The organism is Fenollaria sp., assembly GCF_057222035.1.
The window spans coordinates 1-115,343 of sequence record NZ_JBXXYC010000002.1 but is presented as its reverse complement, the minus strand read 5'-3'; the positions used below and the strand labels follow the sequence as shown (position 1 = coordinate 115,343).

The following is a 115,343-nucleotide window of genomic DNA, read 5'->3' as shown; positions in this document are numbered from 1 at the left end:
TCTTCATCGCCTAAAAGCATTAAGTACGCGCCCTTCTTCGAAGCTTGAGTAGACTTTATATCTTGGAAAATCATCTTAGCTATTTGAAAAACGAAAAGATATATAATTATTATAAAAATATATTTTAATATCATTGACAATATTGAAAAAAAGTCCACAGCTTTCACCTCATCTTTATTTTATCACAAATGAAGAGTTTTTGCCATGGATATTGAAAAAAATTTACTAATCTGTTAGAATTAATTTAGAGGTGTATTATGAACGAAAAAGCTTATAATTATGCAATTAAATATTTAAAGAACATAAAGACGAAGAAAGATGTCTATGATTATCTAATCAGAAAGGGTTTTACTGATGAAGAAACGAGTGAAGTTTGTGACTACATTGAAGAAGTGGGCCTTGTTGATGATTATTTATATGTAAAATTTTTTGTTGAAGATAGTTTTCGTATAAAAAATAAAGGCGCTAGAAAAATTGTCTACGAGTTAAAACAAAGAGGTATAGATGACGATAAAATAAATGAAGCGATAGAAGAAGCAAGTGATATGCAGTATGATGCGCTTAAAGAAGCTTACGAGAGAAAACTTGAAGCAACTAAGAGCGAGACCGATCAGTACAAGAGAAAAAATAAAATTATTCGTTTTTTAATCAGCAGAGGCTTTGATTACTCAGACATAAAGGACATAGTCGATATATAATGAATAAGATTTATTATATATACATGCTTAGGTGCAAGGACGGGTCTATCTATACTGGCTACACCGATAATATTTATAAGCGCATAGAAAAGCATAGAAGCGGTAAAGGTGCAAAATACACTAGAGGGCGCGGACCCTTTGAACTAGTTCACTACGAGAGCTTTTTTACCAAGGAAGAGGCAATGCAAAGAGAGGCAGCGATAAAAAAGCTTAATAAAGAAGCTAAACTAAAATTAATAAAAGATGACGCAAAAAAAGAGTAGATAGTTAATTTTATCTACTCTTTTGTATTTTATTTACTTATTTCTTTATCTGTTTCTTCACTTTTGCTTCTTTTTACTCTGGTCTTTCTTGACTTTCTTCTCTTTGCCATGGAACCCATAGCTATAGCTACAAAAAGTGAGGTAAAAGCAGCCGTCAATGAGATGATTGCAAGCTTCATATCAACGATTGATGCTTGAAGTATACTTCTCTTATTGCCCTTTAATAAAACAAAAACGGCAAATATTATTAAGCTTATAGTCGGTATATATTTAACAAATTTATACTTCATAAAAGCTATATGCAAAAATAAAACTAAAACCGCAAAAACAAGTGCCACTATAAATATAAGTGACGTTTCTGTCATATATGGTTTTACTTCTGTAAGTATTTTTTCTAAAATCGATTTTATAGTACCCATTACTTCACCCTCGCCATGATTACTAATTATACTACATACAGACTATATTTGCAAGCCTAATTATTTTATCTTTTTTGCGCCAAGCGAGATAAATTTTTCCTTCCACATGGCACCGTATTGACCAAGTGCCCACTCATTCATAATTATATTTGAATTTAAATCTATCGAGAAGATTTCATCATATATATGATCTTTAAAAACTTCATAGGCAGAGAAAGTTTTGTCCTTATATATCATGACCATGGATTTGTTAGGCGCACTGAAGGCATCCTTAAGCTTAGGGAATTTTTCTTTAAGACTTTCGTAATTAAAATAAAGCTCATCAAAGCGCACTAGATTTTTATTTGGTCTCTTCATAACATAACTATCCTCATAAAGTCTAGGATGATTAATATCATAGTCCCTCTTCTTAAGTATCCAGTAACCATTGTTTCTCTCAACAGCTAAATTTCTTTCGTCATTTAAAATATTTTTAAACTCATCCATGCTATAGGTCTTGGTATTGTCTGCTTCGTCATCTTCAATTAATTCACGTAGAGAGGCTTTGTTGTTTTGACTGTAATTATCAAGAAAATATACACCTATATCTCCGTTGTCATTAAATTTTGACTCTATTTCATAAGAAAAATAATCATTGCCAACGAATAAAATTTTTCTTAGTCTATCTAGTTTCTTTTCTTTTTCAGCATCATATAAAATTATAGATTTAAATGTATTAACATGGTCATTGATAACTAAAAAGTCCTCTTGATATACGCCGTCCTTGTCAATGCTAACATTTTCAATCCTTGCAAAACCGTCGCGCCTTGGCACTAATAAATAATCAAGCTCGTATGCCTCGCCCTTATATGGCTGCATGTATATGGTTTTGTACTTATAAGTACCTCCGTTATCTTCTCTCACGCCCATCAAAAATCCGATATTTTCATCTATGACTTCTCCTTCAAGGTCTTGAGTGCTTTCAACAAGTGTAACTAGCTCCTTAAGATGCATCTCGTCAAGTTTTTTATCAGTTTTTGTTAGCGTGTAAAGATATTTGCCAAGTTTAATCATCATTTTACCATCGTTAATGATGAGGTCGTATCTAAAATTGCCATTTTCATAAATCGAGTAAACATCAGCATCTGCGCCGTCAATATTATTTAGCTCTATCTTATAATTAAAGAAAAGATAATCTTTTAAAGATACTTTTCTATATTTTACATCTGCCCCTTTAATTACGTCGTTACCTATGATGTAGTCATCTTCACTTATGTAGATGTAGTCATCAACTCTAAGTGCAGCATCGACCTCTTTTTGTTTTTCTTCAACATCTTTTATCTCTTTTACTTGCCAAACGCCATATAGGTCTGGATTTGAAATATTTTTTTTGGGTGAGCACGAAGCTAATGTCATTATGATTATGATAAGTGAGATAAAACTAAGAATTTTTTTCATCTTTAAGCTCCTTAGCTAATCTTACCGTAAATTTAGTACCTTCGCCCGGCTTCGACTCAATTTCAACGCTTCCTTTGTGAAGCGTGACTATCTCCTTAACTATGGCAAGACCAATACCTGTGTGCGATTTAGATTTTTTGCCCGCATAAAATTTTTCGAAAATGTATTTAATTTCATCATCATCAATACCAACGCCTTGGTCAATAACATCGATGAAAAAATTATCCTTATCTTGATAAAGATTAACCGTGATAAGACCACGCTCTTTATTAAATTTAACAGCGTTATCAAGTAAATTTATCATGACCTGCTTAATTCTGTTCTCATCGCCATAATAAATATATGAAGCTGGTGAAACATTAAGCTCGATTGTCTCTTTATTCTTCTCAAGCTTTGGAAATACTTGCTTAGTGATATTTTCAACACATATTTTTAAATCGAAATAATCTTTGTTAAGAGAAATTTTTCCTGAGATAAGTCTTGAAAAATCAAGAAGTTCCTCTAAAAGTGAGCTAAGTCTTTCGCTCTCGCTAATTAATATATCATGAGCAAGCTCTGTCGTCTCTTGATCAAGGCCGCCATCTTTAAGTGTATATGCCCAGCCAGTTAACGAGGTAAGAGGCGTTCTTAACTCATGCGAAATATTGGCGATGAATTCATTCTTTAACTCATCATGCTTGATTATCTCGTCAGATAGCGTATTCATCGCGTTCGATAAGGCGCCTATCTCATTTTTTAACTCAAGCTTTGATTTTTCTTTATAATTGCCCTTCGACATGCGCATGGCTATCCTTGTTAAATATTTTATTGGATTTACAATTGAATCACTTATAAAATTTGAAATAAAAATACAAACGAGCAAAACTAAAAGGCTTATTGCCGCTATGATGATAGATAGTTTACTAGTAAACTCATCAACTTGCCCTAAGCCAAAAAATAATCTTAAATAATATATAGGCTCATCCTTATGTTTAACCGCTGTACTAACTGTTAAAACTCTATCTCCAGATGCCTGGTCACGTCCTATCCAAGTCGCGCTGCCATTCTTAATAAGCGTTTCAATCTCAGGAACCGTAGTGTATTTATATCCTTCCGAATCAAATAACACTGTGCCATCCGTGTCCAAAATTTCGAGCCTTTGATCAATATTGTTGTAGAAGAGGTTTGGATGCTGATTAATTGCTTCCTTTATTTTATCATTGCTTGTAAAACCATAAAATTTTCTATCGTAATCAACATACATATTCAAGGTATCCTTAGCATTTTTAATAGTTTGATTATAATAAAATCTCTTGAACATGTAAGACGAGAAAATATTTATAAGCACAAGCGAGATAAATACAAGCAAGATGAAATTTTGCATCAAGCTCTTCTTTAAGCTATTCTTTGTATTCAAAAGTAAATCCCTCTCCCCAAATAGTTTTTAGATGCTCAGGATTTGATGGATCCTTCTCTATCTTCTTTCTAAGCCTTGATATATTGACATCAACTAGTTTTGTATCCATTAGATAATCATAGCCCCAAACTGTTTTGACAATTTCTTTTCTCTTTACAAGCTTATTAGCATTTTCGATTAAATATTTGATTATGCCAAACTCAGTTGGTGTTAGCTCGATAAGCTCATCATCAAGATAAAAATCTTTTAAGTTCAAATCTATCCTAAACTTGCCTAGAACAATTTCTTTTTCTTCTTTTTTATCAGCAATTAATCTTCTGCTGATGGATTTAATTCTTAATATAAGCTCTTTTGGATTGAATGGCTTTGATAAATAATCATCAGCGCCTGATTCAAAAGCATTTATCTTGTCAATGTCTTCGCTCTTTGCAGTTAGCATAATTATTGCCATGTTTGGATAAACTTCTCTAAGTATCCTAAGAAGTGTGACTCCATCCATCTTTTCAAGCATTATATCAAGAACCGCTATATCGAAACTTTCCTCTTTGCACGCTTCGAGAGCCTCTTCTGCACTTGGAAAATCGCTAACGATGTAGCCCTCCTTAACTAAGTTTATCTTAACAAATTTGCGTATAGCCGCTTCATCTTCGACTAAAAGTACTCTGTAACTCATATAATCTACTCCATATCGATTAATTTATCTCTTGATAGAATAAATATTTTTGCTTTCGCCTCTTTTTTGAAAATATTTTTTACAGCATCCACATACATTTTCATCTGCGTTTTGTAAATATTTTTCACAGTATCTTCATCAAGGCTAGTGACCTTGTAGTCAATTATTTCTACATGATCTTCGTATTCATCTAATCTATCAATAACTCCTGTGTATATTATATCATCTTTAATGTAATAATACTCGAATTCCTTATATGTTTTTGCATTTGTAACTGTTTTGTAAAACTTTTCATAATTTTTTGCGCATATATTTAGTAGTTCTTTTTCTTTTTCACTAAGTTTATAGCTTTCGGCTGATTCATTTAAAATCTCATCAAAGTTTTCTCCCTCATAAGCCTCACAAAATCTGTGAGCGGCAGATCCAAGAGATTTTTTATCGCTACCCTCTTCTAAAATATCTCTCTCGTCATCATACACCTTAAAGCTGTTGGCATTAAAATCATAAGCGTAGGCAGCCCTCGATGGTAGAGGCGCATATAAGCTTTGCCACTGAAGCTTTTCTTTAGTAATGAGATCATCCATTGACTCTTCTATATCTAATTTTTTTGCTTCAAGAGTCCTCTCTTCAAGATTTGCGTTTTCATATTTGCCATCCATGCCCTCAAGAAGCAGCGTAAATCCAGCACTGCCCTTAGATTTGAATATAATTAGCTTTTCTTTAGCTCTTGTTAACATAACATAAAGATTTCTTTTCTTTTCTTCTTCATCAAGAAGATTATCTTCTTCTTGAGAAGATTTAAAATTTGGATAAAGGTCTTTGAATCTTAAAAATATTTTGTCTCCAGATAGTTTTACAAAACCGTTGTCAAAATTCTTTCTAAAATTTGTTTTTGCGCATATAACTACTTTTGCTTCAAGACCCTTTGCCTTGTGAATGGTCATTATTCTTACTAAATCATCATTTTCACTGATATATGATGCCTCTGATGCACTTCTATTTCTTGATGCAAGCAGAGCATCGGCAATATTTTCAAAATTTGTAATACCGCTGTCATAATAAGTAGAAATTTTATTTATAAAACTGCGGATATTGGCATAAGCTTGTGGAGCTCTATTTCTATACAAAATTTTTTCGGTGTAATTAGTATTTTTGATAAAAGTCTTAATGACTTCATCAAGTCTTTCATCATCTTTCATCGATATATATAAATTTAGTTCTTCTTTATAATTTTTAAACTCATCTCTATCTTTAATCGTGAAAATCTCGTCATCATCAAGTGCGTAGACGCTGCTTCTTAAAAGCGCAATCAATGAAAGTTCATCTTCATATCTTAAATAATGAATAAAATTATATATATCTTCAATCTCATCTCTTGAGTTAAACGATATGCTCGCATTGTTATAAACAGGGATATTCACAGACTTTAGCATCTTTTCTATGGCTTCTGAGCTGTTATTGTTACGAACTAGTATAACTATATCCTTAAAAGCCTCTCCCTTCTCGTGCAAATCAATAATTTCATTTGCTATAGCTCGCGCCTCATCGTCCCTTTCTCTGTCCTTTATATAATTAATTATTTTAACTTCACTATTTACAATATCTCCCTTTGCTTCAAGATCTACATAGCCTGGCATTTTAGCATTAAATAGCTTATTTACACTTGAAATAATTTCTTTACCAGTCCTATAATTATCGTTCATCAATATACAAGTGGAGTTTTCATCATCTTTCTCAAAATCTTCTCTAACTGAGTTATATAGACTCACGTCGGCACCTCTAAATGCATATATAGACTGCTTAAAATCACCAACGACGAAAAGCCTGTTTTTGCCAAGTATATCATTTAATAAATAATAAATTTCTTTTTGTATAGGCGATGTATCTTGAAATTCATCAACCATGATGTAGCTAATTTTTGATTTGATAAATTCGCGTAGCTCTTTTTGCTTTAATAAATCTCTAAATAATATCTCTAGGTCATTAAAATCAAGAACCGCTTCTTCTTTTTTAATGCTTTTATATTTTTCGTGAATAGACTCAAGCAAATTAAAAAATTCATCATAATAGTCTAGCTTAGATATCTCAAGTGCGCTGAGTATATAAATTGCACTATTTGTGATACTGTCGTATTCATCTTGCTTATTTTTATTTTGTCCTATTTCATAAGCAAAAATCTTTATAAGATTAATATCGCTATCACTTACGCCATTATTTTTTAAATTATTTAAGGCGTCTTCGTGCTTATTAATCATTTTAAATAAAGTAGCTCTCTGTGTTAAAGAACTCTTCACTTCATCGATAGTCTTGAGCATGGTATTAATGGCTTCATTTATCTTCTCTTCATTGTTTATTTCTTTAAGAAAAGTTTTAGTGTTATCGCATAATTTAGCTATACCCATGCCCATAGTTTTATTTGCAATTGCATTAAGACTAGAGACAAAATCATCGTCATAATTTTTTCCAAGCGCCTTAAAAAAATCATCATAATTTTTTTCTTCAAGTGCTTCTCTTATCGCTCTATCAAGTAATAATTTTGCCTCATCCTCTTCGGCTACCTTGACGCGCGGATCGATCTTTGCAAGCAAAGGCAGTGATTTAAGCATCTTTAGTGCAAATTGATGCACGGTCGAAATGCTTGCGAAAGGCATATTATTATAATAAGCTTTAAATCTTTCATCTGTTTTTGCTTTTTCATAAATAAGTTTTGAGATTCTTTCTTTAAGCTCGTTACTTGCCTTCTTTGTAAATGTTATAGCCACTACCGAAGAAAGTACATCCTCATTTTTTATTCCGTCAAAATTCCCCTTGTCTAAGATGTTTACATATCTATTGACAAGTACAGTAGTTTTTCCAGTACCTGCAGAGGCATCGAGTAAAACGTTTTTATCTATGGTATTAGCAGCCAAAGCTTGCTTTTCATTTAATTTCATCACTCTCTCCCCCTCTTACAAATATTTTTAAACTCACAAAACGCAGGACAATCACTTTTCTTTCCGCTCTTGATTATAGGGAAATTATAGCTCTTCACGCCTGATATTATCTCACTAATAATTTCTTCAGCGTCATCTTGTATTGGCGCCATAGTTTCTATTTGATCATCAAATTTGGATATGCCTATAAAGGCTGCATCTATATCTACGCCACTTGGCTTGTAATATAAGGAATAAGAGATAAGTTGCGAATCATGTGTCTTTGTGCTAGAGCTTTTTTTATAATCGATTAATAAAAGTTTTCCAGATAAAGTATCCTCGTCGACCCTATCTATCTTTCCTCTAATTTCATATCCATCGACATAAATTTTTATTTTTTTCTCAAGCTCTTTAACGACATAGTTTGATTTCTTCATTCTTTCTTCATCATAAATAATAAAATCTTTTATATAAATTTCAATATTTTCAAGCTCAAAACCATAAACATCAGCATATTCGTTAGTCTTTTTGATTAATTCCATAGTTTTTTCAAGCAGAGCCTCATCGTATATAACTTTTTTACCAATAAAATTACTATAATAAATTTCTAAAACTTTATGCATGTAAGTACCTATGTTTCTTGCCTTCATGTCGGCCTCAGCTGGCTCTATACCGTAGATGTAGCCTAAAAGAGCAGAGTACGGACAAGTGTCATAAGCACCTAAGAAAGAAACGCTAAAACCATTATTCAAAAATTCATCAACCTTTGCCATGGTAGAATAATTTTCAAACTTTCCGTTGTATTTTGATGCTTCGCCCTCATTTCTAAGCTTATTTATCTCGTCGTAATCAGGATATTTAGTTTTGCTTAATCCTTTATAAGCTTCTATATATTTCTTTTGCTCAGGATTTGTAGCAAGCGAAGTGCTTTTTTCAATCGCATTAAGACTATCAAGTGCAATCCATTTATTAATTTTATTCTCTTCATCAAATATATAAAACTCATTAAATAAAGACGAAGCGCCTTGATCTGAATCAGATAAAGTCTTCGCTGAATACGATATAGTGAGCTTTTCATCAGTCGCCTTAATCAGTTTTTTCATCAAATTCTTCGACAGCCTTGACATGTACTCGCTTTTATCGTAACCAATCTCATTATAAATATTGTCAAGCAAAAAGTTTTCGCTCATGCTCTTTGGAAAATTGTCCATATTTGCTCCGACTATGTAGATTAGTTTATAATGCCTAAGCGTGTCAAAATCCGCTGTGTATATGGATACGCCAAAAGGCACTCTGTCTTTTTCTCTATAGACTTCATATTTAAAAGCTATTTTTAATAAATCTATCCAAGTTTCTTTGCTAATGGCCTTGCCATAAATCTCTTCGATTGCAGCAATTATTTTTTCAAATTTATCTAAAAGCATCTCATCAGCTGTGTATTTATTTATCATTTCTAAAAGAGTTACACCGTTTGTCTCAAACTCATTTGCCAATATATCAGCATAAAGTTTTTCTTGCCAAACTATATCTTTAAGATTAAAAACGCTGTTTTTATTTATGGGTATATCATAAGAATTAAGCATTTCAGTAAGAGATATTTCTTCTGATTTATCCATAAGATAGATGAGTGCGTCGCCATAAGCGTAGCCTTCTTTTAAAACTTTTTCTTTTATATCGGTCAAAGCGTAGTCAAGCTCAGCCTCAACTGAATCTGCACGCACAAAATTTATTCCATCTGTATAAATAATTTCTTCATTAAATAATTTTTTTGCTAATTTTTCAAAATGGCCACTATTGTCCTCATCAAGATGAACTTCATCAGCATTTTCTTTTAAATAAGCCATTAGATCATCTGAAGCAAAGTCTTCTTCAATGAAAATTTTAGTTTTTTTATCAAGACTCTTCGCCATATCAATCAAATAACTTAGCTTTTTATTTATTTCATTAAAGCCAATAAAGTATATAGCGTCTGCATTTTTTATCTTTAAAGGGTCAAGCTCAGCAGTATCGTTCATGCCAAGATAACCACCCTCCTTGATTAAAGACTCGTAGTCTTCGTAAATTTTCTTGTATTCGCCGCCATGCACGAGTAAATCAATATCTTTTTTGCTCGCGTCCTTAATCGCTTCGAAAATTAAATCCATATACGACGGATAAGATAAAAATTCCATCTCATCTTTATTCATCTCAATAATTTTTTTAATTATAAGGCGCATGCTTAAATCAGATAAAAATTTGTAGCTTCCCTTTGCATATCTTAAATAAAATTCATCCATGCTTAAAACGCTTGTGTTTAAAAGCATTCCAAGTTTTTTCAAACCCTCTTGAACGATAAAGTCTTTGTACTCAGTGTTTTTTGTTATAATTAATATTTTGCCACCCTCATCCATTTGCATGGCGCTAAAGAGGTTCGCAGCGTCTTTCTTTATTTTATATACGGATATCACTTGAGCAAAACCTCCTTGACTTTATCGTAAGTAGCCCAATTATGTGCATAAAATTCTTTATTGGATAAATAATTAAAAAATCCATCTAGCTCTGGAAAAGAAATTTTATATGAGTATAAAAGCTGATTATTTATTATATTTGCAAGTCTTGCGTTAATAGCGACATCTCCGTACTTTCTATCGCCAACGATTGGATGCTTTAAAGTTTTTAGGTGAAAACGTATTTGATGAGTCTTTCCAGTTAATAAAAGCACCTCGAGCTCAGTAAAATTATTTTTCATGTAAATGGACTTAAAATGAGTTATCATCTCAGAACCGTCATCAGATAGCTTCATCATATTTTTCTTTTCGTTCTTTTCGTAATTCACTTCAAAAGTTTCATCAACATCAAAATTCCCTTTGACAATAGTTTTGTAATATTTATTTATCTTTCTATCTTTAATAAGTCTAGTCATCTCTTTAAGAGCTTCATAATTTTTGCAGCCAATCAAAAGACCCTTAGTGTTCCTATCAAGCCTATTGGCAAGGGCTGGCCTAAAAGTATTTTCATTACGTGGAGAGAATTCTTTCTTGTCTATAAGATACTTTATAAAGCTATCGACAACATTTTTCTCAAAGCCTTCCTTAGTAGCGTGACTTAAGACGCCTTCATCCTTATCAATGATGGCAATGTTTTCGTCCTCATAAACTATATTCAAATCAATGATATTTGGGTTAAACTTTTTTGGCGCTTCGCTAAATTTTTCAAAAGTTTCGTCTGAGAAAAATACTTTTATCACGTCGCCAGTTAAAATCCTCTCGTCACCGCTCGCTTTTTTGCCGTTTAAAACTATATTTTTCTTTCTAAGCATTTTCATGAGAAAGGACTTTGTCGCATTTGGAAAAAATTTCACTAAGAAGCGATCAAGTCTTTGATCATTATCATTTTCATTAATTTTTATCTCTTTCATCATTTTCACCTTTTATTTTTCTATAATATATGATATAATTATAATACAAAGTATAAAAAAAAGAAAGTTTAATAATAAGAGGTGTAATAATGAATTTTTGGGAAAAATTTAAAGACTTTTTGTATAACTCGATTGATTACATAATCATGCTCATAGTAATCATAGCTGTTGTATGCATAATCAGTTGGAGACTTGACATCTTGTTTGTTAACAACGGTGCTAACTCAACTCTAACTAAAAACATTGAGAATAATAACGAAGATAATAAAGTGGTTGAAAATATAGACGGCGACCAAGATAACGAAGCTACTAACGAAGACAACGGGGAAAAAGTTAAAGAAGGTGCAGATAGTGAAGCTCCTGCAGAAACAGCTGGAGAGAAAAAACCAGCTGATGAAGAAGCTCCTGTTGAAACAGCAGGCGATGCAAAAGATAATGAAGAAAAGCCAGAGGAAAAACCTGCTGAAAAGGCAGAAGAAAAGCCAGTTCAAACAGGAACAGTTGAAGTTAATATACCTGCTAAGTCATTGCCAGGCGAGATAGGTAAGATACTTGAGCAACAAGGCATAGTATCTAGTGCAAAAGATTTCATCAATAAATGCGTTGAGCTAAAACTTGATACAAAATTAAAATCAGGTAAGTTTACAATCAATAAGGGCGCTAGCCTTGATGATGTCGTTAAGATTATCGCACAAGTTAAAAAATAAATTTTAAAAGCCAGAGTTTATTCTCTGGCTTCTTTTATATGTTTTATGCTATTTTTTAAGTGACTCACGAATTTTTTGCCGAGTCATCTTTTTTATATCTTCATTAAGACTTGCACTAGATAAATATTTATTTATCTTATCCTTATTTTTAAAATAAAGCTCACAAAGCAGCCACGCCGCCGCCATATTTATATAATAAGTATTAATCTTAATTATATTTATCGCATCTAAAATTTTTTCTATGTGAGCCTCGTCATTAAACTTTTTATTCATAATGACTAGGCCAAGACGAATGCTGTATTCATCTTCACTATGCACATAGCTTAGCACCTTTTGAAAAATCTCTTCACGATGCGCTTCATCAATAATTATTTCACCTGCGATTAAATCAGAGACTTCCCAATTATCGATATATAGAAGAAACTTATCAAGCGCGTCCATAGCTTCATCAAAGCTTCTACTCATCTTAAATATGCAAAGCGCGTATAAAAGTTTTTCCTCTCTATAATAAAATTTTGCCTCGTTAAAAATTTCAATACTGCAAGTTTTTTTGATTTTTTTAGAAAGACGCCTTAAAGCTCCCATGCGCACACCGATGATAGTGTCTTTATTAATATTTGGAACGAGCTTAGCTATAAAATCCTTGTACTTTGAATCAGAATTTTCTTTTAGCTCAAAAAGTACATCTTTATAAATCATAATTTTATGCCTTTGCCTTACAAGTTAATTCTTTCACGCAAATTTTAAAAACACGCGTTCTAGGTATAGCAGCTCTTGCATAAACAAATTTTTCGCTCGGAATATGATACTTTTGCACTAAAATTTCAAGCGCCTCCTCTTTTTCGTCATAATCATTAATTTCATAAACCTCGCCCTTGCCTATAATTGATTCGTAATTCATAGTGCAGTAGCCGCGCTCTTTGTCCATGATAAGCTTGTGATTTGCACTCATTTGAAAGCTCACAGCAGCGCCATCTTTTAGATAATCATACTTTTTTCCTTCTCTTGCTCCGTGAATGTATAAAGTGATTTCGCCTTGGACTTCGCTCACGCCAAAATTAACAGCTAAAATATATGGCGAGCTCTCATCGTTAAAGGCAAGAACTACATCGTCACAGTCTTTCATTATTCTAAGTATTTCATTTATATCCGTAACTTCTCTATCTGCTCTTCTCATAATTTTCCTCCTTAATTAATTTCAACGTCAAGTACGGCTTCAGCGCCCGATGGCACTTCTTTAATGATTTTGCCACCATCAAAATAACAAGCGCCGCCCTTAGATATATATGGCTCATCAAAATCGTAGCACACAGAATTTACATATAGTACAGGCGATTTTAATTTATCCGCTTGCACTGCATACTCAAACTTTTCTTCTTCGTTCCAAACACGCGGCTCGAAATCAGTATAAACAGGCCAAAGAACTAAATCCTTTTCAATATCAGCCGCTTTTTGAATAAGTTCATCGTGCCAAAAATCACCGCAGATGCCGACTAGAATTTTTTTATCATCAAAATCAAAAGCGTGAAAACCATCGCCTTCCTTGTATTGAGGTCCCGCAATTGGCTCTTTCCAACCATCAGATACGCGTCTAAAAACGTCCATTATCTCGCCAGTTTTGCCAATGGTGATCATCGATGAATAAATAGCGTCATCAGATTTTTCAATCATGCCAAAGCTAACAGCTATAGAATTTTCTCTCGCAGCAATTTTTATTTCATTAATAATATCATCATTTATATCTATGGCAATTGTCTTGTCCTTTTCATAATCCCAAGACAGAGCCTCAAAACCATGTAAAAAAGACTCACCAAAAACAAGTAGATCCGCCTTTTGAGCATATTCGCGCATAGATTTTATAATAATGTTTTTGTTATGTTCAAGGTCCTTAGTCTTAAAAGCTAAAGACATGAGATTGATTTTCATAAGATGACCTCCTTTTTATTAATTATATCATAAATAAGGCTTAAAACATAAAAAATCTGCCCCATAAGGAGCAGATAAAAAATATATATATGAATTTTACACTTAATTAATATATTTTAGCCTTTTTCTTTACAATATATATGTATAATTAATCAATCATAGGGGGTGTAAATCTATGAAAAAAATTTTCTTATGTATGGGCTTAACTATTATGATGCTTATCTGCGCATCCTGCTCAAGTGATAAGCCTAACGACAAAGCTAAAACAAATAGTGAAACAAAGATAGCGAGTGAAGATAAAAAAGAAGCTAGCTCAAGTACCGAAAAAAAGGAAACATCTGAAGAAAGCATAAATGATGCGGCAAATGACAATAGTCTAGTCAAAGATACTGTATGGCAAGTTGAAATGACTGATAATGATAAAGAGTGGATAGAAAAAAATGTTAAACTACTTTGTTCTAAGGATATTGACAAGATAAAGTCAAGCCTAGCCGGCAGTGCAAAAACTGCGGTAGATAAAGATCCAAATCTGATTATAGAGGCGCTAAAGCCACTAGAAATCTCTGGCGATATTGTAAAGATTGAAAAGGTATCAATGGAGTCAGGTCAAGATGGAGATGGTAGCAAGGCTTACATCTACCAAGCACTATGCCAAGGCGAAAAGAAAAAGATATATTTTAATCTTGCAAGAAATATTGCTAATCAGCTTATAAGTTTCCAGCTAAGTACAGCAGACTTTGAAGAAAATCAAGATGAGCTAAAAGAAAAATACAAGGCATTTATAGATAAATCGCTTGAGGTCATTGGCACAGTCAAGTCTAAAGACTACGAAGCATTTAAAGCATACTTTGATAAGGTAGGTGCAAAAGAAGAAGACATTAAAAATCTATATGATATGATTCTTAATGATATCGATTCATTAAATAGCAATTACTCAGAGCCTCAGATTAATATTGCAGAAAAAGAAGCAAAAGATGTTTTTGCTGATAAAAGTATGCAAGGTAAAGCTATAGAGATACTAATTAAGTATTTGGGTGATGCTACTAAACCAATACTTTCTTATGACTTTTTTTACGATGAAGATATGAACATATATAATCTTACTTATCGTAGATAATTAAGATTCCCCATCAAAACTCTTAAGTGTAATACTTGAGAGTTTTTTATATAATTCAAAATAAGAAGTGACATTTTAATAAATTATTTTAAATAATATACACTTCGAAATAATCTATATGCAAAATAAAACCCTCTCTACTTATTTAGTAAAGAGGGTTTATATTGATAATTTTATTTCTTTCTAATATACTTTCGATACTCAAACTTCATTCCATCATAATCATGTTCTTCACTAATCTCACTTAATTCAAATGCTTCGTCCTTATCCAAATTTCTCATCACAATATCATAAGGCTCAAAATCTTTTTTGATAAAAGTTATTTCTGCCTCATCCACCTCGTCTATGAGCTAATCGATGAGACTTGCTCCGCCAACTAAAAATATTTTCTTGTCAGAAAATTTTTCTTTTATCATCTTTTTTAACTCATCAAGGTCATGGGCAATGTGAGCACTATCCACATCTTTAAGTGAGCGCGAGACGATGATAGTTTCTCTGCCAGGAAGTGCGCCTGTCGCATCAAAAGTTTTTCTCCCCATGACTAAGACTCCGCCCATGGTCATCTCTTTAAAGCGCTTTAGGTCCTCGGGTATCCTTGTAAGCATGTCCCCTTTGTAGCCAATCGCCCATTTGGCGTCGACTGCCATTACGAGTATCATTATAAAGCTTGTTTTGCTGTGATTAGAGCTAGTTTGTAAACGTCGTCTGAATTACAGCCTCTTGATAAATCGTTAACTGGGCTGTTTAATCCTTGAAGTATAGGTCCTATAGCATCGTATCCGCCAAGTCTTTGAGCAATCTTGTAACCGATGTTACCTGCTTCTAGTGATGGGAATATAAATACATTAGCATGACCTGCGATAGCTGAACCTTTTGCCTTCTTTTCAGCAACTGTTGGTACAAAAGCTGAGTCAAATTGAAGCTCACCATCAACTGCTATGGATGCATCTCTTTCTTTAACGATTTCAAGTGCATTTATAACTTTTTCTGTTTCATCTGACTTAGCGCTGCCCTTTGTTGAGAAGCTTAGTAGAGCGATCTTTGGATCAACGCCAAAGCTCTTTGCTGTCATGTTTGAAAGAATTGCTGTTTCTGCGATATCGTTTGAGTCAGGTGCTATGTTGATAGCGCAGTCAGCGAAGATGTATCTTTCAGCGCCTTTAACCATTACGAATACGCCTGAAGTTTTTTTGTAGCCTTCCTTCATCTTAATGATTTGAAGTGCAGGTCTAACTGTATCGCTTGTTGCGTGCGCAGCGCCTGATACAAGGCCATCTGCCTTTTTCATATATACTAAGATAGTTCCGAAATAGTTAACGTCCTTTAGAAGTAGTGCTTTAGCGTCTTCTAAAGTAATCTTACCCTTTCTTCTTTCAAAAAATGTTTGAGCCATCTCGTCTATGTCTTTAGCTTCAGCTGGGTCGATGAAATTGATATTAGCTAGGTCTTTGCCTATAGCTTTAGCAGCCCCCTCTACCTCACTTCTCTTGCCTAGAACTATTGGTTCTAAAATATTTTCTTCTTTTAATCTGAAAGCAGCCTTTAAAACTCTTTCATCTTCACCTTCTGGAAAAACAATCGATGGATGTTTTTCTTTTACTTCAACTTTTAATTCTTCAAATAAATCCATAATAACCTCCTATTTATTCTTGATAAATTTATCCTTGCTAAGCGCAATCACCACTCCGCCAATAATTACGAAGATGGGATTGACATCTAAAAATACTACTATTAAAAAAGCTAAAGCGCTTATTGCGTATTCAAATTTATTTAAATGTGCTTTTTCAACTAAGCCTACAAGTGCTGCAAACACTAATGCACATACGACTGGTCTAACGCCTTTGAAGGCCGCTTGCACATAAGTATTATCTTGAACGCCCATAAAAAAGTGCGATATAACTAGTATTATGATAAAGCTTGGCAAAACTGCGCCTAAAAATGCAGCGAGTGCGCCTAAAAAGCCATATATTCTGTAGCCAACTAGTATGGAAATGTTTGCTGCGATAGGCCCTGGTGCTGTTTGCGCAAGGCTTATCGAGTCTATGTACTCTTCGTCTGTCATTAATTTTTTCTTAGTAACTATCTCACGCTCGATAATTGGTAGCATGGGAAAGCCGCCTCCTAAGGTGAAGGCACCTATTTTAAAAAATGTTATAAATAAATTAAGTATCTTCATCTGATCACCTATAAATAAATATGCCGACCACAAAACCTATAGCCATGATAAGTATTGGGTTTAGTTTTTTCACTCTAACTAGTATGAAGGCAATTATCGCTATAATTACTGATTTGTAATCAATTATCGCTCCCTTGCCAATGGTTACAACAGCTGCTAATACAAGTGCTAAAACAACTGGTCTTATGCCTCTGATTGAGACTTTTACAGCATTTGATTCTCTAAATTTATTTATTGTTAAAAATATTATACTCATTATAATAAAGCTTGGTAGTGTCACTCCAAGTGTCGCAACAACGCTTCCTAAAAAACCTGCTAATTTATTGCCGATGAAGGTTGCTGAGTTAACTGCGAATGGGCCAGGTGTTGTTTGTGCGATGGCAACTATATCTATAAAATCTGAGTAGCTTATCCAGTGAAGACCATTTATGATTTCTTTTTCAAAAAGTGGCATCATAGCATAGCCTCCGCCGAAACTAAAGAGGCCTATCTTGAAAAACACTAAAAATATTTTGATTAAAAAATTCATATACTCACCAAAAACTATTATATCACAAAGAGACATATTTTTCTAGACTCGCAAGGTAAATTTTAAGTAATAAATTTATGCTCTTTGTGATATAATTTATCTAAGGGGTGATGGTATGAGCTTAAAAGCTATTGATATTAAAGAATTAAATTTTAATCCGATGACGCTGATTGGCAAGGAATGGATGCTCGTGAGTGCCGGTAATGAGAAGGCGTTTAACACAATGACTGCTCAGTGGGGTCACTTGGGTGCAATTTGGAACGGCGATATGCCAACGTCAGTTATTTACTTAAGACCGCAAAGATATACGAGGGAATTTGTTGACAAGAATGATTACTACACACTAAGTTTTTTTGATCCTTATTATAAAACTGATTTATTATATCTTGGTACTCATAGTGGCCGCAATGAAGATAAACTTGCTAGAACGTCTCTAACACCTGTTTTTAGCGATAAAAGCGTTTATTTTAAAGAAGCTAAAATGGTTTTGGTATGCAGAAAAGTTTATAAGGGCGTTTTGCACGAGGAAGGCTTCATCGATCAATCCATACTTAAGAAAAACTACCCAGAGCGTGATTTTCACTATGTTTATATAGGTGAAATAGTAAAGGCTTATGTGAATGAAGAATAAAATATAATTATAAAAAGAGCTATGCGCATCAATTGATATGCATAGCTCTAATATTTTTATTTAAATTAATTTTTTGATTTATTTTTCTTTTTTTACGATGCGGTCCTTGCCAAAATATTTTTGTAAAGCTTTTGGTATAGTGATTGAGCCATCTTTATTTTGATAATTTTCTACAAGTGCTGCAAATGTTCTACCAACTGCAAGGCCTGAACCATTAAGTGTGTGAACGAAGTTTAATTTGCCTTCTTCGTTTCTATATCTAATGTTGGCTCTTCTTGCTTGGAAGTCCTCAAAGTTCGAACAGCTTGATATTTCAACGTATCTACCATAGCTTGGCATCCAAACTTCTATGTCATAAGTCATTGCTGATGAAAAACCTAAGTCGCCTGTTGATAATTGAACAACTCTGTATGGTATTTCAAGCTTTTGAAGAACCGCCTCAGCATCTGATAACAATTTTTGTAATTCATCATAGCTTGTTTCTGGTTTAACAAACTTAACAAGTTCAACTTTATCAAATTGATGGTTACGAATAAGTCCCCTGTTATCTCTACCTGCTGCGCCCGCTTCTTGTCTGAAGCATGGTGTGTACTCAGTTATATTGATAGGTAATTCGCTATCATCAACAATTTCGTCTCTAAGCATATTTGTTAGAGGTACTTCTGCTGTTGGCACCAAGAAAAAGTCCTTTGATGGCAAGTAGAACATATCATCTTCAAACTTTGGTAATTGTCCTGTACCTAACATGGACGCTCTATTAACCATGAATGGAGTGCTCATCTCAGTATAATCTTGTTCAAGCGTATGAAGATCAAGCATGAATTGAATTAAGCTTCTTTCAAGTCTTGCTCCGTCGCCTTTAAATATAGAGAATCTTGATCCAGCTATCTTACCAGCTCTATCAAAATCAAGTATATCAAGGTCTGTTCCTAAGTCCCAGTGAGCTTTTGGCTCGAAATCAAACTCAGTTGGTGTGCCATACTTCTTTACTTCAACGTTATCACTATCATCCTTGCCAAAGACAACATCTTTATTAGGAACGTTTGGTATGCTTAGTAGGTACTCAGATATTTTGTCATCTATTTCCTTAACTTTTTGGTCATACTCCTTGATCTCGTTTGAAAGCTCTTTCATCTCTTCAAAGATTTGGCTAACTTCTTCGCCAGCCTTCTTAAGCTTAGGTACTTCTTTTGAAATGGCATTTTGCTTTTGCTTCATTGTTTCAACAACGGTTAAAAGCTCTCTTCTCTTCTTATCTTCTTCAAGAAGTTCTTCAATTGGGAAACTTCCGTGTCTCTTTTTTAAAGCTTCTAATACTTCTTCTGGATTTTTTCTAACTCTTTTTATATCTAGCATAAAATCACTCCTTATCTTAATCTTAAATCGCGTCCTTTAAAGCGATATATATAATAATTTGATAATATCCTTGACGATAGTCTCTCTCCATACTTTTCTTTTATTGCGTCAACATTTAAATTGCTTGTGATTAGCGTCTTTAAATTTTTACTTAGTCTATAATTTATCAAATCAAGTATAGATTTCGAGCTAACCTGTGTATCTATCTCGGTTCCAAGGTCATCAATGATTAAAAAGTCTGTGTTATAAAATAAATCTCTCTTCGTTACAGCGTCGCCATCGGCCTTAAATATAGCTTCGTTAATGGTTTGGCACATTTCATAAGAGCCCACGTATGTAACATTGATAAGCTTTTCTATAAGTCTCTTTGCAAGTGATACCGCCATAAATGATTTGCCTGTACCAACGTCTCCAAAGAAAAATATGGATCTGTGCTCTTTATTAAAATTATCCACATAAGACTCAAGACTCTTTTTTATCTCAATCATTTCATCTCTTACATCATCTGAAAATATATTGGCATCGAAATTTTCAAAACTTTTTTCTCTCATCTCAGTATTTAGTTCATTCGTCTCAAGCATTTTTTCTCTTAGCATATCGTCAATGCAGGAACATCTTTTTGATTGATAAATGCCTGTATCTTCACATTTGTTGCAGTCGTAATGAACTTTGAAAGCATCATTAAGACCATAAGTCTCTATAAGTTTTTGTTTTTTAGCTTCTATATTAAGTATCTTTTTATTAATATCTTCATAATTTGTAAAATTCATAGACGCAAAATCATTAAGCACAGAATTTTTTTCGTTCTCAAGGCTTAAAAACTCAGGATATTTTTTATAAATAGCTTCTATCCTCTCGCTTCTCTCCCTCTCCCTAATGTTCTTAATATTCGCTTTTTGTCTATAAACATCATCTAACAAAGTCATGCTACTTCCTCCAATTGCCTTCATAAGTATCGCTTAGATAATCATCTGGGTACTCTCTCTCGTCAAAGTCCTTTACTCTCGCCTTTGGCTTCTTAGTATTATTATTTTTTCTATCGGACCTATAAAGCTCATTCGTTCTTTCAGCGTCTTCAACTGTCTTTATGCCTTCTTTGTGCCAAGCTTCTAAGATTGCATCAAGATATGCGATAGAAGGCTTTGCTGTGTATATAAAGTTTTCAGCAGCTTTTAAAATTATATCATTGCCATAATTAAAATCGTCATACCACTTGTCTATGATTTTCTTTTCAAAATCAGATACATTTTTAAATGGCATTGCTAGTGACTGCATAAGTTTATTGTAATTTCTTTGGCTATCATTCATCACGTTAAAATCACTCATAACTTGAGAAAGATTTGTAAAACCCTTATCGTACCAATTCATTATGATGGTCTCAACATAAGCTGGTGACTTCTTCTTAAGTATATCATAAGCGTAGGAATAAGCATGCGATATCATTTCGCAGCTAATATTGTAGTCACGAAGCCACTTGATGATCTTAATCTTCTCTTGTGTGTTAAGGGGCCTTCTGACTATGTGGGCGACGTCTTGGAACATCTTTTTTACGCCGTCGTCCTTATTTACTTCAATAATTAATTTAGTGTCGCTACTTAAGTCTCCTTCATCTATATCAAGCTCATCATCATAAGTATTTTGACTAAGAGAATTATTTGCGCTGTTCTTATCAAGTGATGAGCCGCTAAGATAAAGAGCTCTTAAATCTTTAAATAAGACACTAAAACTCAAGCTATCACCATCGTCATCGAAATCAACTATACCAACTGATTTCCAAAATCTCCAAGCTGATACGACATCTATAACAGGAATTTTTAAAACTTCGGCTATCTTCTCGTTGCTCGCCTCTATGTCATCGTCTTGTGCAAATCTTAGCGCTAAAAGATAAACTTTAACGAAGGTTCCGTCCGCTTGAGGCATAAACTCACTGATAAATATATTATTAACTGATGTGTCTAATAAATTTGAATTAATTTTCTCTAGCGTGAAGCTCAAAAAACTCACCTCTCTTTATCTCATAAGTATATACATAAGAAAGCAGCTCCCTGCCATTTTGTATAAACTCTTCTTCATTTTCTATGTATTCCTCTCTAGTTTTATCAATATCTTGAATATTAAATGTATCTAGATAATATGCCTTCTTAGTAAAACCTAATTTTTTATATAAATGTATGGCTCTCTCGTTAAACGCATTAACATCGAGCCATATTCTTTTAAATTTTAGTTCAGTAAAGACAAAATTTAAAAATTCTACAAGTATTTTATAGCCATGGCCTTGATTTTGATAGCGTACGTCCATGACTATAGATAACTCAGCTGATTTTCTTAAAATATTTATCTCTTTCAGTCCAATGTAGGCAATAGCCTTATCGTCATAATAAATTGCAAAATAGCGCTTAAATATGCCCTTCTTAGTTTTAAGCCACTCTTTTATTTCCCAATCCTCTTCATAAATGAAGTCATAATCATTTAAAAGATAGTAATTGCCTCTCTCCCAGCCACTAAACTTGTATGCGTCTTCAAGCTCTAAAGGCTTTATATTATATTTATTATTATTCATACGCATTCTTTGAAACGTCAAAGAACCTTGTGTATTCATCTTTCCAAATTAAGTTAACCACGCCAATAGGACCGTTTCTGTGCTTTGAAACGATTACTTCTGCTAAATTTGGATTTTCAGTTTCTTTGTTGTAAACATAGTCTCTATATAAGAACATAACTATGTCCGCATCTTGTTCTATGGCTCCTGATTCTCTTAAGTCCGAAAGTTTTGGTCTTTTATCTGGCCTTTGTTCAAGTGCTCTTGATAGCTGTGAAAGTGCTAAAACTGGTACATCTAGCTCTTTAGCAATGGCTTTAAGGCCTCTTGATATTTGTGAAATTTCTTGAACTCTGTTTTCAATTCTTTCGCCAGTTGTCATAAGTTGTAAGTAGTCAATAACAACTAAATCTAAGCCTTCTTCCATCTTAAGCCTTCTTAATTTTGCTTTAAGCTCTATTAAAGAAATGGCTGCTGTATCATCTATATGAAGATTATAATTTGATAATTCATTTGAAGCAGTAATCAGATTGACAAGGTCTGTGCCCTCAAGCTCACCCTTGAATAAGCTAGATAAGTTCATTTGAGCGAATGCCGCTAAAATTCTTTGACCGATTTGTGTCTTACTCATTTCAAGAGAGAACATGGCAACTTTTTTGCCCGCCTTGGCTGCGTTTACTGCAAGGTTAACCGCAAGAGCAGTCTTACCCATGGATGGTCTCGCCGCTAATAAAACTAGGTCTGATTTTTGAAAACCGCCTAAAAGTGAGTTAAGATCAGTAAAGCCTGTGGTTACACCGCTAAGCTCGCCTCTGTTTTGTACCCTCTTCATTATAGTTTGAACTGTTTCGCTCATAATATCTTCAAGAGCAGTTAATGAGTTTCTAAGACCTCCTTGAGAAATTTCAAAAAGTTCTTTTTCAGCCTTTTCAAGCACATTCTTCGCTGGCGATTTATCTTCAAGCGATAAAGCTTTTATCTCGTCAGAAAATTCTGCAAGACTCCTAAGTACAGACTTTTCCTTAAGTATATCTATATAAGCATCTTGATTTGAGCTAAGTCCTTCGTTATTTGCATAAATATTTGCAATATAAGTTATTGTATCAGCATCAATTTTTTCATTTCTTTCAAGTGTTTCTGTTACTGTCAATAGGTCTATAGGCTTGTTTAAAGAGAATAAAGTCCTAATCGCACTGAAAATCTTTCTATGAAGCTCGTTATAAAAATCAGCTTCATAAAGTCCTTCAATAGCTTTGACAGCAGCAGTTTTATTTTGCATTGCATTTGCTAAAACTTCCTGCTCAACTATTAAGTTGTTAGGTAATTCTCTTAAAACTTCCATATTACTCCCCTATATACTTATATTTACTCTTAAATTAGCTGTGATTTGTGGATAAAGTCTTAAAACTACAGTATATACACCTGCTTGTTTAATATTTTCCTTCATCTCTATCTTTCTTTTGTCAATATCTAAACCAAATTCTTCAAGCAAAGCCTTTTGTATGTCTTGTGATGTAACTGCACCAAATAATTTGCCAGTAGCGCCGCCTTCAGCCTTCATCTTAAGAACTTTCTTTTCTATATCTGCTTTGATCGCATTTGCTTCTTTAGTTTCTTTTTCGATTTTAGCTTTTAGTTCAGCTTGCTCTTCTTTCCATTGCTTTATGTTTTCATCAGTAGCTTCTAAAGCAAGTTTTTTTGGAAACAAGAAATTTCTTGCGTAACCGTCCTTACTATTAACCATCTCGCCTTTTTTGCCAAGGCCTTTAACGTCTTCAATTAGTATAACTTTCATTATTTAACACCTTCTTCTTTCTTAGATTCTTTTTCTTCGTCTTTATATTCTTTAATTTTTCTCTTTAATTCTTCAACAGCCAAATCAACTGATAAATCTATCCTAGTAGCTGCTTGATTTAAGTGGCCGCCGCCTCCAAGCTTTTCCATAATTAATTGTACGCTTATCTCGCCAAGTGATCTAGCTGATACATGTGTTTCGTTATTTGAAATTTTAACAGCAACGAAGGAAGCCTTCATGCCATTGATGCTTAGCATCTCATCTGCTGCTTGTGCCGCGATAAGTATTGAATTATCAACCTTGTCTTCAAGTATACCGATAATTGTATCATCCATAAATATTTCTGACTGTCTAACTATGTCAGCCCTATTCTTAATAACCATGTAATCTTCTTTAAAGTATTTCTTAACTACTTCAGGATCAGCTCCAAACCTTCTAAGCATTGATGCTGCCTCAAATGTCCTTACACCAGTTTGAACAGTAAAATTCTTTGTATCAACTGTAATTCCCGCAAGTAATGCCTCTGCCTCAAACTTACTCAAAACAACATTGTCAGTCATATATGTGAATAGCTCTGTTACAAGCTCTGCTGTACTCGATGCATAAGGCTCTAAAAATACAAGTTCAGTAGATTCAATAAATTCACCGCTTCTTCTGTGGTGGTCTATAACTACCCTGTCTCTGATTTGATCAACTAAGTCTGGTGCCTCAGAGATGGATTTTTTATGATGATCGACAACTATAAGTAAAGTCTTGTCATCAATTAGTGAGCTAAGTTCAGCCTCAGTCCTTACAACGCCATTAAGACTTTTTTCTTCTTTAAGTCTAGCCATGATATTTCTAATACTCATATTAACTGAGTTAAGTGCGATATAGGCAGTCTTACCTCTCATTCTAACAAGCTTTACTACGCCGATAGCTGAGCCGATTGCGTCCATATCAGCGTTTTTGTGAGGCATGATAACTACGTTTGATGCGTCATCAATAAGTGATCTTAACGCGCCTCCAACTACCCTTGCCTTAACCTTAGTAGTTTTTTCAACTGCTTTTGATTTTCCGCCAAAGTACTCGTAATTGTGTCCTCTTCTAAGAACTGCTTGGTCACCGCCTCTACCTAAAGCTATATCCATAGTGTTTCTAGCAATTTCGTATTGCTTAAGAGGTGTTTCTCCATCAGTTGTCGCTGAAATTGATAGAGTCAGTGGTATTATACTTTGTACTTTTAAATCACGAACCCTATCAAGAATATCAAATTTCTTTTGTATAATCTTTTGAAGATTTTCATTATTTGCAATGATTAAATACCTATCATCATCATATTTTCTAACAGTTGCTTCATAAGCATTAAAATAATTTATGATCTCAGTCTCAACATTACCAGTAATAGTCGCTCTAGCACTGTCCTCAACACTGCTTTTAACTTCATCAAGGTTATCTATATATAATAGTATAGTCGCAATCTTTTCTTTGTCAATAGTGTCCTTTGCTTCTTTAAGGTCAGTTCTGTTAATCCAATAAAGAAGAAGCATTTCTCTGTCTTTGCTGTCTTTTGATTTAACTTTATTAACATAAACTTGATAGTAGTTATCTCTATATAAAATTTTAAGTGGCTCATCGCCTGCGCTTAAAATTTCATTTAGATTAATTGATGATATAGCGTCAAGGATGTTATCTTCAGGCTCGCCATCAATTTCAAGCATTTTGATAAATTTACTGTTATACCAGTTAATTTCACCATCTTGATTAATGATAACCATAGGAAATGGCATTTTAAATACAGCTTGTTTTGTTAACGAGTCAATAGTTTCCTCTATATTTTCAAAATTCTTTTGCATAAGTGTAGTTTGGTCTTCAAAATCTTGCAAGAATCTTATGTGTAGCGAAACAAAGATTACGAGTGCAATAAAACCTATGATGATATTTAATATCATAAGCATTATGACTAAAGCAAACTCAAAAATCACTTCTATTAAATTTTCTTTTACATATGCTTCGATTTTTTTAAACATCTTATGCACCCCTTATCCTTGTAGTACCATCTATGAAGCCAAATATTATATTTATAAAAAACATTATTCCTAAGAAAAATATGGATATGGCAAAATATAAATTTGCCGCGACTGTTTTTTTGTAGCGTATTTTTAACGTAAACATCACAAAAGAAAGTCCTTGTACAGCTAAGCTCATAAATATCATTAAAGATATATTGTCAATTATAAGCTCATTTATTCCTAAATCTGTTAGCATAAAAATCAAAAGAATTGTTAGCATTAAATAAAATGCTGATCTTTTAAATTTTAATGCTTCAATAAATGGCTCTGTTATATTGACATCGCCTCTTTTTCTTATTATATAATGAGGCAGTTTTAAAGCTATGAAAGAGGCTATAAATGCTAGAAAAAAGACAGTGCTTGCTAAGTACTTTTTAAACTCTTGATACGCTAGACTCACCATGTCCTTGTCAAAAATAAGTTCGCCCTCATAAGATTTAACGAGCTCCATTTGCTTATCTAAACTTTTATTAAAAACTTCTATGAGATTTATATTGAAAATATCTCTTAAAAAAATTATATAAACTATACTTGAGACCACCAAAGTAAGCGTCATAGCTAAAAGCAGCTTGTCGCCTCTCATTTTCATTTTGATTAAAGTGACAGCTATTATTAAGAATGGCAAACCTAATATTGCCTTTTCAAATATAAAGGCTGGCTCTAAAAATATTGCCAAGACGCCAAGCGAAGCCATGTATAAATATATTGAGCTGTAATCTTTATTCTCAATCGAATTCATTAGATAAGCTCCAAGTACGAATGGCATCGCAAAGATACCTAAGTACCTTGTTATAAACATGGTTAGCGTTAAGACTACAAAACTTATAGCCGTCTCAAGATTTTTATTCTCTATTTGCATTATCTTTCCTTATAAGTATCGAGATGCTTCATAATCTTTGCGTACATCTCTTCGTCTATATATACTTTACCATCAATTTCTTTATTTCTTAAATAATCAGCGATAAATTTTATATCAAGTATTGAATAAACTTTAACACCGTAATCATCTTCAAGCTCGTGAATAGCTGACTTATCGCCACTACCTCTCTCCATCCTATTAACAGAGATGATTAGAGCCTTGACCTTTGCATCATAGTGTTTAAGTATATCGATGGACTCTCTAACAGCAGTTCCTGCAGTGATTACATCTTCGATGATAACTACATCTGAATCAGCATTTGGAGTCTCTCCAACAAAAATTCCTTTTTCGCCGTGATCCTTTGCTTCTTTTCTATTAAATGAGTAGCCAATTTCAAGGCCATAGTTTTTGTAAAGACTTACAGCACAAGAAACCACTAGCGGTATGCCCTTATATGCTGGGCCGAATAGCAATGGCTTATCTAATTTAATATTGTCCATATAAGCTTTGGCATAAAAGTCGCCAAGCTTAGCTATCTCTTCAGAATTATTAAAAAATCCAGTATTTATGAAATATGGACTCATCCTTCCAGACTTAGTCTTAAAGTCGCCAAACTTTAAAACATCTGATTTAAGCATTAAATGTATAAAATCTTCTTTGTATGACATTATCCTATGTTCACATCCTTAATTAAAATATATTTTGGTCCATAGTAATTATCTATATGAATCATCTCTTTAGAAAAATACATATTCAAGCCTTTTTCCATGATATTAGCTGAAAAAGCACCGTTGTTAATGATTTTTGTTTCTTTGCCGTCAAAATACTTGGCAAGTCTAAACTCACCGCCAAATATACCTATGGAAGCATCTGCTTGGAAACTTGAGAAACTCTTTATCTCAAGGTGTCTAGTCTTTCTCATCTCATCGATTGACATAGATCCAGGAGCTACTTCGATATTTACTAAATTACCTGTAGGCTCAATGCCCATGTATGACGCGAATCTTTGTCCAGCAGATAAATTTATCATTTTGCCGTCCTTAAATATTTGTGTTTCTTTTAGCTTAACACCATCGCTGTCATACTTGCTATTGTGCACGGAACCCTCGATCTCAGGCTTTAAGGTGATATTTACAAGATCACCCTTGGCTCCTTTATGAGCCTCTTCATTTAATTTTAACTTATTTAGCTTCATATAATGAGTTGAGCCGCTTGCTTGATAATCATAAAAGTTAAAGAAGGCTGGAATATCTAGACCAGTGATGATTACATCAACTGATTCAATTGGCTCAGCTAGCTTAGACATAGCTCTATCCTCTGCCTCTTTAAGCTCTTCATAAATATTTTCTTCAAATTCTTTTTCATTTAGCTTAGAAAAAGTAAACATTCTATAAACCTCAATCGAGCCCGCTTCGCCGCACGCATCAGCAATTGATTCAACGATTATCTCGCTCTTTTTAGACTTGCAGTCGCAGCTCTTTGAGTTCACAAGATTTTCTTCTATATTATTAACAAAGATTTCGCATGAGTTTATCTTAGATTTTGTTCCATAGTCCTTGTATACTATCTCCTTCACCTTTTTTATAGTCTCAAGCTCATCTATATAATCTTTTTCATCTGTCAATATAGTTCCTTCAGCTAAAGGAAAATATTTATTCTTAATGAATTTTGCTCTTTCATAAGCAAGAGCTACTTTTCTTGCAATTTCTTCATCACTATCTGATGGAGCTGTATTAAATGAAGAGTCTCCTCTAAATTTTATGCCATCTTCTTCAGTATCAGCATATATAGTCACACTCACGTCATCAGTCTCAACGCTTCTGTCCATATCTATCTCATCTCTTATTAAGAAAAGCTCCTTACTAGATGTTTTCTTTCTAATTAACTTAAAATCAGAGATTTCTTTATTTTCTTTTATTATATCAATAATATTTTTAATTCTATCCATTAGCTTAATCTCCCCTTAAATTTTAAGTAGCTGCCACCAGTTGAAGTCCTGACCCATTCCTTATAGCCTTTGCCGCAGTAACCCGAGCCATTCATTTCAATTTCTCCAGAAACCATGGATATAGACTCAAGCACATCAGGTACATAACCTGTTAATGTTGCTGGACTAAATACTTTTCCAGTTAATTTACCGTCCTTTATCTCTCTCGCCTTCATTGCAGTGCATTGAATTCCCCAGTTCTTAGGGTCTTCCATGCCATTGTTCATGCCATCAAGTAAAAATCCGTATTCAATGGACTTAATCATATCGTCAACGCTGTCCTTGCCGCCTTCAAAGAAAGTATTTGTCATTCTTGTATAAGCCTTTCTTCTGAAAGATTCTCTCTTGCCATTGCCAGTTGGCTTAACACCTAAAGACATTGCAGATAGCTTATCCGCCATACCTCTTCTAAGTATACCATTTTCAATAATGACAGTATCAGACGCCAAAGTGCCTTCGTCGTCAAAGCTATAGCTTGAGCATTCGCCAATGGCTGTGGCGCCGTCATGCATCGTAGTTATATCGCTTGCCACTCTTTTATTGACATAGTCCTTTGCCAAAGCTCTATCCTTAACAAACATATCCATCTCTACTCCGTGGCCAAAAGCCTCGTGAGCAAGTAAACCTGTGATGTCTGGTGCACTTATTAAATCATAGTAACCAGGCTTAACAAGTTCTGAGCCAAGAAGTTCAATCGCATTGCGAACAACTTCTTTATAAATATTATCAAGCTCCTTAAGTACTTCCAAGCCGCCTAATCTACTTACGCTCTTGTAGTCGTATCTAAAGTCGTCGTCCTTTTGAACGTCAGCCTCAGCCATAACGCTAGTAAAAGTATATGCTTGATTTAAACACATCTTTTTAGAAACAAAAAGCTTTCTCACTTCAGTTTCTATGTACATAGCTCTCGCAGAAACAACTAGATCAGACTCTTTAAGCGTCTTGTCCTTAATTTCTGTTAAATAATTTATCTTGTCTTGAACACTCATCTCGTCAAGAGAAATCTCTAAATCAGATGAAAAATCCTTTACAAATTCTTCCTCATCGATTAGAGAATATTTTCTCATAGAAAAATTGTTCTCTTTATAAAATTTATAATTTTCCTCAATTTCTTTTTTTATCTTCTTGGAGAGCTCTTCTGGGCTTTGAAGCTTATCAAAAGATACTTCACCGTAGTAATCATTGTTATATACACGTGCTACAAAGCCTCTCTCGCTGTCCATGTCTTCGCCAACACGTGTTATGCTCTTTGATACCATGTAATTAGTTGAGTCAGTATCAGTAGCAAGTATCGATACATAGTCAAAGTCCTTGCTAAGTAAGTCAACTGTCTTTACAAGACATTCCTTTGCATCAACTAAGAACTGTGATAATTTATTTTTCATCAGTCTTTTTCTCCTTTCTCTCAGGTTTGCTAGTGCATAGACCTACGATTAAAAGTATATCAACTATAGCTAGTGCATATACAGTGTATTCTTGCACCGGTTTATAAACTACATTAACTATTGTAAATGCTAGTAAAATTATAAATGCTGCTTTGATTAAATATTTTCCGTTCATACTCACACCTCTTTAGATATTATATCACATATGAAACTTATTTATCAATAATAATTATACATTAAAAAATTACTAATATATTTATAGTTTTTAAAACGTATATATATTTCTTACTAATGATTCATGACTTTTAAATAATTTTTTTATAATTAAATATAGTTTCATGATTAAAATATAATTACACATAAAAATAAGCCTGCAATTAATTGCAAGCTTATCTATTACATTTTACTATTTAATTTAATATTTATAAATTTCTTCTAAATCTTATTTAATTTCTTCCATTAACTTACCCATGATCCAAACAACGTCTGAGTGCCACTTCTTGTGACGTGGTGGGCAATATATCTTTGCAAATGTTTTTAATGTCTTTCCCTTGTATGCGCTTTTTGTAATTAATTCTCCAAAGTATAAAATATTATCCTTTGGTGTATTGAAGCTTAGGTAGCCGTTGGCTCCTCTCATACCGTAAAAATTGTTCTTATTAGCTTGTCTGCCATCCCATCCTGCTTCAGCGATTGAAACAGCTATAGCAAATATGCCATTAACTCCAAACTCATCTTCAAGTGCCTTAAAGCTTTCGCCTTGTCCAGCAAGTGCTGTCTTTGCTAATACTTTATTAAACTCTTCTACACTTAAATTTGTTTTTTGATAAACATCGTATGTAAGATTCTTTTCTTCTTCTACCATAACTAAAACTAGTTCGTCTATGTTGGCAATCATCTCACCATCTCTTTTATTTACCATATCATCTTCATTGTAGTTAATAATCATATCTATATCTTCTTGATTATTGTTTTGATTGTTTTCATCTTCCCTTTGCGCCATAGTTCCTGTACTATTAAAAAAATATCCACAAAGAAAAACAAACAATAGTAAAAATGTAATTATAAATTTTTTCCTATTCATTTTGTCCCTCCTAAATTGTATGTCTTATTTTAACAAAATTTTTAACGAATGTCTAGTTAAAGTTTTTTAATTAAATTATGACATAAATGTTACAACTTGTGACAAATTCTTCATATCATTTTTCAATAATTTAGGCAAAGAGTATTGAATTTTCTACATTTACATTATATAATATTGAAAGAGATATTTCGAATGAAAACTTTATTTTTATGGTTAAAATTATTTCAAAAAAATGAAATTATATAATTTTGTTTCATAAAAATCATTTCGAAATAAATAGGGGTGTAATTAATGAGAGATAATTTTGAATATAGAAGAAAAAAAAGAAAAACGAGAAAATCATTTTCCCTAATAATCTTTCTTCTTATTATATTGGGCGCAATATATTTTTTATATAATAACTATAAATTAAACAATAAAAAAGAACTTACAAATGTTGATGAAATTTTTGATGGTATTAAACAAGCAGATATTATTAAAGATTTAGTGAATAAAGAAATTTACAACTATAATTTCTCAATAAGAGAAAAAGAACTTTTAGCTTACAGAGAAAAAATTAAGAAGGAAGAATTAGCAAAGTTGATCGAAAAAGGTAAAGATATCGATCCAAAAGACTTTGGTAAGGTAAAGGTAGCTAAATCTTCTGTAAACACTGTTCCTATATCGGTTTATACAGAATTCTTTAAAAATGACCTTTTCATCGGTGACTCTATAACTGAAGAGCTTAAATACTATAAATTTCTTTATGAGAACAATGTTTTTTCAAAGATTGGTTTAAATACTGATACTCTTAGAAAGCTTATTCCTGATGAAAAATTTGGTATTGAGCCAAAAAATATTTATCTAATGATGGGTCTTAATGACTCTGTCTTTGTTAAAAGTGAAGAAAAGTTTAAAGAAAGGTATGTGGCTATGCTTGATGCACTACAAGCTAAGTTTCCTGATGCCAAAATTTATCTTCAAGCAATCTTCCCTGTGAGCAAGGCTTTGGATGAGAAAGAAGACGCAAGGGTAAATAATACTAAGATAAATTCATTTAATAGTGTTATTAAGACTATAGCAAGTGAGAGAGGACTTGACTTTTTAGATTTCTCTTATCTATTAAATGAGAATCAAGATTACTTTGAACCTGATGGAATGCACTTAAAGAGCAAATTTCACAAGGTTTGGTTAAATGAAGTTAAAAATATAAACAGTTAAAGGCAGGTTATTTATGAAAAAGATATTAATAATTTTAAGCGTAGCACTTATGATATTTATGGTGGGATGCTCTAGTAAGGACGTAAGCCTTAATGATATTAAGGACAAACTTAAAGATACTATTGATTTTTCTACTTTTTCTAAGGAAGAAGAAGATTCTTATCTAAAGGATACTTTTGATTTTGATAAGGAAAAAATCGATTCTTACGAGATGTATGGTCCTCAAACTAATTTAAATACAAATGCAGTACTATTGTTAAGACTAAAAAATGCAAGTGATGCAAGTGAATTTAAAGAAAAAATTGATGCATATAAAGAAAATCTTATAAAAATTTATAAAGACTACGCTCCTGATCAAGCAAAGCTTGTTGAAGACAGCGTATATGAAGAACATGGCAAGACTATCATACTAGTAATTTCAGAAAAGTCTGAAGATGTTAAGAAGGCTTTAGCAGAGCTTTATAAATAATGGTATTCTCTTCACTTTTATTCTTATACGTATTCTTACCGATTGCATTATTCTTATACTATATATCGCCAAAAAAGATAAAGAACTTCATGCTCTTTATACTCTCGCTCATCTTTTATGCGTGGGGCGAGCCGATATATGTAGGGATAATGCTTTTTTCCAGTGTATTTGATTATTTTAATGGAAGACTTTTAAATAAATTTAAAGATGAATGGAAACGCAAAGCAGTCCTTATATTGAGTGTAATTGTCAATATTGGTCTGCTTTTTTTCTTTAAATATTACAATTTTGTGATTGATAACTTAAATTATTTATTTAATCTAAATATTAGCGCAAATAATTTAAGTCTGCCTCTTGGTATATCCTTCTACACTTTCCAAACACTTAGCTACACAATAGATGTATATAGAGGCGAGGTCGAAGCATCAAACAGCTTTTTTGACTACAGCGCTTATGTTGCGATGTTTCCTCAGCTTGTCGCTGGACCTATAGTTAGGTACATAGACATCTTTAATCAGCTTAAGAACAGAGACTTTTCCGACAATTCCATCGCCTATGGCATAAAAAGATTTATTTATGGTCTTGCTAAAAAAGTTTTGATTGCAAATAAACTTGGTGAGCTATATAAAATTATTCTTGCGAAAGAGATAACAACGTTACCATCGTCAATGGCTTGGCTTGGCATCATCGCCTTCACCTTGCAAATTTATTTTGACTTTAGCGGTTACTCTGACATGGCAATAGGTTTGGGACGCATGCTTGGCTTTGACTTTTTAGAAAACTTTAATTTTCCATACATTTCCAAGTCAATAACTGAGTTTTGGAGACGCTGGCACATGAGTTTATCTCTATGGTTCAGAAATTATGTCTACATACCACTTGGCGGTAACAGAGTAAAATTACCAAGACAGATACTAAACTTATTTATCACGTGGTTTTTGACAGGTTTTTGGCATGGAGCGGACTTTAACTTCATTTTATGGGGTCTATACTATTTTATTTTGCTAGTTTTAGAAAAATTTGTTTATGCAAAGGCACTTGATAAAGCACCAAACTTCATAAAGCATATATATGCAATGCTATTAATAATTATTGGCTGGGTAATATTCGAGTTTAAAGTGACTGAGATAGGTCCATTTATAAAGGCAATGTTCAATTTTAAAAATTTCTCATCCTTAGAAGCGTATTTTTACTTAAAAGAGTATGGTTTTTATCTAATCGTTGGTGCGCTTTTATCGCTTGGCGTATGCAAAAATCTTATTGATAAGGATAGAAAAACATCTTATTTAGAAGTTGCCTTTTTATTCATCCTTTTAATACTTGTGACAATGTCACTAATTAGCGAGTCCTACAACCCATTCTTGTATTTTAGATTTTAGGTGATATATATGAAAGATAAATTATTAAAAATATTATTCTTTATATTTATAAGCTCAGTTTTAATCGCAAATATTTTTGCTAAAGATAAAACTTTTAGCCAAAATGAAAATAGAGTTTTAGAAGAACTTCCAAAATTTTCATTTTTTTCACTTAAAAATGGTGACTTCACTAAAAAATTCGAGACCTATTGCAAAGATCAATTTATAATGAAAGATGCTCTAGTTGGTGCAAGATCAAGACTTGACTACGCTCTTGGCAAAAGAGAATTTAACGGCGTTTATATCGGCACAGATAAAAATTATTATGAAAAATATATTTATGATGAGAAAAAAACTGATAAATTTATAAAATATATAAACGATATCGATATAAAAAATAAATTCATCGCCATCTGCCCCGATAAAGGCGAAGTTTATAGAGAAAAGCTTCCGAAAGGCGCTACATTTAGCGATGAAAGAGTGGTTCTTAATAGATACAAAAATGAAATCAAAGGCAATTACATCGATTTATATAAGCTTATGATGGATCACAAAGAGGAATACATCTTCTACAAGTCCGATCACCACTGGCGTGAAGGCGCTTACCTTGCCTATAAAGATATAGCTCTAGCCATGGGTCTTGATGAGATGAATACAATTGAAAAAATCACTTGTGAAAATTTTAGAGGCTCACTTGATTCAAAGTCTTCTTATTATAATAGTTCTCTAGATGAAATATTATTCTACCTGCCAAAAAATTATGACGAGATCAAGGTTAAAGGCGACGATAAGGATATAAAAGTGCTTAACAAGGATGAGTTCAAAAACAAAGACAAGTACAAAGCACTTTTTAGCGGTAACTATGGTCTTGTTGAAATAAGTGGCAACGAAGCCTCTTCAAAAACTCTACTTATTATAAAGGACTCATTCGCAAATGCAGTTGCAAGTCTATTCACAAATGATTTCAAAACTATATACATGATTGACAAGCGTTTCTTTAATCAAAACATCAATGATTTTGTTCATGAAAAAGAAATTGACACATGTTTAGTTCTTGGCAGCGTGAACGGACTTAATTAAATCTTGAAAAATCGAGCTTTTTGTTGTATTATATATTTAGAGGTGAAACTATGAATAAAAGAAAAATATCACTATTAGTAGTAATAGCTTTATTATTTAGCTTACTAGCATCGTGCAAACCAAAGGTAAGAATGAAATTTTCATTTGATTATTTCGATAGCTTCGATACTTTAGTTAAGGCAACTGGCTACTTCTTTACTCAAGAAGAAGCAGATAAATTTGATAAAAAATTAGCTGAAAAATTAAAATATTATGATAATTTGTTTGACTGCCACAAAGAACATGAAGGCGTAAACAATGTCTATACTATAAACAAGATGGCTGGCAAAGAAAAAGTTAAAGTAGATAAAGCTCTTTTAGATCTTATATCTCAATCCAAAACTCTTGGTTTAAAATATGATTCTCGCGTAAACATTGCTTTTGGCGCTGTAATCGAGCTTTGGGAAAAAAGCATGACTGAAGCTCTTGAAAATGATGAGCTAAAGGCAGCTACACCTGATATAGAAGTGCTAAAAGAGAGAGCAAAGTACGCCTCATTAAATAATATTATCATTGATAAAGAAGAAAGCACTATATATATAACAGATGAGAGAACCAAAATAAATCTTGGCTCAGTTGCCAAGGGTTATGCTGTTGAACTTATATGCAACGAGCTTAAAGAGGATGGCTTTGACTCAGTAGTTCTAAGTGCTGGTGGTAACGTTAAAACTATCGGCCACCCTAACGGAGAAACTAAGAGAAAATGGACTGTAGGCGTTGAAAATCCTTACTCTGCTTCAGAGATGAAGGAAGGCGATTCAGAAATTTATGATATTTTATATACTATGGATAAAGCAATAGTTACATCTGGTGATTATCAAAGATATTTCTATGGACTTGATAACGTTAAATACAATCACATCATTGATACAAGAACTTTATCTAGCGCAAGAAATTTTAGAGCTGTTACTGTAATCACTAAAGACTCAGGCATAGCGGACTTTTTATCAACACTACTATTTACAATGACTTATGAAGAAGGCGCTGAAGCAATTAAGGACTTCCCTGACACAGAAGCTTTGTGGATAAACTTTGATAATACTGAATTTTATACCGATGGGCTTAAGCACTACTCCAAATCTTTAGGAGCAACAAATTAATGATTAAGAACACAATAAAAGCACTTTTATCATATATACTAATCACAGTAGTGGCAGTATTTATGATGCTTTCGCTAAAAAAACTTACTAGCCCCTTAGTTTTAAGGATAGTAATGATTTTATATTCATTAATAATACTGATACTATTCTATTTATCAGGATTTTTAGTAAATACAAGATATAGAAAAAATAAAGCGCTTAAATCGTACAACTTAATCATATTTATAGGCCTAATCATATTTATAGCCTCGCTGATTTTTTCAAAATTTTATATAAAAGCAGAGCTATTTACAGAGAAATATTTTATATTCAATATAATTAATCAAGCTATGTACCTAGTTTTGAAAAGTTTTTTCATACCAGTAAACGCTATCACATCATTTATTGGATTTTTACTGACAAAGCTTCTCTATTCACTAGGTGTAATTAGCAAATACAATTTAAGGAAGTGATAATATGGCAAAAAATATTGATGACAAATTCATGGATCTAATGAAAGAGACTAATGAAAAATTTGACGCACTTAAAAATAAGATTAACAATATCCCTAAGATGTCAAAGGCAGGCACAAGACTTATTACTAAGGAAGAAAAAGAACTTATAGAAAATTCGAAAAAAGAAGAAAATAATTCAATCGAAGAAAAAAATACTGAAGAATAATTAAAATTATTAAAGGAGTTAATATGATTATAGACGGTGAAGTAATTAAAATTGTATATAGAAATGATTTAAACGCGTACACCGTTATGCAAGTTAACTCTGATGGTGAGCTTATTACTTGCGTTGGCACTGCTCTGACTGTTAAGGAGCATGACTACGTTGAGCTTGAGGGCGAACTTGTCTTTCATGAAAAGTATGGCGAGCAAATTAATTTTACTAAGCTTTCTTTTAAAGAGAGAGACACAATTGAATCTATTAGAAGCTACTTGATTAAAAGTGGTATTCCTAAAATTGGTGAAAAAAGAGCCGAAGAGATAATTGACCTCTTCGGCCTTGATTCTATTAAAGTAATTTTTAATGAAACAGATAAACTTCTTCAAGTAAGAGGCATAGGTAAAAAGGCCCTTGCCGATATAAAAGAGTACATAAAATCAAATAAAGAGCGTGAAGAAATACTTCAAAAGCTTGCAAAATATAATTTACCTACGGCTACACTATTAAAAATATATAATATTTATGGTGATGAGGCCATAAATATATTAAAAAATAATCCATATAGATTGATATATGACAAAATCGGTGTAGGCTTTAAAACTGCAGATAAGATTGCTTTAGAAGAAGGCGTCGATGCCAATGGACTTGAAAGGTTAAAAGCAGCCATCATCTATCTTTTAAACATATATCTTGCTCAAGGCTCTACCTACATACCAAAGGATAGACTTTATGAAGAACTAAAATTTCTTATGACTATGGACGAAGAAAAATTTAATTTAGCTATAAAAGAGCTCGCAACGACTGGCAGCATCGCTGTTAAGAAGGAGCGCGGCAAAGAATATAATGTATACTTAAGTCTTTATTACGAGAAAGAGCTTGAATGTGCAAAGAGGCTTTATGACATAAAAAATGCTGCTAAAGAGACTTATGTATTTGATTGTGACGAACTTATAGAAAAATATGAAGCAGCTGAAAATATTATTTTTGATGAAAAACAAAAACTTGCTATAAAAAAAGCCTTTGTCAATAACATCTCCATCATCACTGGTGGACCGGGTACTGGAAAAACATCTATCATAGAAGCAATCATAAATATACTTAAAAATTTTGATATATCTTTTGCACTTGCGGCGCCAACTGGCAAGGCCGCTAAACGTATGGAAGAAAAAACTGGTGAAGCGGCTATGACTCTTCATAGACTTTTAAATATCGCCCCTATCGATGGCGCGGATTTTTTTGAAAGCTCAGAAGAGATTGATGCTGACTTCATTATCGTGGATGAAGTATCTATGATGGATACGCTTTTATTTAGTGAGCTCTTGGCAGCTATTGAGCCAGGTAAGACACTTTTACTTTTAGGCGATAAAGATCAGCTTCCAAGTGTTGGTGCAGGCAATGTTTTAGAAGATCTAATCAATTCTGGCGAGGTCGAAACAACTGAGCTTGAGCATATTTATAGACAAAGTGAAAACAGCATGATAGCTATTAACTCACAAGAGATACGCTTAGGCAATATGCCTGAGGTAAATAAAAAAGATAGTGATTTTTTCTTCATTAGCAAAGACTCTGATGATGATATACTTGAAGAGATACTTGATCTTTTAAATGAAAGGCTGATAAATTATTTCAGTCTCGACCCATTCAAAGACGTTCAAATACTTACGCCAACTAAAAAAGGCAAGCTTGGCACAGTTAATCTAAATTATATGCTGCAAAACTTACTTAATTCACGCGCTGATAGTGAAACTGTCAGAGCCATGGGCAAGGAATTTCGTGTTGGCGACAAAGTGATTCAAATGAAAAATAATTATGATATAATTTCTCATGAGTACAAGAACGGCAAATACGAAGAAGTTACTGGCGTTTTTAATGGCGATACAGGTATAATTAAAAGCGTTGACAAAGATAACGAGACCATTGATATAGATTTTGATGACGGTAAGAGCGCTACTTATGATTTCTCCTTGCTTGGAGAGCTTTCACTTAGCTATGCACTAACTGTTCATAAATCTCAAGGAAGTGAGTTTGACTGCGTTGTCATGCCCATTACCTATGCTAATGAGAAGCTACTAACTAGAAATTTATTATACACTGCCATAACGAGAGCAAAAAAACTTCTTATCTTGATTGGCAGGGAAAAATATTTAAAGCTCATGATTGATAATAATTTCATCATGAAGAGATACACAAGCCTTGAAAAAAGAATTCGTGATTTAAAGAAGGTATTCAAATGAAAATCTGCCCATTTTGTAATGAAGATTTTGACGGTGCTATGCCCTACTGTTCTAGCTGCGGTGCTAACATTGAGATAATCAGAAAAACTTTTTATGTCGATGGCTTTGATGAGCTTCACTCAATAGTCTACTACAATGACTTTTTTAGAGAGCATCTATTTAACTACAAGTTTGGTATGCAGAAAAAATATTTATCTGCACTCGCCTATTTATATGAAGAAGAGTTAAAAAATATTATGCAGAGTGAAAAAATTGATTACATCACAAGTGTCCCTATGAATACCGAAAAGCTAAGAAAAAAAGGTTTTGATCACATGGGTGAAATTTTAAAAATAATTTCTAAGGACATGGGTATAAAAATATATACTTATGAAAAGCTACAAAAGCGTGATATGCACAAGCTTTCTTTCTCTGAAAGAGCTAATATGAAAAATATTTTTAAAAAAAGCGCTGATGCAAGTGGCAATGTAGTAATAATTGATGATATAATAACTACAGGAACGACTATGAAGGATTCGGCTCGCGTTATGAAGGATGCTGGCTTTGACAAGGTCTTCGGTCTCATCCTGTGCTCAAGGAGGTAAAAATGTTTAAATACGCAATAATTGGTGGAACGGCTCTTAAAAGCATGAAGAGCATAGAAACGAAAAGCATTGAGAATGAATATGGCGTTTGCGAGTATAACGTTCTTAATGAAGATACCATCTTTGTTCCAAGACACGGAATGAATTATTCCGTCCCACCTACCTTTATAAATTATAGAGCCAATGTTAAGGCGATGAAGGACTTAGGTGTGGAGTATGCCTACGCCATCAACTCAGTTGGCTCGCTTAGAGAAGAAATAGAGCCTCTTACTATAGTTATGGCGAATGATTTTTTTGATTTTACTAAAAAAAGGGACTACACATTCTTTACTGGTCTTGATAAAGGCGTTAAATTCATTGCGATGGACGAGCCTTATTCATTAGAAATGAATGAATTATTCGAAGAAAAATACGATGGCAAGATTAGTACAGGTGTTTTGGTAACTACTGAAGGGCCAAAATTTGAGACCAAAATCGAAAATAAATTTTATAAATCAATCGGCGGCGATGTTGTTGGCATGACTGGTTCACCCGAAGTTATTTTAATGAACGAACTAGGCATCAAATACGCATCTTTAAATGTTGTTGGTAACTACGGTACAGGCGTTACTGATAAGCACGTTGAAATCACTAATGAACAAGAAGATATAGCTTTAAAGGCAGCTCACATAGTTCTTGATATATTCAAAGCAGGTCTTAATTTTAATGATGGAGCGAAATTCCTATGATGCCAGACATTGATACTTTCACAGCTTGGACTGATGAAGCTTGCGAGAGACTACCTGAAATATTCTTTAGAGATTTAAATTTAGGTGTAGTCATCTCAGAAGATTTAAAAATTTCTCCAGATGCAATTGACGATGACTTATTTATTTTAGGTCAATATGAGCGCTCAGCCATGGGCAAAGCTATATACATCTACTACGGTTCTTTTATGAAAATGTATTCTGATTATACAGACAATGAGATTAAGGACATGATATATCACGTTTTAAAACACGAGTTCACTCATCACATGGAAGGTCTTGCTAATTTCAGAGACTTAGAGGTCGAAGATGAAATTCAGCTCGCAAGATACAAGGAAATGAAGAAAAATGATCATAAATAGCGATTGGGAAGAATTTTTACAAAATGAATACACTAAGGACTACTTCATCAAGATGCGTAATGCGCTTCGCCGCGAGTACAAGGAGCACACTATATATCCAAAATACTATGAAATATTTAAGGCGCTTGAGCTATCACCACTAAAAGATACAAAAGTTTTCATCTTGGGTCAAGATCCATATCATGAAGTAAATCAAGCCAATGGCCTAGCCTTCTCTGTTAATGACGGAGTGGCTCTCCCGCCATCTTTAAGAAATATATATAAGGAGCTTTATGACGATTTAGGTATTCTTAATAAAACTGGTGATTTAGATGCGTGGGCAAAGCAAGGAGTACTCCTACTTAACTCAACATTAACAGTTCGCAAGGGCTATGCTAATTCACATAAAGACATTGGCTGGCAAATTTTTACTGATAAAATTATAGAAACGCTTTGCAAAAATAAAGAAAATGTAGTCTATATCCTATGGGGCGCTTATGCAAGAAGCAAGATGCACTACATCGATACAAGTAAAAATCTTGTAATCACTTCAGCTCACCCATCGCCATTGTCAGCATATAGAGGATTTTTTGGGTCAAGGCCATTCTCAAAGACGAATGCATATTTAAAAGCACATAATATTAAAGAAATAGATTGGAGATTAAAATGAAGAAAATTTTGATAAGCTCTCAGCCATATTCAGATGGCAAGAGAAATTATGTACAAATCAATAGAAATTACGCCGAAGCCGTAAGATTAGCTGGCGCAGTACCTTTCATCGCTCCATACACTGACCTTGAAGGAGTAAGTGAACTCGTTGAAATGTCTGATGCAATCATACTTACAGGCGGTCACGATGTAAATCCGCTTATATATGGCGAAGAACTTCAAAAAGGCATCTTAGGTATATCGACTGAAAGAGATGCTTTTGATATGAGACTGATTGAAGAAGCAATCAGATTAAAAAAGCCAATGCTTGGTATATGTAGAGGAATGCAGCTGATAAATGCATGCTTAGGGGGAACTCTATATCAAGATATATACAAGGACAATCAAGCTAAGCTAGAACACGTAAACTTCGATACCATAGCGACTGGTGCTCACTACATCACAATCAAAGAACAAAGCTTTTTACACAGAGCGACTGGATTAAAGAAGATGCTTGTTAATTCAGAGCATCATCAAGCAGTTAAGGACGTGGCGGAAGGTTTTAAAGTCACAGCAAAGTCTTCCGATGGAATTATCGAGGCAATGGAGGATGCTCATAGAAATATCTATTTAGTGCAGTTCCATCCAGAAGCCATGGCTGTGAATAATAATGGAGAAGCAATAAATATATTTAAGGAGTTTATAAAATTAAAATGAAAAAGAAATTTGACAGATACGAATACTTTGGCGACAACGAAGAAATCTTTACAACGATCACAGCCATCATCATCGGCTGTATGCTATCAAGTTTTGCGATAAACTTTTTCTTCATACCAAATAAACTACTTGCCGGCGGTGTCGGTGGTATCTCCATCATCATAGAACTGCTTACTGGCTTACCAGCAGGTATCATGCTATTCGTGATTAACTTACCAATATTTTTATTTGGATTAAAAGAGCTTGACAAGAAATTTTTGGTTTACGCATTTATAACAACTTTTGTTTTATCCGCTACTATGGTACTGTTTAGACCAATGCAAAAGCTTAATACTTTTGATGACATACTTATCAGCGCCATCTTTGGTGGCGTGCTTAATGGTATAGGCATGGGTGTTTTGTTTAGGCATGGTGCTTGTCAAGGCGGTCTTGACATAGTTGCTGCAGTATGTAAAAAGCGCTACAATATCAATATCGGAAGTGCTCTTATGGCGATGAATGGCATTATAATAAGTTTAGCGAGCATAAAATTTGGTGTTTTGAAAGGACTTTACACAGTTTTATCGATGTTTGTTGCATATCAAGTGCTTGACAAGGTGCAAACAGGCTTCGATGCGACAAAGAGTGTTTTAATTATATCAAAGGACTACGAAAAACTTTCTTATGAGCTTATGAATAAACTTGAGCGTGGAGCAACCATCATCGACTCGTACGGTGCTTGGTCAAAGAGCGATCTAAAGATTATATTCATGCTAGTTAAACCAAGAGAGATAGTTGATGTCAAAAAAATAACTAACTCCATCGATAGAAATGCCTTTATAACTATACAAGACACAAACGAAGTAAAAGGTAGAGGCTTTAAAGGCGGAGACAATTTTTAAAAATATAAAAATAATATATCAAATATAAAACCCAGTTCAGATGAGCTGGGTTTTTGTGTAATTTATTTCAAATCGCCTAATTCACTCCATATTTTAGGCGATTCTTGGGGTTTAGGCGAAAAAATATCTCTCGCTCTAAGCAAGAGATATATATTAATAATAAACTTCTTCTAAGACAAGTCCTTTTGCTGGCAAAGTTGGTGCAAGTCCTCTTCTATCGCCATCTTCAATCGCTCTAGCCATAGAATCTATATCTAATATTCCTGTTCCAACAAAAACAAGTGTGCCAGCCATAATCCTTACCATGTTATATAGAAAGCTTCTTCCTTTTACATCGATGTAAACAAAATCGCCATCTCTGATGATATCGACTGAATGAATAGTCCTAACTGTCGTATCAACAGCGCTTCCTATAGCCATAAATGCTCTGTAGTCTTTTTCGCCGACCATGTATTTCGCTGCTTCACGCATTAAATCTAAATCAAGCTTATATGGAAAATTATATGCAAAGTGCCTATCTGTCGCTCTGCCAAATTTTCTGTGCTCAAGCGTATATCTATAGTACTTGCCCTTTGACGAGAAGCGCGCGTGAAAATCATCCGCTGCCTCTTCACTCTTAAGCACTCTAATATCTTCGGGAAGCTTGTCATTGATTGGATAAATCATTTTTTCAGCCGGACAAACCGATTCAGTCTTGAAATTCAAAACAAAACCATGCGCACTAACACCCTTATCAGTCCTCGAGCAGCCAATAACTTTGATGTCTTCACCCAAAGCCTTGCTAATGGATGTGTTCAGAGCGTCCTCAACTGTGTGTGCATTGTCTTGCGCTTGAAATCCTGAATAATTTGTTCCGTCAAAATCTATAATTAATTTTATGTTCTTCATATTAAATTAAATAAATACTTTGTTGATATTATAAATCCAAAGTATATAATTATTACAAGTATAGCTAATCTATCTACAGTAGTGTAAATAAGTGGATTTAGCTTGCCTCTGTGTTCTCCACCTGAGTAGCATCTAGCATCCATGGCGATGGCTAGTTCATCTGCTCTCTTAAGTGCGTTTAAGAAAAGCGGTATCATTAAAGGAAGCATCTTTTTAGCTGTCTCTATAATATTTTTGCCATCAAAGCTTGCTCCTCTTGATTCTTGCGCCATCTTTATCTTATTTGCCTCTTCAGCTAGTGTCGGTATAAATCTTAGTGCTATAGTCATCATCATGGCTAGTTCATGAGTTGGCACTTTAATAAGCTTCAGTGGACTCATAAGTGACTCAAGTCCATCAGTTAGTCTTATTGGTGATGTAGTTAATGTTAGTAGAGATGAACCAAGTAATAATAAGAGTAGTCTAAATGACATGAAAAGACCTGTATTTAGTCCTTCATATGACATTGACGGCCACTTAATATTTGGAAATATTTGTGTGCCTGGTGTAAAAAATATGTTAAAGATGAGTGTCATTATGATAATCGCGCGCATCGGCTTAAGCCCTCTTAGTATTATTTTTAACGGTACCTTGCTCATTAGTATAAGTAAAATTATAGTGATGCCAACAAGAGCAAGTATACTATATGAATCAACGAAGAAGATTGCTATCATAAATACGAAGACAAAGATAAGTTTAACTCTTGGGTCTAGTCTATGAACAAAACTATCTGTCGGAAAATATTGTCCTATGGATATGTTATTAAACATTTTTCTTCACCTCGAAATACTCAAGTATATTGCGTCTCGCCTCTTCAACAGTTTTTACATAAGGGTTTAGACCCGGATATTTCTCCTGCAAAGTAAACATAAACTCAGTTATCTCAGGCACGCCAACATCATATTTCTTAAGAAGTTCGCGCTCCTTAACTGCTTCATCAGTACTTTTATGCATGATAAGTTTGCCCTTGCTTAGAACAACTATCTCATTTGCGTAAGTAAAAACGTCTTCCATTGAATGAGATACTAAAACTACTGTAATTTTCGTTTTTTCATATATATCATATATCTCATTAAGAATTTCTTCTCTAGCTCTTGGATCTAGTCCAGCAGTTGGCTCATCAAGTATAAGCACCTTAGGCCTCATGGCAAGTATACCAGCTATGGCAACGCGCCTTTTTTGTCCGCCTGATAATTCAAATGGAGACCTATCCTTAACCCATTCGTAGTCAAGCCTAACGTCTTCAATTGCGCCTTTAACTCTCTCAGCTACTTCTTCATCGCTTAGTCCAAGATTTTTTGGTCCAAAGGCAACGTCTTTCGCAACGGTCTCTTCAAATAGCTGATACTCAGGATATTGAAATACCATCCCAACGCTCTCGCGAAGCTTGTTTAGCTTGATGTCCTTTTGAGTTATGTCTACCCCATCTATAATTATATTGCCTGATGAAGGCCTAAGTAGACCATTTAATTGCTGCATAAATGTTGATTTGCCAGAGCCTGTGTGGCCAATGATGCCGATAAAGCTGTGATCTTTGATAGTAAGCGATATATCGTCAAGCGCCTTCACCTCAAATGGCGTGTCCTTATTATATATAAATGATAAATTTTTTATTTCAATCATAATTTTGCCACCAATTCATCTATACTGAGCTCATCACCAGTAACATTGAAGCCGTCCTCTTTAAGCAAATTACTTAATTCAGTCACTTGTGGCACATCAAGTCCAAGCGAGTGCACCTTTTTTACGTCTGAGAAAATCCTTCTAGGTGTATCGTCCCAAACCAGCTTGCCCTCATGCATAACCATGAGCCTGTCTGATAAAACCGCTTCACTCATAAAGTGCGTGATAAGCACAATAGTTTTTTCGTATTGTCTATTTAGTTTGATAATAGTATCCATGACTTCTTTTCTGCCAAGCGGATCAAGCATGGCAGTTGGTTCGTCAAATACAATTATGTTCGGGTTGATAGCAAGTATACCAGCGATGGCAAGCCTTTGTTTTTGTCCACCGCTCAATAGGTTTGGCGCGTGCTTTTTGTATTCCGTCATCGAAACTATCTCCAAAGCATCGTCAACCCTCTTTCTAATCTCAGGTGTTGGTAGGCCAAGATTTTCTGGGCCAAAGGCAACGTCCTCTTCGACTATAGTCGCTATGATTTGATTATCCGGATTTTGAAAAACAAGTCCTAAGTTTTGTCTTATCTCAAGAAGGTTCTCTTCGTTCTTCGTGTTCATGCCCATGACAGTCGCGTCGCCTTCAGTAGGAAGCAAAATTCCGTCCATAATTTTCGCTATGGTCGACTTGCCACTGCCGTTCATGCCAAGTATGGATACAAACTCACCCTTCTTTATCTCAAAGCTCACATCGTCCAGAGCTTTTTTTTCTTTTTCATTTTTATCGTAAGCAAAACTTACATTTTCAAATTTAATCATGCTATCACCTAAATTTAATAATACCATATTTGGCGCGATTTTACAAGGTATTTAGCTTGATTATCTTAATTATAATTTAAGTAGTTTTATAATTTTTATAAATCGAAAATAAATTAATGAATATAAATTAACAAAATATTTATGACAAAAAATGTCAAAAATACTACAAAAGTAGTATTGACAAGCCCATGTAAATGGTCTATAATTGTCTTAGTCATTCAAGTAGTAATAATAATTAAGAAGGTAGATGAAAGACAGGTGATAAGATGACAAGAACAATACTTCATTCAGACATGAACAACTGCTACGCATCCATCGAGAGAAAACTAGATCCGTCTCTCGTTGGAAAACGGCTTGTAGTCTGTGGTTCAGTCGAAGACAGACACTCCATAGTTTTAGCAAAGAGCTACGAAGCAAAAGCTTTTGGAGTAAAGACGGGAGATAGCCTTTATGAAGCAAAGATGAAATGTCCCGATTTAGTAGCTGTTAGGCCTCATTACGATGAGTACCTCAAGTTCTCAAAACTTGCGCACAAAATTTATTACAGCTACACCAATCAAGTTGAACCCTTCGGCTTAGATGAGTGCTGGCTAGATGTAACAGGCTCTGAGAAACTCTTTGGTAGCGGAGAAAAAATTGCTCACGAGATTAAAGAGCGTATCAAAAAAGAGCTTGGCATCACAGTTAGTATCGGTGTGAGCTACAACAAGATATTCGCAAAGCTTGGTAGCGACCTTAAAAAACCAGATGCGGTGACGCTCATTCCTAAAGAGCATTTTAAAGAGATAGTTTGGCCACTTGATACAGATAAAATCATTGGCATAGGCAATAAAACAAAGAAAAAACTTATGTATATGAACATAAATACACTTGGTGAACTTGCTAAAACAGATGTAAATTTATTAAAAAGAAAGCTTGGACTAAGAGGACTATATCTATGGCAATACGCCAACGGATACGATAATAGTGAGGTTTATGACTACTACCACCACGATAAAATCAAGTCCATATCCAGAGGTGTAACCACCAAGGCGGATTTAAACTCATACGATGAAGTTAAAAAAATATTCGAGGAGCTCGCCATTGACGTGAGCAAAAAATTAATCGAAGAAAATCTTAAGGCAGGCGGCGTGAGAATATCCATAAGAGATAAAAATCTTGAAACACTTAGCTTTCAAAAAGTTTTTACAGAGACAAGCATCAGCGCGCTTAGACTAAACGACAAAGCCATGGAACTATTTGAAGAGCGCTACGATTTCAAAGAAGGTATAAGAAGCCTTACGATATCTGCAATAAATCTTAGAAGAAACACAAAATCAGAGCAAATAAGTCTCTTCGCACCAAAACAAATAGTCAAAGACGATAGACTCGAGAAAGTCTTTAACGAAATTAGAAATAAATTTGGCAAAGACAAAATCGGCTACCTAGGCCTTAAACTCAATAATAAGATGCCAGAAAAACCAAGCGTGGTAACCTTGCCAAGTGGCTTTAGAAATATAATATAAAAAATAATAGAAAAATATCCGTAAGGCAAAACCCTACGGATATTTTTTAAAATTCAATATTTTATTTTGAATAAACTCTTCTAATTATTGTTGCTTGTCTTGTTGTTGGGTTCCAAAGAATATCTATACCATCCTTTAATCCAAGTGCTCTAGCAATGTTTGCAATTGGAAGTAAAGTTCTATTATTTACTAATTGAGGTTTAACATCGCTTTCGAACTTAACGCCATTAACAATAATTGTATTAGTGTCAACAGGTATTTCAACTTTGAATTGATTGTCATATATAACTACAGTTCTTGTTTCCTTAATCCATGTAACGTTAAAGCCAAGTGCTTCAGCTACATATCTAAGAGGAATCATTGTTCTACCATTCTTAATTTGAGCAGCTACATCCATAGTCTTTTTAGAACTAATTCCATTAATAAATATTTCTAATTCTTTTGAACCTATAGTAGCAATAGCCTTAATTTCAGTCATTGTAGTTTTTTCAGCTGGTTTTTCTTCTTTTTCTTCTTCAGCTACTCTTCTATCGTCATTATTAGGTCTATATGGTCTGTAGTAATCGTCTTCTGGCCAATATGGTCTGTGTGGTCTATAGTAATCATCTCCTGGCCAGTATGGTCTATCTGGTTCACCTGGATCTGGATTAGGGTTAGGGTTAGGGTTAGGATTTGGATTTGGATTTGGTGTTGGTGTATCTTTAACAAACTCCCAAGTGCCGATAATCTTTGTATTTTTTGTTATCTTTGTTATACTTGCTGGTTCCCATCCCTTGAATTTCCAAGTGCCGCCTTCAACTTTTACGCTTGTAGTATCTAATGTTACAGCTGGATAATCAGTTTCAGGTTTTACTAATTCTTCTGTTGGTAAAAGTTTTTTAACTTCATCTGGTAATACTTTTCCTTCTGTAGCTGATTTAAATTCATAAGTTACTTTAACTTTATCCTCTACAGTTATTTGATATTCAGCGTTAAATGTCTTTACTGCATTATTTGCATGAGTAGAAGGTCCTGTTACAGTTATCTTCTTAGCATCATCTTTTAATGCAAGTGCGACAACATTATCAACAGGTGTGCAAGTTTCTCCTTGACCATTGCCTCCGCCTGCAATACCAGTAGGTGCTTCTTCTGTTCCGTCTTCGCCTTTAATTGTGTAGTCAATTGTTACTTCTTTATTAGTTTCTGGATCTAAAACTGTAAGGTGTAAAACTACTTCTTTATCAACAAAGTCTGCCAATGTTCCAGTTTTATTTCCTTCTGTTTGTACTGAGTTTAATATATCTGTTCCAAATATAAGCTTAAACATTTGTTCAACTGTCATTCCGCTTTCTGTTGCTTTATCAGCTAATGATTTTAAATCTCTTTCTTCAAGATTACCAACTTTTAATTTTATTAGATGATTTTCATTATAAAGTTTTGTTAAACCAGCAACTATGCCTGTTCCAGATATTTCTTTAGCTCCTTGTGTCTTGTCAAGTATTTTTACTGTTACTGTCCTAGTTTGTGGATTGAAGCTTCCTTCGTATACACCATCTTTTTTCTTAATGCTTTCAAACATTGGATTGATTTTTTCTTCGAATTCTGCTTTTATTTCTTCGTCTGTCTTTGGTGGTTTTTTATCTTCACCACATAGTGCAAAGTTAAATCCTAAGCCCTTTAACTCATTATAAGTGTATATTTTAGTATTTTTATTACTATCAGTAAACTTAAGACTTAATTTTGATAAATCAAGCTTTTCACCTACAACATACTTAGTTGTTGGATCAGTTTCTTTTTCTATTGATACAGTGTTTTCAATTCTAAATACACCGTCTTTAACGACTAATGCATCTGTTTCTGCAAATGTAGTGTCATCTTTATAAACTTTTAATTTTTTTGTATTGTCAGAAATTTCTAGAATCTTACTGTTATCAACATCAGTATAAGCAGCAGGAGTTTCGCCATTAGGCATAGAAACCTTTAAGCCGTAATCAGCAAATTTGGCATAAGGTACATCTCTATTAACTACTTCACCAGTTGTAGATCCTATCTTTGGTGAAGTTAGAGTAACTACTAGTTTATTTAAATCAAGTTTAGTTACACTTGGATCTTTATCGATTTTATATTCAAGTGTTGGTTGAGTTTTTATTACAATCTTTGTAATTTTTGTTTTATCAAAGCCGTCATTATTTAATTTTAGCGGTTTAGTATAAGCTAATCTGCCTTTATACATAACTTTTACAGATTTACCGTTGTACTTATCATACGTTAAAGGAGTATCATTTGCTGGTTCAACTTTAACATCTGTACCAAAGTTTTCAAAAGGTATATACAATGGTTCTCCATCTTCTCCATATGTGCCAATAACCATGTGGCTTAAATCAAGTGTTGGATTATCATCGTCAGTATAATCAAGCTTTGGATCTCCTTCAACATATAGGTATGGATATACCCTTATTTTGTCCTTTGATTTAGTTTCCTTACCCTCATTTTTAAAGGCAACGTTACTGTCTTCAGTAACTTTAGTATCTTTACTTAATTTTTCTACATTGAAAGTAGTAAAATCTTTTATTTTATAAAAATTGTCCTCGTCTCCATCGCTAAAATGCATTATATTTTTATATTTTATATCTTTGGTTCCATCTTCTTCCCATCTTAGCTTACCATCTTTTTTAACGATATATGTGTCATTAATACTAAAGTATTTTTCTATTTCGCCATTTAATTTTTTATATTCATTAAGGTCAAAGTGCCTTACTACATGATTCTCTTCGTCAGTAGTAATCTCATAAAGATCTACATTAGTCTTATTTTGATAGTAATAATAATTAGGATTTATAGCGCTACTATAGTCTTTATCAAGGTATTGATTATATTCTTCCGGATATATAATGCTACTGTTTATATTTTTATAATCATAACTTTCATCAAAATCTTTTAGGTCATCTTTATCAGCAGACCAGCATACAAGTTTTTTGCCTTGAACATTAGTTTCTGCTGCTCTAATTTGGCTTAAAACATCCTTATATCTTGTATTTTCATTAATATTAATTACTTTAGGCTCACCCTTACTATTATGCAAAGTAAGTGTCAAGTTTGGTTTTTTTTCATATTCAACGTTTATAACTCTATCTTTACTTATTTTTTCATAAATTCTAGTTTTTACAATCTTGCCATCAGGTGCTTGTAAAGTATAACCTGCTAAATTTGCACTCTCGCCAAAGCTATACAAAATATCTACAATATATAGTGGGTTTACATAAATTTCTACAGAAGTATTAGTTTCAAATTCTCCTCTGTTTCTATGCTCATATCTTCCTTCTCCTATATTGACAGTTAATTTAACCCATTTGTCTGGTTTTGGAGCAATTCTCTCTGCTAGTATATAATTAGGTGTATATCCATTGGCAATTATGTCAACAGTAACAGATTTATTAGGCATTGCTACACCTCTGTAATCTATCAAAACACCATCCATATAAGCCTTAGTTTGACGAGAACTTTCCTTATCTTCATAGAATATCACTGTACCGGCTTTAAGCTTGTCTCCATTATTAATAGTTACTTTATCACTGCCGTTTTCATAATAAAGTCCTATTGGGTAATTGTCAGGTATGTCCACACTCTTGTTAAATTTCACCTCAAACTCTTCTACTTGAGTGGGATCAGCACCCCCCCCCACCTGCGTATAGCGTAATACCTGATGAAAGCATCATGGCTAGTACAAGTATCAAGCTAAGAATTCTTTTTGCGTTCTTCATTTTAAAACTCCTTTCTTTATTAGCAAGTCTTTCTTGCCACTGTTTGGTAGATTGTCCTAGATTATTACCCACCTAAACATATAATGTTACTTTAATTATACTACCTATTATTATATAAGTCAATCACTTTATTTTACTATATAAAAAAATCTTATAGGTGTGCCAGTATCCATAAATTATCCTATAATAAACTAAATAATAAACTAAATAATAAACAAATTTTTCATTTTTATGAAAAAGAAAAGCTCTGCCGAGCTCTTCTTTCCCAGGTAAATTTTAATTTGGAGGTTTCTTGAAGTGTATTTTGTCCGCTTTCTTGTAAATATACGGATACTTAATAAGTGAAAATGCTAGTGACATTAATCTCATTTAACACACTCCTTTTGTTTGATTGAAAATTTCTACAACTATATTATAAGTCATATCGTGTTTTTTGTGGTTAAGTCTTTGTAAAATTTGCGTAAAATTTACTTTTTCCTTGAATAAAATTTTTTTCTATTGTATAATTAAATTATGAAGGAGGCAGAAATATGGACGAAAAATACAATAAAAAGTCATTATTCTTTTATTTTAAAATAGTTGCCTTTGGTGTCATTTTATACGTGGCACTCTCTAATTTAAAGTCGCTTTGGTCATATCTAAACATTTTCTTAGGTATAATCACGCCATTCTTAGCTGGTGGTTTTGTGGCTTTTATATTAAATATTCCGCTAAAACTATTCGAGGAGAAAATTTTTGGCAAATGGAAGCCTAAAAAAATTGGTTTTAAGCGCGCTATATGCATGCTTCTTACTATATGCATACTGATTGCAATTATGTTCCTTCTTGGCTACATCGTTGCGCCTCGTGTGCAAGAATCAATTATAAGTGTTGCGCAAAAACTTCCTGAGTTTGAGGACCAACTTGTTAAGCTTCCAGTGCTCAAAGAATATGAGGAAAATATTCACGAACTATTCTCTAAGCTAAACATCAACAGTGTTCAAAGAACTCTTATCAACTACGTTCAAAATGCTAACTCCGACTTATTTAACACTATAGTTTCAAGGGTTGGCTCAGTTCTAAACACACTATTCGCCATGTTTATGGGCTTTACATTTGCAATATATGCTTTATCGTCCAAAGAGGACCTAGCAAGAAAGACTAAGGAGCTTTTATACTCTGCTTTTCCTGAAAGATGGGCTGACAAGTTTGTAAGGTTTGGAGAGATAGTTTTTGACAACTTCTACAATTTCTTCACTGGTCAGTTCATAGAGGCTTTGGTCTTTGGTTCTATGTGCTTTGTCGGTATGCTGATATTTGGGTTCCCATTCGCTCCAGCTATATCCATAATTATGGGTCTTGGTGCCTTGATACCAATACTAGGTGCCTACATCGGTGTTTTCACTGGCGCACTGCTTATACTACTTCAATCGCCGTTCAAGGCTTTGATGTTTATAATATTTGTAGTAGTCTTGCAACAATTCGACGGCAATGTAACTTATCCAAGGATAGTTGGTAACAAGGTAGGACTACCTGCAATGTTTGTAATTGTCGCAATCACAGTCGGCGGCGCTTTATTTGGAATAATTGGCATGATACTCTTTGTTCCTTTGTTTTCAACTATATATACACTGCTTGGCATATACAAGGACAAAAAACTTAAGGAAAAAGGTATTGATATAAAAAGTAAATAATTGATATAAAATATATGCACTTCGTAATTGAAGTGCATTTTTTATGAGATTTATAAAACTTAGATTGTCTATCTTATTTAGACATATAAGATATAAAATAATAAAATTTAAAACTTTTGTTATATATAGCTAACTTTTTTATGTGTATCTATTGTACTAGAGTTCAAACTGTGCTACAATATATTTAAAAGATATATCTTTTTGATATATTGGCTAATTGTGATAGTGGAGTTGAAGCTATGAATAAATTTAAAGACTTAATTAAATTATACGCTAAGGAAAGGATTGAAAATCCTAAGCAATTTCCAAAGCTTGGCGAAACTTATTTAATAAATGAAGAAAATATCAAGGGCTACTACTGGTTTTACGAAACTGATGATTTTATTTTTGATATAAATGATTTAACAATGCTTGATGATGTTGTTTATAAGGATGTGCCTGATATTTTTAATTTTTTCTATATTTCATCTATATACATCATATCTGCTTCGGGCGAAACCTTCTACCCTTATCAAGTTGTTGAGCCAAAAACTTTATATATAATAGATAGGACAAAGCCTGTTATGAAATATGTTTTGCATAAAAATTCTAGATATAGCGCTGTGAGCTTAAAGATTAAAGAAAGTTTTCTAGATGATGAATTTTTTAAAAGAAATAATCTTAATAAAACAAAAATTGCTTCAATATTTGTAGAAAATAAAGGAAAAGTGTCAAAAAAGATTGAAAAGATAGCGGTGGAGATACTTAAGTGCAAGATGGATGCGGAAGATGCAAAATTATTTTTTGAAAAAAAAGCTAAGGAGTGGATAGCAATATCTTTAAGTGCTATAGCTGATGAAAAAGATAATGTAAAGCTCCCTCAAGACGATGACAGAGCCATCACCAGCGTTGCAAAATATATCGAGGATCACTTCTCCATGAATTTAAAAGAAGATCTTTTGTCAAAAATTGCAATGATGAGCCCGACTAAGCTTAAATACACTTTTAAAAAGAAATACGGTGTGAGCATAACTGAGTTCACTCAAAGAAAAAGGATGAATGTCGCTGAAAACCTGATACTAACTACTGATCTTGATGCCAAATCCATCGCAAAATCTGTTGGATATGCATCTCAAAGCAGGTTCTCAACACTTTACAAAAGATACAAAGGCTGCCTTCCATCGCAGCTTATGAAAATTAAAAATTAAATTTTAAAATGCACTTCATGAGAGGTGCATTTCTTTATATATATATTTTTTTTATTTAAGAAAATCTAATAATTTTTCTGCGTATAATTTAGGTTCTTCGTGCAAGAATTGACCGTGTCCCTTGCCTTCGAAAACTTCGGTCTTCATTTGAGGTAAATATTTTTTCAAAACTGCCTCGCTCTTTTTGGGTATAGCTTCTTCGCTGCCCATCAAAAATGAAACTGGCTTGTTAAAGTTTTTCAGATTATCTGAAACATGATAGTGATACAAAGTCTTACAAGCGTTTAAAATGGTCTTCTTAGTGATATTTGTATACATCATTTCACTTGCGCTATCATTGCCCTTGCCCATAAAGTAGTCAAGCATGAACTTTGGTATAAATTTTCCTTTTTTAACCCTATCCGTTCCTATAGCAAAAGCATAGGCGAATGGTTTTGCCGCAAGACCCATTTCTATGGTGATGGCTGCGTCAAGAAAAAGTCTCTCTGCTTTTATACTTGCTCTTGAAACAAGATCAACTGCCATGGTCGCGCCCATTGAAAAACCGCATAAGCCATAAACTTCGCCTGATAAATTATTTATTATATAATTTTCAATTTCTTCTATACAATCATTCATTGAGAAAATATCTTTTTTGCTCTCATCATAATGACAATCAAGTTCGCATAAAACTACATAATAATCACTTAAGTATGGCAAAAGCGCTCCAAAACATAGCTCAGCAGTCGATGCAAGGCCATGAATAAAGACTAATGACTTATTATTTCTATCGCCACAAGTAATATAGTTCATATTGACTCCTTTCTTGAATATATTATAGCACAAATAAAAAAAGAAGGTAATATGTTTTTCATACTACCTTCGTATAATATATTTCTATTTATCACTAATTCTGTAGAAAATATTGTTATATTTCACCTGTCCCACCTATTTCAAAGAGAAAACAGATGGATTTGCCTGTTTTAATTTGAAAGTATTCTGTAGGCAAGTTTTTTCCTATACATATCTAAATCGCCTATTTCAAAGATAAAACAGATGGATTGTGCGTTGTACAGAATTTTTTGGAGCGAGTCGTATGAATATACGTCGCAGCGACAAAAGAATTCGAAACTAGCACAAGGCGCTGTTTTAATTTGAAAGAGGCTTAGTGAACTGCTTTTAGTAGCGCCTTTAAGAACTTCCACATTCTTTCAGTTGACTTAATATCTAGATGCTCTCTAGCTGTATGAACGTCGTAGATGTTTGGTCCAAAGCTTATCATCTTAGTATCTGGTAAGATTTGTTTTAGTAGACCGCATTCAAGTCCTGCGTGTATAGCGCTTACTTCTGCGTCTTTGCCTGTTTCTTCCTTATATACTTTACTTACTAAGTCTCTTAGTACTGGGTCTTCATCAAATTCCCATGAAGGATAGCTTTCCGAAAGTTCAACTTTGCCGCCAAGTACTTCTGTCATGATCCTAACTTGTTCTCTTACTTCAACAAGTGCTGCATCTGATGAGCTTCTGATTGAGCATAGATAGTTTACACTATTTCCTTCAGTTCTTAATATAGCTGCGTTGCAGCTTGTCATTACAAGACCTTCTATGTCCTTAGACATGTATATAACGCCGTGTGGAGCAAGCATTAAGAAGTTTATAATTCTATCTGTATCTTTCTTTGTCATGCGTTTATCTGCTTTGACTTCTTTAAATTCAAGTGTCATATTTGGATCTTCTACATGATAATCTTTTTTGATATGGCTGAATAATTCATTCATCGCTTCTTTAACTTTAGCGTAATCTGTATGAACTATAGTAGCCTTTGAGACGTTGGCGATGGCATTGTGCTTAGTACCGCCTTCGATTGAAACTAATTTTAATTTATCGCAGTTGCATTCATTTAAAAGTCTTGCTAAAACTTTGATAGCATTTGCTCTTTGCTTGATGATTTCCATGCCGCTGTGTCCGCCTGTAAAGCCTTTAAGTGTTATTTCTAAAGCTTTTTTGTCGTTATCTTTGTATTCTACTTTGAATTTGGATTCACTATTAACTCCACCTGAGCTTGAAGATAAGAATATACCTTCTTCTTCAGAGTCAATGTTGAATAAGTAGTCTCCGCTTAAGTGTTCGTTTGTTAAATTAAGCGCTCCAACCATGGAAGTTTCTTCTGCAGTTGTAAATACTGCTTCGATTGCTGGGTGCTCAATCTCTTTTGAGTCAAGAACTGCAAGTGCCATAGCAACTGCTATACCATCGTCAGCACCAAGTGTTGTGTTATTTGCTCTTAGGTAGTCACCATCAACTATCATCTCGATTGGATCTTTGGAAAAGTCATGATCGCTATCTAAAGTTTTTTCGCAGACCATATCCATGTGTCCTTGCAAAATAACTTTTGGAGCATTTTCATAACCCTTAGTAGCACCCTTGTGTATAACGATGTTTAGTGCCTTGTCTTGCCATACATCTAAATTTCTTTCCTTTGCCCAATTGTATAGGTAATCGGAAATTCTTTTTTCGTCTCCTGATCCTCTTGGGATTTGGTTAATCTCTCTAAACCAATGAAAAACCTCTTGTGCTGGTAAATCTTTGTAGTCCATAATTTTACCTCCTAAAAATTTTCTTTAAAATATTTAATTATATCGTCCGATTCATAAAGTGCCTTACCATCTATGAATAAGCATGGTACTTGGTCTTTTCCGCCTCTTTTAATTAAGTCTTCGTTATTGTTTCCTTCTTTGATGTCAACTAATTGAACATCCTTTATTTGACAATTGTCCATCATGTAGTTTAATACCTTTTGACAGTATGGGCACTCAGCCTTGTAATAAAGTTCTAATTTCATCTTAACCTCCTAAATACTACCTAATTTAATTATATTTCGAATAAATAATTTATTTTGTATGCGTATAGGAACAATGCCATCTTCAAGTGAATCTTCTCCATCAAATTCATCATTTTTTAGTCTGCCTAAGGAGCTCTTATCAAGGTATTTAACTTTACGTGCGTCCTTCATATAGCCAGTCTTTAGCGTAAACTCTAGATGCCTATTGCGCTCATTTTCTTCAATGAAATAATCCGCTTCCTCTACATAGGTATTGATACCCATATCCGTAGTAAAATCAATCATCAAAAGATCTTTTTTTATGCTGTGCTTATCAAATTTATATTTGCGTCCGTCTATGTCGATGGTGATTTTCTCATCTAGAAGGTCTAGTATAGACATAGTTGCTGGCATATATAAAAGGTCATCGTAGTTATGAAGTACAAATCTATCAAAACTTTCTTGATTTTTATTTTTTGCATAGTCTTTGTAAAAACTGATACACTCGCCGCCATTATAACGGTCTTCTCTAATTATGCCAAGCTTTTTCTCAATATTTTTTTGCTTAAGTCCATCAAGATTCAAAGTATCCTTGTGAAGCCTAAGTTTTTCATACATATCAAAGGACTTTGGCTCAGTGACGTCTATGCCGTAGCGCTCAGCTCTTTTTTTAATGAAGGGTAAGTCAAAGGAATTGCCATTGTAAGTAACTACTGTTTTGTAGCCCTCTAGCCTTTCGTTCATCAGCTTAAGAATTTCTTCTTCCTCATCCTTATCTTCAGCTATAAGCTGAGTTATATGCATTGTCCTTCTCTTTAAATCAATAAAAACTAGCCCGATGAGGTAGATAAAGCTTCTCATGGGGCTAAGTCCTGTCGTTTCAATATCAAGAAAAACAGCTTCCTCATCGTAGTACTTTGACTTAAAAGTTAATTTTTCATCATATTCTAAAATTTTCATTATACATTAAACCTAAAGTAAACTATATCTCCTTCTTGCATAATATAGTCCTTGCCTTCTAGTCTCATAAGACCCTTTTCTTTTACTCTGTTCATGGACATATCGTTCGCAACAAGGTCATCGTAGCTAACAACTTCCGCGCGTATAAAGCCTCTAGCGATATCTGAGTGAATTTTGGCAGCGGCATCAACAGCTTTAGTGCCTTTCTTAATAGTCCACGCCCTTGTCTCGTCTTCACCAGTTGTTAAAAAGCTCATTAAACCAAGAAGCTCATAGCTCTTTTTGATTAATTTATCAAGACCTGATTCTTTTATGCCCATGTCCTCTAAAAATGCTTTTCTTTCTTCATCATCAAGCTCACTCATCTCTTCTTCAATCTTAACAGAGATAGGAACTATCTCAGAGCCTTCTTCTGCAGCAAATGCTTTTAATTTATCTACGTACTTATTGTCCTTTAAATCATTGATATAATCATCTTCAGATACATTTAAAACATAGATTATAGGTTTTTGGCTAAGTAAGTTAAAACCTCTAAGCATAGCCTTTTGATCGTCATTTAAATCAAGTACTCTCGCTGATTTGCCCTCTTCAAGAACTTTCTTCACTTCATTTAATAAATCAAGCTCACTTTGCAAAGACTTATCGCCCTTCACTTGCTTAGTTAATTTTTGTATTCTTGCTTCAACCATGTCAAGGTCAGAGAAGATTAATTCTAGGTTAATAGTCTCTATATCTCTTAGCGGGTCAATGCTTCCATCGACATGAACAATGTTTTCGTCTTCAAAAACTCTTAGCACGTGAACAATGGCTTCAACTTCTCTTATATGTGATAAGAATTTATTACCAAGGCCCTCGCCCTTTGATGCGCCCTTAACTAGACCAGCTATATCATAAAATTCAATCACTGCTGGTATAGTTTTTTTCGATTTATTTACTTCTGTTAATATTTTTAGTCTCTCATCTGGCACTTCAACGACGCCAACGTTAGGATCTATGGTGCAGAAAGGGTAGTTTGCTACCTCTGCTCCCGCCTTTGTGATGGCATTGAAAAGTGTTGACTTACCTACGTTTGGTAGTCCTACTAAACCTAATTTCATTATTTTACCTCTCTTATTAATATATCTTTAATCATTTTGGCGCTATTGCCGTCACCATAAGGGTTTATGGCCTTATGCATCTTAGTGTACTCGTCTTTATCTATTAGTAGCGTCTTCATATTGTTATAAACGCTATCAAATTCAGTTCCGACAAGCTTTGCAGTGCCGTACTCAATACCTTCTGGCCTTTCAGTCTCGCGTCTAATAACAAGAACTGGTACGCCTAGCGCTGGTGCTTCCTCTTGAAGTCCACCCGAGTCAGTCACTACCATGTAGGCATGTTTAAGTATATAAGCCATGTCTTCATACTCGACCGGCTCTGTTAATATTACATTATCTGCTCCGTCTAAATGCTTTTTAGCAAGCTCTCTAACTCTTGGATTTGGATGCATAGGAAAAACTATGTTAACATCGTTAAACTCATCAGCAATTTTTCTTACTGCGCCGAAAATATTTTCCATTGGCTCGCCTTGATTTTCTCTTCTATGTGAAGTTAAAAGAATTAATCTTTTATTTAAATCTATCTTCTTTAAATCATCTCTTGTAAATGAATCGACCTTATCGGCAGTCATTAAAAGTGCGTCTATAACAGTATTGCCAGTTATGTAAAGCTTTTTTTCGTCATAGCCTTCCTTGATAAGGTTTTCCTTTGCTCTCTGTGTTGGGCAGAAATGAAAGTCAGTCATGATACCAGTTAGCTTTCTGTTCGCTTCTTCTGGGAATGGACTTAGAATATTGCCACTACGAAGACCAGCTTCAACGTGACCAATCTTAACACCATTATAAAAAGCCTCAAGCGCTCCTGCAAACACAGTCGTTGTATCGCCTTGAACCAAGACAACATCAGGCTCTTCCTTCTTGATAACTTCTTCCAAACCCTTTAAGGATCTTACAGTTATATCAGTCAAAGTCTGTCCCTTTTCAAATATATTCAAATCATAATCAATTTCAAGATCAAAAACCTTTATTACCGAGTCCAAAAGCTCTCTGTGCTGACTTGTTATGCATGTTACAAGCTCAACGCCATCAGCTTTTTTAAGCTCTTTAATAATAGGTGCCATCTTTATACCTTCAGGCCTTGTTCCAAATATTACTAAAGCTTTCAATTTTCACCATCCTTAAATAATCCAATCTTATATGCTAAAAAAACTATTATCATAAATATAATTCCAGACATAAGCACAGACACAGTATTTCTAAGCTTCATCACAAGTATGCCAAAGATTGAAAATATCGCTGATATCGTATATAGTATCAAAACTGTCTTTTTTGTCGAATATTTTCTTAAAAGTCTATGATGCAAGTGGCCTTTATCAGCCGAAGCAATGGATCTTCCGCTAAGAAGTCTTCTAATCATTGCAAATGTTGTATCAAAGACAGGTAGACCAAGTATCATGATTGGTACTATGATACCTATGGCTGCGACTGCCTTCATTGCTCCTTGTATTGTGATGACAGCAAGCATGAATCCAGCGAGTAAAGCGCCTGTATCGCCCATAAATATTTTTGCCGGAGCAAAATTATATTTTAAAAAGGCTAAGTAGCTTAGTCCAACGCATAAGCAAAGTGCTGTCAGTGAGTATTGTTCATACGAAACAGATACCACAGCTAAAGTCATTGACGAGATAAAGACAATGCCGCCTGCTAGACCATCGAGTCCGTCTATTAAATTTATAATGTTAGTTACGCCAACTATCCAAAATAGTGTTACAGGCAGAGAAAGTAAGCCCAAGCTTAATAAATTATTATCTATAAATGGGTTGCCTATGTTCATTATCCTGATATTGCCTAAAAAATAAACGATAAGTGCAGCTATAAGTTGAAATAATACTTTGTATTTCGGTTTAAGGTCATGAATGTCATCATAAAATCCAGATAGCATGATGATCGTCGCACCTATGAATATAGCTGTGTTCCTTGGCGTAAACTTATAAAGTATCATATATGGGATAAAGATTGCGAAATACATAGCAAAGCCCCCACAAGTCGGGATAGAATCAGTATGCATGCGTCTTTGATCCTTAGGAACGTCTATGAAGCCAAATTTTTTAGACAAACGTATTTGAAGCTTTGTAAATATTAGTCCAAGAACTAAACTTACAAAAGCCGCAAAATATATTCTCCTCAATTAATTCACCTACTTAGTTCCGAAAAGTCTGTCTCCTGCGTCTCCAAGTCCTGGAACGATGTATTTGTGCTCATTAAGCTTTTCATCAACATTCGCTACATAGATGTCAACATCTGGGTGATGGCTCTTTACGTATTCAACTCCTTCTGGAGCAGCGATGATGTTTACAAGCTTTATGTGCTTTGCGCCTCTCTTCTTTAAGAAATCTATAGCAGCTGTGGCACTTCCGCCAGTTGCTAGCATTGGGTCAAGTACTATAACCTCTCTTTTATCAATATCTGAAGGAAGCTTGCAATAGTATTCAACTGGCTCATAAGTCTTTGGATCTCTATATAGACCTATGTGGCCAACTTTTGCTGCTGGTAATAAGCTTAACATGCCGTCTACCATGCCAAGACCAGCTCTAAGTATTGGTACTAGCGCAATCTTCTTGCCAGCTAAGCTATAGCCAGTAGTTTTGCATATAGGTGTCTCTATAGGCATCTCTTCTAATTGCAAGTCTCTAGTTACTTCGTAGCCCATAAGCATAGATAGCTCTGTAACTATCTCCTTAAATTGCTTTGTGCCAGTTTGCTTCATTCTTAATATGCTTAGTTTGTGTTTAATAAGTGGATGATCAAATACAGTTACCATAATACCCTCCTAACAATTTTCGATTAAATCGACTCTTCTTTTATGTCTTCCTGCTAAAAATTCTTCAGCTAAAAATGTATCAAGTATAGACTTAGCAAGCTCATCACCGATTACTCTTGCACCAAGAGCTAGCATGTTCGCATCATTATGATTTCTAGACATCTTCGCCATGTACTCGTTAGTGCAAAGAGCACATCTAATGCCTTCTACCTTGTTTGCAGCAAGTGAGATGCCTATGCCAGTGCCGCAGATAACGACAGCTTTTTCTACTTCGCCAGATGCAACGCCATTTGCAGCCTTCTTGCCATAAATCGGGTAATCAACTGATTCAGTTGAATTAGTTCCATAATCAATAACTTCAATACCTTTTTCCTTAAGGTAGTTCTTTAATTTTTCTTTTAATTCAAATCCTCCGTGATCTGATGCTATGCCTATCTTTCTCATGATACCTCTCCTTTACAATTTTATCATATAAAATTTTTATTTTCAATACTTTATATTGTGGCCCGACGACTTGATGATTCTATTCATAATCGCCATGAAAATGCCTTTGCGCTCATATCCTTGCAAAATTATATAGCCAAAACCTTTGTCATCGGCAGTTCTTAATAAGTTAAATATATTGTGCGATATACTGATGGGCTCTTTGATTGAGCCTAAGTCCATAGTATTAAAATTCTTAAACTCATCTTCATATTCCTTAAGCGTAAAAATAACTGGTTTTTTATCAAGATTTACTTCATACTCGGCCTTCATCTTATTTATAAGCTCTTCGCCCTCGCCCATGATGATGACTACTTTTGCATTCGGCTTGTAATGCGTGTATTTTTGTCCTGGGCTGATTGGTTTTTTCACTTCTTTATCATCAGTGATTGCCTCGTCGTACTCAGCTTCAGGAAGAATTTTTTGTAAATCCTCTAATGAGATTTTTCCAGGTCTTAAGATGCGTACCTTGTCTCTACTTAGGTCAATGACAGTTGATTCGATACCTACCTCACTCATCTCGCCATCTAGTATGTAATTAAGCTTGCCGTGAAGGTCCTTATATACATGCTCAGCACACGTTGGCGATGGATATCCAGATATGTTTGCGCTTGGCGCGGCTATGGGTGTGCCAGCATACTCAATTAATTTTCTCGCCACATCGCTTGATGGCATACGTATAGCGACGCTATCAAGTCCAGCAGTGATAACGCTTGGAACAATTTCCTTTTTCTTTAAAATTATAGTCATAGGTCCTGGCCAAAAAGCATCAAGCAAATCATCATATTTACTCTCATAATAAGCAAGTGGCTCTATCATTTCTCTTGACGCTATATGAAGTATTAGTGGGTTATCCGATTGTCTTCCCTTTGCTTCATAAATTTTTTTAACAGCCTCGGCATTTAATCCATCTGCACCTAAACCATATACAGTTTCAGTCGGAAAAGCTACGAGACCGCCTCTTTTGATCTCTTCAGCGCATAATTTTATATTATCATCAGTAATTTTTAAAAGCTCTGTCATTATATCAACCTCTAAACTTAATTTTACCACAAAAATGATGATTTATCAATACAAAGGCAAATGAAATTGATATTATTACTTATACAAAATGTTTACAAAATTTTTTTCTAAGATAAAAATATAAATCGATTGACCCCTTTCAAGAAAAAATATTTATGCATCACAAGGCAAAATAAAAGAGAGACTTATAAAAGCCTCTCTCATATAAATTAATATTAAATTATTTAATTACGGATACTTCGGCTATATCTCCAGTCTTAAGCGTTATCTTTCTATCGCCTAAGCTGCCCTCAACATCTTCAAGAAGCATTAGATATATTTGTCCCTTAATATCTTCTTTTTTATTGATGTCCTTAGTAGCTGCGTCGATGAATTTAATCTTGATATCGCTCTTGCCATCTTTATTTAAGAAAGCTTCTCCGCTATCTTGATTAAATATCTTAACTGTACTTGGCAATTTAAAGTTTTTGTCCTTAATATTAAAAGCAAAGACAACTCTTCCATCAGCATCCTTCATTGGAACGAAGTATGATGCATCATCAGGATTGAATATATAAAGTAATTCTTTTGTGTTAAGAGTTTTATCAACTATAAGTTTTGAACTTGCTTCGTAGACAATCTCTTCTTTGCCATCTAGGTAGTAGAATATTAAATCGTACTCGCCTTTTTTAAGCTTATTTGTCTCTTTGTTTAATTCTATTTCTTTTCCGTCCTTCATTACCTTAACTTTAAGTTCATCGCTTACATCTTTTGATGTAACTGTGTCAAATAGGGCTGCCTCGGCTCCTTCATAAGTCTTGAAGAATTCTTCATCAATTGCTTCGCCCTCAAGCGCTCTATATATACCTAAGATATTTTTAAATCTTTTTGCTTTTTCATCTGGTCTATACTCAAGTGTTGCTGAATAAGTCCTACCAGCGAAATCATAAGAGAATTTAATTCTTATCTTTTCTTTGTTGCTTGGCTTTCTAAACTTAACAATCTTTTTAGAAGCATCTCTAACAGCAAGGTCTTGATTTGTTTCGCTTGTTACATTTATTTTCATAGCGTGTGAATTAAGTCCTGTGCCACATGGATATATAGCGTAAACAAGTCTTTTTACCTCATCCATCGTCATGTCGCCCTTCATATCAAAGCTTACTATTTGTCCTTCAATATCTCTAGAATTGTAAATAAACTTGATTGGTAAAATTTTTGCTATTTCAGAATTAAGTTCTTTATTAGCTTTTTTGATGGCAGCATTATTTTTACTTGCGATTGCGCCTTGAAGAGCCTTCTTTTTATTTATAAGATTCTTAAGACTTGAATCATACTTTAGTATATCATCAGCTGTCTTTATACTTTCTTTAGCATCTTTAACATATTTAATGTCTTTGTACAATCTTGTTACTAATTCTTCAAGAGCTTTTTTCTTAGCATCGATATCTTCCTTAACTAGCTTTTCTTGTGTTAATATATCAGATGCTGAATCAATCAAAGCTGCGTCATCTTTATTTAGGTTAAGTTTATTTGACTTAATAAAATCTTCTGCTTTTGAAATCTGTGTGTCTAAATCAATTTCTGATGCAAGTGTTTCTTGAATGCTGTTTAATTTATCCCAAATTTCACTTATTTTAGTTGTACTTATCTTGCCATAGCCCCTTGAAGATGTTTTAGCAAGAGCTAAAATTTCTTCTACGGCTAATCTTTCTTCATTTTTTTCATTTAGACCAAGGTCCTCAATAAGTCCTTCGTAGTATTTTACTTCTTCAGACATATCTTTTAGGTCTTGAACTGCGTTATCATAAGCCTCTTTAACTTTGCTTGCATCATCTAAAGCCTTGTAAAGATTTTCTTTTTCGTCCTCATCCTTATGATCTTTGTATCTATTGATAAGCCTTATTAATGTATATGATTTATCTTCAAGATCACTGATTCTGCTTTGAGTGATGGCTTTTAAATTCTTTAGAGCTTCCTTCATCATCTCGGCTAATTTTGAATTTTCATCCATTGTATTAAGAAGCATGTTTACAGCATCATCAAGCTTATATACCATAGCGTCAGCTTCATCATGCATTGGCTTTGATACGATAAGCTTTTCAGCTTCTTCAATCAATCCATCTACATCAGCATTTTTAATATCTTTATTAAGATCTTTTAGATAATTAATAGCATCCTTTATCTCGTCAATTGCATTTTGATCTGCGTAAAGGGCATTTATGCCATCTTCAAGAGCAGTCTTTGCTCCTTCTAGGTCCTCTTCACTTATTTCGTCATATTTTAAAATTTCTTTTGCATTTTTAAGAACAGTTTTTAAATTTTCTAGAGCTCTTTCGTAATTATCCTTGTAATAATCACTATCAGCCATCTTAATCATAGCGTCTGCCATCTTGATTAAATCTTTAAGCTCATCTTTATCACTACTTGCTTCTTCAACTTTAGCCTCATCACTCTTAGTCTCAGCATTTTCTTCTTTTATAGCATCTATCGCGTCTGAAAGTTTTTCACAAGCACTTTCAATTTCACTTACTATTGCCTTTTTATTATTTAAAACAAGTTTTGCGTTTGCATAAGCAAATTCATAAGCCTTTGCTAGCTCATCACTTGCCTTCTTTGCATAGCCCATGCCATTCATTAATAGCTTCTTAAGCTCGGACTTGTCAGCGTCTTTGTAATTAGCTGGATATCTAACTGGTGTACCAAGTCTTTTATAAATAACTGCTACAAGCGATATAAATTCAGCTCTTGTAATATTGTCATTCGGCTTAAATGTTCCGTCAGGGTAACCGATAAGAAGGCCAAGTGCATTCAATGCGTTTATATAGCCAGCTTCCTTTACTCCTTCAAGGTCAGTGAAAGCACCTTCATCTTCTTTTGCGTCTATACCATAAACAATGGCAAGCATTGCAACTGCTTCACTTCTACTTACTAACTTCTTTGGCTCAGCCTTATCAGCCTTATTTTCAATAAAACCTGTGTAAACGGCCTTTTTATATTCTTTGTAATAAGGGTCATCCTCTTTTATATCAGTAAAGCTAATATCACTTTCCTCAATAACCCCAGTTAATCTATTTATCGCTTGAATCAATTCAGCTCTGCTAAGCTTTTCATTTGCGCCAAAGCTTCCATCTTCACGCTTATCAAATAATTTTAACGCTCCGCCATCGTCTATATAGTCCTTTGCCCAGTGTCCATCAAGGTCCTTATATGAGGCTGCAACTAAATTTACAGAAAAGATAGCGACTAAGATTAGTGAAATAATTATAGCTAATTTCTTTTTCATGCCCTGCCTCCTTATTTAAGCTTCTTAAGCTTGATACTTGGGTCTAGTCTGTAAATAATTATATATTTTTCATTTACTCTAGCTGTGCCCACTTCACTTATAGAAACTTTAAATTTGTTATAACCTGGTTTAAGTTTTACTGTAAACTTATCCTTGTTAATGTATCTAACTGCATCAAGCCTATCTATATCAAACTTATCATAAAGTTTTCTATAAACTGTTTCTATAAATTCATTCTTATCATCATTTGTAACTCTATCAACAATAATCTCTGTAGATTTGTTATCATCAGCAAGAGTGTACTTGATAGTAGCTTTATCGCTAGCTATGCCTCTTTTGTCAATAGTGTAGTTAAATGTAGCAGGACTCTCATCAACTGCAATTGTAGCAGCTGTGATAGTTTTCTTGCCAGATTTATTTTCAGCTTCTACTTGTAATTTTAGATTGCTATAGCCCTTAACCATATCGATGGAAGTTTTAAATACAAGTGCAAGTCCATCGTAGATAACGCCATCAGCATTGCTAATTTCGCCAGTTTGTTCAAGCTTAACTTCATTTGTAATATCTTTTTCTGCTAAAACTTTTTTATTTACATCATCTATTATTCTAAGAGTTAATTTAGCTAAATCGCTCTTATCAGTGAAAGCAACAGCTCCTATAACATTTAGCTTACCATCTTCAATCTCAGGCGCATCACCTTGATCGTTAAGAGGTCCGTTCTCACTAACAGTCCATGCGTTTTCTGGTTGTGTTAGATATATGGAAGGATATCCATTGCCTTGAGGAAGTCCTTTTGAGTCAGCTGGCTTTACCTCATATATTCTTGAAGTAAATGTAGTATCATCTTCAAATCTATATGGCATGTAATAAAGTCTCGCGTCTTGATCATATTCAAATTTATCGGCATACTCTTCGCCATTGATTATAGCTGATCCGATGGCATATTCCTTGTCATTATCTGGCAATTGTATTTGAACTTCACCATAAGAACCTTTTTGAATATTATAAATATTGTCATTCCACTTGCTCTTGTCAGAACTTGTAGTTTCTGTCCAAAAAGCAGCGCTCTCGCCTATAAGCTTAAGCTTAACAGTTTCTTTTGATTTGTAATTAGTGTCAAGAACCTTCTCTTCAGCCCAGTTGCCTGCAATATCTTTAACATATACACATAATTTTTCAATATCACAAATGTCATCAACTTTTACATAAACTGTATTTAATTTTTTAGAATCTTTAAGCTTTTCAAGTGACTTAGTAACTTTTTCATCTTGTTCAGTCACTCTCGCTTCATCTTCAGTGTAAAAATCAGTGTTTCCATAATAAAGTCCGCTCACTTCATTATACTTGTGATTGTTGTATATAGGCTCGCCATCATCGTCTTTACCAGTTTCTTTTACTTGCTGAACACCTATAGTATCTATGCCTATATCATCTGAGACGCTTAGCTTAACATATTTAGCATCGCCTTCGCTGATTATTTCAGCTGACTTGATTATAGGTTTATTGTCATCAAAGTAGATAGGTACTGAAACTTCTTGAATATTTTCTTTTTCAGTATTAAGCTTACCCTTTAAAATTACCTTGGCAAAATCATTTTCAGCAAAATCTTCCTTAAATAAGCTAATCCAATTTTCTCCGCCATTCTCAGCTAGTCTTGATTTAGCAAAGTAACTTAAATCAATAAGATTGGCCATAAGAATTTTATTAGATGCATCTTCGATTCTAGCCTTGATGTACTCAGCGTTTCTTAGCAGACCAAATCTTATCTTGATTTGTTCAGATGAATCATGATTTGTGATATAAGTCATCTTGCCCTTGTATTCAAATGAGTTTACCTTGTTATCAACGCCAGCAGCCTCATCGCTTTCTTCTGTAAAGTCAAAAACATCGCCCATAGCGTCATTAGTATCTTTATTTAAAATATTTGGTTTTAAATCATCGCTCCATTCGTGACTAAATACGTCAAATAATCTTGGTTTAGACCAATCGCCATAGAAACCAAGATAAGGAACTGTAAGAGTCGCATCTTTTTCAGTATCTTCTGGAACAAATCTTAAGAAACCTTCTACATAATTATTTAGATTGATATCATCGTTAGCAAAATTAAATTTAACACTAAACTTGATAGTGCTAGAAGCCTTTGCAATTACAGATTTTTTGTCAATACTAAAGTTCATATCTCTGTCAGTCTCTGTTGATACAGAACCAAAATCTTTATCGTTAACAAATTTTTCTGTAAGCATAGCTGGCTCAAGAGTATAAGCTATGTCCTCATCAGAATAATTTTTCAAAGTGTAGTCGATAGTGAACTCTTTATCTGCAAAACTCTTTAATTCAGCCTTAGCATCAAGCATTCTGTCATTTTTAGCTGTCGCTTTTACAGTCGCTTTTGCTTTCATTAGATTAGCTAAATCAATAAGGCCAGCGCCTTGTCTTCTTACTGGATAGTATGTTTCTTCGTCCTTTTGAGGAATTGCAGTGTTCATAAGAAGAGTCTTTGTTAAAGCCTCTCTCTTAGAAGCATCTTTTGCTTCTTCATAAAAGACTGAGTCTCTATCCTTGATAAATTGCATAACAATCGCAGCCGCACCAGCTACATGAGGTGTTGCCATCGATGTACCGCTCATAACTTGATATTTATAATCTTGGTCGATTGAGTATATGTCAGCACCAGGAGCAGTGATTTCAGGCTTCATAGTAAGATCAGGTGTTGGTCCCCAGCTTGTGAAGTCCGCCATCTGTCCAGCTTTTGGATTATCTTGAACACTCATCTCTTTATTAAATGAAATGCTTAGACCACTATCATCAATATATTTTAGAATTTTTTTACCATCAGTATTGCCAACAATGACAGCAGGGAAATTTACATCGTTAAATCCAACCATGGTCATAGGCTCATCATCAGTATTTATAACGATTACACCCTTCGCTCCAGCATCTCTAGCGTTACTTGCCTTTTCGTTGAAAGTGCATTCGCCTCTGTCAACTAAAACTAAAGCGTCCTTTATCTTTTCAGGTTCAATCTTATTTATATCACTTGCTTTGCCCTTATTGGCATAAACAAATTTATTAAATGTATAGTTCTCAGGAGTAATTTCAGAGCCCCAAGTGTATTTAATGTTCTTTATCTTGTCATTATTTGAATCTAAAGAACAAACTAAATACTTGGTATTTGTTATAGCTGCAACAGATGTAGTCGCCCAGCCAGTAGCAGGTGAACCAGCCATACCATAATCAGGGTTGCCTTCAAGAGCCTTCATAGCGCCGTCAGCATCAAAATATGAAGTGCCTTCGTTACCGTTAGCAACAGCAACTAAGCAGCCCGCTTTGATAGCGTTTTGCATAGCGACTTGAACGATGTCATCATCAGTGATAAATCCTGCAGGTGAACCAAGTGAAAGGTTCATAACATCAGCACCAAGCTTATAAGCGTCTTCAATTGCCTTGCATTGAGCGTCTGAATAAGTGCTTAAATCAGTTAAAGATGTAGAGAAAACCTTCATAATTATTAGCTGAGCATTAGGTGCAACGCCTTTAATTGGTGTTTTAGCAAGATTATTTGCATTCTTATAATCATCAGCTTCATTCGCGCTAATAGTTCCGGCAACATGAAGACCATGTCTTGAGCCGTATCTATCTTGTAAAGCATCTAAATCAGCTGTCTCATCATGATAATTATAAACATAAGGAATCTTTTCACAGATGTATTTGCCCTTTAAGCCATACTTTTCTTTAAGTTCATTAACTTTATTCTTTGTAAGAGCAATCTCTTTTTTTGCATCGTCATCAAGTCTGAAGCTCTCAAGATTGTTCATATCAAAACCAGTATCAAGCACAGCTACAACTTGTCCTTCGCCCTTATATTTTTTAGAAGCCCAAACATTTGGAGCTGATATCATTGATAAAGACGCATACATTTGTGGCTTGTCGCCCTTATTAGTCTTAGGCAAAGTATATTTTTCAGATATATGAACCCTCTTAACCCCCTTAATCCTTTCAATAGCAGCGATATTTTTCCTCTTTGTATAAATAGAAAAACCGCTCACAAAAGTATCAAGTGAGTACAATTCCTTAAAATCAATCTTAGCCTTACGCATAAGAGCCTTAACATTGTCCTCAGATTTTTTAATCTTATTAAGCGTATCCTTTGTTTTGCGAGTGTTGGCAAGAACCTTAGCGCCCTTCTCTTGCATTACAAGAGGCGCCTCATCAAGCTCAACTACAAGCCTTACGCTTTCATTCATAGACTTAGCATCGCTTTTTGCTCTTTTAGCATTTATGCTCTTGCTAAGGACCCTTTTTTGATTAATAGGTCTTTTTCTTGTGTGTATTGCCTTAATCATAGCCTCAGTAGTATTCACATCTTTTTTAGCAAAAGTGATTTGCGAAAAACTTGTGCATAACATCATTAGAGCTAGTATTAAAGCAAAAATTTTTTTACTGTGTTTCAAGAACATCCCCTCCTCGTGAAAATATTGCTTTGTCTATATTATACTACAATCACGAGTATTTAGGTAAATAATATATAATTATGAAGAAAATATCTTTTTTGTTAAAATAAAATAAATTTGTAAAAATATTTTCAAAAAATTTACGCATAAAAATAGACTTGCCTAAACAAGTCTATATGCATAAATATTCTAAAGTCCTGTGATTGCTTTTTCTACCGCGCTTTGCTCTTCTTCTGAAAGAGGCACAACGCTCTCGCCATTCTTAATCATCTTGCCATAGCTAACGCTTTGCTCTCTTCCATGTATAACTGAAAGCAAAACTCCGTTGTTAAATTTATCTAAAAAACAAATTGAAAAACTTAGCTCTGAAGCGCTGTCTTGAAAGGCGTTGTATTTAACGTAGCCGACTTTTTGTACACAAAAACTTAAATTTGTCTCAAGTCTTGTGAATCTGTCTTCATTAAGTATCATGTCTCTATGAATGTCTTTGATGTCTTTACCAAAGGTAGCTAGTAGCTTTTCAACGCTGATCCCGTCCATACCTTGTGTAAATGTATCTACTCTTTCTTTAAGTTTTTTGAGCTTAATCATTTGCATAACTATTAAGACAATGGCTGCAATTGTAATTACTGAGAGCGCCATGACTATGATGAAAGAGTTAGCACTAATAATTTTATTGATATTTTCCATCTTTCGCCTCTTTTTTAATCTTTTTTAAAGTTTCAATGGCGTAGATGATTTCGTCTTCTGTATTAAAGCAAGAAAAACTAAATCTAACTGCACCTTTTTTTATTGTGCCAATGGTTTCGTGTGCAAGTGGTGCACAATGAAGACCTGGACGAGTTTGTATGTCATATTCATCATCAAGCACATAGCTTAGTATGGATGAGTCTACTCCTTCCATGTTCATCGAAACGACTGGAGTTTTTCTCTTTTCATCAAGTAGACCGTATATTTCTACTCCGTCAATAGTTTTTAGTCCATCGATAAATGTTTTTGTTAGAGTTTCTTCATGTTTTCTAATATTATCTATACCTTCTTCAAGAATATATTCAACACCTGCTCCCAAGGCTATAATGCCGTGGCCATTTGGAGTGCCCGGCTCTAATTTATCCGGCATATCCATTGGCTGATAAACTTCATTTGATCTAGATCCTGTTCCGCCCTCAATCGTGTGCATAACAAGCTCTGGATTTCTTAAATATAAAACGCCTGTGCCTTGTGGGCCGAATAATGATTTGTGCCCAGCTGTTGCTAGCATATCTATATCTAGCTTTTTTAGGTCTATGTCTATGATGCCAGCTGATTGAGCGGCGTCTATGAGTATAATTATATCTTTATTAATAGCTTTAACCGCTTTTGAAATTTCATCTATGTTTTCAACTGTTCCTAATAGGTTAGATGAGTGTGTCATTACAAGCATTCTAGTATTATCTTTTATAGCTTTAACTATCTTATCTTTACCTACTTCACCAGTTTTTTCTGCCTTAACAACTGTTAAATCTATGATACCCATTTCCTTAAGTGTGAATAATGGTCTTAAGACTGAGTTATGCTCCATAGATGTTGTGATTACATGATCTCCCTTCTTAAGCGCACCCTTGATGGCTGTATTTAAAGCGTATGTTGTGTTCATATGAAAGCTTATATTTAAAGGATTATCTACGTTAAATAGCTTTGCAAGACTTAATCTTGTCTTCATAATCTCTTCCATCGCTTTAAGAGCTAGCTTGTGACCGCTCCTTCCAGGATTGGCTCCATATTCTCTAAAAGCTTCATTAAATTTTTTATATACGCTCTCTGGTTTTGGAAATGTTGTCGATGCGTTGTCAAAATAATGCATATAATCACCTCTTTTTTAATTATATCACAGCTGAGTGCATTTTTCAATCACTATGAATTTGGCAAAGTAAAAGCCTCTCAAAATGAAAGGCTCTTTAATATTATATTACTTTGTAAATATCTTTTTAATCTTAGTAAAAAAGTTTTCTTTAGGCGCTTCGTCTAATTCAGCTCTCTCAAGCTCTTCGTAAAACTTTTCTCTCTTTTCATTTGCTTTATGCATGAAATAATCTTGAGCGATAAGCGCTTCGCCTTGTACCTCTGGCTTGATGTAGTCACCCGAGTTAACAAGTATCCTTCTTTTAATATTATCCTTAAGCTGTGTATCTAAGTAGCTTACAAGTCTTGCCCTTGCTTCTTCATCGTATACTGGGCAAGCTATCTCAACTCTCTTCTCTGTGTTTCTAGTCATAAGGTCTGCGCTTGAGATATATATCCTCATATCACTGCCTCTTCCAAATTGGTATACCCTCGAATGCTCTAGGAAGCGTCCGACTATGGACGAGACATGAACATTGTCTGTATAGCCAGTCACATTAGGTACTATGCAGCATATACCGCGTATAATCAAGTCGACATTAACAGAATTTTGTGAGGCTTCGGCAAACTTTTCCAAAAACTCATAATCGGTTAGTGAGTTCATCTTACATCTAATGTAGCCGTCCTTGCCCTTAGCTATCTCCTTGTCCATCTCCTTAAGTAATCTCGCCTTAAGTGTCGATGGCGATTGTAGTAGGTGTAGGTACTTGCCATTGAGCTTAGCTAGCGACATATTTCTAAAAAAATCATTTGCATCGAGTCCTATCTCTTCATTAGATGTCATCAGTGAAAAGTCAGTATAAATCTTCGATGTGTTTTCATTGTAGTTACCTGTACCTATTTGCGTGATGTACTTGATATTCTCCCTATCGTCTTTGTATGTGATTAAACAAAGCTTGGAGTGCGTCTTGTACTCTTCAAAGCCGTACATTATATTGCATCCCGCCTTAAACAATTCTTCTGAATAATTAATGTTATTCTCTTCGTCAAAACGCGCCTTTAGCTCCATAAGTGCAGTGACTTCGATTCCCTTGTCACAGGCTTTCTTTAGGTATTCGACAAGCTTCGAGTGCTTAGCAAGCCTGTATATAGTTATCTTTATAGAGATGGTCTTGTCACTCTCGGCCGCTTCCTTAATCAAATCGAGGAAAGTGTCGATATCGTCGTATGGGTAGCTTAGTAAAAGATCCTTCTCTTCTATTCTTTTAATGATAGAGCCGCGCTCTAAGGAATATTTTTTAAATGGAGTAAAGTCTTCGTAAGAAACTTTTTTGATGACGGAGCTCGGAATGATGTCCTCAAGACCATAGACGTACTTCATATTGATGGGACTCTTTGTCACAAGTATCATCTCATCCGTAATACCAAGCTCGGCCTTAAGAAAATCAGTAATGCTCTTTGACTTTGTGTTAGAAATTTCAAGGCGAAGAACCTCTTGACGCGTCCTCTTTTTGATGACCTTCTTCATAAAGTCTTTGTAGTCGGCAATCTCTTCTTCAATCTCAGTATTTGTTTCGAAATCAAAGTTTCTAGTAACCGCAACAAGTGATTGCTCCTTAATTGTATAGCCTAGGAACATGGTTGGAACGTAATGCTCAATCACTTTTTCGACTCTGATGTAGTTAAATTCATCGCCTGGCAGCGATAGATAGCGCTCGAATATGTCTGAGATGGCTACAAGTCCATGCGCAATATTGCCTTCAGCATCCCACATCTCAGTCACTATATATAACTTTTTATTCTCTAAGAATGGAAGTGGATGTGCTGCGTCAACTATTTGCGCGGAAATTAATGGCTCAATCTTACTAAGGTAGAAGCTTTTTACATAACTTAGCTCCTCATCGTTTAAAGACTTCATGTTTTTATTGTGCATATTGTACTTATCTAGCTCTTTGATGACGTCCTTATAGATCTTGTCCTTCATCTCGTAGTAGTAGGGCATTGTCTTGTATATGGCATCAAGCTGCTCCTTAGCTGTCATACCCGATTTTTTGTCGATGAACTCCTTCTTAGACTTCATCAAATCAAACAAAGATCCGACTCTAACCATGAAAAATTCATCCAAGTTCGATGTGAATATCGATATGAACTTAAATCTCTCAAGTGGCGGCACGCTCTCGTCGCTTGCCTCTTCAAGCACCCTTTGATTAAATTTTAGCCAGCTCAACTCGCGGTTTTGCATGAACTCTTCCATTGCTTCACTCCTTAATTATCTTATCTTTTAAATAACCTTCACGCACGCCAAGCTTTGAGACATTGACCTTTTCTATGCCAAGGTGCTTTAAGAGTCTATATAGCATGATAGCTCCTGGCACTATGCTGTGAAGTCTTTCAGGCACAACCATGACAGTCGTGCGTATAATTTTTTTATTTCTGTCTATCATCTCATAGATATAATTTTTTACATCATCAATAGTATATTCTTTGTCATCACTGTCATAAAGCTCTTCGAAGATATTGCCAAGTGCTCTTGCTGTTCCGCCTGAAGCGACTAGCTTTGTGCATTTGTACGTGGTAACGTTTTCAGCAAGCATCTTGTCGATGGAGTTTATCATCTCATCGTACTCTCTAACACTCGGTATAGTGTTTTCTACGTAGTCACGGAATAATGATAAGGATCCTGCCTTTAAAAATGCCATGTCTTTAATCTCTTTATTCTTTAGATAGCAAAGCTCTGTCGAGCCGCCTCCTATGTCTATGGTGTAGTAATCATCAAAGTCGTATACCATCTTCATACCTTCAGCTCCATAAAAAGCCTCATCATCTGCCGATATTAAATCGATGTTTAGATCAAGCTCTTTCTTGACTTTTTTCACAATCTCCTTGCCATTGTCCACGTTACGAAGCGAAGCCGAAGCAAAAACATATATCTCGTCAATCGGTAGGTAATCAAGCAGCATCTTTTGCGCGGATAAAACCTTCATCAGCTTTTTGATGCCCTTGTCGCTAAGCTTACCGTCTTCGACTAAGCCTGCAAGACCTGCCATGTACTTCTTTGAAAAAACTTCCTTTTGAATATTGTCTTTGTTGTAAACATTTAGGCGTATTGAGTTACTGCCTATATCAATTAGTGCGTATTTCATTTTTTCTCCTTATAATAATCATTGTAATACTTCTTTGTTAAGAAATTGTAAAGTATGTAATATTTTTTATTTATTAGCAAAATATTTTATTTTTTTAAAAAAAGCTCTCCAAATGGAAAGCTTTTAATATATCAGTCTTTTAAATTTTTAAATCCATATCCCAAAACTTCTGATGCGTTTGAAACTGAAATGAAAGTCTTTTGATCAAGATCTCTCAAGAAGTTTTTAAGTCTAAGGAAGTCTTTTCTGTCAAGCAAAACCATGATGATGTCTTTTGGCTCCTTAGTATACATGCCGTAAGCTTTGTAAATGGTTGCGCCTCTGTCTAGCTCTTTTATTATGAATTCTTCTATAGGTTTTGTGTCTTCGGCAATGATTTTGACTTCTTTATTCATGTTCATGCCTTCAATGACAAAGTCAATCAAGAATCCATTAACAATTACCCCGAATAATGAATAAATACCGATTCTTGCTCCAAATGCGCTTCCTGCAAGAAGTGTGATTACTACGTCTGAGATTAAAACGCCTTTTCCTAAATCAATACCGATAAATTTATTTAGTATCTTAGCAATTATGTCTGTACCACCAGTTGATGCACCTTGATTAAATACTATCGCCATGCCAAGCGCTGTTACAAAAACGCCGAAGAATAGCTCAACAAAGGTATCTCCTGTCAATGGTTGGAAGTGCGGAATTAGTTTTTCAAGCACATCGAAAAAGCCTGATGTAAGTAGCGATGCGATGATTGTTTTAACTCCAAATTGTGAGCCGATAGTTAAAAATGCTAGTATAAACAGTCCTATGTTTATCACGTACATCCAATTACCTACTCCTATTGCTAGATAATGATTAAGCACTACCGCTAGACCATTGGCACCGCCAACTGATAAATGAGCCGGATTGAAGAAGAAAAACATGCCCGCTGCGACTATGAAAGCACCAAATAATATCAATATGTACTCTTTGACCATCTTAGTGATCTCTTCTTTTGTGAATTTCTTTTTAATTAGTTTAGCCAATAAGATTACCCCCTATGTAAAGATCTACATAATTATATCACAAGATAAAATCCTTAGTCAATAGCAAGATAAATTAAATAGTAATTTTTTCTTTTTGCAAAGACATATCTTGAGCTTTTTTTGACAAATTTTCATACAAAAATATCTATGGAGGTTTTTGCTCCCCCATAGATATTATTCAATAAATATTTTACATCTAAAATTACATATTAATCGTTTTGCCTTAATAAAAGTCCCAGTTCTTCTTCATTCATCTTTTTAATTGCGCTAAGTGATGAAAGTGGTCCCATCACTGTGCCAATTGCAAATACAGCAATAAATATTATTGCAAGTGTTAAAACTTTTGGCGCAAGGAAGGGCATTTTAAAGCTTAGACTAAACCAAGTTCCAAATAAAATTGAAATAACCAAGCCTAGTGCACTTCCGCATGCAGATCCTGCAAGATTTATGGTAAATATTTCCCATAAAATAATATTTCTCAAATGTTTTTTGCTTGCTCCTAAAATTCTTAGTGTGGCAAATTCTCTCTTACGTTCTTTGATTGTAATTGAATAAACAAGTGTGAGTACAAGGAAGACCAAGAGCCATACTAGAGCGATTAAAATATAAACATATTTAATCATATCTTGAGTTGATGTGCTGACCTCGTTCATCATTGATTGGGAAAGAAGAGGATAAACGCCCTCGCCCTTAAATTCGCTTCTAATTTTATTTTGAATTTCAACAGGATCAACGCTTTTTTTAAGCTTAATCATTACACATGAAATCATATTTTCATGGTCCTTGTCTTCAAGCTTAAGGATTTTTTCGTATTCCTTGGCAAGTCTTCTAGCTTCATCAAAATTTACAAAAACAGTATTGTCAAAGCCCATGCCTGTTTTTGCAAGTCTACCTCTTATAATAAATTCTTGGTTGAAAAATTTAACGTGTTTGTGCATATCGCCAACAATATTGTTACCAACCAAAATTTCTCCTTTTCCTAAAGGAAGTTTTGCTTGAGTCTCTAGCCAAGGTTTTACTACAAAATCTGTATCCGAATCAAAACCAATAACTTGTATTGGAAATGAGCAGCAACCAGCTGAAAGAGTGGCAATAAATAATTGAGGGCTTGCAATTTCAACGCCATCGATTGTTCTGATTTTTTCAACAACTGATTTATCTAAAAAGAAAGTGTTTGGTTCGCCGCGAAGTATTGCGCCTCTAATTTTTGAATCATATCCCTCAGGTACAACGATAATATCCGCGCCCATACGATTGGCAAGTGAGCTCATTCCATTTCTAAGTGACAAAATCAAAAAGCTTGACAAAAATAAAACAAGGGTTAAAATTGCTGTTAAAATTATTAGCAAAGCACTTCTTACGCTTTTGTTTTGAATATTTTTAAAGGCAATTTGTTTAGAATCTAATCTCATATGCTCACCTCATTTAATTTACCGTCTGTCATTTCAAGAAGGCGAGACCCATATTTCAATAAATCATTGTCATGGGTTACTATAATGATAGTTGTGCCTTTTTCATTAATTTCTTTTAGCATATTCATAATTTCAATTGTAGTTTTTGAGTCCAAATCAGAAGTTGGTTCATCTGCAATTAAAATTTTTGGTTCGTTCATGAGAGCCCTTGCGATTAAAACTCTTTTTAATTCGCCACCTGATAAATTTTTGCAAAAATCATTTTCCAAATCTAAAATGCCGCACATATCTAGTAGCATTCTAGCTCTTTCGACTCCATTTCTCTCGCGTTTTTTAAAAAAGTAAGGAAGCCTTACATTGTCAAGTACATTTAGGGTTGGTAAAGTTCCAAGTGATTGAGGAACATAACCTATAAATTCATTCCTATATCCACTTTTTTCTTCATCATCCATCTTAGATAGATTTTTTCCTTCCACAAAGATATCTCCAGATGTTGGTTCAATAATTGCAGATAAAAGAGTAAGAAGCGTTGTTTTTCCGCTTCCACTCTTACCAATAATATTTATAAAATCTTTTTCGTTAACATCAAAACTTACATTATCAATTGCAAAAAAATCCCTCTCACCACGTCTAAATGATTTGGATAGATTATTTACATTGATTAGATCCATTGCAAGGCCTGTTTAAAAATATAGCAACAATGCTAATTACGATATAAAGTCCGACTAAAATATAAATCATAGGCATAGTTTTTGCTCTGCAAGCCATTTCAGGTTTCATGCAGCCACCAATTAGTTTTGCAGGCAATAAAATTGCATAAATCCCAACTAATACATTAGAGATGGCTAATGTAAAAAACATTTCTTTCTTGCATCTAATAGCTGTATAAATAAGGCCTAGGACAGTCATAACGCCACCAATACCTTTTATTGCTTGGCCCATCCAATGACACTTCATAAATTTTCCATCTGCCATTGCTGGACATACTGGAGCAAGTGTGCCTGGTGTTAACATAATTAAAACACCAAATATTATAAATAAAATTCCGAAAATTTTGTTTTTATTCATATTTACCTCCTGAATTTTTTAACATTAATTTATTTTGCATCTTTCAATGCATCATTTACAGCTTCTGTGAAAGATTTGAATGTAACAGTTGCGCCAGCTATAGCCTCTACATCTTCAATCTTACCTTTTTCAATTAAAAGCTTTGGATATTCCTTTGAATTTTTAACTGCTTCTTGGGCAATCTTGTATAAACCTTGGTTTGTTGCGCCTTCTTTGGCTTTTCCATAGTTTTCGTCTTTTTCACTTCCATCAGCAAGCAAGTTTTTTAAATTTGCTTCAACAATTTTTCCATCCTTGATGGTAATATCTGTTGTAACCTTGCCGCCCCATTCGTCAGCTTGGCTTTCTCCATGGTATGTGCCGTCTTTGTATGCATCAGCGCATGAGCCATCAGTGCAAGCATTGTCAGACTTCTTTGCGCATGCTGTCAATAATAAGCTTAGCGCCAACATTAATAATAAAACCTTTTTCATATTAAACCTCCAAAATTGGTCTTTGTCTTTTTTGTTTTTCTTCTCTGGCAATTCTTCCATGCTCTAGAAAGACGATTCTTTCCGCCTCAACACCAACCTCTTGGTCGTGAGTAACAACTACAATTGTTGACCCATTGTTATGAAGTCTTTCTAAAATATCCAAAACGAGCATTTCATTCTTTTCATCCAAATTTCCTGTCGGCTCGTCTGCTAAGATGAGGGAAGGATGGTTGATAAGAGCACGGGCAATACAAACACGTTGCTGCTCGCCACCTGAGAGCTGATTTGGTAAGTGGTTATGCCTATCTTTTAAGCCAACGTTTTCAAGTGCTTGCAAGGCTTCTTCTTTATCTACCATTGAGTGATAGTATTGCGCCATCATAACATTTTCTAAGGCTGTTAAATAGTTTACCAAGTGGAATTGTTGAAAAATAAGACCAATCTTGTCTCTTCTAATTTCTGTTAATTCCTTTTGATTCAATTTAGAAATATCAATTCCTTCAAGTAAAACTTCACCTATAGAAGGCTTATCCATGCAGCCAATTATGTTCATCATTGTTGTTTTACCGCTACCTGATGGGCCCATGATTGAAACCCATTCGCCTTTTTCTACGTTTAAGTTTACTTTATCGAGCGCTTTTAAATCTCCATATATCTTTGAGATATCTTTTAATTCTAATATATTCATTATTCCCCCCTCAATACAAGTGCTGGATCAACTGCAGTTGCAGTTTTAACTGGTATGATACAAGCCACAATTGTAATTGCTATCGATACAAGGATTGTAATTGGAACTAGGGCCCATAAAAAATTTACGCCTCTTGCAAAAACTCGTCTGGAAACTTCACTCGCAAATAAATATCCAAGTAAAGAACCAAGGGCTCCACCCATTAGTCCAAGTAAAAAACCTTCGCCCAAGAAATCATAAATGATTGATTTATTGTGGGCACCTAGGGCTTTTTTAAGACCAATTTCTTTTCTTCTTTCGGTAACAACAGCCATCATGGTTGTACTAACACAAATCATCATGATAAATAAAACGATAATTGTAACAATCCATACAAGGGCTTGAAGCTTTTCAAGTACCACGCCTTGAGATTCAGTAACCCTTTTAACAAGTCTGGCACTAACAGTGCTATCGATTTCATTTATTTTATTTGCAATTTCTTGCAGCTCTTCACTGTTCGCATCAATTGAACACTCGATGATATTAATATTTAAATCACCCATGATAGATCTAATATCTTCAATAGACATAAATATTAAATCTTCTTCTTTTCCACCAGTCGTTACAATTGAAGCCACTTTAAAATCACTGTCTCTCATTTCTTGCGAATTTTCTTTTGGAGTGCTCAGTACAAAAGGATCCCCAATCTTCAAACCAAGTTTTTTTGAAATTTCGTGACCAATCATTACAGTCCTTTTTTCACTTGGCCAATCACCATCGACCAGCCAGAAGGGGCTGTTCTTTTTTAAGCCATCAAAATTCGTGGCTGCAATTACAAAGGGTTGCTCATTGATTTTTGCATTTTGATAAATATAAGGAGCAAGTCCCACAAGTTTATCGCCTGCAAGTTTTTTAATTTCGTCAATATGATTATCTCCAATCTTATCATCTTGAGATTTTGGAATGACAATCATATTTGCTCCATAGCTTCTAAATTCTTTTCCCAATTGTCTAGGAATGTCATAATAGATTGTAACAAGACCCGATAAAATTGTTGCACCCATTGCAATTGCTAGAAGTGCAGTAAGCATGCGAGCCTTTCTTCTTGCTATCGATGACTCAACCATCTTCCAAAAGAATTGTACATTTTTTCTTTTAGCCTTTTCCATGAAGCACCTCCGTTGGATTAAGTTTAAGCAAATATCTAATGGCTGGTATGGATCCAAAAACAATTACCAGTAAAATTAAGATAATTACAATAGGTATTACCATTGGTGTAGGCGGGATGCCGGAGCCAAAAACTGTTATACCAATTATTTGAGTAAGACCAAGTCCAATAAAATATCCAACAGTTCCACCCATAATACCTGTGGTAATGTTTTCAACTAAAATTCTTGTAATAATTCTTGTGTTATTTGCACCAATTGCTTTTTGCAGTCCAATTTCAGCACGTCTTTCCATGACAGATGCTGTTACTAGATTTGATATCGCAAGGGCAGCACCAATTAAACTTAGAGCGGTGATTAAAACCATTAATAGTGTTGTCTTATTTAAAATATCGCCTTCGCTTTCTGCAACCTGTCTAATAGGCTTTGCAATTGAATCGGTCATAACTTCTTGAATTTGATAACAAATTGCACTTACATAAGCTGTGCAATACCAAACCTCCCACTCCTTAATTGTAAGAGACTTTGGATTTCTTGCGGCTTTTCTTGCCAAATCGTTGTCAGGAGTTGTTAGTGCAGAAACTTCAACGCGAGAAACTACATTTGATACTCCATCCAATTCTTGAGCAGCTTTTAATGGTAGATAAATGTGTGAATCTTCATCACTACCTGAATCAAAAATACCTGCAATTATAAATTCTTTCGTTTTAGAAGAGCCTTCGATTTTAATTTTATCTCCAAGCTTATAATTGTTTCTAAGAGCAAATACAGTGCCAACCATGGCCTTATCTGTATCTTTGTCTTCAATCCATTCGCCTTCGATGTTCCACCAAGTCTTTAATTTTCTCATACCTGTGTCAATGGCCTCGCCAGTTGGAAGATCCATATGATTATAAAACCATGTTCCAACAACTCTTGTAGACTCTCCATCAACTTTAGTATTGATATTTAAATATGGTGTGTAATCAACTATATTGAAAGACCAGAAGATGGTTTTTATCAATCCAAGTTCATCTTCTTTCAAATAATTTTTTTGACTATCCTCGCCGATTCCATAAATATCATCAAGCATGGAAGCTTCTTTTGGAACAACATTTATATTCGCCCCATAAGCTTTTAATTCTCTGTTGACCTTGTCACCAATGCCAAGCATTGTGTTAAGCATGCCGGTTGAAAGACAAGTGCCAAGCATTACTACAAATGCAATCAAGACCATTTTTTTCTTTTGCCTAAAGATTGCACCTTTAATCATTCTAAAAAACATATGTCACCTACTTAAATACAAAGCTGTTGGCATCAAGATCTTGCGTGTTGATTTTTATTTTTTCATCGTGAACAATGTATGGTATAGGGATTGGATTACATCCGCCCTTAAAACCAATTGTACCACGATTCATAATAACATCACACAATTTGCAAATGACATCGTTGCCACGCTCATAATAACCTGATGGCCCGCAAATTTCACAAGCATCAAGCACAACTCCATATGAACCCTGAGATTTTTTAATTAAGAAAAATCTCATGTGAACTCCATCAGATGCCGTGTATTGATAACGGTGGAGTTTCATATCTTCAAGTTCTGACAGTGGGATAACAATCATATCGCCTTCAATTTCATACTCTTCGGGTTCTGAAAGCTGAATTTCGCGTCCAGAATAAGCCCTTAAATAAGTTAAACTAAAAACGTTAATAACGATTAAAATTAATAAAAATTTTGCTAAATTTCTATTGCATCTCATATGATATTTCTTTTTTCTTAATTCTGCAGGATTTTTAAATGTTTCCTTAACCTTCATATTATTTAAATATAAGATTATTGGCAGGATTATTAAGAAAATCATTAGACTAAATCCGATGTAGTGTGCATGGTTTATTACCCAAGCAATTGTGTTAAATACACTTGCACTTCTCGGAATAAGGTCAACTGCGTATAGTCTTTGAAGAACAATAAATATTTGATTTATTCCCCAAATTGATAATGAGATCATTAAAATTTTATCCCTATAAATTTTGTCAACTCGTCTAACGATTTTGAAAATTGCAATACTCGATAAAATCATCAGAACAACTGCAAATACATAACCAATGATTCTATATAGAACCATGGTGGATACAGCAGATTCCCCATAATAAACAAAATTGTTTAGCTGAACAAAAAGAGCCGGCATATAATAGAAAAATGACGCTATGATATAAAGGGACAAAAAACTAACAAAAATATTTTTATATATACTGGATTTTTCTTTTAAAAAATAAAAAATGATAATTCCAATAAAAGCAATTACTATTGGTACCATTGACCAAAATGACAAAGCGCTTCTGTTGACAAAATTTGGAATTTCTCTAATGATTGAAGAGATAATTGCCGCAAGAGTGCCTACAAAGACTGTACCAAAAATAATTTTATATTTGCTTTTGAAGTTTTCTGTACTTAGATATCCAAGCGCCAAACCCATTATAAATGAGAATCCTACGCCAGCTTCCATTACTTTAATAAATATCTTTAACATAATTCCTCCTATGTACAATAAGGAAATGGCTAAAAGCCATTTCCAATATTTTCTACCACTTTGGACCTGTCCATTCAAATTCTGGCCATTCAATAACGATTGGCTCTGTCCAGAATCTTCCTGTTACACCTGTTTCTTTGTCAACGTGTAATAGATAGTCGTTTCCTGGAGCAGAAACTTCAAACTTAACATTGTATGTGCCAAGACCTTCTTCAAATTTTATGTTTGCACCATAGTGTGGACCGTCTGATGCGTTCATTGGCATTAAAGCGATTTCTTGAACCTTGTCTGAGCCTTTCTTTTGGATATATGCTTTAACATTTAACCAAGGAACAAAGTCGCCTGCGCCGTAACCAAGAGTTGTACCTTCTTCTGTAGCTGAAATGTCAGCTTCGATATGGCAGTCAGCTTCTTCTTTTGATAATGAATTACCTGCTGGTTCCATATCTACTGGTTGGAAATAAACACCAGATACTGCTAGAGGACCTGATTCTTGTTCGTCGCCAATTGGGAATTCGTCGAATCCTGCGTCTTCACCAGGAGCTGCAACGTCTTTTTTGTCTTCATCTTTTTTGTCTTCATCTTTTGTGTCTTCAGTTTTTGTGTCTTCATCTTTTTTGTCTTCAACCTTAGCTGTATTGTCATCAGCTGGTTTTGATGCTTGATTACATCCGTAAGCTGCAACTGTCATAATTGCAAGTGCTAGCGCTAATAATTTTTTTAATTTTGAACTCATAATAAACCTCCTATTAGTTCTTATTTGCATAATCTCTTTCGAGCTCTGCTCTTTTAATTTTGTTACGTTTAATTTGAACGATAACTGTTACAATAGTTATTACTATTAAAATAACTTGTGGCAATAGAGTTTCTACCCTATCATAAATTCCTAAGATGTCAATTGCAAATCCATTCATCCATGGAATTATTGTCCTTCCGATAAGATCAGCTTCTTGAAGTTCGGCGACTCCTTTTCCAATAAATGAGATACAAAGTACAAACATCAAGATTGATGTAACTGTGAAGAATGGCTTTAATGGAAGCTTTACGCTCATCTTTGTAATTAATACATATACAATTGCAAGTACTACGATTGCGCATGCTAAGCCGCCCCACATGTATGCTGGATTGTTTGAAATATTTTCTCTCATACCTTGGAAGAAAATAATCAATTCCGCGCCTTCACGGGCAACTGCTAAGAACGAGCTGAATACTAAAGCCATAGCACTTCCTTTTGTAATTGAACTTTCGACCTTTGATTGGATGTAATGATTCCAAACTTCAACTTCAGATTTTGATAGCATCCAGTTTGATACATAGAATAAAACAATAACAGCCAAAAACATTCCGCATCCTTCAAAAATCTCTTGGCTAACACCACTGCTGTCTTCGCCAAATTTTGCAGAAATTATATTGAAAATAATCGCAAGAATTATTGAAGCAACAATACCTAAAATTGCGCCGACATAGACGCCTTTTACGTATTTTAAATTGTTTGTCTTTACAAGATAAGCAATAAGTGCTGCAACAATTAGGATTGCTTCAAGACCTTCTCTTAAAGTTAGTCCTAGTACGCTAAAGAAAACGCCCCAGCCAGAACCTGTTTTACCTCTCATACCGTCAAGTGTCTTTGCATCTTCGTGTAGATATCTAATTAGTACTTCAACTTCATCTTTAACAACATCGATATCTTCATTTTGACGCATAGATTTTCTTGCCAAATAAAATTGGTTCTCAACAGTTGATCCACGCTTACCAGAAATTGTTGTCATAACAATTTTTTCAAAGCCTAATTTTTCATAATATCTAAAATAAGCTTCGTTAATTTTGTCATAGCCATCCTTGCCGGCATCTGGACCGCCTGCTTCATAAATTTTAAGGGCATCCCTTAAAACGACTTCCATGTCCTTACTTACGTCTTCCCAGTCTTTGTATATTTTATCTGCATTACCTGCAAAAACATTAGTAATTGACATCAAAAAAACTAATGCTGTCACCAATAAAATGCTTAGTTTTTTCATAGTTCCTCCTTTCGAAAATATTTGGCAAATACAATCGCCATTAAATAAAACTTCTCAGCCAATATATCATTAGCTTTAACTAACTTTTATTAGCTATAGCTAATTATACTATTTAAATAATTTAAAGTCAATACCTTTTTTAATAAACCTATAAAAATATTTTTATATCATTGAATTTATATAAAATAAAAAAAGTGAGCGTCTGCCCACTTAATTATAATAATTTTTTTCTAATTGTTGATGATAAATAATCAAAAAATATAATCATGATTGAGCTGACTAATAAAAGTGAGCCAACTCTGTTCCAATTGCGCCACGCTATGTTCATAGAAAGAAGTGTACCGATACCGCCTGCCCCGATAAGTCCGAGTATCGACGAGTTTCTAACGTTTGATTCGAGTCTATATAGCACAAAACCTAAAAAGCTTCTATATGTCTTTGGATAAATAATTTTCGCATACATGGTGAATGGACTTAAGCCTAGTGCCTTCATAGACATGATTGTTTCCGCTGGAATGTCCTCGATATATTCAAAATAAAGTTTACTAAGCATACCCGATGTATAAACGCTTAGTGCGAGTGCGCCTGCAAAGGGGCCCGGTCCTAAGCCTCTGAAGAAAATTATAGCTGAGATGATGGCTGGGAAGGTCCTAATTACATTGATCAGTACTTTAAATAAAACTGAAACTTTTTTTGATGGAGCAATGTTCACCGCAGTAAATGGTGTAAATATAAATGATACGATGGCTCCCATAAGTGAAGCAAATATGGCGATGGCAGCTGATTCAAAAGCTGCTGGCACTGCCCTTGATAAATAAGCAAAATCTGGGCTTATTATCTTTCTAATTATAACGCCGCCTTGCTTAAGACCAAGTGTAAAGCGTTCATAGGTAATATTGATTGAAAATTTAATTATAAGGAAAAGTGCTATTAAAAAAATTATGAATAATATCTCCCTAAGTATATTGCTTTTTTTGTATGAAGCTAAATTATTAACATTTATCGGACTTTTTATATCTATTTCTCTTATCTTTTGACTCACTAAGTCTATAAGGAAAATTAATATAAGTAGCATAAATATGATTGACGAGACTCTATCGTAGTTCATGTGATTTAATTCTAGCCAAAGTCTTTGTCCTATGCCGCCTGCGCCAACAAGTCCAAGTATTGACGCGCTTCTGATATTACTTTCTAAGCAAAGTAAAAATGTCGATACAATAAATTTTCTCATCTTAGTAAGTATTATCTTATAATAAATTTTACCTTTGCCAATGCCAAGTGACTTGTAAAAATCAAAATCATCCTTGTCCATGGCCTCTATGTATTCTTTTATAAGTTTTGTAGACATGAAAAATGAAATTATGCTCAAGGCTAAAAGACCTGAGAAGCGTCCAGCTGAGAAAAAGCTCACAAGTAAAGCTGCCCATATAAGTGATGGAAGCGTTCTAAATACTGAAAATACTGCGCTTAGTACTTTTGAAACTATTTGCGAAGGACTTGTATTGTAAGGAAGGAAGAATGTTATGATGCAAGCCAAGAAAACACCAAAGGCTGATGATACAAAGGCCATGAGAAATGTTTCGAATAGTAAATCCATAACCGATACTATATATGAAAAATCAAGTGTAAACATCCTTCTGACTAGGTCAAGCATATCTGGCAGTCCACGCAAAAAAGAGCTTAAGGAAACTTGTGATCCTAAGCCTGATGCCACTAGCATGACTAAAAAAGCCATTGCTAATAAAATTTTCTTTTTTCCCTTTTTAGATAAATAAGTCTTTAACTGAGTCATAATTTAGTTCATTTGCACTCCTGTCAAAATATACTCTGTGGTCCTTGATTGCAATCACTCTCTTTGCGTATTCAAGCGATAAATCAAGGTCATGCATACTTATGATAATTGTCTTTTTGTAATCAGTATTAAGCATTTTAAAAATATCCATGATTGACCTCTTTGTTTCTATATCAAGGGAAGATATAGGCTCGTCTGCTAAGATAAGGTCTGACTTTTGAAAAAGCGCCCTAGCTATGGCAACCCTTTGCTTTTGTCCACCAGATAGGTCTTTAGCAAGTGCATAAGTTTTTTCTTTAAGCCCAACCATCTCGATGGCTTTGAGAGCATCCATATACTCGGCGTTTGTAAACTTTGATAGCATTGCCTCAAAAAAATTCTTCTCGCCGAGACGCGCTAATAAAACATTATCAAGAACTGAAATATTTTCAATAATGCTTGTATCCTGAAAAATGAAGGCAATATTTCTTCTAAGCCTTCTTAAATCTTTTGCGCGAAGGCTATGAACGTCCTCGCCCTTATATATAACGCTTCCCTTGCTAAGAGGATTAAGCGCGTTAATTGCTTTTAAAAGAGTTGATTTGCCTGCGCCTGAGGGTCCTATAAGCGCGACAAAGTCGCCTCCCTCTACATTAAAGGAGACGTCCTTGATTGCGTCTATATTTTTTTCGTATTGTACTGAAATATCTTTTAATTCTAATATCATTTACTTAAATCAACGTTCATAATCTTAGCTGTATCGATAACATTTTGGAAGTCATCGTTTGTTGCTTCGACAAAACCTGTTAAATTAAATATCTTTTCGCAGGCTTCTTTGCCTTCTCCACTTGATAAATCATTTTGAAATACTTCTTTTATCTTTTTCTTCATATCATCTGAAAGGTCCTTGCTAGCTGCTACGCATACGTATGGGATCTTGTCAGTATATTCAAGCACTTCTAGTCCTTCAAGTCCATCAAAGTCCTTCATAAGTTTCTTTTCAGCGCCTTCATAAGTAGCGCACACGTCAACGTCGCCATTTAAAAGCATTTGAACAGCCTTGTCATGTCCGCCAGCAAACATATATTCAATATCTTTTTCAAGATCAAGTCCGCCCTTTACAAGCATGGCACCTGGATAGATGTAGCCTGAAGCGCTCTCTGGGTCAACGAAGGCAATTTTTTTACCCTTAAGTGCTTCGTAGCCGTCTTTTTCATAAGCTTCCTTGATGCCAGAATCTTTTCTAACTAATAATTCACTTCTATAATAATTTTTGCCGTCCTTGTTAAGTGCTGATAAAAGTACTTGTGCTCCGCCATTCTTATTTGCAAGTACATATGCAAATGGTGGGATGATTGCAAAATCAACCTTGCCTGAGCCAAGCGCTTCAACTACGCCAACATAGTTTGTTGATGTAAACATAGAAACTTTTGTTCCAAGCTTGTCTGTAAGTATATTTGTTAGTGGTTCTGTTAAATCTTCTAGTTTATCTTGGTCAACTAAAGGAACAAAGCCTAGTTTAAGCTCTTCCTTTTCCTTTGGCTTACAAGATACTAAAGCCATAAGCATAGATAGAATAATTAGTGTTAAAATAAATTTTTTCATAATGTCCTCCTAAATTTCTGTAAAATCTCTAATGATGATGTCGCTATATTTAGAAATATGTGACAGATAGTCCTCGTTATCAAGTACGCCAACTGTTACAAAACCTGCTTTTTTCGCAGTTTTTAAATTTTTCGGCAAATCTTCGAAGACTAAGGTGTTTTGCGGCATAATATTATATTTTGCAATGCACTTTAAATAAATGATTGGCGACGATTTATCTGAACCGACTTCAGATAGAGTCACTATGTCATCAAAAAGCGTGTGCATATCAAACTTTTTAAGCGTAGTAATAAAAATGTCCTTCTCATTCGCTGTCGCGATCGAAGTTTTTACGCCTTTTTCTCTAATTTTCTTCAGATAATCAATGATGCCCTTCTTAGGCACTACATTGTTCTCGAACTCTTCCTTTGCTAGATGAGTCCACTCGTTAACGACTTCTTCAGTCGTCATATTTAGCGCGTAGCGCTCAATTGTGTATTTTGCTGAATCCGTGAGTGTTTTGTGCATAATATTATCAAAGTAGTCGTCAGTTAAGAAGAGCGAGTGCCTATTGAAAAATCTTAGGTCAACGTTCTTCCAAACATTCATCGAGTCAAAGACAGTTCCATCCAAGTCAAAGATGGCTGCCTCAAAGTCCTTAAGCCTCATCTTTCACTATATCCTTGATATATTTTAAAACATCTTCACGAATATCACTTCTTAAAGCAAAATCAAGATTTGCCTGTATAAATCCAAGTTTGCTGCCTAAGTCATATCTGTGGCCTTCAAAAACATAAGCGTAGATATCGTCTTGTTTTAAAAGCATATCAATAGCGTCAGTTAACTGTATCTCGCCATTCTTACCTGGCTTAGTCTTTTTAAGCAAGCTAAAGATATCATTTTTTAGTATGTATCTACCAAGCACAGCTATATTGGACGGAGCCTTGTCAATATCTGGCTTTTCGACTATGGACTTAAGCTTATATAATCTTTCATTCACTTTCTCATCATAAGCGATGATGCCATACTTTGATGTATCTTCTTTATTCACAATACCAACACCTAAGATGGATTTGCCCGTCTCGTCATAAGCGTTCATCAGTTGCTTTAAGCAAGGCTCTTTTGAATAAACGATGTCGTCGCCTAAAAGCACTGCAACATCTTCCCCGCCAGCAAAGCTCTCTGCACACAAAATCGCGTGCCCAAGACCAAGCGGCGCCTTTTGCCTGATGTAATAAATATTGACCATGTCAGATATTTTGTTAATCTCTTTAAGTATCTCGAATTTTCCCGAATCTTCAAGAGATTTCTCTAGCTCTATGTTTCTGTCGAAGTGGTCCTCTATAGAATTTTTATTTCTTCCAGTTATAATAAGTATGTCCGTGATGCCCGATTCGTAAGCCTCTTCAACTATATATTGCAGAGTCGGCTTATCAAAGATAGGTATCATCTCCTTTGGCGAGGCTTTAGTCTGAGGAAGCATCCTCGTTCCCAAACCCGCCGCGGGTATTATTGCTTTTTTAATCATATATCCTCCTACTCTACTGTAACACTCTTTGCTAAGTTTCTTGGCTTGTCAATGTCGCGTCCTAATAACTTCGCTGTATAGTAGCTCATAAGCTGACCAAATAAAACGCTGTATATAGGCGTAAAAATTGTGAATGTTCTCTTTAAGGTCACTATGCCATCGCCCTCGTCTTGATTTGTCACGAGTATAGTCTCAGCGCCTCTAGCAACTAACTCTTCTAAAGTAGTTCTAGTCTTTTCATAAATTTGTCCTTCATTTGCAAAGGCAATGGCCGATGATTTTTCATCTATAAGCGCAATGCTACCATGCTTTAGCTCACCTGCTTTGAAGGCGATTGAATTGATGTAGCTGATCTCCTTAAGTTTAAGCGAAACTTCAAGAGCCGCGATATAATCAAGGTCACGACCGATGAAAAATATTTTTTCCTTATCTTTAATCTTAGTAGCGACTTCTTTGGCAATAGGCTCAAGTCTTGTGATTTCTGAATCCATTTCTTTTGATATCTTAATAAGCTCATCAACAATTTGGCTGTACATACCGCAGTCGTAGCCAGCAAGGCCTTCTCTAAAATATATTCCTAGTAAATATATGCATAGTATTTGCATCATAAAAGCTTTTGTCGATGCAACTGAAATTTCTGGTCCAGCAAAGATGTGTACTTTATAGTCAGCAATTCTGTCAAGCGATGAATTAATCACATTTGTAATGGCTAAGACTGTCGCACCGCTTTTTTTCGCTTCTTTTACAAGGCCCATGACATCAGCCGTTTCACCTGATTGACTGATTGCTATAAGAAGTGTCTTTTTGCCAATGAAATTATATGAATATCTTAATTCGCTCGATGTTTCAGCAATTATCGGTCTTTCTAAAAATCTTTCAAGATAGTTTTTTGCAAGTAGACTTGCATGATAAGCAGTTCCACAGCCTGTTACGTATATATTGTCAAAATCATTTAGATTAAGTCCATCTAATTCATCGAAATATACCTTGCCGTCACGAATGTGTCTATCAAGTAATTCTTTGAACTTCTTTGGCTCTTCGTGTATTTCCTTAAGCATAAAGTGCTCGTAGCCATCTTTTTGAGTTTCTTCTATATTTACATTTGATTTTTGAATTTCTCTATGAACTTCTTTACCTGAGTTATAAATCTTGATGCCATCACTATTTAAAACGCCCATGTCACCATCTTCAAAATAAATAATTTCATTATTTAGCTCAATGGCAGCTGAGATATCGCTTGCAAATAGATATTCATCATTTTTCACGCTCATTAATAATGGGCAGCCATTCTTAGCAAAGTATAAATTTTTTGTCTTTTTATCTAAAATTAATATCGCGTAACTGCCTTTTACTCCCTCAAGTGCTTTCATAAAGCTACTTACATTGTTTTCTTTCATATTTCTTGCGATGTATTCAACAAGAACTTCTGTGTCAGTCTCACCCTTCGGAGTAAAGTCAGGCATAGATCTTTTTAGCTCAAGATAATTTTCTATGACGCCATTATGAACTATAGCGTATGAAGCGCTCGTATCAAGGTGCGGATGCGCGTTTGTTTCGCTCACGCCTCCATGTGTCGCCCATCTCGTATGAGCGATAGCTATGTCAGAAACTTCCTTCGGACAAACCTTGTCAAGCTCCTTTATCCTGCCAACTCTTTTATATATTTTTAAATCATTATCTTTAATAAACGCAATGCCTGACGAGTCATAGCCCCTATACTCAAGGCTATAAAGTCCCTTGATTGCATAATTTATCGCATCATTCTTGCCATAGTATCCAACTATACCACACATAATATCTTCCTTTCAAAAAAGCATTTATAATATTCATAGTGCGTGAATATTTTCGCGCATAAACATCTATACTAATTATAACATATATTTATGAAAAAATATAAAATTTTTACAAAAGAAAAGTGATAGCCGTAGCCATCACTTCTCTTGTCATTAAAAATTAAAAAGCAGGATATATTTCACCCTTGTATTTTTCTTCAATAAATTTCTTGCAAGCTTCTGATTGGAATACTTTGATAAGCTTTTGGAACTTATCTTTTGTTTCGTCACCTTTTCTAACAGCGATGATGTTTGCGTAAGGACTGTCCTTGTCTTCAAGAGCTAAAGCATCAGCTGATGGGTTAAGTCCTGCGCCAAGTGCGAAGTTTGTGTTGATAGCTGCAAGTGCTGCATCTTTATAAACGTTTGGTATATTAGCTGCTTCAATTGGTGTAAACTTTAGGTTCTTTGTGTTTTGATCAATATCTTTTTCAGTTATATCTTCTTTAGTATCGTCTTTTAGTGTGATTAAACCATTCTTTTCAAGTAATAGTAAAGCTCTACGTCCGTTTGATGGATCGCTTGGAATTAAAACTTCGTCTCCGTCCTTTAATTCATCAAGTGATTTTATCTTGTCTGAGTATAATCCCATTGGTTCGATGTGTACTGAACCAAGATTTTCTAAGTTAAGTCCTCTTTCTTTAGCAAAATTTTCTAGGTATGGTATGTGTTGGAAATAGTTTGCATCGATGTCGCCTTGATCAAGTGCTAGATTTGGTTGTACGTAGTCGTCAAATACCTTTACTTCAACATCTAGGCCTTCTTTTGCAAATTCATCTTTAAGTGCTTCAGTTATTTCTGCGTGAGGCACTGGTGATACACCTATGATAATCTTATTGTCTTCATCTGTTTTTGTTTCTGACTCTGTTTCAGAACTTGTTCCTGTAGTTTCTTCTGTTACATTTTTATTTGTATTTCCTGTAGAATTATTGCAAGCTACAAGTGTTGCTACTAAAGTTAATGCTAATAATAATTTAAATATATTTTTCATTTTATTCTCTCCTTAAATTTGTAAATTTATTTTTTGTTTACTTTTTTGTAAATAGTGTTTCCTGTGAATTGTACAATTTGTACGATTATAACTATGAGTGCGACTGAAATCCAAAGTATATCAAGTTGATTTCTTTGGTAGCCATATCTGATTGCGATGTCGCCAAGGCCGCCTCCGCCAAGTGCTCCAGCCATAGCTGAATAGCCAACTAAGTTAATGATTGTAGTTGTTACGCCAAGTATAGCTGCTGGTACCGTCTCTTTTAATAGAACTTTGACAATTTCAAAATTGCTTGCGCCCATTGATTTGGCTGCTTCTATGACGCCCGAATCAACTTCTAGGAAGTATCCTTCATATAATCTTGCTATGAAAGGCGCTGCCGCAAAGGTTAGTGGCACCAAAGCCGCCTCAGTTCCTATTGCCTTACCTATTATAAATCTTGATAATGGCGCTAGAACTATAATTAATATGATGGCTGGCATACTTCTAAAAATATTGATAAGACCGTTTGTTATGGTATAAATAAATTTATTTTCTCTTAGTCCCTTTGGTCTAGTCACAAAAGTTAATATACCCCATGGAAGTCCAATAATTAGAGCGATGAGCGCCGGAACCAAAATCATGATTATAGTTTCAGGAAGCGCTGGTAAAACTATGTCCATTATCTCCTTGAATCTCATGCTATCACCTCCGATACCTCTGCGCAATTAGCTTTTAAGTAAGAAATAACTTTTTGCGCCTCTTCGTCTGCGCCGCGAAGCTCAACGACCATGTAACCAAGCTCTTCATCCAAAACGTTACTGATGTTACCGTCAATGATGTTGATGTCAACATTAAAGTTTTTCATCGCATTACTTAATACAGGGGTTTTAACTGTGCCTTTTGAATAAGAAAGTCTTATTAGTTTGCCAGTGAAAGCGCTGTAATCAAGCTCAATATCAGGAGCCGCCTTTTTGATAAAGCTTTGTGCAAGCTTTGTCTTTGGATTTTTAAAAAGCTCTGTAGTAGTGTTTTCTTCTATAATTCTTCCATTTTCCATAAGAGCAATTTTGTTCGAAGCGTCCTTTGCCGCTTCCATTTGATGCGTTATCATGATGGTTGTCGTATCAAAGTCATCTCTTGCTCTTTTGTATAAATCTATGACCATCCTAGTGCTTTCTGGGTCAAGTGCGCTCGTTGCTTCGTCTGAGAGTATAATCTCAGGCTTAGATACAAGGGCTCTTGATATGGCAACTCTTTGTCTTTGTCCACCAGATAATTCACTTGGATATGCCTTCTCTTTATTAAGTAAGCCAACGTAATCAAGAAACTTTCTCGCTTCAGCCTTTTTATCGCCCTTAAATCCATTTAAGTTTAAAGGAAAAATAACATTGTCTAGAACTGTGTATTGACTAAAAAGATTAAAAGTTTGAAAGATAAAAGCGATTTTCTTTCTTAAAGCTAAGAGCTCTTTTTGCTTTAAGTTAAATATGTTCACTCCATCTATGATTACTTCGCCACCGTCAGCTTCCTCAAGTCTATTGAGTAGTCTGACTAAAGTAGACTTACCTGCACCAGATAAACCTATGATGGCCAAGATGTCTTTCTTTTCTGCTTTAAAGCTTACACCATCAACAGCATTAAATTCTCTGCCATCAACCTTGTAAGTCTTAATCAAATTTTTTGCTTCTATCATAAGCTCCTCCTTCCTTGGATAAATCCAATAAAAAAACTCTTTACCAAAAGATAAAGAGTATCATGAAAAATCGTCATCTCTCGGTATAACCGCTGGAATTAGCACCTTGTTTAAACAGGTTGCCGGGCTTCATAGGGCCAGTCCCTCCGCCTCTCTGGATGAATTATATTGTTTTTAGATTATACAGTTCATTTTATATTAAATATGTGATTTGAATCACAAATATAGATTTTTTTATAAAAAAGTGTGTATTATTATAAGATTTCTTTATAGATAGAAAAATAAATGGCATAAAAAACTACGCTCATATACACAAGCGTAGTTAATCTTTATCTAATTATCATTTCTTCTCTCTTTGGTCCTGTAGAAATGTATTTAAATTTTTTGCCAAGTTTTTCCTCAATGAACTCGATGTAATCTCTTGCTTCTTTTGGAAGCTCTTCATACTTAGTTATGCCTCTTATGTCGCTCTTCCAGCCCTTTAGTCTTTCTAGAACTGGTTTTGCTTTTTTAAGCTTGGATGTGTTAGGAAATTCATCTGTTATCTCGCCGTCTATGTCGTAGCTAACGCAAACTGGTATTTCATCTAAGTAGCTAAGCGCGTCTACTACCATGAAGGCGATGTCTGTTGCGCCTTGCATTTCTATACCATACTTTGTTGCGACTACGTCGAACCATCCAACTCTTCTTGGTCTACCTGTTGTTGCGCCGAACTCGCCCTTGTCGCCGCCATGAGTCCTTAACTCATTTGCTTCTTCATCAAAGATTTCGCTTACGAACTCGCCTGCGCCTACTGCTGATGAATATGCCTTTGTTACTGCGATGATGTTTTTAATTTCATACGGTGGCACTCCAGCTCCTATAGATGCGTATCCAGCAAGTGTTGATGAGCTTGTTACCATTGGATAGATGCCATGATCTGTATCTTTAAGTGTGCCTAATTGACCTTCGAATAAAATTTTCTTGCCATCTTTGATAGCTTTTCTAAGCATCTTGGATGTGTTTTTAACATAAGGCTTAATCATTTCGCCATATTCAAGAAGTGTCTTTAAAACATCTTCCTTCTTAAGCGGCTCTTTATGATAAAGCTCTTTAAGAATGGCATTTTTGATTGGTAGTATCAAATCTAATTTTTCTGAAAGATATTCTTCGTCATAAAGCTCATTCACTTCAAAGCCTATCTTTTGATATTTATCTGCAAAAATATATGCTATGCCTGATTTAGTAGAGCCAAAGGATGCCTTGCTAAGTCTTTCTTCTTCGTACTTATCAAAGTCTATATGATATGGCATAACTATTTGTGCTCTATCAGATACATAAACTTTTGGCTCTTTAACGCCTGCGTCAATGATTGATTTAAGCTCGTTTATAAAGAATGGTATGTTTAGCGCAACACCGTTTGCAAGTATGTTGACAGTGTTTTCATTAAATATTCCTGATGGCAATAGATGAAGTGCAAATCTACCATAATTATTGATAATAGTGTGGCCAGCGTTGGCTCCACCTTGAAATCTAACGACATAATCTGCATCACATGCTAGCATATCAGTTACTTTACCCTTGCCTTCGTCGCCCCAGTTAGCTCCTACTATAGCTGTAATCATATATACCTCCTAAACATTGAGTTCAACCTTGATACCGATGCTGTCCTTGTTCTTTTCAAGTATCGGGTCAATGGTTTCACTTACAAATTCTTCAACTTGTGAAGATGCTCTTCCGCTAATCTTTGAATCAGACTTTATCTTTTCTATGTCATCCATAGTTAAGTTAAAATCTTTGTCCTCAGAAATTAGCTTTAATAAATTATTATCCTTGCCCTCTTCTTTGATCCTCTTTTGTGCTTCTCTCGAATGAACTCTGATCTTGTCATGAAGGGCTTGTCTGTCTCCGCCACGTTTAACGCATTCCATAAGGATATTTTCTGTTATCATAAATGGAAGCTCTTCGTTTAAGTGCTTTTTGATAACATTTTCATAAACTATAAGTCCGTCGCTAACGTTGATGTATATATCTAGTACACCATCAAGCGCTAGGAAGGCCTCGCTCATAGCTATCCTCTTGTTAGCCGAGTCATCAAGTGTTCTTTCAAACCATTGTGTTGCGGCAGTTATTTGCGGATTAAGTGAATTTACTATGATGTAGCGTGAGATTGATGCGATTCTTTCTGCACGCATAGGATTTCTCTTGTATGGCATGGCAGACGAACCGATTTGATTTTTTTCTAGTGGCTCTTCTATTTCTTTTAAATTTGCTAATAATCTTAAGTCGCCTGAGAACTTATATGCACTTTGAGCTATTAGGCTAAGTACATTAAGTATCTTGGCATCTATCTTTCTTGTATATGTTTGTCCGCTTATAGTTAAAACTTTGTCGAAACCAAGTTTTTTCACTATAAGTTCATCGACTTTCTTTACTTTTTCTTCGTCATTGTCAAAAAGTTCCATGAAGGAGGCTTGTGTGCCTGTAGTTCCTTTTGATCCAAGTAATTTGTAATCTGCTAATAATTTATCTAGCTCTTCTAAGTCCATGTAAAGGTCTTGAAGCCATAGTGAGGCTCTCTTGCCAACTGTTGTTGGTTGAGCTGCTTGATAGTGAGTGTAGCCAAGCGTATCAAGATCCTTGTACTTTATGGCAAAGTCCCTAAGGTTTTTCATAACAGTAAGAACTTTTTTTCTGATAAGCTTAAGAGCCTCGTGCATGGTGATAAGGTCAGTGTTATCACCAACGTAGCAACTAGTTGCTCCTAAGTGAATGATTGCCTTTGCCTTTGGCGCTTGAAGGCCATAGGCGTAGACATGACTCATAACATCGTGACGCACAAGCTTTTCTCTTTCTTTTGCGACTTCGATGTTAAGATTGTCCTTATTAGCCTTCATCTCTTCGATAGCTTCATCTGATATGTCTAGACCCATCTCTTTTTCTGCTTCTGCTAGAGCTATCCACATCTTTCTCCAAGTTTTAAATTTATATTCTTCTGAAAATATATATTGCATCTCTTTTGAAGAATATCTTTCTGAGAACGGCGATATATATTTATTATATTTGTCCATCTTCCACCTCTGTTGGATAATTACCAGTAAAGCAAGCGTTGCAATAGTCACACCTGCCGCCTACAAGCTCCTTAAGGTCCTCTACCTTTAAGTAACCAAGCGTATCACAGCCAATGTAGTCCCTGATTTCGTCTTGAGTGTACTTAAACGCAATTAGCTCCTTATTTGTCGGCACGTCAGTACCATAAAAGCACGGATGTAAAAATGGTGGTGAGGATATTCTGACATGAACTTCCTTAGCGCCAAGCTCCTTAAGCTGCTTTACAATATTTTTCATAGTTGTTCCTCTAACGATTGAATCATCAACTAAAACTATCTTCTTATCTTTAACCTCATCCTTAAGAATGTTTAGCTTGATAGATACGCCTTGTGATCTTTGATCTTGACTCGGCTTAATAAATGTTCTACCAACATAATTATTCTTGATGAAAGCGATTGAGAATGGTATATTAGCCTCTTGTGCATAGCCATAAGCTGCTGGTGTACCTGAGTCTGGAACTCCAACGACTACGTCAGCATCGACTGGATATCTCTTGTGAAGCATCCTGCCTGCATTTAATCTTGCTTCATAGACGCTAATGCCGTCAATGGCTGAGTCAGGTCTTGCAAAATAAATGTATTCAAATATACAAGTGGATTTTTTAGCTTCATATTTATATACAGATTTAATGCCTTCTTCAGTAATTATAACGACTTCACCTGGTTCAACATCTCTTATGAACTTTGCTCCAACTGCATCAAGAGCGCATGATTCGCTCGATACGAAGTATATATCTTCTTTTTGACCTATACAAAGCGGATGAAAACCGTTAGGATCTCTTGCAGCTATAAGCTTTTGTGGGCTTGCTATTGCTAGTGAGTAGGCGCCAACTATCTTTGGCATAGCCTTGACAACTGCTTCTTCAACAGATTTTGACTCAAGTCTAGCTCTTGCTATAAGATAAGGAATGATTTCAGAATCAGAAGTCGTTTGAAATATGGCTCCTGTTTGTGAAAGTTCATCCTTAAGTGCTTTTTGATTAACAATATTGCCGTTATGAGCGATGGCTAAAGTGCCTTTCCAATAGTTTATAACTAGTGGCTGAGCATTAGTAACGGTAGAATTACCTGAAGTTGAGTATCTAACGTGGCCAACGCCAAGATTGCCATTGAGTTTAGCTAAATTTTCTTTATTAAAAACATCATTAACTAGACCCATGTTTTTATAAACCTGGATATTTTGGCTCATTTTAGTATCTGTTACAGCAATACCGCAAGATTCTTGGCCCCTGTGCTGCAAAGCGAATAGTCCGTAATAGATCAGAGTTGAGACGTCTTCGTGCTTAAGTGAATAAGCACCGAAAACGCCACACTCCTCATGTATTTTATCAAACATTACTTTTCTAGTCCAAGTCTTCTCATGACTTCGTGGTATGCATCTTCAACATTACCAAGGTCACGTCTAAACCTGTCTTTATCAAGCTTTTCGTTAGTTTCGTAGTCCCATAGTCTCATAGTATCTGGACTAATTTCATCAGCTAAGATAATCTTGCCGTCATATCTACCAAATTCAAGCTTGAAGTCAACTAATCTTATGCCAACAGATTTAAAATGCTTGCAAAGGTATTCATTTACCTTTCTTGCATAGTCTTTTATAGTTTCTACTTCTTCTTTAGTAGCAAGACCAAGCGCTGTAGCATAGTCATCGTTGATGAATGGGTCATCAAGTGGATCTGACTTGTATGAGAACTCAACTATTGGGTGAAGTAATTCCTTACCTTCTTCAACACCCATCCTCTTAGAGAAGCTACCTGCAGTTACGTTTCTAACTATAACTTCTAGTGGAACTATCTCAACAGCCTTAACTAAAGTGTCTCTGTCGTTTAGTTCTTCAATGTATATTGTTGGTATACCTTCTTTTTCAAGCTTTTGGAAGAAGAAGTTACTCATCTTGTTGTTGACTACCCCTTTGCCAACTATAGTTCCTTTCTTCTTGCCGTTAAATGCAGTAGCGTCATCCTTGTAAGATAAGATAAACTTTTTAGGGTCATCAGTTTTGAAAACCTTTTTTGCCTTACCTTCATAAACTTGTTCTAACTTTTCCATGTCGTCATCCTCCTTAAAAATTACATTCTAATTATATCACTAAGAAAAATATTTTTCAATCATTATAGAAATATTTTTACAAAAATATAAGGACTTAATTTGTAAGCCCTTATAAAAATATATTTTTTCTATGATAATTTATAATATGCAACGCCTACAAGGCCTCTCCCTGTGTGTACTGCTAGTGTTGGCGCGATTTGTTCTTCAACATATACTTTTGCCTTAGCTACTTCGTCTTTAAGTGCTTCCTTAACTAAATTAAATGCTTCTGGATTTGCTCCGTGGCAAATAGCTAGGTAGTAGTCTTTTACACCACTTAGCTCTTCTTTTATCCTCTCGATAAGTTTCTTTTGTGCCTTTGAAAAACCTCTTACCTTGTCTATGGCGTAGTAAACGCCGTCCATATTGCATGTGATTATTGGTTTTATATTTAAAAATTGACCGATAACGCCTTGAACTTTGCCTATCCTTCCGCCATTGATTAGATTAGTTAATTCTGGAATAGCAAAGTATGTCTTTGACTTCATATTATCTCTATCATCTGTCATTATTTTAATGATTTCATCAGCGCTGTGTCCTTCATCTCTTAGCTCAGCTGCTCTATATGCGTAAAAACCTGCACCTATTGCAATATTTTTTGTATCGAAAACTTTTACCTTTCCATCGTAGTCCATAGCTATAAGATTTGCTAAGTTATTGGCACCGCTAAGCTTTGACGATAGTGTGATGATTATGACTTCATCTGCACCGTCTGCAAATTCTTTGTCAACTATATCTTTTATCTCTACTGGAGATGGTGTACTTGTCTTAGGAAACTCCTTATCAAGAAGCTCATAAAACTCGCCTTTTTCTATATCTAAGATATCTCTATATGATTTGTCTGAGAAATGAACCCATAAAGGTAGCATAGCTACATTTAACTTTTCGTACGCTTCCTTAGGTACATCGCAGGCTGTATCTATAATTAATCCTACTTTACTCATTTGTCCTCCTTAGCATTTAAAAGCTCGTATTTTAATAGTTTTTGTGTAATAACTTTGGTGCAAACGCTTACTATGGCAAGTGTTAAGCCATTTCTCTTGTCAAGATCTATATCAATAGATGCTCTGCCTTTAATTTCAGGGCTGCTTTGCCTATCCAAGATGCTTATAACGAGTCTCATCACTTCTTCCATTTTATTGCAGAAATAATTGTATGATTCTTCTATAGGGCTTTTATTAAGCTCATGCAAAATCCCTTCATCAATCTCTGCTATGCTCAAAATGTTTTTCAAAACAGTAATCACTATGCAATAAACGATATGATTACGAAAGTAACGCTTTTTGATTGGGCTCGGCATAATTTTGTGCTTGACATAATTATTGACCATGGACTTCGTTAGTTTGTTGTCCTCATCAAACATTGCTTCCAAAGCTTTGTTAACTATCTCGACTAGCTGCTCTGAATATATACCAAAGTCAGGCAAGTCCTTGTATCTTGGAAGCTTTAGTTCGCTAAGACTGTTTAATATTTTAACTCTCATATTGCCTCCACTTAGTATTTAATACTACATCCATAGTTTAGCATAACTAGATTATAATGTCAAGTGCTTTTTGATAAATTCCTTAATATCCTTATAGCTAGCGTCTTTAAATGTTTTGATGTACTCGTAATTCTTATATGAATACTTCGGATCGTAGTAGCTCTTCATCATATCTTTGATAAGTTCTATGTAATCCTTAGCTAAGAGCATCTCCATGTATTTTTCATATCTTTCCTTGCTAATGAATTTTTTAAATTCTTCAAAAGTCTCTAGTATTTCTTCTTCATTATCCTTTGGCAAATAATCTTCGATAATGTTTTTTGCTCTTTCATCAAGAGATGCTTCTATAAGTATTTTTTCTGAGTTAAGCATCTTTGTATATAATTTTTCATCTAGAATGATGTCTCCTATCCTTCTTGATTCGCCCTCTGTAATGTAGGTAGCATCAGGATCTTTTTTAATCGCTTCATAGATGTATGAGTCAAACATTTTTTGCGAAACTTTTTCCTTTAAGCCAACTGAACCAAAGATGGATCCTCTATGATTCGCATACTTTTCTAAATCCAAAACTTTTATGCCGTCTTCCTCAAGTCTTCTAATTATATATGTCTTATGTGTGCCAGTTAAACCGTATAGGCTAAGGACCTTTATTCTATCTAGGTACTCATCAAGTTTTTTTGTTATATATTTTCTATATGCTTTGTAACCACCGCCAAGCTTTGAGATGTGCATGCCAAGCGCACGAAAAGTCTTCTCAAGCACAGTCGATCTATATCCACCTCTATCGCAATATATGACAATTTCTTCATAATTTTTTTCTAAATCCAAATATTTTTTATAAAGCTCAGGAAGTTTTTTCGATACGTATTCAACGGCCTTTATTTTAGCAAGTTCATAAGATACCCTATCATATAGTGTGCCTACCTCGCATCTCTCATCATTATCAAGTATCGGTATATTGATGGCGCCTGGTATGTGAGCGTTTTTATACTCAATTTCGCTCCTCACATCGACCAAGACGATATTATTCAAATTTTCTATATCTTCATAAATTAATTCTTCTAACATAATTTCACCTATAAATATAATACAGCAAATGCGTGAAAAAATCAATATGAGCTGCGAACTCCTTGACATTTTTTATAATTATATATATAATAATCTAGTTAATATATATAAAGGAGGACAATATGGATAAACTCATACTCGCAGCTGCACTTTTCATCATAACATACATATTCATGATTAAATTTGTTAATCATAGGCCGCTCGTTGTCGGCATAAGTGCGCTTGTTTTTATAATTTTAAATATAGTGCCTGTTAATACAATTTGGGGTGCTATCGATTTCAACGTACTTTTAATGATAGGTGGAACTATGATGCTTGTATCTTTGTTCTCCGAAAGCTTGATGCCAACAAGACTTGCGGACCTTATCATAAACAAGGTTAAGGACATAAGGCTAATAATACTTTTCTTATCCTTGTTCGCCGGCTTTGTATCAGCCTTCATCGATAATGTCGCAACAGTTTTAATGATAGCACCTGTTGCGATGAGTCTCGCAAAAAAGCTAAAGATATCTCCAGTTAAAATGATCATAGCGATATCAATATCGTCAAATTTACAAGGTGCGGCAACTTTGGTTGGCGATACATCTTCGATACTTTTAGGAAGCGCACTAAACATGACTTTCTTCGACTTCTTCGTATATCATGGACACATGGGTATGTTCTGGATAGTGCAAATCTCAGCAATATTTGCTACTGCCTTCATTTATTTTGCAATTAGAGATATGAAGGGCAAGGTTGATGCGATCGAAGTAACCAAAGTTAAGGACATGATGCCAACATACTTAGTAATACTTATGATAGTTTTATTGATTTTTGCATCATTTATTCCGCAAGATCAAAAGATAGATATACTAAATGGACTTATCTGCGTCGGTGTAGCTGTTTTTGGTGTAATTTATCACCTACTAAGGCATAAAGATTCGTCCATAATAAAAACTGTTGCGAGCGAAATTGACTTCAACACACTTGGCTTACTAGCAGGACTATTCATCATTATATCCGGTATTGAAAATGCTGGTGTTATCGATGAAATCGCAAAGCTATTCATAAAGCTAGCAGACAGACCGCTTTTATTATATACAGCACTTGTTTGGGGAAGCGTCTTAATCAGTGCCTTCGTTGACAACATCCCATATGTAGCGACAATGCTGCCAGTTCTTTCAGTAATTTCAACACACGTGCCATTCGACATGACAGTATTTTATTTCGGGCTACTAAGCGGCGCGACACTTGGTGGAAACATCACGCCAATAGGTGCCTCAGCGAACATTGCTTCACTTGGCATACTTAAGGAAGCTGGCTACACTGTTGAGAACAAAGATTTTATGAAGATGAGCGTGCCGTTCACTTTGACAGCAGTCTTAGTCGGATACGTTTTAGTTTGGTTCATTTATAGATAATTAGTTTTATAAGCAAAGTAAAAGACCTTAGGAGAATTAACTCTTAAGGTCTTAATTTATTTAAGCTTTTTGTGATTCTTTAAATTATCTTTATAGAGCTTTTTTAATAGTTCTTCTAATTCTTTGTCGTCTATATTGTCACCCGACTTTGCTTTTTTAAGAAGAACTGTAAGTACTTCGATATAGGCAAAAGCAAGTGATGCCATGATAGCTGAAGCAGTTGTGCCGCTGATGAGGCCTGCGACCACAGTTCCTGCGCCTGGAAAGAATTTTAGTGCGTTACTTACTATGAAGCGACCAAGATAGGTTGCGCCCATGGTTCCGCCGAGACCTGCGACTAATGAAGCGAGTCTCTTTTTATTAACCGGCACTCCGAAGATGGCTGTGATATGAGCAAGCATAGTTAGCTCCATGGGTACCAGCACCGATGCATCTGAGAATGGTATTGGAACGAAGCCAACTCCAAAGCTTGAGGCAATGTATTTCTTCGCCCAACTGCGTGCCTTTTCTGCTTTTAGCTTTAAATCTGCATGTTGGGCATTGTTAAAAGATATTTGGTACTCCTCTTCAAGCGCGTCCATACTCATTTTAACAAGGTCCTCAAGTCCATGTGCCAAAATAATATTATCACGGTTGATCTTAAGGTTCTTCGCAAGCACTGGAGCTATGGCAAACTCACCCATATTCATATTTTTAATAAAAGAGTAAAAGTCTTTTGCTTCGTCTGAGAAGAATTTTGTAAGGACTATGATGACTTTATTCTCCTTACTAAGCGTTCTTATGAGCTCTTCCTCTTCCTTCTCTATCCTAAGGCCTTGAGCGTTGATGCAAAAGTAGATGAGACTGAGTCTTTCGTCGTCACCCTTCATTTGCATTTCACGGGCGAAATTTGCGACTTCCTTGTAAACTTCGAGACGCGAGTCATTATCCAGCTCAAGTCCACGTGTGTCGTATAAAGTAAGAGGCACGCCGTCCTTCTCTACCTTGACAATGTTTTTGGTCATGGGATAACCAACGCCAGTCTTTAGTATATCCTCACGGAACAAAGCATTAATAAGAGTCGACTTACCTGCACCAGTCTTGCCTAGTACAAGTATCTTCACCTTTTTAAGCTTACCAAGTTCCTTCTCGATTTTATCGTATAATTCATCAGCTAGATTGATATTGTCATTGATATTTTTCATATAATCACCTAAATTATATATACCCAAAAGCTATTAATAGATAAGAAAAAGCGTAAAAAGCAAATCGCTTCTTACGCTCATTTAGTGTTTATTAAGTTAAAACATTATTTCTTGCTTTCGTCTATCCAAGTTAAAGTGTATTCTCCCCAAGTAACTTCGTCTTTAACTTTATCAAAAGGCATATTTTTAATATATTTCTTAACTGGAGTTTTATATCCAAAATTCCACAAGAATATAACTGGTAAATCTTTTCTTGCAATTTCTTGAACCTTCTTATAGTGAGGTGCCCTATCTTCTATCTTATATGCAATTCTACCAAGATTAAGTTCTTTATCCATCTCTTCATTTGAGTAAGCTCCAAAGTTAATTGATGAATATGATTGAAATACCTCGCTTAATGATGAGATATCAGCTCCATTGTAGAAATTTATAACGGTTATTTCAAAATCTTTCTTATCATGAATTTTTGATATATAATCTGAATAATCTAACTCATCACGATTTAACTTAATGCCAATTTCTTTAAATTGTTCAACAAGCACTTTATATAAGTCGTCATATTCAGCTTTTGTATTTGTAAGATAGCTTGTTTCAAAATAATATCCATCACTATTCATAGTAAAGCCAGCTTCTTCTATAAGTTTTTTAGCTTTTTCTACGTCTCTTTCAGGCATCTTTGCATCGTCATTAAGCGCCCACTCATAAATAGGTGAGATAAAGTAATCTGAAGCTGAGCCTCTGTCTTTGTGAACTTTATCGCAAATTGCTTTTCTATCTAGTCCATATAAAACTGCTTCTCTTAGCTTAGAGTCTGCAAACTTTCCGCTTTTAACATTAAATTCTATCCCTTCAATTTTTGGGACAAGATAAGATACAAATTTATACTTATCATTTTTGGCAAGATTATCAACTTCATTATATGGAACTGCACCATAATCAATTTCATCATTTATCAAGGCTTTGAATTGAGGATCTAGACCATCATAAATTTTAAATACTAATTTATCTAGATAAGGACCCTTGCCAAAGTAAACTGGATTTTTTTCAAGTGTAACTGACTCACCAGCTTTTTGTTCGACAAATTTAAAAGGGCCAGTGCCTATAGGCGCCTTATTTGCAGGATTATTTACAATATTATTACCGCCATATATATGCTTAGGCAAAACATACATCATAAGATCAGCCGTATTTGCTATAAAGGCTGCATCTGCTTGTTTAAGTTTGAATGCAACAGTATTCTTATCGATAACATTCACAGAATCAAGATTAAATAAATAATCACTATAATTTTTATTATTACTATAAGCATCATATGACCACTTTACGTCTTCAGCGGAAAAATCCACTCCGTCGTGCCACTTTACATTGTCACGCAAATGGAAAACTATAGTCTTGCCATCATCTTTATACTCATAGCTTTCAGCAAGATCTGGAATTATTTCTTTCTTTAAATTAAGTTTTACAAGTCCACTAAATACATTTGGAACGATATTATTTTCAATTACGCTTAAATAATTTACTAGTGGGCAGTATTGTTCTGGTTCGCCAAACAATCCAATTGTTAAAGTGCCTCCCTCTTGTACTGGGCCGTCATCTTCTTCTGTCTCCTCTGTTTTTTCATCCTCTTGAGACTCTTCTTTAGTCTCATCATCTTTTGTTTCTTCGGCTACTTTTTCTTCTTCATTAGCTTTTCCTGCATCATTAGCCGGCTTAGAGCAGCCTATAGCAAATGCAGCGAACACTACTAATGCAAGCATTAGAGCCATTAGTCTTTTTAATTTCATAAATTCCTCCTATTATAAATATTTATATAAAGCTAATTTTTCATAGCTTAAATAACAATTTTACTTTTTTTAGATAATTATCCAAAAAAATATCCAAGCGCTAGTAAAAATGATCCTAGCGCTATTAGTAGATAAGCTAGCATCCCCAATAAATTTTCTGTGCACTTATCTTTCTTATATGATGCTATCTTGCTAGGAAGCTGCAAGGATGTTCCCAAAAATATTAATGTAAATGCAATCGCTTTTAACATTTTTCCTCCGTTTAAAAAAGCGAATATCTCTATTCGCTCTTATATCTTATTTAAAAAATTCTGCTAAATCATTGATTACGTCTTGACTTAGGTGATTTTCTTTGTCATATATTTCTACTGAAAGCTCATCTGAATCCTCTGGCATCATAAGATGATTAAGTCCCTCATATAACTTATATATCACATGATCTCTACCATTCAAAGCTTTTTCAAACTTATCAAGCTCATCTTTCTTCACTTGGAAGTCCTTTGAGCCGTGCGCTATAAATACATCAAAGTCTGATGATTTTATGTCATCTACTGGACTCACTTGGTTAACTGAATAAACATAAGAAGCGGGCATACTAAAGAAGTTACCTTTAGTCTTTTCTGTCATCGCATCGATTTGCTCTTTAATCTTAGTGATCTCTTTCTTTTGAAAATCAGCAACTGAGCTGCTTACTTCGCCTGAGTCAAGATACTCCATTTGCTGCGTATAAATTATGTCAGTAAACTTCATAGTCGATGCAGAAAGCATGGCTACCTTATTCAAACCCTCTTCTTTGGCTACTCTTGGTGCAAGCATCGCTCCAAGTGAGTGACCAAGTACATAAACATCATCAAATCTAGAGTCCTTTTTAAGCTCCTCTATAGCAAGTTTTGCGTCTGATAAAACTTCTTCATCAACAGTGTATTCCTTTGGCGCGTTATTTACATATCTCTTATCAATTCTAAGCGTTGCTACACCCAGCTTTGCAAGACCATGCGCAAGGTCTCTAAATGGCTTGTTGCCGTTTAGACCAACTGTTTCGTCCATATCTTGTGGGCCAGATCCTTGCATCATAAAAACTACCTTCTTAGAAGTAAAATCCTTTGGAATGGTAAGAGCGCCATACATCTTCGCTCCATCGTTGTCCAAAACAAAACTTTCTTCTTTGAAAATGTCATTATCTTCACAAATTGGCTCCTTAAGCATAAAGTATGCGTTATTTAAGCCGCCTGACTTGTTAAGCTCTATGATGGATGTAGTCATCCTATAAGTAAATTTATCTTCACTCGATAATACATAAGTATTTTCAATATAATCAAATTTTTCGTCCTTGCCCTCTTTGAACTCGCCTATCTTTTTAAGAGTTTGAGTTAAAGATCTTTGAAAAGCTTCTTTTTCAATTTGCTTTTGATTTTTAAGCTTAGCCGCTTCGAAAAGCACGTCACCATCAGCACTTCTAAGTGCTTCCATATACTTATGAGCTATGTCCTTTGCTTCATTGTATTCTATCTTCTTTGTGCACGAGAATAAACTTAGGCTCATTAAAAGAACAAGTGCTAGTAATAGAAATTTCTTCATTTTAATTGCCTCTTAAGTAATTCATTGGGTCTTGAGCCTTGCCATTGACAATAACTTCAAAATGTAGATGCGGACCAGTTACTCTCCCAGTCGCGCCAACCTTGCCTATAAACTCGCCCTTAGTTAAAGTGTCCCCCTTGGAAACATTTATACTGCTTAGGTGAGCATATCTAGTCTTGTAGCCGTTTTGGTGGTCTATCTCGATAAGGTTACCGTAAGTACCTAAAGTTCCAGCAAAGCTTACAACGCCGCCATCAGCTGAGAAAACATCGTCGCCATAATCAGCGTCTATGTCAACGCCTTGGTGCATTCTGCCCCATCTTCTACCAAAGCCTGATGAGTAGCCACCTCTGGTAGGTTTTATGAAGCTGCCATCAGCCAAAGCCTTTCTAGTTCCAACAAGAACAAGCTTTGGAGCAGCCTTTTTCTTAACATTCTCCTCTAAAACGACCTTGCTTATAAGCTCGTCGTTTTCGTAATAAGAAATACTCTTAACAGTTTTAAGTCCGTCCTCACCATCCATTGAAAGAACAGTCTCACCTCTTGGAAGAGATGGATCATCTTGGCTTTCAACCGGCATAGTGATGACCTCTTCAGTATTTTCCTTCTTAGTTAGTAATACATTTATAGCGTTTTCATTTTTTAGTTTATTGTTCTCTAATACCTCTTCAAGCGCTGCTTTTACAGTCATTACAGCTCTTAGAGGCATCTTTTCTCTTTTTATTTCAACATCGTCCTTAATTTTTACGCTCATGGTGTTGTCACTATAGTAATGGTTTTCAAGATCTGTCAAAAACTCATTTGCAGCATCTTCATTCTTAAGTGCATAAATGCTTCTACCATTTTTTAAAATAGCATAAGCGTCTATGTCAAAAGCGTCTTCAGATATAGTGTTTCTAAGCTCTTTGTCACTTGAATTAAACTCATATTTTGCCTTTATAAGATATACACCATATCTATCTTCATATTTGGATTTATAATTATCAATAGCTTCATTAAATTTATGTACACTTGCGTATACACCCAAAGATTTGCCAGAAGAAAAAACTTCCACCCTTGAGAAAAAATTCTTATATACAAAAAATATGGTCATGGCAAGAGCTATAAATGCCACACTTGCGATGATGCCAAGCTTTTTTATCTTAAAGTTCACTAAAGTACCTCCTTGTGAAAAAAATAAAATGGCGCACTAGAGAGGAATCGAACCCCCGGCACACGCCTTAGGAGGGCGCTGCTCTATCCAACTGAGCTACTAGTGCACATATATTATATTGGCGGAGTGGGTGGGATTCGAACCCACGTGGAGCAAGGCCCCTAACGCATTTCGAGTGCGCCCCGTTATGACCTCTTCGATACCACTCCCTATTTGTTTCTTAAGGTCTTGAAAAAGTTTTGCAAAAGAAATTTATAAATTTTGCTCTCCTCATAAAACACATTTAACTTGTGATAGCTAAGAGATGAGTTATGAAGCTGCATTTTGCTAATACAAGCGCCCTTCTTATAATCAAGTAGACCAATGTATAAGTTTTTTATACGCGCTTCCAAAATTGCTCCTAGGCACATCATGCATGGCTCAAGCGTTACATAGAGCTCGCAGCCTGTAAGCCTGTAATTTTCAAGCTTTTCGCAGGCGCGTCTTATAGCAAGCATCTCCGCATGACTAGATGCATCAGTCATGGTGATAGTCTCATTAAAGGCTTTAGAAATCACTTCTCCGTCCTTAACAACGACAGCCCCAACAGGTACCTCGCCAAGTCTATAAGCCTTGATCGCCTCTCTGATTGCCATGTTCATAAACCTTTTTTCCATAGATAATATTATATAGTAAATGAGCCTATTTGTCAAGATTCAATAAAATTTTGTCTAATCGTGCATTGAAATCCTCTTGCGAATGCCTATCTTCACGCATACAAATAAATCTATCGCCTCCGCAAACAATACAAGACCTTTTATGAAGGCCAAGATCAGATCTCGATATAGGCATAAGAGATGTATCAATCACATCAATATCAACAAAGCGCATAAAATCATATTTTTCCTCTAAGTTCACAAATTTTTTCTTTTCATGAGCCCCATCATTTTTCGCTAGATAAATGGCTGAATAATTATCCTCATCCTCATAAATTAATTCGTATGAAGCCAAAAACATTTTAGCCTTGAGATATAAAGGCCCAAACTCATCCTTGTCCTTATGCATTCCCTTTATATTTAGATTAAGAGTTATAATAGGTTTTTTATAATCGTCAATTGCTTTTTTAATAGTTTCCCATCTATATTCCTTATTATATAAAAAATCATTCATATAGCTAACTAAAAAATCATCAATGCGCTTAAAAAAGTAAACAAGTTCCATGGTATCAGCACAGCCACCAGTTGAAATGTTTTTTTCAGTGTAGAGACAATCCATAAGCTTGATTTCATAATCAAAATTATCACAATTTAAAACTTTTTTTGCATAGTCTTTAGAAAAATTAAGACCGGCCTCTCCAACTCTATTAATAGTCGTCGTATCATCAAGAATTGAAATGATATAAACATAAGTCTTTAAGAAATCCTTTGTATTTTTATAAAATTCATAAGCATCAAGAGCAGTCATAAAGCCATTCTTTGCCTCATATCTAATACCAGAGTGCCTAAAATTGTTTTTGTAAATACGAGCACCATTCGAATCCTGCATTTCTTTTTTATTAAAATCATCAAAAATATTTGCACAAAGTTTTTTTACATATTCACTAATTAGATTAACGCTTATGTACTTGTTGTCATAATAAATCTTTCCAATAGCAGAAGTAATCACGCCAAGAGTGAATATTGCACCCTTATGTGTATTGACTCCCCCTGTTGCCTCATACATCCTCTTTTCATATTTCATGCCAATGGGCCTAATTGCATTAAAAGTATCAGAAAAACTTTTTTCTGTGTTTGACACTTCCATTATCTCAAAAAAATAGCCTTTAAGAGATGAAATGCTTTTTAAAAACACATTATAATCCATGTCTGAATGCGGACCACAGTCATATCCATCAACACAGCCAGGCTTAGGTGTTAAATCAAGTTCATCTTTTAAAGACTCTAATAATATTTCTTCAATTGTTTCAAAAAAAGCGTGCGCCTTCATGAAAACACATCCATTCTAAATAATTTTTATAGTAAATTATAAAAAAAGCTAAAAAAATAAGCCTATAAAAGGCTTATGGCAGGGGTTGAAGGTTTCGAACCCTCGGCACACGGTTTTGGAGACCGTTGCTCTACCAGCTGAGCTAAACCCCTAAATTGGTGGACCTTCAGGGACTCGAACCCCGGACCTGCCGGTTATGAGCCGGACGCTCTAACCAACTGAGCTAAAGGTCCACATTGTGGCGGAGAAGGAGGGATTTGAACCCTCGCGCCCCGTAAATTAGGACCTACTCCCTTAGCAGGGGAGCCTCTTCAGCCACTTGAGTACTTCTCCAATATTTATTAAATTATTCGGCATAAGCCATTTTAAATAAAAAAAATGGCGGAGAGAGTGGGATTCGAACCCACGTGGGCTTGCACCCAAACGGTTTTCAAGACCGCCTCGTTATGACCGCTTCGATACCTCTCCGCATGGCTGGGATGGTAGGACTCGAACCTACGGAATGCCAGAGTCAAAGTCTGGTGCCTTACCGACTTGGCTACATCCCAACAATGGCGCGACTAGGAGGAGTCGAACCCCCGGCACACGGATTAGAAGTCCGTTGCTCTATCCAGCTGAGCTATAGTCGCATATATTGAATTATGGAGCGGGTGAAGGGAATCGGACCCTCGCAACCAGCTTGGAAGGCTGGGGCTCTACCACTGAGCTACACCCGCATATGGTGGAACAGACTGGATTTGAACCACTGAAAGCTTAGCTAACGGATTTACAGTCCGCCCCCTTTAGCCACTTGGGTACTCTTCCTAAATGCTAAAAGATATGGAGCCGGCGGGAGGACTTGAACCCCTAACCTACTGATTACAAGTCAGTTGCTCTACCAATTGAGCTACGCCGGCAACTTAGGCGATATTTGTCGCCTAATCTTTTATGGCGACCCGGATGGGGCTCGAACCCACGACCTCTAGCGTGACAGGCTAGCATTCTAAACCAACTGAACTACCGGGCCATGCATGGTGGACGATACAGGGCTCGAACCTGTGACCCCCTGCTTGTAAGGCAGATGCTCTCCCAGCTGAGCTAATCGTCCATGCATGATTATAAATCTATTAACTTTAGTTCTGAAAAGAACTTGGTAGCGGAGAAGAGATTTGAACTCCTGACACTTCGGGTATGAACCGAATGCTCTAGCCAACTGAGCTACTCCGCCATGATACAGCGTAATCAAGCGCGTGAGTTAATGTTTTCTCTTGACTGACTACACTTCTATATTAATACATTTTTAAGAATTTGTCAATATAAAATTAATAAATTCTTAAACTTGAATAAAAATGGTGACCCTACCGGGATTCGAACCCGGGTAACCGCCGTGAAAGGGCGGTGTCTTGAACCGCTTGACCATAGGGCCATATTATATGTATTATTTATTTATATATTAAATTGTGTACTTTCACGGCTCCGCCGTGGCCTGCTTCTGACATTTTCCTATGGAAAATGAAACGAGACTGGCATCTGACCTAGCTGACATTCGTAAGCTCGCTATGCTCGCTTCTCATGTGCTTAGGTCATTAAAACGGCGTGTGTCTTGAACTGATTTCTGAACCTAACTTGCTGAAAGCTTTGCTTGAAGCTTAGTAGGTTCGATGCAACCGTTTTTCCAAGAGAACTAACAAAGCGAAGTTCGATTGGCTAAAAACGTCTGTTGACCATAGGGCCATGTAAATGTATTATAGCATATATTAATTTTTAAGGCAACTAAATTATATAAATAATTATGGTTGCGGGAGCAGGATTTCATTGACCTAACTTAGTGAATTAGGCGCTAGCCGTAATGAACTTTAGTAGGTCAAGTGCAACCGTTTTTCCAAGAGAGCAAGCTTTGCGATGCTCGATTGGTTAAAAACGTCTGCTGAACCGTTTGTTGATATCTGTTTGTTTATTGGATCTTTTCCGTAACTTTTATGGTTGCGGGAGCAGGATTTGAACCTGCGACCTTCGGGTTATGAGCCCGACGAGCTGCCAGCTGCTCCATCCCGCGATGTCTTTTTCTTTTTTGGTGCCGAGGATCGGAATCGAACCGATACGACCTTTAAGGGTCGCAGGATTTTAAGTCCTGTGCGTCTGCCAGTTCCGCCACCCCGGCTTATCTGGCGCTTGTGGTAAGACTCGAACTTACAACCTACCG

At 34.9% G+C, this 115,343-nt stretch carries 107 protein-coding genes, 17 tRNA genes and 1 riboswitch (1 of these 125 running past the window's edge); of the genes, 23 read left to right on the top strand and 101 right to left on the bottom strand.

All coding sequences use genetic code 11. The features are described 5' to 3' along the window. Positions 1-134, bottom strand: the 5' end (the start) of a protein-coding gene (locus tag AC2UOP_RS03535; protein WP_034450796.1) for an FHA domain-containing protein. It extends 262 nt beyond the left edge of the window; only the first 134 of its 396 coding nucleotides appear in the window; it begins with the start codon at positions 132-134; its stop codon lies beyond the left edge, outside the window. A gap of 123 nt (positions 135-257) precedes the next feature. Here AC2UOP_RS03535 and AC2UOP_RS03530 point away from each other — a divergent pair, with 123 nt between their 5' ends. Together AC2UOP_RS03530 and AC2UOP_RS03525 are read left to right on the top strand one after the other, a co-directional pair. After that, positions 258-698, top strand: a complete 441-nt coding sequence (locus tag AC2UOP_RS03530; RefSeq protein WP_484832649.1) for a regulatory protein RecX — start codon at positions 258-260, stop codon at positions 696-698. Beyond that, positions 698-961 (top strand): GIY-YIG nuclease family protein, encoded by a 264-nt coding sequence (locus AC2UOP_RS03525; RefSeq protein WP_480021653.1) that lies wholly within the window; start codon positions 698-700, stop codon positions 959-961. Before AC2UOP_RS03530 ends, AC2UOP_RS03525 begins: the two co-directional genes overlap by 1 nt. Before the next feature lie 29 nt (positions 962-990). On the opposite strand, the gene AC2UOP_RS03520 is transcribed toward AC2UOP_RS03525, so the two are convergent. Genes AC2UOP_RS03520 through AC2UOP_RS03490 form a run of 7 tightly spaced genes read right to left on the bottom strand, consistent with a single transcriptional unit; the run spans position 991 to position 11,195 of the window. Then, entirely contained in the window at positions 991-1,380 is a 390-nt protein-coding gene (locus AC2UOP_RS03520; RefSeq protein WP_484832648.1) for a hypothetical protein, read from the bottom strand. Positions 1,381-1,440: 60 nt separating this feature from the next. Then, positions 1,441-2,817 carry a hypothetical protein gene (locus AC2UOP_RS03515; protein WP_484832647.1) on the bottom strand — a complete coding sequence of 459 codons (1,377 nt, stop codon included), beginning with the start codon at positions 2,815-2,817 and terminating at the stop codon, positions 1,441-1,443. Further along, positions 2,801-4,213 (bottom strand): sensor histidine kinase, encoded by a 1,413-nt coding sequence (locus AC2UOP_RS03510; protein WP_484832646.1) that lies wholly within the window; start codon positions 4,211-4,213, stop codon positions 2,801-2,803. Before AC2UOP_RS03510 ends, AC2UOP_RS03515 begins: the two co-directional genes overlap by 17 nt. Beyond that, positions 4,197-4,886: a response regulator transcription factor gene (locus AC2UOP_RS03505; protein ID WP_484832645.1), complete on the bottom strand. Its 690-nt coding sequence runs from the start codon at positions 4,884-4,886 to the stop codon at positions 4,197-4,199. The genes AC2UOP_RS03510 and AC2UOP_RS03505 overlap by 17 nt, the downstream gene beginning before the upstream one ends. Positions 4,887-4,891: 5 nt before the next feature. Then, positions 4,892-7,819: a UvrD-helicase domain-containing protein gene (locus AC2UOP_RS03500; protein ID WP_484832644.1), complete on the bottom strand. Its 2,928-nt coding sequence runs from the start codon at positions 7,817-7,819 to the stop codon at positions 4,892-4,894. Next, positions 7,819-10,245 carry a PD-(D/E)XK nuclease family protein gene (locus AC2UOP_RS03495; protein WP_484832643.1) on the bottom strand — a complete coding sequence of 809 codons (2,427 nt, stop codon included), beginning with the start codon at positions 10,243-10,245 and terminating at the stop codon, positions 7,819-7,821. The genes AC2UOP_RS03500 and AC2UOP_RS03495 overlap by 1 nt, the downstream gene beginning before the upstream one ends. Further along, positions 10,242-11,195, bottom strand: coding sequence for a pseudouridine synthase (locus AC2UOP_RS03490; RefSeq protein ID WP_484832642.1), 954 nt, complete (start codon positions 11,193-11,195; stop codon positions 10,242-10,244). Before AC2UOP_RS03490 ends, AC2UOP_RS03495 begins: the two co-directional genes overlap by 4 nt. 89 nt (positions 11,196-11,284) lie before the next feature. Here AC2UOP_RS03490 and AC2UOP_RS03485 point away from each other — a divergent pair, with 89 nt between their 5' ends. Next, positions 11,285-11,902 (top strand): hypothetical protein, encoded by a 618-nt coding sequence (locus AC2UOP_RS03485; RefSeq protein WP_484832641.1) that lies wholly within the window; start codon positions 11,285-11,287, stop codon positions 11,900-11,902. 48 nt (positions 11,903-11,950) lie between these two features. Here the strand turns inward: AC2UOP_RS03485 and AC2UOP_RS03480 are convergent, their stop codons facing one another. Genes AC2UOP_RS03480 through AC2UOP_RS03470 form a run of 3 tightly spaced genes read right to left on the bottom strand, consistent with a single transcriptional unit; the run spans position 11,951 to position 13,828 of the window. Then, positions 11,951-12,601, bottom strand: coding sequence for a DNA alkylation repair protein (locus AC2UOP_RS03480; protein WP_484832640.1), 651 nt, complete (start codon positions 12,599-12,601; stop codon positions 11,951-11,953). 4 nt (positions 12,602-12,605) lie between these two features. Next, positions 12,606-13,079 carry a pyridoxamine 5'-phosphate oxidase family protein gene (locus AC2UOP_RS03475; RefSeq protein ID WP_484832639.1) on the bottom strand — a complete coding sequence of 158 codons (474 nt, stop codon included), beginning with the start codon at positions 13,077-13,079 and terminating at the stop codon, positions 12,606-12,608. 11 nt (positions 13,080-13,090) lie between these two features. Next, positions 13,091-13,828 carry a carbon-nitrogen hydrolase family protein gene (locus tag AC2UOP_RS03470; RefSeq protein ID WP_484832638.1) on the bottom strand — a complete coding sequence of 246 codons (738 nt, stop codon included), beginning with the start codon at positions 13,826-13,828 and terminating at the stop codon, positions 13,091-13,093. A 175-nt stretch (positions 13,829-14,003) separates the two neighbouring features. Between AC2UOP_RS03470 and AC2UOP_RS03465 the strand changes: the two genes are divergently transcribed. Beyond that, the gene (locus AC2UOP_RS03465) at positions 14,004-14,945 is read left to right on the top strand and encodes a hypothetical protein (protein ID WP_484832637.1); all 942 of its coding nucleotides are present in this window, start codon (positions 14,004-14,006) and stop codon (positions 14,943-14,945) included. A 173-nt stretch (positions 14,946-15,118) separates the two neighbouring features. Here the strand turns inward: AC2UOP_RS03465 and AC2UOP_RS03460 are convergent, their stop codons facing one another. Genes AC2UOP_RS03460 through AC2UOP_RS03440 form a run of 5 tightly spaced genes read right to left on the bottom strand, consistent with a single transcriptional unit; the run spans position 15,119 to position 17,650 of the window. Next, the gene (locus AC2UOP_RS03460; protein WP_484832636.1) at positions 15,119-15,283 is read right to left on the bottom strand and encodes a hypothetical protein; all 165 of its coding nucleotides are present in this window, start codon (positions 15,281-15,283) and stop codon (positions 15,119-15,121) included. A 12-nt stretch (positions 15,284-15,295) separates the two neighbouring features. Further along, positions 15,296-15,604, bottom strand: coding sequence for a dihydrofolate reductase (locus AC2UOP_RS03455; RefSeq protein ID WP_484832635.1), 309 nt, complete (start codon positions 15,602-15,604; stop codon positions 15,296-15,298). Further along, complete coding sequence (gene pta / locus AC2UOP_RS03450; RefSeq protein WP_484832634.1) at positions 15,604-16,575, bottom strand: phosphate acetyltransferase; 972 nt, start codon at positions 16,573-16,575, stop codon at positions 15,604-15,606. The genes AC2UOP_RS03455 and pta overlap by 1 nt, the downstream gene beginning before the upstream one ends. A 9-nt stretch (positions 16,576-16,584) precedes the next feature. Next, positions 16,585-17,121 carry a chromate transporter gene (locus AC2UOP_RS03445; protein WP_249242911.1) on the bottom strand — a complete coding sequence of 179 codons (537 nt, stop codon included), beginning with the start codon at positions 17,119-17,121 and terminating at the stop codon, positions 16,585-16,587. Positions 17,122-17,125: 4 nt separating this feature from the next. After that, positions 17,126-17,650: a chromate transporter gene (locus AC2UOP_RS03440; RefSeq protein ID WP_019214942.1), complete on the bottom strand. Its 525-nt coding sequence runs from the start codon at positions 17,648-17,650 to the stop codon at positions 17,126-17,128. Between the two features lie 115 nt (positions 17,651-17,765). Between AC2UOP_RS03440 and AC2UOP_RS03435 the strand changes: the two genes are divergently transcribed. Next, positions 17,766-18,281 carry a flavin reductase gene (locus AC2UOP_RS03435; protein ID WP_106018051.1) on the top strand — a complete coding sequence of 172 codons (516 nt, stop codon included), beginning with the start codon at positions 17,766-17,768 and terminating at the stop codon, positions 18,279-18,281. Between the two features lie 78 nt (positions 18,282-18,359). On the opposite strand, the gene serS is transcribed toward AC2UOP_RS03435, so the two are convergent. The 13 genes from serS to AC2UOP_RS03370 form a co-directional block, all read right to left on the bottom strand. Further along, a complete protein-coding gene (serS, locus tag AC2UOP_RS03430; RefSeq protein ID WP_484832633.1) occupies positions 18,360-19,637 on the bottom strand; it encodes a serine--tRNA ligase in 1,278 nt (425 codons plus the stop codon). An 11-nt stretch (positions 19,638-19,648) separates the two neighbouring features. Next, positions 19,649-20,563, bottom strand: a complete 915-nt coding sequence (locus AC2UOP_RS03425) for an ATP-binding protein (protein WP_484832632.1) — start codon at positions 20,561-20,563, stop codon at positions 19,649-19,651. A gap of 1 nt (position 20,564) precedes the next feature. Next, positions 20,565-21,632 carry a DnaD domain protein gene (locus AC2UOP_RS03420; protein ID WP_070599203.1) on the bottom strand — a complete coding sequence of 356 codons (1,068 nt, stop codon included), beginning with the start codon at positions 21,630-21,632 and terminating at the stop codon, positions 20,565-20,567. After that, positions 21,607-22,197, bottom strand: coding sequence for a GNAT family N-acetyltransferase (locus tag AC2UOP_RS03415; RefSeq protein ID WP_484832631.1), 591 nt, complete (start codon positions 22,195-22,197; stop codon positions 21,607-21,609). Before AC2UOP_RS03415 ends, AC2UOP_RS03420 begins: the two co-directional genes overlap by 26 nt. Next, positions 22,190-23,518 (bottom strand): replicative DNA helicase, encoded by a 1,329-nt coding sequence (gene dnaB, locus AC2UOP_RS03410; RefSeq protein ID WP_019214936.1) that lies wholly within the window; start codon positions 23,516-23,518, stop codon positions 22,190-22,192. The genes AC2UOP_RS03415 and dnaB overlap by 8 nt, the downstream gene beginning before the upstream one ends. Before the next feature lie 9 nt (positions 23,519-23,527). Next, positions 23,528-23,971 carry a 50S ribosomal protein L9 gene (gene rplI, locus AC2UOP_RS03405; protein WP_019214935.1) on the bottom strand — a complete coding sequence of 148 codons (444 nt, stop codon included), beginning with the start codon at positions 23,969-23,971 and terminating at the stop codon, positions 23,528-23,530. Continuing rightward, positions 23,971-25,980: a DHH family phosphoesterase gene (locus AC2UOP_RS03400; protein ID WP_484832630.1), complete on the bottom strand. Its 2,010-nt coding sequence runs from the start codon at positions 25,978-25,980 to the stop codon at positions 23,971-23,973. Before AC2UOP_RS03400 ends, rplI begins: the two co-directional genes overlap by 1 nt. Before the next feature lies 1 nt (position 25,981). Then, positions 25,982-26,881, bottom strand: a complete 900-nt coding sequence (locus AC2UOP_RS03395; protein WP_249242904.1) for a DUF2232 domain-containing protein — start codon at positions 26,879-26,881, stop codon at positions 25,982-25,984. Beyond that, positions 26,881-27,549 (bottom strand): orotate phosphoribosyltransferase, encoded by a 669-nt coding sequence (pyrE, locus tag AC2UOP_RS03390; RefSeq protein WP_070599213.1) that lies wholly within the window; start codon positions 27,547-27,549, stop codon positions 26,881-26,883. Before pyrE ends, AC2UOP_RS03395 begins: the two co-directional genes overlap by 1 nt. Then, complete coding sequence (locus tag AC2UOP_RS03385) at positions 27,549-28,829, bottom strand: metallopeptidase TldD-related protein (protein WP_484832629.1); 1,281 nt, start codon at positions 28,827-28,829, stop codon at positions 27,549-27,551. Before AC2UOP_RS03385 ends, pyrE begins: the two co-directional genes overlap by 1 nt. Beyond that, positions 28,829-30,253 (bottom strand): TldD/PmbA family protein, encoded by a 1,425-nt coding sequence (locus AC2UOP_RS03380; RefSeq protein ID WP_484832628.1) that lies wholly within the window; start codon positions 30,251-30,253, stop codon positions 28,829-28,831. Before AC2UOP_RS03380 ends, AC2UOP_RS03385 begins: the two co-directional genes overlap by 1 nt. Then, positions 30,243-30,428 carry a hypothetical protein gene (locus AC2UOP_RS03375; RefSeq protein WP_070599216.1) on the bottom strand — a complete coding sequence of 62 codons (186 nt, stop codon included), beginning with the start codon at positions 30,426-30,428 and terminating at the stop codon, positions 30,243-30,245. The genes AC2UOP_RS03380 and AC2UOP_RS03375 overlap by 11 nt, the downstream gene beginning before the upstream one ends. 267 nt (positions 30,429-30,695) lie before the next feature. Continuing rightward, positions 30,696-31,337 (bottom strand): glucosaminidase domain-containing protein, encoded by a 642-nt coding sequence (locus AC2UOP_RS03370; protein ID WP_070599217.1) that lies wholly within the window; start codon positions 31,335-31,337, stop codon positions 30,696-30,698. A 291-nt stretch (positions 31,338-31,628) separates the two neighbouring features. Here AC2UOP_RS03370 and AC2UOP_RS03365 point away from each other — a divergent pair, with 291 nt between their 5' ends. From AC2UOP_RS03365 to AC2UOP_RS03300, 14 genes are read left to right on the top strand one after another with little or no spacing between them, the layout of a single operon-like run. Continuing rightward, the gene (locus AC2UOP_RS03365) at positions 31,629-32,537 is read left to right on the top strand and encodes a GDSL-type esterase/lipase family protein (protein ID WP_484832627.1); all 909 of its coding nucleotides are present in this window, start codon (positions 31,629-31,631) and stop codon (positions 32,535-32,537) included. A 13-nt stretch (positions 32,538-32,550) separates the two neighbouring features. Beyond that, on the top strand, positions 32,551-33,006 hold the full coding sequence (locus AC2UOP_RS03360; RefSeq protein WP_480019808.1) for a DUF4358 domain-containing protein: 456 nt from the start codon (positions 32,551-32,553) through the stop codon (positions 33,004-33,006). Further along, positions 33,006-34,385: an MBOAT family O-acyltransferase gene (locus AC2UOP_RS03355; RefSeq protein WP_484832626.1), complete on the top strand. Its 1,380-nt coding sequence runs from the start codon at positions 33,006-33,008 to the stop codon at positions 34,383-34,385. The genes AC2UOP_RS03360 and AC2UOP_RS03355 overlap by 1 nt, the downstream gene beginning before the upstream one ends. Before the next feature lie 9 nt (positions 34,386-34,394). Further along, positions 34,395-35,444, top strand: a complete 1,050-nt coding sequence (locus tag AC2UOP_RS03350; RefSeq protein ID WP_484832625.1) for a DHHW family protein — start codon at positions 34,395-34,397, stop codon at positions 35,442-35,444. A gap of 50 nt (positions 35,445-35,494) precedes the next feature. After that, complete coding sequence (locus AC2UOP_RS03345; protein ID WP_484832624.1) at positions 35,495-36,583, top strand: FAD:protein FMN transferase; 1,089 nt, start codon at positions 35,495-35,497, stop codon at positions 36,581-36,583. Continuing rightward, on the top strand, positions 36,583-37,035 hold the full coding sequence (locus tag AC2UOP_RS03340; RefSeq protein WP_484832623.1) for a hypothetical protein: 453 nt from the start codon (positions 36,583-36,585) through the stop codon (positions 37,033-37,035). Before AC2UOP_RS03345 ends, AC2UOP_RS03340 begins: the two co-directional genes overlap by 1 nt. Before the next feature lie 4 nt (positions 37,036-37,039). After that, positions 37,040-37,243, top strand: a complete 204-nt coding sequence (locus AC2UOP_RS03335; protein WP_085840557.1) for a hypothetical protein — start codon at positions 37,040-37,042, stop codon at positions 37,241-37,243. A 23-nt stretch (positions 37,244-37,266) separates the two neighbouring features. Continuing rightward, entirely contained in the window at positions 37,267-39,471 is a 2,205-nt protein-coding gene (gene recD2 / locus AC2UOP_RS03330; RefSeq protein ID WP_484832622.1) for an SF1B family DNA helicase RecD2, read from the top strand. Further along, positions 39,468-40,055, top strand: a complete 588-nt coding sequence (locus AC2UOP_RS03325) for a ComF family protein (protein ID WP_070599233.1) — start codon at positions 39,468-39,470, stop codon at positions 40,053-40,055. Before recD2 ends, AC2UOP_RS03325 begins: the two co-directional genes overlap by 4 nt. Before the next feature lie 2 nt (positions 40,056-40,057). After that, entirely contained in the window at positions 40,058-40,783 is a 726-nt protein-coding gene (locus AC2UOP_RS03320; RefSeq protein ID WP_484832621.1) for an MTAP family purine nucleoside phosphorylase, read from the top strand. Further along, complete coding sequence (locus AC2UOP_RS03315) at positions 40,780-41,163, top strand: metallopeptidase family protein (protein WP_484832620.1); 384 nt, start codon at positions 40,780-40,782, stop codon at positions 41,161-41,163. Before AC2UOP_RS03320 ends, AC2UOP_RS03315 begins: the two co-directional genes overlap by 4 nt. Continuing rightward, complete coding sequence (locus AC2UOP_RS03310) at positions 41,150-41,812, top strand: uracil-DNA glycosylase (RefSeq protein ID WP_484832619.1); 663 nt, start codon at positions 41,150-41,152, stop codon at positions 41,810-41,812. The genes AC2UOP_RS03315 and AC2UOP_RS03310 overlap by 14 nt, the downstream gene beginning before the upstream one ends. Next, entirely contained in the window at positions 41,809-42,507 is a 699-nt protein-coding gene (locus AC2UOP_RS03305) for a gamma-glutamyl-gamma-aminobutyrate hydrolase family protein (RefSeq protein ID WP_484832618.1), read from the top strand. The genes AC2UOP_RS03310 and AC2UOP_RS03305 overlap by 4 nt, the downstream gene beginning before the upstream one ends. Further along, positions 42,504-43,388 (top strand): YitT family protein, encoded by an 885-nt coding sequence (locus AC2UOP_RS03300; RefSeq protein WP_070599240.1) that lies wholly within the window; start codon positions 42,504-42,506, stop codon positions 43,386-43,388. The genes AC2UOP_RS03305 and AC2UOP_RS03300 overlap by 4 nt, the downstream gene beginning before the upstream one ends. A gap of 153 nt (positions 43,389-43,541) precedes the next feature. On the opposite strand, the gene truA is transcribed toward AC2UOP_RS03300, so the two are convergent. The 4 genes from truA to AC2UOP_RS03280 are packed head-to-tail and all read right to left on the bottom strand — an operon-like array spanning position 43,542 to position 46,750. Further along, positions 43,542-44,276 (bottom strand): tRNA pseudouridine(38-40) synthase TruA, encoded by a 735-nt coding sequence (gene truA / locus AC2UOP_RS03295; protein ID WP_484832617.1) that lies wholly within the window; start codon positions 44,274-44,276, stop codon positions 43,542-43,544. Further along, positions 44,273-45,085, bottom strand: a complete 813-nt coding sequence (locus AC2UOP_RS03290; RefSeq protein ID WP_484832616.1) for an energy-coupling factor transporter transmembrane component T family protein — start codon at positions 45,083-45,085, stop codon at positions 44,273-44,275. The genes truA and AC2UOP_RS03290 overlap by 4 nt, the downstream gene beginning before the upstream one ends. Then, positions 45,078-45,941, bottom strand: a complete 864-nt coding sequence (locus AC2UOP_RS03285; RefSeq protein WP_026880714.1) for an energy-coupling factor transporter ATPase — start codon at positions 45,939-45,941, stop codon at positions 45,078-45,080. Before AC2UOP_RS03285 ends, AC2UOP_RS03290 begins: the two co-directional genes overlap by 8 nt. Beyond that, positions 45,935-46,750, bottom strand: coding sequence for an energy-coupling factor transporter ATPase (locus AC2UOP_RS03280; protein WP_070599246.1), 816 nt, complete (start codon positions 46,748-46,750; stop codon positions 45,935-45,937). Before AC2UOP_RS03280 ends, AC2UOP_RS03285 begins: the two co-directional genes overlap by 7 nt. A gap of 266 nt (positions 46,751-47,016) precedes the next feature. Between AC2UOP_RS03280 and dinB the strand changes: the two genes are divergently transcribed. After that, complete coding sequence (gene dinB, locus AC2UOP_RS03275; RefSeq protein WP_484832615.1) at positions 47,017-48,255, top strand: DNA polymerase IV; 1,239 nt, start codon at positions 47,017-47,019, stop codon at positions 48,253-48,255. A gap of 61 nt (positions 48,256-48,316) precedes the next feature. Here the strand turns inward: dinB and AC2UOP_RS03270 are convergent, their stop codons facing one another. Further along, positions 48,317-51,874 carry a stalk domain-containing protein gene (locus AC2UOP_RS03270; RefSeq protein ID WP_484832614.1) on the bottom strand — a complete coding sequence of 1,186 codons (3,558 nt, stop codon included), beginning with the start codon at positions 51,872-51,874 and terminating at the stop codon, positions 48,317-48,319. Positions 51,875-52,525: 651 nt separating this feature from the next. On the opposite strand from AC2UOP_RS03270, the gene AC2UOP_RS03265 reads away from it, so the two are divergent. Continuing rightward, entirely contained in the window at positions 52,526-53,668 is a 1,143-nt protein-coding gene (locus AC2UOP_RS03265) for an AI-2E family transporter (RefSeq protein WP_484832613.1), read from the top strand. A gap of 239 nt (positions 53,669-53,907) precedes the next feature. After that, the gene (locus AC2UOP_RS03260; RefSeq protein ID WP_484832612.1) at positions 53,908-54,855 is read left to right on the top strand and encodes a helix-turn-helix domain-containing protein; all 948 of its coding nucleotides are present in this window, start codon (positions 53,908-53,910) and stop codon (positions 54,853-54,855) included. 51 nt (positions 54,856-54,906) lie between these two features. On the opposite strand, the gene AC2UOP_RS03255 is transcribed toward AC2UOP_RS03260, so the two are convergent. From AC2UOP_RS03255 to mnmH, 43 genes are all read right to left on the bottom strand, one after another. Next, on the bottom strand, positions 54,907-55,647 hold the full coding sequence (locus AC2UOP_RS03255; protein WP_484832611.1) for an alpha/beta fold hydrolase: 741 nt from the start codon (positions 55,645-55,647) through the stop codon (positions 54,907-54,909). A 352-nt stretch (positions 55,648-55,999) separates the two neighbouring features. Next, the gene (locus tag AC2UOP_RS03250) at positions 56,000-57,430 is read right to left on the bottom strand and encodes an aminoacyl-histidine dipeptidase (RefSeq protein WP_484832610.1); all 1,431 of its coding nucleotides are present in this window, start codon (positions 57,428-57,430) and stop codon (positions 56,000-56,002) included. Positions 57,431-57,441: 11 nt separating this feature from the next. Beyond that, positions 57,442-57,675 carry a glutaredoxin family protein gene (locus tag AC2UOP_RS03245; protein WP_085840571.1) on the bottom strand — a complete coding sequence of 78 codons (234 nt, stop codon included), beginning with the start codon at positions 57,673-57,675 and terminating at the stop codon, positions 57,442-57,444. A gap of 9 nt (positions 57,676-57,684) precedes the next feature. Then, positions 57,685-58,614 (bottom strand): ribonuclease H-like domain-containing protein, encoded by a 930-nt coding sequence (locus tag AC2UOP_RS03240; protein ID WP_484832609.1) that lies wholly within the window; start codon positions 58,612-58,614, stop codon positions 57,685-57,687. Further along, positions 58,614-59,711, bottom strand: coding sequence for a redox-regulated ATPase YchF (gene ychF / locus AC2UOP_RS03235; protein ID WP_484832608.1), 1,098 nt, complete (start codon positions 59,709-59,711; stop codon positions 58,614-58,616). Before ychF ends, AC2UOP_RS03240 begins: the two co-directional genes overlap by 1 nt. After that, positions 59,711-60,817 carry a non-hydrolyzing UDP-N-acetylglucosamine 2-epimerase gene (gene wecB, locus AC2UOP_RS03230; protein ID WP_484832607.1) on the bottom strand — a complete coding sequence of 369 codons (1,107 nt, stop codon included), beginning with the start codon at positions 60,815-60,817 and terminating at the stop codon, positions 59,711-59,713. Before wecB ends, ychF begins: the two co-directional genes overlap by 1 nt. After that, positions 60,814-61,839, bottom strand: a complete 1,026-nt coding sequence (locus tag AC2UOP_RS03225; protein ID WP_085840574.1) for an MraY family glycosyltransferase — start codon at positions 61,837-61,839, stop codon at positions 60,814-60,816. The genes wecB and AC2UOP_RS03225 overlap by 4 nt, the downstream gene beginning before the upstream one ends. A 9-nt stretch (positions 61,840-61,848) precedes the next feature. Continuing rightward, positions 61,849-62,472, bottom strand: a complete 624-nt coding sequence (upp, locus tag AC2UOP_RS03220; protein ID WP_070599272.1) for a uracil phosphoribosyltransferase — start codon at positions 62,470-62,472, stop codon at positions 61,849-61,851. 9 nt (positions 62,473-62,481) lie between these two features. Beyond that, positions 62,482-62,916 carry a ribose 5-phosphate isomerase B gene (rpiB, locus tag AC2UOP_RS03215; protein ID WP_484832606.1) on the bottom strand — a complete coding sequence of 145 codons (435 nt, stop codon included), beginning with the start codon at positions 62,914-62,916 and terminating at the stop codon, positions 62,482-62,484. 42 nt (positions 62,917-62,958) lie between these two features. Next, entirely contained in the window at positions 62,959-63,978 is a 1,020-nt protein-coding gene (locus tag AC2UOP_RS03210) for an L-threonylcarbamoyladenylate synthase (protein WP_070599274.1), read from the bottom strand. 220 nt (positions 63,979-64,198) lie between these two features. Beyond that, entirely contained in the window at positions 64,199-67,240 is a 3,042-nt protein-coding gene (locus tag AC2UOP_RS03205; RefSeq protein ID WP_484832605.1) for an S-layer homology domain-containing protein, read from the bottom strand. Positions 67,241-67,251: 11 nt separating this feature from the next. Then, the gene (locus tag AC2UOP_RS03200) at positions 67,252-71,691 is read right to left on the bottom strand and encodes a S8 family serine peptidase (RefSeq protein ID WP_484832604.1); all 4,440 of its coding nucleotides are present in this window, start codon (positions 71,689-71,691) and stop codon (positions 67,252-67,254) included. 189 nt (positions 71,692-71,880) lie between these two features. Further along, the gene (locus AC2UOP_RS03195; RefSeq protein ID WP_019214893.1) at positions 71,881-72,381 is read right to left on the bottom strand and encodes a DUF4446 family protein; all 501 of its coding nucleotides are present in this window, start codon (positions 72,379-72,381) and stop codon (positions 71,881-71,883) included. Beyond that, positions 72,365-73,534, bottom strand: coding sequence for an aminotransferase class V-fold PLP-dependent enzyme (locus AC2UOP_RS03190; protein ID WP_484832603.1), 1,170 nt, complete (start codon positions 73,532-73,534; stop codon positions 72,365-72,367). The genes AC2UOP_RS03195 and AC2UOP_RS03190 overlap by 17 nt, the downstream gene beginning before the upstream one ends. A 105-nt stretch (positions 73,535-73,639) precedes the next feature. Further along, positions 73,640-75,766, bottom strand: a complete 2,127-nt coding sequence (ppk1, locus tag AC2UOP_RS03185) for a polyphosphate kinase 1 (protein ID WP_484832602.1) — start codon at positions 75,764-75,766, stop codon at positions 73,640-73,642. Positions 75,767-75,770: 4 nt separating this feature from the next. Continuing rightward, positions 75,771-76,655: a Ppx/GppA phosphatase family protein gene (locus AC2UOP_RS03180; RefSeq protein ID WP_484832601.1), complete on the bottom strand. Its 885-nt coding sequence runs from the start codon at positions 76,653-76,655 to the stop codon at positions 75,771-75,773. Between the two features lie 131 nt (positions 76,656-76,786). Next, on the bottom strand, positions 76,787-77,674 hold the full coding sequence (locus AC2UOP_RS03175; RefSeq protein WP_019215077.1) for a YitT family protein: 888 nt from the start codon (positions 77,672-77,674) through the stop codon (positions 76,787-76,789). 209 nt (positions 77,675-77,883) lie between these two features. Continuing rightward, positions 77,884-79,086, bottom strand: a complete 1,203-nt coding sequence (locus AC2UOP_RS03170) for an ABC transporter permease (protein ID WP_070599293.1) — start codon at positions 79,084-79,086, stop codon at positions 77,884-77,886. Next, positions 79,083-79,757 (bottom strand): ABC transporter ATP-binding protein, encoded by a 675-nt coding sequence (locus AC2UOP_RS03165; RefSeq protein WP_484832600.1) that lies wholly within the window; start codon positions 79,755-79,757, stop codon positions 79,083-79,085. The genes AC2UOP_RS03170 and AC2UOP_RS03165 overlap by 4 nt, the downstream gene beginning before the upstream one ends. Next, on the bottom strand, positions 79,735-80,154 hold the full coding sequence (locus AC2UOP_RS03160) for a DUF4418 family protein (RefSeq protein ID WP_484832599.1): 420 nt from the start codon (positions 80,152-80,154) through the stop codon (positions 79,735-79,737). Before AC2UOP_RS03160 ends, AC2UOP_RS03165 begins: the two co-directional genes overlap by 23 nt. A gap of 29 nt (positions 80,155-80,183) precedes the next feature. Continuing rightward, positions 80,184-80,627 carry an FMN-binding protein gene (locus tag AC2UOP_RS03155; RefSeq protein ID WP_484832598.1) on the bottom strand — a complete coding sequence of 148 codons (444 nt, stop codon included), beginning with the start codon at positions 80,625-80,627 and terminating at the stop codon, positions 80,184-80,186. Position 80,628: 1 nt separating this feature from the next. Continuing rightward, entirely contained in the window at positions 80,629-81,315 is a 687-nt protein-coding gene (locus AC2UOP_RS03150) for an ABC transporter ATP-binding protein (protein WP_484832597.1), read from the bottom strand. Next, positions 81,315-82,463 carry an ABC transporter permease gene (locus AC2UOP_RS03145; RefSeq protein ID WP_484832596.1) on the bottom strand — a complete coding sequence of 383 codons (1,149 nt, stop codon included), beginning with the start codon at positions 82,461-82,463 and terminating at the stop codon, positions 81,315-81,317. Before AC2UOP_RS03145 ends, AC2UOP_RS03150 begins: the two co-directional genes overlap by 1 nt. Beyond that, complete coding sequence (locus AC2UOP_RS03140) at positions 82,450-83,724, bottom strand: ABC transporter permease (RefSeq protein ID WP_484832595.1); 1,275 nt, start codon at positions 83,722-83,724, stop codon at positions 82,450-82,452. The genes AC2UOP_RS03145 and AC2UOP_RS03140 overlap by 14 nt, the downstream gene beginning before the upstream one ends. Before the next feature lie 7 nt (positions 83,725-83,731). Continuing rightward, positions 83,732-84,973 (bottom strand): DUF2318 domain-containing protein, encoded by a 1,242-nt coding sequence (locus tag AC2UOP_RS03135; RefSeq protein ID WP_249242871.1) that lies wholly within the window; start codon positions 84,971-84,973, stop codon positions 83,732-83,734. A gap of 52 nt (positions 84,974-85,025) precedes the next feature. Then, positions 85,026-85,709: an iron transporter gene (locus AC2UOP_RS03130; protein ID WP_484832594.1), complete on the bottom strand. Its 684-nt coding sequence runs from the start codon at positions 85,707-85,709 to the stop codon at positions 85,026-85,028. 13 nt (positions 85,710-85,722) lie between these two features. Continuing rightward, on the bottom strand, positions 85,723-86,991 hold the full coding sequence (locus AC2UOP_RS03125) for an FTR1 family iron permease (protein ID WP_484832593.1): 1,269 nt from the start codon (positions 86,989-86,991) through the stop codon (positions 85,723-85,725). Between the two features lie 214 nt (positions 86,992-87,205). Further along, a complete protein-coding gene (locus tag AC2UOP_RS03120; RefSeq protein WP_484832592.1) occupies positions 87,206-88,726 on the bottom strand; it encodes a PhnE/PtxC family ABC transporter permease in 1,521 nt (506 codons plus the stop codon). Positions 88,727-88,754: 28 nt separating this feature from the next. Then, complete coding sequence (gene phnC, locus AC2UOP_RS03115) at positions 88,755-89,489, bottom strand: phosphonate ABC transporter ATP-binding protein (protein ID WP_484832591.1); 735 nt, start codon at positions 89,487-89,489, stop codon at positions 88,755-88,757. Next, positions 89,486-90,367 carry a phosphate/phosphite/phosphonate ABC transporter substrate-binding protein gene (locus AC2UOP_RS03110; protein WP_019215064.1) on the bottom strand — a complete coding sequence of 294 codons (882 nt, stop codon included), beginning with the start codon at positions 90,365-90,367 and terminating at the stop codon, positions 89,486-89,488. Before AC2UOP_RS03110 ends, phnC begins: the two co-directional genes overlap by 4 nt. A gap of 9 nt (positions 90,368-90,376) precedes the next feature. Next, positions 90,377-91,015, bottom strand: coding sequence for an HAD family hydrolase (locus AC2UOP_RS03105; RefSeq protein WP_085840594.1), 639 nt, complete (start codon positions 91,013-91,015; stop codon positions 90,377-90,379). Then, on the bottom strand, positions 91,005-91,874 hold the full coding sequence (gene galU / locus AC2UOP_RS03100) for a UTP--glucose-1-phosphate uridylyltransferase GalU (protein ID WP_484832590.1): 870 nt from the start codon (positions 91,872-91,874) through the stop codon (positions 91,005-91,007). The genes AC2UOP_RS03105 and galU overlap by 11 nt, the downstream gene beginning before the upstream one ends. 8 nt (positions 91,875-91,882) lie before the next feature. Further along, entirely contained in the window at positions 91,883-93,667 is a 1,785-nt protein-coding gene (gene glmS / locus AC2UOP_RS03095) for a glutamine--fructose-6-phosphate transaminase (isomerizing) (protein WP_484832589.1), read from the bottom strand. Between the two features lie 160 nt (positions 93,668-93,827). Next, positions 93,828-94,697: a MetQ/NlpA family ABC transporter substrate-binding protein gene (locus tag AC2UOP_RS03090; RefSeq protein WP_484832588.1), complete on the bottom strand. Its 870-nt coding sequence runs from the start codon at positions 94,695-94,697 to the stop codon at positions 93,828-93,830. Between the two features lie 26 nt (positions 94,698-94,723). After that, positions 94,724-95,377 (bottom strand): methionine ABC transporter permease, encoded by a 654-nt coding sequence (locus AC2UOP_RS03085; RefSeq protein WP_484832587.1) that lies wholly within the window; start codon positions 95,375-95,377, stop codon positions 94,724-94,726. Continuing rightward, positions 95,374-96,372: a methionine ABC transporter ATP-binding protein gene (locus AC2UOP_RS03080; RefSeq protein WP_484832586.1), complete on the bottom strand. Its 999-nt coding sequence runs from the start codon at positions 96,370-96,372 to the stop codon at positions 95,374-95,376. Before AC2UOP_RS03080 ends, AC2UOP_RS03085 begins: the two co-directional genes overlap by 4 nt. A gap of 70 nt (positions 96,373-96,442) precedes the next feature. Continuing rightward, positions 96,443-96,537: riboswitch (SAM riboswitch) on the bottom strand. Between the two features lie 164 nt (positions 96,538-96,701). Beyond that, complete coding sequence (locus AC2UOP_RS03075; protein WP_484832585.1) at positions 96,702-97,976, bottom strand: adenylosuccinate synthase; 1,275 nt, start codon at positions 97,974-97,976, stop codon at positions 96,702-96,704. A 9-nt stretch (positions 97,977-97,985) separates the two neighbouring features. Further along, positions 97,986-99,422 carry an adenylosuccinate lyase gene (purB, locus tag AC2UOP_RS03070; RefSeq protein WP_484832584.1) on the bottom strand — a complete coding sequence of 479 codons (1,437 nt, stop codon included), beginning with the start codon at positions 99,420-99,422 and terminating at the stop codon, positions 97,986-97,988. Further along, on the bottom strand, positions 99,409-100,797 hold the full coding sequence (gene purF, locus AC2UOP_RS03065) for an amidophosphoribosyltransferase (RefSeq protein ID WP_484832583.1): 1,389 nt from the start codon (positions 100,795-100,797) through the stop codon (positions 99,409-99,411). The genes purB and purF overlap by 14 nt, the downstream gene beginning before the upstream one ends. Next, the gene (gene purC, locus AC2UOP_RS03060) at positions 100,797-101,507 is read right to left on the bottom strand and encodes a phosphoribosylaminoimidazolesuccinocarboxamide synthase (RefSeq protein ID WP_106018110.1); all 711 of its coding nucleotides are present in this window, start codon (positions 101,505-101,507) and stop codon (positions 100,797-100,799) included. Before purC ends, purF begins: the two co-directional genes overlap by 1 nt. Positions 101,508-101,635: 128 nt before the next feature. Continuing rightward, the gene (locus AC2UOP_RS03055; RefSeq protein WP_070599341.1) at positions 101,636-102,490 is read right to left on the bottom strand and encodes a DegV family protein; all 855 of its coding nucleotides are present in this window, start codon (positions 102,488-102,490) and stop codon (positions 101,636-101,638) included. Beyond that, positions 102,487-103,029, bottom strand: coding sequence for a DUF1836 domain-containing protein (locus tag AC2UOP_RS03050; protein WP_019215041.1), 543 nt, complete (start codon positions 103,027-103,029; stop codon positions 102,487-102,489). The genes AC2UOP_RS03055 and AC2UOP_RS03050 overlap by 4 nt, the downstream gene beginning before the upstream one ends. Before the next feature lie 51 nt (positions 103,030-103,080). Beyond that, positions 103,081-104,097 carry a tRNA 2-selenouridine(34) synthase MnmH gene (gene mnmH, locus AC2UOP_RS03045; protein WP_484832582.1) on the bottom strand — a complete coding sequence of 339 codons (1,017 nt, stop codon included), beginning with the start codon at positions 104,095-104,097 and terminating at the stop codon, positions 103,081-103,083. A gap of 122 nt (positions 104,098-104,219) precedes the next feature. On the opposite strand from mnmH, the gene AC2UOP_RS03040 reads away from it, so the two are divergent. Next, the gene (locus AC2UOP_RS03040) at positions 104,220-105,497 is read left to right on the top strand and encodes an ArsB/NhaD family transporter (RefSeq protein ID WP_484832581.1); all 1,278 of its coding nucleotides are present in this window, start codon (positions 104,220-104,222) and stop codon (positions 105,495-105,497) included. 56 nt (positions 105,498-105,553) lie between these two features. On the opposite strand, the gene AC2UOP_RS03035 is transcribed toward AC2UOP_RS03040, so the two are convergent. The 24 genes from AC2UOP_RS03035 to AC2UOP_RS02920 all read right to left on the bottom strand — a co-directional run bounded on the left by AC2UOP_RS03035 (position 105,554) and on the right by AC2UOP_RS02920 (position 115,301). Next, complete coding sequence (locus AC2UOP_RS03035) at positions 105,554-106,681, bottom strand: YcjF family protein (protein WP_484832580.1); 1,128 nt, start codon at positions 106,679-106,681, stop codon at positions 105,554-105,556. 104 nt (positions 106,682-106,785) lie between these two features. Then, on the bottom strand, positions 106,786-108,465 hold the full coding sequence (locus AC2UOP_RS03030) for an ABC transporter substrate-binding protein (RefSeq protein ID WP_484832579.1): 1,680 nt from the start codon (positions 108,463-108,465) through the stop codon (positions 106,786-106,788). A gap of 77 nt (positions 108,466-108,542) precedes the next feature. Further along, positions 108,543-108,716, bottom strand: a complete 174-nt coding sequence (locus AC2UOP_RS03025; RefSeq protein WP_484832578.1) for a hypothetical protein — start codon at positions 108,714-108,716, stop codon at positions 108,543-108,545. 46 nt (positions 108,717-108,762) lie between these two features. Continuing rightward, entirely contained in the window at positions 108,763-110,043 is a 1,281-nt protein-coding gene (locus AC2UOP_RS03020) for an alpha/beta hydrolase family protein (RefSeq protein WP_484832577.1), read from the bottom strand. 1 nt (position 110,044) lies between these two features. Further along, positions 110,045-111,196 (bottom strand): peptidoglycan DD-metalloendopeptidase family protein, encoded by a 1,152-nt coding sequence (locus AC2UOP_RS03015; RefSeq protein ID WP_484832576.1) that lies wholly within the window; start codon positions 111,194-111,196, stop codon positions 110,045-110,047. 29 nt (positions 111,197-111,225) lie between these two features. After that, positions 111,226-111,302: transfer RNA gene (locus tag AC2UOP_RS03010), tRNA-Arg, on the bottom strand. Positions 111,303-111,315: 13 nt separating this feature from the next. Then, a tRNA-Ser gene (locus AC2UOP_RS03005) sits at positions 111,316-111,405 on the bottom strand. Further along, positions 111,406-111,852 carry a nucleoside deaminase gene (locus AC2UOP_RS03000; protein ID WP_484832575.1) on the bottom strand — a complete coding sequence of 149 codons (447 nt, stop codon included), beginning with the start codon at positions 111,850-111,852 and terminating at the stop codon, positions 111,406-111,408. 25 nt (positions 111,853-111,877) lie between these two features. Next, positions 111,878-113,161 (bottom strand): triphosphoribosyl-dephospho-CoA synthase, encoded by a 1,284-nt coding sequence (locus tag AC2UOP_RS02995; protein WP_484832574.1) that lies wholly within the window; start codon positions 113,159-113,161, stop codon positions 111,878-111,880. A gap of 76 nt (positions 113,162-113,237) precedes the next feature. Continuing rightward, positions 113,238-113,313: transfer RNA gene (locus tag AC2UOP_RS02990), tRNA-Trp, on the bottom strand. Positions 113,314-113,317: 4 nt separating this feature from the next. After that, positions 113,318-113,394 (bottom strand) — tRNA-Ile (locus AC2UOP_RS02985). Between the two features lie 6 nt (positions 113,395-113,400). After that, positions 113,401-113,494: transfer RNA gene (locus AC2UOP_RS02980), tRNA-Ser, on the bottom strand. A 46-nt stretch (positions 113,495-113,540) separates the two neighbouring features. Continuing rightward, positions 113,541-113,629: transfer RNA gene (locus tag AC2UOP_RS02975), tRNA-Ser, on the bottom strand. A 3-nt stretch (positions 113,630-113,632) separates the two neighbouring features. After that, positions 113,633-113,709, bottom strand: a tRNA-Gln gene (locus tag AC2UOP_RS02970). 4 nt (positions 113,710-113,713) lie between these two features. After that, positions 113,714-113,790, bottom strand: a tRNA-Arg gene (locus AC2UOP_RS02965). Positions 113,791-113,803: 13 nt separating this feature from the next. Further along, positions 113,804-113,877 (bottom strand) — tRNA-Gly (locus AC2UOP_RS02960). A gap of 3 nt (positions 113,878-113,880) precedes the next feature. Next, positions 113,881-113,965, bottom strand: a tRNA-Tyr gene (locus AC2UOP_RS02955). 16 nt (positions 113,966-113,981) lie between these two features. Next, a tRNA-Thr gene (locus tag AC2UOP_RS02950) sits at positions 113,982-114,057 on the bottom strand. Between the two features lie 32 nt (positions 114,058-114,089). Continuing rightward, a tRNA-Asp gene (locus tag AC2UOP_RS02945) sits at positions 114,090-114,167 on the bottom strand. A 5-nt stretch (positions 114,168-114,172) separates the two neighbouring features. Continuing rightward, a tRNA-Val gene (locus AC2UOP_RS02940) sits at positions 114,173-114,248 on the bottom strand. 43 nt (positions 114,249-114,291) lie between these two features. Then, positions 114,292-114,368, bottom strand: a tRNA-Met gene (locus AC2UOP_RS02935). Between the two features lie 122 nt (positions 114,369-114,490). After that, positions 114,491-114,566: transfer RNA gene (locus AC2UOP_RS02930), tRNA-Glu, on the bottom strand. Positions 114,567-115,120: 554 nt separating this feature from the next. Next, positions 115,121-115,196 (bottom strand) — tRNA-Met (locus AC2UOP_RS02925). Between the two features lie 16 nt (positions 115,197-115,212). Continuing rightward, a tRNA-Leu gene (locus tag AC2UOP_RS02920) sits at positions 115,213-115,301 on the bottom strand. Positions 115,302-115,343: the final 42 nt, after the last annotated feature.

What these genes read in the sequence shown, in the direction of transcription:
- rpiB (WP_484832606.1), bottom strand. Translation starts at nt 62,916, where the DNA reads ATGAGAAAGATAGGCATAGCATCAGATCACGGAGGATTTGAATTAAAA.
- phnC (WP_484832591.1), bottom strand. Translation starts at nt 89,489, where the DNA reads ATGATATTAGAATTAAAAGATATTTCAGTACAATACGAAAAAAATATA.
- AC2UOP_RS03105 (WP_085840594.1), bottom strand. Translation starts at nt 91,015, where the DNA reads ATGAGGCTTAAGGACTTTGAGGCAGCCATCTTTGACTTGGATGGAACT.
- AC2UOP_RS03315 (WP_484832620.1), top strand. Translation starts at nt 40,780, where the DNA reads ATGATGCCAGACATTGATACTTTCACAGCTTGGACTGATGAAGCTTGC.
- AC2UOP_RS03305 (WP_484832618.1), top strand. Translation starts at nt 41,809, where the DNA reads ATGAAGAAAATTTTGATAAGCTCTCAGCCATATTCAGATGGCAAGAGA.
- AC2UOP_RS03465 (WP_484832637.1), top strand. Translation starts at nt 14,004, where the DNA reads ATGAAAAAAATTTTCTTATGTATGGGCTTAACTATTATGATGCTTATC.
- AC2UOP_RS03355 (WP_484832626.1), top strand. Translation starts at nt 33,006, where the DNA reads ATGGTATTCTCTTCACTTTTATTCTTATACGTATTCTTACCGATTGCA.
- AC2UOP_RS03360 (WP_480019808.1), top strand. Translation starts at nt 32,551, where the DNA reads ATGAAAAAGATATTAATAATTTTAAGCGTAGCACTTATGATATTTATG.
- AC2UOP_RS03380 (WP_484832628.1), bottom strand. Translation starts at nt 30,253, where the DNA reads ATGAAAAATAAATTATCACAGTTCTTAGTTGATGCAAAGGAATGTCTT.
- AC2UOP_RS03445 (WP_249242911.1), bottom strand. Translation starts at nt 17,121, where the DNA reads ATGAAGATACTTAATTTATTTATAACATTTTTTAAAATAGGTGCCTTC.
- AC2UOP_RS03195 (WP_019214893.1), bottom strand. Translation starts at nt 72,381, where the DNA reads ATGGAAAATATCAATAAAATTATTAGTGCTAACTCTTTCATCATAGTC.
- AC2UOP_RS03055 (WP_070599341.1), bottom strand. Translation starts at nt 102,490, where the DNA reads ATGAGTAAAGTAGGATTAATTATAGATACAGCCTGCGATGTACCTAAG.
- AC2UOP_RS03025 (WP_484832578.1), bottom strand. Translation starts at nt 108,716, where the DNA reads ATGTTAAAAGCGATTGCATTTACATTAATATTTTTGGGAACATCCTTG.
- AC2UOP_RS03395 (WP_249242904.1), bottom strand. Translation starts at nt 26,881, where the DNA reads ATGCAAATAGAGAATAAAAATCTTGAGACGGCTATAAGTTTTGTAGTC.
- AC2UOP_RS03245 (WP_085840571.1), bottom strand. Translation starts at nt 57,675, where the DNA reads ATGAAATTAGAACTTTATTACAAGGCTGAGTGCCCATACTGTCAAAAG.
- AC2UOP_RS03455 (WP_484832635.1), bottom strand. Translation starts at nt 15,604, where the DNA reads ATGATACTCGTAATGGCAGTCGACGCCAAATGGGCGATTGGCTACAAA.
- purB (WP_484832584.1), bottom strand. Translation starts at nt 99,422, where the DNA reads ATGGACAAATATAATAAATATATATCGCCGTTCTCAGAAAGATATTCT.
- AC2UOP_RS03470 (WP_484832638.1), bottom strand. Translation starts at nt 13,828, where the DNA reads ATGAAAATCAATCTCATGTCTTTAGCTTTTAAGACTAAGGACCTTGAA.
- AC2UOP_RS03375 (WP_070599216.1), bottom strand. Translation starts at nt 30,428, where the DNA reads ATGAACGGAAAATATTTAATCAAAGCAGCATTTATAATTTTACTAGCA.
- AC2UOP_RS03400 (WP_484832630.1), bottom strand. Translation starts at nt 25,980, where the DNA reads ATGTTTAAAAAAATCGAAGCATATGTAAAAGAAAATTTAATAGAAGTG.
- AC2UOP_RS03110 (WP_019215064.1), bottom strand. Translation starts at nt 90,367, where the DNA reads ATGAAAAAATTTATTTTAACACTAATTATTCTATCTATGCTTATGGCT.
- AC2UOP_RS03205 (WP_484832605.1), bottom strand. Translation starts at nt 67,240, where the DNA reads ATGAAAAAGAAATTAGCTATAATTATTTCACTAATCTTAGTCGCTATC.
- AC2UOP_RS03475 (WP_484832639.1), bottom strand. Translation starts at nt 13,079, where the DNA reads ATGAGAAGAGCAGATAGAGAAGTTACGGATATAAATGAAATACTTAGA.
- AC2UOP_RS03515 (WP_484832647.1), bottom strand. Translation starts at nt 2,817, where the DNA reads ATGAAAAAAATTCTTAGTTTTATCTCACTTATCATAATCATAATGACA.
- AC2UOP_RS03525 (WP_480021653.1), top strand. Translation starts at nt 698, where the DNA reads ATGAATAAGATTTATTATATATACATGCTTAGGTGCAAGGACGGGTCT.
- AC2UOP_RS03485 (WP_484832641.1), top strand. Translation starts at nt 11,285, where the DNA reads ATGAATTTTTGGGAAAAATTTAAAGACTTTTTGTATAACTCGATTGAT.
- AC2UOP_RS03300 (WP_070599240.1), top strand. Translation starts at nt 42,504, where the DNA reads ATGAAAAAGAAATTTGACAGATACGAATACTTTGGCGACAACGAAGAA.
- AC2UOP_RS03135 (WP_249242871.1), bottom strand. Translation starts at nt 84,973, where the DNA reads ATGTTAAAGATATTTATTAAAGTAATGGAAGCTGGCGTAGGATTCTCA.
- AC2UOP_RS03085 (WP_484832587.1), bottom strand. Translation starts at nt 95,377, where the DNA reads ATGAGATTCAAGGAGATAATGGACATAGTTTTACCAGCGCTTCCTGAA.
- AC2UOP_RS03440 (WP_019214942.1), bottom strand. Translation starts at nt 17,650, where the DNA reads ATGAATTTTTTAATCAAAATATTTTTAGTGTTTTTCAAGATAGGCCTC.
- AC2UOP_RS03155 (WP_484832598.1), bottom strand. Translation starts at nt 80,627, where the DNA reads ATGAAAAAGGTTTTATTATTAATGTTGGCGCTAAGCTTATTATTGACA.
- purF (WP_484832583.1), bottom strand. Translation starts at nt 100,797, where the DNA reads ATGTTTGATAAAATACATGAGGAGTGTGGCGTTTTCGGTGCTTATTCA.
- pyrE (WP_070599213.1), bottom strand. Translation starts at nt 27,549, where the DNA reads ATGTCATACAAAGAAGATTTTATACATTTAATGCTTAAATCAGATGTT.
- AC2UOP_RS03365 (WP_484832627.1), top strand. Translation starts at nt 31,629, where the DNA reads ATGAGAGATAATTTTGAATATAGAAGAAAAAAAAGAAAAACGAGAAAA.
- AC2UOP_RS03260 (WP_484832612.1), top strand. Translation starts at nt 53,908, where the DNA reads ATGAATAAATTTAAAGACTTAATTAAATTATACGCTAAGGAAAGGATT.
- AC2UOP_RS03125 (WP_484832593.1), bottom strand. Translation starts at nt 86,991, where the DNA reads ATGAAAAAACTAAGCATTTTATTGGTGACAGCATTAGTTTTTTTGATG.
- AC2UOP_RS03320 (WP_484832621.1), top strand. Translation starts at nt 40,058, where the DNA reads ATGTTTAAATACGCAATAATTGGTGGAACGGCTCTTAAAAGCATGAAG.
- AC2UOP_RS03170 (WP_070599293.1), bottom strand. Translation starts at nt 79,086, where the DNA reads ATGAGATTAGATTCTAAACAAATTGCCTTTAAAAATATTCAAAACAAA.
- AC2UOP_RS03530 (WP_484832649.1), top strand. Translation starts at nt 258, where the DNA reads ATGAACGAAAAAGCTTATAATTATGCAATTAAATATTTAAAGAACATA.
- AC2UOP_RS03415 (WP_484832631.1), bottom strand. Translation starts at nt 22,197, where the DNA reads ATGAATAATAATAAATATAATATAAAGCCTTTAGAGCTTGAAGACGCA.
- AC2UOP_RS03160 (WP_484832599.1), bottom strand. Translation starts at nt 80,154, where the DNA reads ATGAATAAAAACAAAATTTTCGGAATTTTATTTATAATATTTGGTGTT.
- ppk1 (WP_484832602.1), bottom strand. Translation starts at nt 75,766, where the DNA reads ATGGAAGAGTTCATGCAAAACCGCGAGTTGAGCTGGCTAAAATTTAAT.
- AC2UOP_RS03425 (WP_484832632.1), bottom strand. Translation starts at nt 20,563, where the DNA reads ATGACTTTGTTAGATGATGTTTATAGACAAAAAGCGAATATTAAGAAC.
- AC2UOP_RS03350 (WP_484832625.1), top strand. Translation starts at nt 34,395, where the DNA reads ATGAAAGATAAATTATTAAAAATATTATTCTTTATATTTATAAGCTCA.
- AC2UOP_RS03035 (WP_484832580.1), bottom strand. Translation starts at nt 106,681, where the DNA reads ATGAAAAATATCAATGACAATATCAATCTAGCTGATGAATTATACGAT.
- AC2UOP_RS02995 (WP_484832574.1), bottom strand. Translation starts at nt 113,161, where the DNA reads ATGAAGGCGCACGCTTTTTTTGAAACAATTGAAGAAATATTATTAGAG.
- AC2UOP_RS03145 (WP_484832596.1), bottom strand. Translation starts at nt 82,463, where the DNA reads ATGGAAAAGGCTAAAAGAAAAAATGTACAATTCTTTTGGAAGATGGTT.
- AC2UOP_RS03240 (WP_484832609.1), bottom strand. Translation starts at nt 58,614, where the DNA reads ATGAAAATTTTAGAATATGATGAAAAATTAACTTTTAAGTCAAAGTAC.
- AC2UOP_RS03265 (WP_484832613.1), top strand. Translation starts at nt 52,526, where the DNA reads ATGGACGAAAAATACAATAAAAAGTCATTATTCTTTTATTTTAAAATA.
- dnaB (WP_019214936.1), bottom strand. Translation starts at nt 23,518, where the DNA reads ATGGAAGTTTTAAGAGAATTACCTAACAACTTAATAGTTGAGCAGGAA.
- AC2UOP_RS03165 (WP_484832600.1), bottom strand. Translation starts at nt 79,757, where the DNA reads ATGGATCTAATCAATGTAAATAATCTATCCAAATCATTTAGACGTGGT.
- AC2UOP_RS03040 (WP_484832581.1), top strand. Translation starts at nt 104,220, where the DNA reads ATGGATAAACTCATACTCGCAGCTGCACTTTTCATCATAACATACATA.
- AC2UOP_RS03250 (WP_484832610.1), bottom strand. Translation starts at nt 57,430, where the DNA reads ATGGACTACAAAGATTTACCAGCACAAGAGGTTTTTCATTGGTTTAGA.
- AC2UOP_RS03340 (WP_484832623.1), top strand. Translation starts at nt 36,583, where the DNA reads ATGATTAAGAACACAATAAAAGCACTTTTATCATATATACTAATCACA.
- AC2UOP_RS03000 (WP_484832575.1), bottom strand. Translation starts at nt 111,852, where the DNA reads ATGGAAAAAAGGTTTATGAACATGGCAATCAGAGAGGCGATCAAGGCT.
- AC2UOP_RS03140 (WP_484832595.1), bottom strand. Translation starts at nt 83,724, where the DNA reads ATGTTTTTTAGAATGATTAAAGGTGCAATCTTTAGGCAAAAGAAAAAA.
- rplI (WP_019214935.1), bottom strand. Translation starts at nt 23,971, where the DNA reads ATGAAAGTTATACTAATTGAAGACGTTAAAGGCCTTGGCAAAAAAGGC.
- AC2UOP_RS03030 (WP_484832579.1), bottom strand. Translation starts at nt 108,465, where the DNA reads ATGAAATTAAAAAGACTAATGGCTCTAATGCTTGCATTAGTAGTGTTC.
- upp (WP_070599272.1), bottom strand. Translation starts at nt 62,472, where the DNA reads ATGGTAACTGTATTTGATCATCCACTTATTAAACACAAACTAAGCATA.
- AC2UOP_RS03370 (WP_070599217.1), bottom strand. Translation starts at nt 31,337, where the DNA reads ATGAATAGGAAAAAATTTATAATTACATTTTTACTATTGTTTGTTTTT.
- AC2UOP_RS03120 (WP_484832592.1), bottom strand. Translation starts at nt 88,726, where the DNA reads ATGGCTTTTTTAGTCATGCTAGTGGCATCAGGCTTAGGATCACAAGTT.
- galU (WP_484832590.1), bottom strand. Translation starts at nt 91,874, where the DNA reads ATGATTAAAAAAGCAATAATACCCGCGGCGGGTTTGGGAACGAGGATG.
- AC2UOP_RS03385 (WP_484832629.1), bottom strand. Translation starts at nt 28,829, where the DNA reads ATGGATAGAATTAAAAATATTATTGATATAATAAAAGAAAATAAAGAA.
- AC2UOP_RS03505 (WP_484832645.1), bottom strand. Translation starts at nt 4,886, where the DNA reads ATGAGTTACAGAGTACTTTTAGTCGAAGATGAAGCGGCTATACGCAAA.
- AC2UOP_RS03180 (WP_484832601.1), bottom strand. Translation starts at nt 76,655, where the DNA reads ATGAAATACGCACTAATTGATATAGGCAGTAACTCAATACGCCTAAAT.
- AC2UOP_RS03075 (WP_484832585.1), bottom strand. Translation starts at nt 97,976, where the DNA reads ATGATTACAGCTATAGTAGGAGCTAACTGGGGCGACGAAGGCAAGGGT.
- AC2UOP_RS03080 (WP_484832586.1), bottom strand. Translation starts at nt 96,372, where the DNA reads ATGATAGAAGCAAAAAATTTGATTAAGACTTACAAGGTTGATGGCAGA.
- AC2UOP_RS03150 (WP_484832597.1), bottom strand. Translation starts at nt 81,315, where the DNA reads ATGAATATATTAGAATTAAAAGATATCTCAAAGATATATGGAGATTTA.
- AC2UOP_RS03435 (WP_106018051.1), top strand. Translation starts at nt 17,766, where the DNA reads ATGAGCTTAAAAGCTATTGATATTAAAGAATTAAATTTTAATCCGATG.
- AC2UOP_RS03280 (WP_070599246.1), bottom strand. Translation starts at nt 46,750, where the DNA reads ATGATTAAATTTGAAAATGTAAGTTTTGCTTACGATAAAAATGAAAAA.
- AC2UOP_RS03335 (WP_085840557.1), top strand. Translation starts at nt 37,040, where the DNA reads ATGGCAAAAAATATTGATGACAAATTCATGGATCTAATGAAAGAGACT.
- truA (WP_484832617.1), bottom strand. Translation starts at nt 44,276, where the DNA reads ATGAAGAACATAAAATTAATTATAGATTTTGACGGAACAAATTATTCA.
- AC2UOP_RS03210 (WP_070599274.1), bottom strand. Translation starts at nt 63,978, where the DNA reads ATGACAGAGCTTTTAAAAATTACTGATGATAATATAAAATTATGCGCT.
- AC2UOP_RS03310 (WP_484832619.1), top strand. Translation starts at nt 41,150, where the DNA reads ATGATCATAAATAGCGATTGGGAAGAATTTTTACAAAATGAATACACT.
- AC2UOP_RS03130 (WP_484832594.1), bottom strand. Translation starts at nt 85,709, where the DNA reads ATGAGTTCAAAATTAAAAAAATTATTAGCGCTAGCACTTGCAATTATG.
- ychF (WP_484832608.1), bottom strand. Translation starts at nt 59,711, where the DNA reads ATGAAATTAGGTTTAGTAGGACTACCAAACGTAGGTAAGTCAACACTT.
- purC (WP_106018110.1), bottom strand. Translation starts at nt 101,507, where the DNA reads ATGGAAAAGTTAGAACAAGTTTATGAAGGTAAGGCAAAAAAGGTTTTC.
- AC2UOP_RS03325 (WP_070599233.1), top strand. Translation starts at nt 39,468, where the DNA reads ATGAAAATCTGCCCATTTTGTAATGAAGATTTTGACGGTGCTATGCCC.
- AC2UOP_RS03290 (WP_484832616.1), bottom strand. Translation starts at nt 45,085, where the DNA reads ATGTTTAATAACATATCCATAGGACAATATTTTCCGACAGATAGTTTT.
- glmS (WP_484832589.1), bottom strand. Translation starts at nt 93,667, where the DNA reads ATGTGTGGTATAGTTGGATACTATGGCAAGAATGATGCGATAAATTAT.
- AC2UOP_RS03255 (WP_484832611.1), bottom strand. Translation starts at nt 55,647, where the DNA reads ATGAACTATATTACTTGTGGCGATAGAAATAATAAGTCATTAGTCTTT.
- recD2 (WP_484832622.1), top strand. Translation starts at nt 37,267, where the DNA reads ATGATTATAGACGGTGAAGTAATTAAAATTGTATATAGAAATGATTTA.
- AC2UOP_RS03490 (WP_484832642.1), bottom strand. Translation starts at nt 11,195, where the DNA reads ATGAAAGAGATAAAAATTAATGAAAATGATAATGATCAAAGACTTGAT.
- AC2UOP_RS03050 (WP_019215041.1), bottom strand. Translation starts at nt 103,029, where the DNA reads ATGAGAGTTAAAATATTAAACAGTCTTAGCGAACTAAAGCTTCCAAGA.
- AC2UOP_RS03190 (WP_484832603.1), bottom strand. Translation starts at nt 73,534, where the DNA reads ATGCATTATTTTGACAACGCATCGACAACATTTCCAAAACCAGAGAGC.
- pta (WP_484832634.1), bottom strand. Translation starts at nt 16,575, where the DNA reads ATGGATTTATTTGAAGAATTAAAAGTTGAAGTAAAAGAAAAACATCCA.
- AC2UOP_RS03480 (WP_484832640.1), bottom strand. Translation starts at nt 12,601, where the DNA reads ATGATTTATAAAGATGTACTTTTTGAGCTAAAAGAAAATTCTGATTCA.
- AC2UOP_RS03500 (WP_484832644.1), bottom strand. Translation starts at nt 7,819, where the DNA reads ATGAAATTAAATGAAAAGCAAGCTTTGGCTGCTAATACCATAGATAAA.
- AC2UOP_RS03020 (WP_484832577.1), bottom strand. Translation starts at nt 110,043, where the DNA reads ATGAAGAAATTTCTATTACTAGCACTTGTTCTTTTAATGAGCCTAAGT.
- dinB (WP_484832615.1), top strand. Translation starts at nt 47,017, where the DNA reads ATGACAAGAACAATACTTCATTCAGACATGAACAACTGCTACGCATCC.
- AC2UOP_RS03090 (WP_484832588.1), bottom strand. Translation starts at nt 94,697, where the DNA reads ATGAAAAATATATTTAAATTATTATTAGCATTAACTTTAGTAGCAACA.
- serS (WP_484832633.1), bottom strand. Translation starts at nt 19,637, where the DNA reads ATGCTAGATATAAAAAGAGTTAGAAAAAATCCAGAAGAAGTATTAGAA.
- mnmH (WP_484832582.1), bottom strand. Translation starts at nt 104,097, where the DNA reads ATGTTAGAAGAATTAATTTATGAAGATATAGAAAATTTGAATAATATC.
- AC2UOP_RS03345 (WP_484832624.1), top strand. Translation starts at nt 35,495, where the DNA reads ATGAATAAAAGAAAAATATCACTATTAGTAGTAATAGCTTTATTATTT.
- AC2UOP_RS03520 (WP_484832648.1), bottom strand. Translation starts at nt 1,380, where the DNA reads ATGGGTACTATAAAATCGATTTTAGAAAAAATACTTACAGAAGTAAAA.